The following is a 115,343-nucleotide window of genomic DNA, read 5'->3' as shown; positions in this document are numbered from 1 at the left end:
AGATCCGCAACGGGCAGGCCGTGAAGGTGAGCGAGGTGCCCGGCGGCGAAGCCGCGCAGGGCATCGTGTTTACCGCCGACAGCCGGCACGTGATCGTGCAGTTCAACGTCGAGCGACAGCTCGCGCTCTATGCGGTGGACGGCGGCAAGCTGCGCGATACGGGCAAGCGGATCGCGCTGACGGGCGGGCCTTCGTCGTTGCGGACGTTGCCGCGCTGACGCGTCCCCGGTCAGTCCCGTTCCTCCCGCTTCATGCGGCGCCCGGATTCGCCGGGCGCCCGTGCCTGTCTTGTCCCGCGCGCCGCCGGTGCAGCGCAACAAATGGCGGAGAAATGTAGTCAAAGCCACTTAACCCCGAATTGTTTAGTTAAACAAACTGAAAATTCGGGAAACTTCGTGTGGTGAATAAACACGCGATGCGGCACTGTCAGCCCCTGGGAATGCAGGACATAACGATCCCGAACCAGGAGGCCTACGTTGAAACACCATGCACGCTGGATCGTGGCGGCCATGATGGTCGCGACAGGGACCGCGGGATGCGGCGGCGATTCGATGGACGGCACGCCGGCGCCGAGTGCCGCGGGCGCGGTGTCGACGAGCCCGTCGACGCAACCGCAGGCCACCGCGCCGGCCGCCCCCGACGTGCCGGCCGCTTCCGCCGTCGCCGCCGACCTGAAGCTGACGCAATACGTCGATCCGCTGATCGGCTCCGACCAGGTGCCGCCCCTCGTCCCCGATATCGCGAACACGGAATCGCCGCCTGAAGACATGCTCGGCGGTTTCACGACACCGGCCGCGACGCTGCCGTCCGGGATGGTCCAGTGGGGGCCGGACACGCCGTCCGTGCCGAACACGTGGAGCCCGCCCGGCTATCACTACAGCCAGACCCGCATCACGGGTTTCAGTCTCACGCACCTGAGCGGCGTGGGTTGCAGCGCAGGCGGCGCGCTGCCGGTGTTTCCGACCGTCGCGGGGCAGCCGGCCCCCGCCGCGTTCAAGCACGCGAACGAAACGGCGCGGCCCGGCTATTACGGCGTGACGTTCGACAACGGCATCCGCACCGAACTGAGCGCCACGCTGCGGACGGGCGCCGCGCGTTTCGTGTGGCCGGCCGGGCAGCGCGGGCAACTGAACGTCGCGGCGAAGACCAATGCATCGTCGTGGGGCGGCACGATCGCGCAGGACCCGAACGACCCGCAAGCGCTGTCGGGGTCGATGACGGGCGGCGGCTTCTGCAGCAGCGGGCAGACGTACAAGCTCTACTTCTACGCACGCGTCGATCGGCCGTTTACCGCGAAGCTCGGCAGCGGCAGTGCGCAGCTGACGTTCGCGGCATCGTCCGGCGCGCCGTCGACGGTGAACATGAAGGTCGGGATTTCGTACGTCAGCGTCCAGAACGCGAAGGCGAACCTCGACGCCGAGAGCGGCACGCAGACCTTCGACCAGCTCGCCGCGCAGGCCGACGCGACCTGGAACGGCGCGCTCAATGCGATCCAGGTAACGGGCGGCAGCGCCGCCAACCTGAAGAAGTTCTACACCGCGCTGTATCACGTGCTGCTTGCGCCGAGCGTGTTCAGCGACGTGAACGGCGATTACCCGACGATGGGCGGGAAGACCGCGAATGCGGGCAAGGACCGCATCCACTACACGACGTTCTCGAGCTGGGACACCTACCGGTCGCTGATGCCGCTGATCGCATGGCTGAAGCCGGCCGCCGCGAGCGACATGATGCAGTCGCTCGTCGACGACGCCGGGACCTGCGGCGGCGCGTTCCCGAAATGGGTCGAAGGCAATACGAGCAGCGACGTGATGCCGGGCGACAACGTGCCGATCCTCGTCGCGCAGAGCTATCTTTACGGCGCGACGGGTTTCGATGCGAAGAAGGCGCTGTCGATCATGCTCGATACCGCGTCGGGTGCCGTCACCGCGTGCAGGGGCGTCACGGCGCTGCCGGGGCTCGCCGAGTACCGGAAGTACGGCTACCTGCCGGCCGATGCGTCGATCCGGGTCGACAGCAGCCACAGCGGCGGCACGGCGTCGACGACGCTCGAATACGCGGCGACCGACTACGCGATCTCGCGCTTCGCGCAGGCGCTCGGCGACACGGGCAACGCGGCGACGCTGCTCGCGCGCTCGGCGAACTGGAAGAACGTGATCGATCCGGCCGCGCCGGGCAGCAACGGCGCGACGCTGCCGCGCCTGTCCGATCGCAACCGCGACGGCAGCTGGGTCGCGAATGCGTTCGACGAGATCGAGGGGAACGTCGAGCAGTACACGTGGATGGTGCCGTTCGACATTCCGGGGCTGATGGGCGTGCTCGGCGGCGACGCGGCGGTCGTCGCGCGGCTCGACACGTTCAACACGTACCTGAACGCCGGCTCGAAGAGCCCGCATCTGTGGATCGGCAACGAGCCTGCGTTCGCGACCCCGTGGCTCTACAACTGGACGAGCCGCCCCGACAAGACGCAGGCGCTCGTGCGCCGGATCCTCGACGAACAGTTCACGACGGCCGCGTCCGGCCTGCCGGGCAACGACGACGAAGGCGCGACGTCGGGCTGGTTCGTCTGGGCCGCGCTCGGCCTGTACCCGGAAATTCCGGCGGTGCCCGGCTTCACGCTGACGAGCCCGCTGTTCGCGCATGCGGCGATCCGGCTCGGCAACGGCAAGACGCTCACGATCGAAACCGACAACCCGGGGGCGGTCTACGTGCAGCGCGCGACGCTGAACGGCGCCGCGCTGGCGAGTACCTGGGTCGATTTCGCGCAGGTTGCCAGCGGCGGTGCGATTGCGTTCGGGCTGGGCGATGCGCCGGCTGCGTGGGGGAGGTTGCCGGCCGCGCGATAGCGCGTGCGGGAGGCAGGCGGCGATCGCCGGCGGGTCGTCGAGGCAGCGGCCGGCGCCGGGGTTCAAAAAAGGAAGTCGGCGCGACGCCGGTTGGGGGGACCTCCCGCCGTCGCGCGATGCGGCACCGGTGTGTCGCGCAGGGCCGCGAGCCTGGCGGCGCGTCGGAACATCGTCGACGCCGGGATACGCATTTTAATTAATGGTGCTAAACGAAAATGAAAAATCCACGACTCTTGATCGTCGCTGCACTGGCCTGTGCAGCGCTCGCCGCGTGCGGCGGCGACGACGTGAACGGCAGCAGCGGTGCGTCGCCGTCGACATCGACCGGGCAAACCGGCGGGGGCGGCAGTCCGGCCGGCAATACCGGCGGCGGCTCGACCAGCCCGACCCCTCCGGTCGACCCGACACCGCGACCCACGATGCAGCTGACGCAGTTCGTCAACCCGCTGATCGGCACGCAGGTCAATTCGGACTCGGGCTACGCGGGCAACGTGAACCCGGGCGCGACGGTGCCGTTCGGCATGGTGAATTTCGGGCCGAACACGCCGCGCTACGACTTCAACGGCTCTGGCGGCTACCTGTCGTCGCGCGGCGCGTCGAGCGGCACGATCGACTTCTTCAGCGTCACGCACCTGAGCGGCGTGGGCTGTCCGGGGCAGGGCGCCGTCGCGATGCTGCCGAGCGACGGCGCGAACGCGATCGCGCCGAACGGCTCGCCGGCCGGCGTGGACTACAACTATTCCGATGAAACGGCGCAGCCCGGCTACTACAAGGTCCGTCTCGCGAACGGGATCGTCACGGAGCTGAGCGCGACCGCGCGCTCCGGTCTCGCACGCTTTACCTACACGGACAAGGACAAGGGCTTCTTTTCGATCGACGCGAAGCTGAACGGCAACAGCGACTCGGGCAGCACGAGCATCACCGCGAACAACGTCGCGCTGCAGATCGCCGCAGACGGCAGGTCGATGAAGGGGCAAGCCGTCGCGCCGGGGTTCTGTACGCCGTACGGCACCATCTGGAACGCGCCCGTCTATTTCTACGCGACCTTCGACAAGCCGCTGCGCAAGCAGACGGGCACGTCGTCGGTGAATACCGCGAGCAACGGCGCGGCGACGCTGCAGTTCGACCTGACCGACGCGGACAAGCGCGTCACGGTGAGAGTCGGCATCTCGTCGGTCAGCACCGACAATGCGCAGGCCAACCTGCAGGCGGAAGGTGCCGCGCTGGCGTTCGACGATGCCCGCACGCGGGCAGCCGGGTTGTGGAACGACCGGCTCAACACGATCCAGATCGACGACGCGGGCAATCCCGCATCGCTGAACCCGACGCAGAAGGCGAATCTCACGAAGTTCTACACCGCGCTGTATCACGTGTTCAGCGCGCCGACGCTCTACAGCGACGCGAACGGCGATTTCCGCAGCATGCGGCAGCCGCGCGGCGCGAACGGCAGCTATCCGACCTCGGTCGACCGTACCGGCACGATCCCGCCGCGGGCGAAGGCCAACGTCAAGGACTATGCATTCAGGCGTCCGGACGGTTCGCAAGGCGGCGCCGCGAATCACTACACGGGCTTTTCGCTGTGGGATACGTACCGGTCGCAGGCGCAGCTGATCGCGTTGCTCGCGCCGAAGGAGACGAGCGACATGATGCAGTCGCTCGTCGTCGACGGGCTGCAGTGCGGCGCGTTCCCGCACTGGGTCGACGGCAGCGACGATTCCACGCCGATGTCGGGCGACAACGCGCTGAACGTGATCGCGGGCGCGTACAAGTTCGGCGCGACCGATTTCGACCTGGTGTCGGCCGCGCGCCTGACGAAGCAGTCGGTGTTCGATCCGTCGAGCGCGTGCAACGACCGTCCGAGCGCGCCGGGGCTCGTCAAGTTCCTGACGGCCCACTATCTGTCGCAGAGCGACGACGGCCACTCGTCGTCCGCGACGATCGAGCGCGTGCTGAGCGACCGCTCGGCGGCCGCGTTCCTGCAGGCGCTGCCTGCCGGCGTGCTGAATGCGCCGTCGGTCGGCGTGAGCGCGGACAACATTGCCACGCTGTACACGCGGGCCGGCTGGTGGCGCAACATCTTCGACTACACGAACCAGGTGATCGCCGCGCGCAATGCGCCGCCGGCCGGTGCGGCGCCCGGTACGCTGGGCACGCTCGTACAGGGGGCGTTCCACGAGTCGACGGAGCCGAACTACTTCTGGAGCTTCGCGCAGGACTGGACCGCGCTGATCGACGCGATCGGCGGCAAGCAGGCGGCCGTCACGCGGCTGAACAAGCTGTTCGCGATCACGACGCCGTTCTCGACGGTGCCGGCCTCGGGCAGCCTGAACGGCGGCGAATCGTCGAGCGGCCTGTACATCGGCAACGAACCGTCGTTCCAGTCGCCGTGGGGCTACAACTGGGCCGGGCAGCCGAGCGGCGCGCAGTACATCCTGCCGATCATCATGGCGCAGGCCTTCACGACCGGCCGCGACGGCCTGCCGGGCAACGACGACATGGGCGCGACGTCGAGCTGGTACGTGTGGGCGACGCTCGGCATGTTCCCGGTGATTCCTTCCGAAGCGGGTGTGGCGTTGTCCACGCCGCAATTCAGCGGGATTACCGTCTGGCTCGGCAACGGCCATTCGCTGCGGCTCGAAAGCGACAAGCGGGTCGCCACGGACGACACGGGCCACGCCGCGTTCCCGTACATCCAGTCGCTGACGGTCAGCGGCGCCGACTACGCGGGTTCGTGGCTGCCGCTCGCCAAGATCGCCAACGGCGGGACGATGCGCTACGCGCTGTCCGCGACGCCGACGCAATGGGCGGCTGCCGACAACCTGACGCCGCCGTCCGGGCCGAACGCGGACTACACGCAGATGACGGCCGGCGGCGCGTCCGCCGCGACCCGCATGCGCGAGGCCGGCGTGCGATGACCGCGACCGGGCGCGCGCGGTTGACAGCCGCACCGCATGCGCGCCCGTTCCGGTGACGACGACACAATCTGGGAGACGACACCATGACCTCGAAGGAACGCCGCAAATTCCTGTCGTATGGCGCCGCGCTGGTCGGCACGAGCTGGCTCGCCGGCTGCAACGGCGACGTCGATTCGACGTCGGGCGCACCGGGCACACCAGGCGCACCGGGCCCCGACGGCCCGGCCACGGTCACGCCCACCGTCCCGGGCGTGCCGCCCGATCCGGAGCACGGCCTGCTGGCCTCGCAGCGGCTCACGAAGAACTGGATGTTCGCGTCGGCGGGGAGCCTGCCGGGCGCGAGCGGCGCGCAACTGTCGAGCGCGGGCGACGTGGCGGGCATGGCGCCGGCGACGGTGCCCGGCACCGTGCTGAACAGCATGATCGTCAACGGCAAGTACCCCGATCCGTTCTACGGCCGCATCGTCACCGATACCATTCCCGACACGCTGAAGGACACCGACTACTGGTACCGGACGACTTTCGCGGCGCCGGCGCGGCAGCCGGGGCAGCGGCTGTGGCTGAACTTCGACGGGATCAACTATTGCGCGGAGATCTGGCTGAACGGCGCGCTCGTCGGCCGGCTCGAAGGGGCGTTCAGGCAGCGCGCATTCGACATCTCACGGCTGGTGCCGCAGGCGGGCGGCGCGGTGAATCTCGCGGTGCGCGTCGTCAAGCTGGATTTCTCGGAAGGGCCGCTGCTGCCGAACTACCGGAGCGGCGTCACGCGCGGCGGCCGCAACGGCGGGCCGACCGGCGTCACGCTGAAGAACGGCCCGACGTTCTTCTGTTCGGCCGGCTGGGACTGGCTGCCGACGATCCCCGACCGCAACCTCGGTATCTGGCAACCCGTGTCGTGGTTCACGACCGGCGCGGTGCGCATCGCGGCATGCCATGTCGCGCACACGCTGTCCGCCGATCTGGCGCGTGCGGAGCTGCGGCTCGACCTCGAACTGGACAACGGCTCGGGCGTCGATCTCGTCGCGACGCTCGTCGGCACGATCGGCAACGGCGCGCCGTTCAGCCACGACATCGCAATTCCGGCATCGGCCACCTCGACGAAGGTGTCGCTCACGTCGTCGGACATCGCGGCGCTGTCGATCGGGCAGCCGAGCCTGTGGTGGCCGAACGGGTATGGCGATCCGCATCTCTACGCGGTGACGGTGGGCGTCAAGGTAGGGCGCTTGCTCTCCGACGAGCGCACGCTGAACATCGGGCTGCGCCGCATCGACTATTCGCGCGACATCGGCATGGGCAAGCAGTTGAGCATCACGGTCAATGGCCTGCCGATTCTCGTGATGGGCGGCAACTGGGGGCTCGACGAAGCGTTGAAGCGCATTCCGCGCGAACGGCTGTTCAACCAGGTGCGGCTGCATCGCGACGCGAACCTGAACCTGATTCGCAACTGGAACGGGCAGAGCACGAGCGACGATTTCTTCGATGCGTGCGACCGCTACGGGATTCTCGTCTGGCAGGACTTCTTCTTCTCGACCGAAGGCGACGGGTCGGGCGCGGCCGACGTGCCGCGCGATCTCGACAACATTCGCGACGTGATCGCGCGCCACCGTCATCGTCCGTCGATCCTGCTCTGGTGCGGCGGCAACGAGGGTTCGCCGCCGCCGGCGCTCGTCAAGGGGCTCGACGCGCTCGTCGCCGAGCTGGACCCGCAGCGCCTGTGCCTGACGAGTTCGGCAGGCGACACCGGCGCGGGCGCGGTGAACGGCTATTCGTCCGGCGGTCCGTACAGCTGGGCCGCGCCGCGGGATGCGTTCACGCGCGGCTACGGCACGACGCAGGTCGCGTTCCACAACGAAGTCGGCTCGCACTCGATCCCGACGCTCGAATTCGTCGAAGCGATGCTGCCGCCCGGCTCGTACGAATGCCCGGACGATTTCTGGGCCGACCGCGACATGAACGGCAACGGCGCGGGCTACTGGCAATACGGGATCGGGGCAAGCGGCGGCGCCGGCTATCTCGCGGTGACCGCGCTGCGCTACGGCGCGATCCGCAATCTCGCGGATTTCGTGCGCAAGGCGCAGATGATGAACTACGAATGCATCCGCGCGATCTACGAAGCGAATGCGGCCGTGATGATCGGGCCGGCCGCCGGCAGGATCAAGTCGCCGGCCACCGGCGTGATCATGTGGATGACGAACCCCGCGCAGCCGAGCTTCGTATGGCAGATGTACAGCCACGACCTCGACGCGCATTCGTCGTTCTTCGCGGTGCAGCACGGCTGCCGCCGCGTCAACGCGATTCTCGATGCGAGCACGGCCGACGTGACGATCGCGAATCACACGGGCGCGGCCGTTACCGGCCGTGTCGAGATGCGCGTGTACAACCTCGACGGCACGCTGAGCAGCCGGGCCACGGCCGATGTCGGCGGCGTCGCGAAGGCGTCGTATCGCGTGGTGGCGAACCTCGCATCGGCGCTGGCCGCCGCGAAGTCGGACGTGTGCATCGTCGCGCTCGCGCTGAGCGATGCGGGCGGCAAGACGCTCGCGGAGAACGTGTACTGGCGGCAGCGCGACGGCGGCGACACGTCGTACACGTCGCTCGACACGATGCCGGGCGCGGCCGTTTCCGTCAGTGCGACGTCGGCCGAGACCGACGACGTGACGACGCGCATCACGGTCGACGTGGCGAACGTCGGCGCCGCCGTCGCGCTGATGACGCACCTGCAGGTATTCGATCCGTCGACCGGTGCGCGCATCCTGCCCGTGTTCTACAGCGACAACTATCTGAACCTGGTGCCGGGCGCGAAGCGGCAGCTCACGATCGACGTGCCGCATGCGAGCGGCGCGCCGGTGTCGCGTGTCGCGCTGCGGATCGACGGATGGCGGCTCGATCGCCCGAACTGCCGGCTCGGGCTCGGCGGCGTGCCGGTCGTGTTCAACGAGCGTGCGCTGGCGGTCGATCCGGCGGTGCCGACGTTCGGCGCATGCGGAAGCTGACGCTGATGCGTGCGGGATGCCGCGCTGGCCGCGCAGCGCGTAGTGTGCCGGTGATGCGCCGCGTGCATGTGCGCGGCGCGCGTTGCATGCCGGACGGCCGGCACGCCGCTACGGTTTGAGAAACTTGTCGAGCCAGCGCGGTGTCGCCGCACGCTCGAAGACGACGTGCAGAGACGGACTGAATGCGCCGTATTCGAGCCCGTGGCGTTGCGCGAGCAGCGTCAGGGCCTGCGGGGTGTAGAACGAGATGTGCCCGTTGCGCGGCACGCAGTACCACCATTGAGCGATCCCGCTGTCGAGGATGTCCTGCGTGATCGGCGTCGTCTGGAACAGCAGCGCGCCGCCGGGTTTCCGGTAGCGCATGATCTGGTCGAAGAGGTCGATCGGCGCCGGATGATGCTCGAACACTTCGAACGACAGGATCGTATCGAACGTGCCTTCGGGCGGCACCGGGTGCGAGAACGGATCGTACGACGTCACGTCGGTGAAGCCGCGCGACAACAGTTTGCGTTCCAGCAAGCCCAGCCCCGAGCCGAAATCGAGCACGCGGCTGTCCCGCATGTCCGGAAAGCTGGTGCAGATCAGGTCGGCCAGCTGCTGCGGGCGGATCTCGAGATACTCGGGGTCGTGGCGCACGTAGTCGGCGTTGTACACATGCTGCGCGAAATCGTCGTGGGTCCAGCTGTCGAACATCGGCGCCCACGTGAAGCCGCATTGCCGGCAAGCGTGGTAGTAGACCGGCACTCCCGCATACGGGTCGACTTTCTTGCCGGCCATGTAGTCGGCGCCGCAGCTCGAGAAATCGACCAGACCGCAGATGGGAGCGTGGCCCGAACACACTTTGCAGGCGAGGGCTGTCGGATGGCGGTTCAGGTCGTGATTCAAGTTCCCGTCTCCTGGTCGCCTACGAGGCGCGATGGATGGTGCGGGAAGGCTATCACAGTCGCGTTGGCCGTCGCGGTCGCGCACGGGTGCGGCGCGCGTACTTACGGACGCAGCAGATCGAACCCGCCGAATACGACGACGCCGCTCAACGCGATCATCGCGACGGAGTGCTGGCCGAAGTAGAGAATCGCGGCGGCAAGCCACGTCGTGATGCAGAAGGCGCCGATGCGGGCCATCGTGGGTTCCTCGAATGCTTGATGAAGTGAGTGCGCGCCGCACGGCGATCGCCGCTCGACCGGGCGAGCGGGGCGCGCGGGCGCATGGAACGGGCGACCCTCGCAGCCGCGTGTACGGCGTCGGCACGCGTTGCGTGCCACGCCCGCCACGGGCGGGAGTCGAAGCCGGCGGGGTTGCGCGCTTGCTCGCGCCCGGAGGCGCGCGCGCGAATCCCGCCGGCGAAACCGCGATTTTACCAGCGCCGCAGTGCCGGCAGTCTGGCCCTTTCGTCGCCGAAATACGGCGAACAGGCGCCAAATCAGTCCGACCCGATACTCAAGTTTCGTGTGACGAATGCCGTAAACGCATTGGAAGGTATTTCCCCCTTTCACGATTCGCTCACCGACATACGGACCGACACGATGCAGATCGATTTCTCCACGACCTCACGCGCCCCGCTGACGGACGGCAGCCCCGGCACAAACGCTTCGTCCGGCACCGCGGCGGCGACGCCCGCCGCGACGTCGTCCACCGATGGCGCGACGGGTACGACCGGCGCCACCGGCACGCAGGGTTCGCCCGGCGCGAGCGGACAAACGCTCGGCACATCGGGCGCGTCGTCGGACAGCCCGGCGGTTGCGCAACTGAAAGCGCTGATCGACCGGCTGCAGAAGCAGCTCGCGACGATCGAGCGCCAGATGGCGAGCGCCGCGCAGCGCGCGAAGGACGACCCGGCCGCGGCGGTCGAACAGCAGTCGCTGAGCGCGGAAGCCGGCGCGATCTCGGGGGCGCTCGCGACCGCTGTCTCGCAACTCGCGGCGGCGATCGAGAAGGCGGGCGGCTCGTCGGCGGGCGGGCTGGTGTCGACGCAGGCCTGACCGGCGGCGGCCGCGTCGGCCGCCCGCATTACAATCGCAAGCACGTCTCCCTCGAAAGGACGGCAGAACGATGAATGCGGAACTCGACGACGACGATCTCACCCGCTTCGACGCGCAAGGCGGCACGTCGCTGCCGGCGGCCGACGTGCAAGGGTGGCTCGAACACGACGGCGCGCGCATCTGGCACGCGTCGTTCGGCCACGGCCCGCCGGTCGTGCTGCTGCACGGCGGCCTCGGCCATGGCGGCAACTGGGGCAACCAGGTGCCGGCGCTGCTCGCGGCCGGCTACCGTGCGATCGTGATCGACAGCCGCGGCCACGGCCGCAGCACGCGCGACGACCAACCCTATTCGTACGAACGCATGGCGTCGGACGTGCTCGCCGTCCTCGACGCGCTGCACGTCGACCGCGCGCGCTTCGTCGGCTGGAGCGACGGCGCGTGCATCGCGCTCGTGCTGGCCGATCGCGCGCCGGAACGGGCTGCCGGCGTGTTCTTCTTCGCATGCAACATGGACCCGGGCGGGACGAAGGAGATCGTGCCGGGCCCGCTGCTCGACCGCTGCTTCGCACGCCACCGCAAGGACTACGAAGCACTGTCCGCGACGCCGGACCGGTTCGATGCGTTCGTCGCGGCGGTCAGCGAAATGATGCGCACACAACCGAATTACACCGCGCAGGATCTCGCGGCGATCACGGTGCCGGTGACGATCGTGCTGGGCGAGCACGACGAATTCATCCGGCCCGAGCATGCGGCTTACCTCGCGGATACGATTCCGGGCGCGACGCTGACGACCCTGCCCGGCGTGAGCCATTTCGCGCCGCTGCAGCGGCCCGCGCGGTTCAACGCGGCGATGCTGGCGTTTCTCGACCGGCTGCCGGGGTGACGCACGCACGGCCCGCCGGTGCGCGGGCGCGTGAGAGTGTGCGTATGCCGGTCGTGCTCGGGCCATCGCGTGGTCGGCGCCGGGAATCCAGTGCGCGTCGATCTGCCTGCGCAGCAGCGGATAGCACAGCTTGCAGGGCATGCCTTCAGCGTGGCTCGGCAAAACGGCCTGCGGCCCGGAAATGGCGTCGCGGCATTGCAGCGCTTCGCCTGCTCCATTAGTTTTTCTTTCGGCTCGCGCAACATATCGTCGATTGTTGGCGGCGGCCCGGCGGTGGATAGTCCTGCTTCGGCAGGGCCGCCGCAGGGAATTTCGCGCGGCGCGGCCCGATCCGTTGTTCACGCAACCACTCGAAATCAAAGGAACCGCAACCATGCGATTCAACGCGATGCGCATCGCCGCGACCCTCTTCGTCGCCGCGTGCGCCACCGTCACGGCCGGCCGCGCGGCCGCCGCCACGCAGGACGACCTCCACGACACCGTCACCCGCCACATCGCGCCGCTGATGAAGCAGTACGCGATTCCCGGCATGGCGGTGGGCGTCGTCGCCGACGGCAAGCCCTACGTGTTCGATTACGGCGTGATGTCGAAGCAGACCGGCAAGCCCGTCACCGGCGATACGCTGTTCGAGATCGGCTCGGTCAGCAAGACGCTGACCGCGACGCTGGCATCGGATGCGCAGGAGGGCGGCGAACTGTCGCTCGCGGACCCGGCGGCCAAGTACCTGTCCGCGTTGCAGGGCAAGCCGTTCGGCGTCGTGACGCTGCTCCAGCTCGGCACGCACACGCCCGGCGGGACGCCGCTGCAGGTGCCGGACGGCATCCGCGACGACGCCGGCCTGATACGTTATCTCGCCGCGTGGCGTCCCGAGTATGCGCCGGGCACGCACCGCAAGTATTCGAACGTCGCGATCGGGATGCTCGGCTGGCTCACCGCGAAGGCGATGCACAAGGACTTCGCGACGCTGATGGAACAGCGGCTTTTTCCCGCGCTCGGGATGACGCACACGTACATCAACGTGCCGGACGCCCGTATGGCCGACTACGCGCAGGGCTATACGAAGGACGGCAAGCCGGTGCGGATGACGCAGGGCATGCTGTGGCAGCAGGCGTACGGCGTGCGGACCACGGCGGCGGACCTGTTGCGCTTCGTGCAGGCGAACATGGGGATGATCGAGACGGCGCCGCGCCTGCAGCGCGCGATCGAACGCACGCACACGGGCTATTTCCGCGCGGGGCCGCTGACGCAGGACCTGATCTGGGAACAGTACCCGTATCCGGTCGCGCTGCCGACGCTGCTGGCGGGCAACGCGCCGAAGATGCTGTACGAAGCGGTACCGGCCAGCGCGATCGCACCGCCGCTGGCGCCGAATCCCGATACCTGGATTAACAAGACCGGCTCGACCGGCGGCTTCAGCACGTATGTCGCGTTCGTGCCGTCGAAGCGGATCGCGATCGTGATGCTCGCGAACGGCAACGTGCCGATCGAGGATCGCGTGAAGGCGGCCTACCAGATCCTCGGGTCGCTCGGGGACGGGCGGTAACGTTGTCACGGCCGGGCCGGATGCATCGCCCGGCCCGGCACGGCAGGCGCGTCTCACGAGCGCATGGCGATGAAGAACGCTTATGATGCGCGAACGAAGCCGCCGCTGGCGCGACAGGCGAAAGGAGAAACGGTTGAGCATCACATGGGATGGCATCATGGGCGCCGACGTGCTCGACGACGCGCAGGTCGCGATGCGGCACGCGTTAGCCGATGCGGCGCGCGGCGGCGACTGGGCGGCGATGCTGAACGTCGTCGCGAAACAGTCCGCGCTCGTCAACGCGACGCGGCTGGGCGGTAAGTCGCTCCATACGCCGCTGCACCAGGCCGCGTACGGCGGCGCACCGCAAGAAGTCGTCGCCGAACTGCTGCGGCTCGGCGCATCGCGGATGCTGCGCAATGCGCACGGTGAGCGCCCGGTCGATCTTGCCGAGCAGCGCGGGCATCGGCATCTGATCGATCTGCTGACGCCGCAGCCGCGACGCTTCGTACCCGGCGACACGCTGGCGAAGATCCAGCGTCACTTCCACGAGACGATACTCGGCCGTATCGCGCACCTGCGCGTCGACGCGCTGCGTCTGCCCGAACTCGAACCGCTGCTCGAACTCGACGCGCAGACCGAACGCGTGTGGTTCGGCGTACCGGGCATGTACGGCGGGTTCGCGTATACGCTGCGCATCGACGCAGCCGCCGACGGCGCCGCGGCCGTGCTCGTGTCCACGAGCTGGAGCCGCGTGGTCGGCGGCTCGGGCCAGCGACACGAGATCACTGCGCACGGCAGCACGCTGGTCGACGAAGGTTTCGTGTGACGGCGTTGCGCCGTCGCGTCACCGCTCAGGCCGCTGCAGTGTCCTTTACCGCGACAGCCGTCGCACCGCGCGCGGCCGACGCCCGAGCCTGCTCCGCCGCGCCCGCCAGCCGCCGATAGCGCGCGAGCGCCCACAGCGGGAAGTACGCGGTATAGCCGTGATACTTCAGGTAGAAGATGCGCGGAAAGCCCGGCGCATTGTGCGAACGGTGCCACCAGAAGCCGTCGTCCTGCTGCACCGACAGCAGATACGCGATGCCGCGCTTCACCGAATCCGATTCGCAGTCGCCGAATGCCATCTGCGCGAGCAGCGCCCATGCGGTGAAGTTCGACGTGCTCTCGCCGCCATTGGTGCCGGCCAGCTTCGGATCGATGTAGCTGTCGTTCGTCTCGCCCCAGCCGCCGTCCGCATGCTGCCGCGCGCGCAGCCAGTCGATCGCGCGGGCGATATACGGCTGCGACTTGTCCTCGCCGGCGAGCGCGAGGCCGGCCAGCACGCTCCACGTGCCGTAGATGTAGTTCGTGCCCCAGCGGCCCCACCAGCTACCGTCGGGCTGCTGCGTGCGCTTCACGTAGTCGATCGCGCGCGCGAGCGATGCGCGTTCCTCCGCGCGCTTCGTCACGCCGAAGCACAGCAGCACGCGGCCCGACACGTCCTCGGTCGGCGGATCGAGCAGCGCGCCGTGATCGGCGAACGGGATCGCGTTCAGGTACATGCGATCGCAGTCGGCGTCGAACGCCGCGAAACCGCCGTTGCGCGATTGCAGCCCGCGCATCCAGTCGAGCGCGCGCGCGACGCGCGACGCATACGGGTTCGTGCCGTCCGCGTTGCGATGCGTGCGGCCGCGACGGTCGAGCATCGCGGTGACGACCGCGGTGTCGTCGATGTCCGGGTAGTACGGGTTCGCATACTGGAATGCCCATCCGCCCGGCTGAACGTCGGCCGGTGCATTCTCGGTCCAGTCGCCGCGCAGGTCGTTCACCTGGCGTTCGGCCAGCCAGTCGTACGCGCGCGCGATGCGCGCGTCGAGGGCGCGCTGCGCGTCGTCCGGCGCGCCGTCTTCCGGCGCTGCCACGGCGCGCGCCTGCTCGAGCGCCATCGTGCTCCACGCGGTGTCCCACACCGGCGACAGGCACGGCTGGCAATACATGCTGCCGTCCGGCCGCGTGACCAGCAGCTTTTCCAGCGCGTTCTCGCAATCGCGCCGCAGCGGATGGTCGTCCGGATAGCCGAGCACTTCCATCATATGGTAGCTGTATACGATCGGCGGGAAGATCCCGCCGAGCCCGTCCTCGCCGTTCATGCGTTCCGCGCACCACGCTTCGGCATGGCGGATCGCGCGCTGCCGCAGGCCCTTCGGGATCAGCGGTTCGAGGTGACGCACTGTGCGGTCGAGCGCGAGGAACAGCCTGCGCATGCCGCGCGCGGGCGGGAAGTACCGGCGCTCCTCGTCCGGCGGCGTGACGAACAGCTCGCGAATCGACACGTTGCGCGGATTGTGCGCGCGCGCCTTCAGCGAGCACAGCACCAGCAGCGGCACCATCGTCGTGCGCGCCCAGTACGCGACCTTGTACATCGAGATCGGCACCCACTTCGGGAACAGCACGAACTCGATCGGCATGAACGGCGCCGCGCGCCACGGCACCTGGCCGAACGTCGCGAGCAGGATGCGCGTGAACACGTTCGCGCGCGCCGCGCCGCCGAGCTTCAGGATCGCGTCGCGCGCGCGGATCATGTGCGGCGCCTGTTCGCTGTCGCCGGCCGCCTTCAGCGCGAAGTACGCCTTCACGCTGCACGACACGTCCGGGTCGCCGTCGACGTACAGCGCCCAGCCGCCGTGCGTGTCGAGCCGCTGGTTCGCGCGCAGGTAGCGCGCCATCTTCTCCTGGCGCACGTCGTCGATCCTGCCCATGAAATGCATCATCAGGATGTATTCCGCGGTGATCGTCGCGTCGGATTCGAGTTCGAAACACCAGCTGCCGTCGGGCTGCTGAAGACGCACGAGAGCGTCGCGTCCACGGGCGATCGCGGTGTCGAGCGCGGACCAGGGGGAGGAGGTGGGTGTAGTCATGCGGCGGATCATACCATCCGGCCGGAATGTTTATATCGAGACGCCGGGTGCTACCATCCGCACCATGAAAAAACACCTCGAACCCGCGCCGCACGATGCGTCCGCGCCCGTCGAGCCGGCCGGAGCGGCCGGTGCGCGGGCGTCCGCGGCATCGTCGGCGGCTGCCGTTGCCACGGCCGGCGTGCGCCGGAAAAAAGCGCCGGACCAGGTGCGCGCGCAGTTGCTGGCGGCCGCATCGGAAATCGCGACACATCAGGGCGTGGCCGCGTTGACGCTCGACGCGGTGGCCGAGCGTGCCGGCGTGACCAAAGGCGCGCTGCAGTATCACTTCGCGAACAAGCAGGGGTTGCTGGATGCGCTGTTCGGGCAGGCGACCGAGCGGTTCGCCGCGCAGATGGCCGCGCGGATGGCGGCGGATGCCGACGGCGCCGGCGCGGCGGCGCGGGCCTACATGCACGCGGTGCTCGACGAATCGCACCCGGCCGCGAGTACCGACGTGCTGCGTGTGCTGGTCGCGTCGATGATTACCGACCAGGACACGCGCGAGCGGTGGTCGGTGCCGATGCGGGAATGGACGCGCCCCGATCCCGTGCCGCTCGAGCAGGCCGCGACGCTGATGATCTGCCGGCTTGCTGCCGACGGACTGTGGATTTCGAAGCTGCTCGACAGCATCGAGATCGCCGACGACCTGCGTGCGGAGATCGTCCGGCAGCTCGATGCGATGAGCCGGGGTGCGTTTCGGGACGCGAGCGACGGTCCCGCGTGACGCATGCGTCGCCGCACACCCGGCGGCGATCGCTCAGAACTGCGCCTGCAGCTTGACCTCCGTGGCATCGCGCCAGACCGTCAGCGGCACCACCGTGCCCTTCGGTGTCGCATGCACGGCGTTCGCCAGGTCGGCCATCCGCTTCAGCGGCCGATCGCCGAACCGCATCAGCAGATCGTAATTCTTCAGGCCGGCGCGATCGGCGACGGCGCCCGGCAGCACGCCTTCGATCCGCACCGCGCCGCCGGGGACTTTCAGCGCTGCCAGCTCCTGGTCGTCCATTTCCACGAAATACACGCCGAAGGTCGTCGGCTGGTTCAGCATGTCCGGCGGCACCAGGTGGAGGTCGTTCGGAACGCCGGCGAGAAAGCGCGACAGATATGCGGCCGGAATCCGGATCCTGAACGCGTTGTCGGGCGCGTCGTAGTCCGACAGGCTGAGCACGAGGTCGGTCCCGCTGACTTCGTAGGTCTTCAGATAGAGGCGATCGAGCATGATGAAGACCCCGCCGTTCACGGGCCACGTCTTGCCGCCATCGGCGGCCGGGCTCCAGTTCTCGGGGTCGGCGTAGCCGCCGCCGTTCAGCGTCGGAATCGCGACCGGGATCTTCGGTTGCCGAAAGCGGGTGCCGAATTTCCCGTAGTCGCGCACGGTGTTGAAATACTGCTTCTCCGCCGTATGAAAGGCGACGGCGAGCCCCAGCATGGAATCGTTGCCTTGCGGAGACTGGATCAGCGTCAATTGCGCGTTGACGATGCCTTGCGCCGCCGATAACCCGGAATCGCCGACGGTCAAGACGGGGGAATCGTAACGAACGTTTTCGGGGAAACGTTCGGACAGCCACGTATAGACGGGCGGTGAGGCCTTTTCCTGCGCCAGTGTCGGCTGTGCGGCCAATAACGACGTCGCCAGCACGGCGGTCAATGCAAAAACACGTTTCATCCCGGAATGTCCTTTTATGGAAACTTATTTTAATGGTGAGTTCAGTCGGACTTCGAGGTCGACACACGACCGCAAAGCGCGGTTATGGGGCGATGCGAAAGACTCTGAACGACCCACAACAGCCTTTCGATCTCGTGCGAGGACTACGGCAGGTGGCAAACCGGAGCGGCCATTCGTCGTCCGTCTCCACTGGCTTGCTGGCCGCAGCCGACGCGTGGGGGCAGGTGGCAGTGCGCCGGCCCCGGGTTGGTTTGCTGACGCTCGCAAGCCGGCCTCCGGATGGTAGGTCACCGTGGCGAGCGCAGTCCCCGAAACACTACGTACATCACCCGCACTGGCATCGAGCTCGACTCCAACGCGCATTCGGCGTAAAAGTTACAATCCTCACTTGGCCCAACGAATCTTCCATATCTCGGCGTCACCAATCACGGCGCCATTCAGTTAATGTCCGTCTAGCTTCAATATCAGCTTAGCCTTGCCGTCCAATCCCGATAGCAACTTATCCTTCGAAGTTTGTGAAAAATGGTCCCATAGTTCGCGCGCGACCGTGCATAAAAATAGGCGATGCACAATAGTCTCGCCTTTGCAGAATATATCGACCGCAGATTCCAAGATTTTTACATCGTATGCGGTTTTGGATAACTCCGTCTGATTGTTCCAAATTCCTGGCAACTGGCCGTGGACGATCGACGAGATGAGGCTATACCATGTTTCAAGGTCGCCAATGAGCGACAAGTGTTGCTGCGACTGCGTAAAATCAACTGTATGGTTTTTATGGAAATCAATTATTTCATTTTTATCTATGAAATATTTTGGATTTCTTACAAGCGTCTCCAATTCTTTCGCGTGACATCGAAAGAACGTATAGTAGAGTGCGTTTTCCAGCATGCTTCTTATCGAACCGGCTGCGGCTCGATAGAGCGCTAACGACAGGCTAGCGGCAACTAGTTGCCCTGCCGTTTGCATTTCTCGAACGAAGCTCAAGGCTGGATTTCCTTGATCGGCGGCCTCTAATTGCTTAGACCATATAGCCATCCTCAGGCTCGCGTTTGAAATTTTTTCGACAGCCATATCATTGGAAATGAATGTTTTTACATTCTCATTCCAGTCAACAGTCGTGAGCGCATTCTTTAAGTATTTGGATGGCATATTTTGTTATCGATTATGTCTTTCCGATATACCTTTCAGATACTCGTCATCGCGTTTTTCGCCGGCCAATAGATTAAATAGCTCGTGCCTTTGCTCCCGCGATGAATGAAGGAAAAATGCCTCAACTATTCTAGTCACGCTACTCTCCGCGGATAGATTGTTGGCCACACTGCCGTCAACCTTGTTTAGAATATTCAGCAGTGCTGCCTTGCTGAGCCGTTTTCGCTTAACGATCTGCATTATCTCGTCAAGGAGCTCCTCTGGCGCATTGCTCCTATTTTCCCGCTCTGACTCGGATTTCTCTGCGCTCAACATTACTCGCGACCATGCTCCACGGCCTTCTATTGCTGAGTAAACAGTATCCACTATCTCAGAAAAATCAAAGCCAAAGTCAGGGCTGCGCAATATATTGACAACCATGCGGCGTTCATTTTGAGAAAATTCCTCTTTTAAGAGAGAGGAAATGAAAATCCTAATCAGACGGTCGCGAACATCCTTTTTGCTCATTTCGATGCGCCTATTTTTGAAATAAACTCGGCAGTAACTGCGCGAAGGTTATGATATGCTTCGGTACTATAAGAGGCACTGCTGTGCCAAACAAAGCCCTTCCCACCCTCCGGATCAGAGAAAGCCTTGTACTTTTTCAGAGTTCTGTCGAGGCAATATTTACCATATCGGGGATTGCTGCGGATCTCGGATTCTTGCTTCGATATGCCCGTTCGCGGAGCAAGATTAAATAAAATGTGAGGAGTTACCGCTGGCCCAACACCGCCCTTTGCCCTAATAAATTCCATCATCAATCCAATGCCACGAGTCGAAAATTTTTGAGGGCTTACTGGTATTAAAACATGTTGAGAATTTTGCAGCGCTGTTTTCGTAAATAATGAGCCAGCAGGATGGCAATCGATGAATATATAATCATACTGCTCACGGCATTCATTTATGAATTTCTGAAACCGCTCTTCGATCGGCTTCGTGTTCGCGTTTGCTTGCCCCAAGGCGACGTACATCAAATCCAATGTTGATGGAATGATGTCGAAAATATTTCCTCCGTGCATCGTCATGACTCGAGTTGCAAGTGTTGATACAGGAGGCGGTTTGTGATTACCCGGAACCTGCAATTGGTACGGGTTCAGATCGGAATCATCTTCCAACAGAATCGAGATGGATGTTTTCCGTTGCTTTTCCAAATCAAAATACGTTTTAGCGGGCAGATAAGCTTGCGAAAGATTGAACTGCGGATCGTAGTCGATCGCAAGCACCTTCACTGGAGGCGCGCCCGTTCGTACCATGCGCGTTAGCATGCCAGCGACGTGAATCGCAACGGTGGTCTTGCCAACGCCGCCCTTCATATTCATGACAGTTACTACTTGCCCCATAGGTCCGCTCCGATATTTGTTTTCTTAGTGGTCAAGCTGGCCGTAGCGCGCAGTGAACCATGACGCCCAAATTTTCGCAAATTCTGGACTCATCGGGGTCGAATATGTGAAAAAAACGGTTGTCCATTGGACGCTACGCTTATTTTTCGGTGTTCGCTCCCCGATGATCGTTTGTTTCCTGTGCGGAGCGGTCGCTCGCATGACGCCATGAGCGCCACGGCGAGTGGCTGAACGTGGCCGATTCTCGCCCGATAGGCTGTGCCACTTCTCTTCTGCCCGCGCTGCCGTGAACGTAGCCATCGCTAATTGCGTCTGGTATCATGTGGTCTATAATGTAGTATCAATTGATACCTTTCGGGAGTCGTCATGTCGCTCGTCACCCCTGAAGCCGTCGCCGCGGTCATGGAATTGCGGCCGGTCCCGCATACGCTTGCGGAGCTCGAGACGCTCGTGCGCGACGGGCTGCCGAAATCTGCGCTGCGTGCCGGCGTCGAACATGCGACGCAAGGTGCCGACGCCCGGCGCGCGTTGCTGGCTCGCATCATCCCCGAGGCCACTTACAAGCGCCGCCGCGACCGACTGACGCGAGACGAATCGGAGAAGACCGAACGCCTCGCCCGTATCGTCGCGACGACTACCTACGTCTGGAACGACGAAGCGGACGCGCGGGAATTCCTGTCGACGCCGCACCCCGAACTGGAGGGCAGGGCGCCTCTCGATGTCGCGCTCACGGAGCTCGGCGCGCGCCGAGTCGAAGAATTGCTCTGGAAGCTGTTCTACGGGTTGCCGGCATGAAGTTGTATCGCATCGCCGACACACGACACACGATCTGGAGCGGCACCGGCGCGATGCTGGCTGGCGGCCGCTTCAACAGTCCGGGCCGGCCGGTCATCTATGCAGCGCTGACCTTTGCCGGCGCGATGCTCGAGGTGCTCGTGCATGCACGAATCGGCAAGGTGCCGAAGACGCACGGATGGGTCGAAGCAACGGTTCCCGACGATGTTCTCGTCGAACGCCAGTCCGCCGACACACTACCGGCGGGATGGGATTCGGCCGCGCAGCAGCCGGCACGTCAGTTCGGTGACGCATGGCTTACCGAATCACGGACCGCTATTTTGATCGTGCCGTCCGTAGTCGCTCGAGCGGAATGCAACGTATTGGTGAATCCTGCACATCCCGACGCCGCACGCATCGTCGTGACGGATCCACAACCTGTCGTGTGGGACGAGCGACTTTTTGTGGCGCCGCCCGCCAGACGATCATAGATTTCCGCTGGTGGTCGGCTAACCTTGTTTCGACGCATTTCTCCTGGGGATGGGAACGACTACGACGTTGTTTTTGGATTCATTCGCACTCCAACCTAGTTCCCCACACGAAGCGCGGCGGGTGTCCGCTGGCCGGTAAGTCGACGGTCCGCGTCAAGACCATCTACGGAAATATTTCGGAATCCGCTATGTCGATCATATATTCGGCAATTAAGTGTTGTGTCGTTGCTGTTGCTGTCACTGGCGGGGTGAACGCATTCGCGGGCGAACAGGCGCCGTCCTCGGTTCGGTTGTCGAATGGACTTCAGTTCCGACCGACTGAAGATGGAAAACGGCTGGTTGAAGTCGATACGGCCCATCACCGCACAATTTCAGTGAAGTTGCCTACGGCGTTTCGTCGGGCCGTCGCCTCGTCGTCGGGCATCGGATTCCCGTCGACGATATCGAAGGTAGGCGACGGAAAAGAGTTCGTGCTGGTGGTCGTCAACCAATCGTCGAGCAATCAACCGATGGGCTTTTGCGGTGCCGGCGACGAGAGCACGCTGTATGCGCTGCAGGTCAACGGCAACGCCGCGGCCCCGGTCTATTCGATGCCGGTACAAAGCTGTTTGCACAGCGTGTCTCTCGATGACAACGGAGGCGACCGGTCGCCGTGGCTCGCGATCGAGTGGCTCGAGAACCCGGTTGGATTCAAGATTACCTGGACCAATATCGACGACGCCGGTAATGCGACGCGCGAGTACCGGTACAACGGAAGCACGTTTACTCGTAGCAAGTAGTCCGCGCTCGTAGATCAAAGCGCTCGGGCCACGAGTTGACGACTTTATTGACGGACTTGCCAAAGCAATGACGTCAACTCGCACGTGTCCGGAATAAATTTATCAACTTGCGTCGTTGACTTCGAATCCCGGCCGGGCCCCGGCAAGTGAATCGCATCATTCGCTCAAGGTATGGGGCCACACGCGCCGACCGGGCGGAAACCGCACCGATCGTCGACCCGGGTCGATGCGACACGCTTCATCGTCGATCGAAGCGGGCGGCGGCCGTGGAAGACCCGTTGCAGACTTCGGATGCCGGGACGACAATATCTGCCGGATTCGCTTCGGAGGTGGCCCGACATGGTCAAATTCCAGCCCGACGGATGGCACACCGTCACGCCGCGGATCGTCGTGCCCGATCCGCATAACCTGATCGAGTTCGTTCGCGCGGTATTTCACGCGCAGGGCGCGTTCCGGCCGGGGCTGCCCGCCGAAATCAGGATCGGCGATTCCGTCGTGATGATCAGCGGCGAAGACGGCCTGCGCGATCCGATGCCCGCGTTTCTGTACGTCTACGTCGAGGATGCCGATCGGGTTTATCAGCGCGCGCTCGCGGCGCATGCGATTTCGCTCGAAGCGCCGGCCGACCTGCCGTACGGCGACCGGCGGGCGATGGTGCAGGATCCGTGGGGAAATCGTTGGCAGATCGCCACGCATCAGCGCGACCTCCCGGTCGACGAGATCCGTGCAAGGCTGGCCGGCGGCGGCTAGGCACCCGTCGGCGCACGTCGCTTGCCGTGCAGCGCGCCCGACAATCCTTCCAGGCGATCGTTGGTACTGCTTGGTGCATGAGTCAGGCACAGCTTGCCCGTTCCTCTGTCGCAATCGTCAAGATCCACGTCGCGTACAGATAAAACCTTCCCGTTCCCGCCGCCGTTAACCCGTTCGCAGCCCATGCGCCCCGTGTTGCGACGCGGCGCGCGTCGTTCGTGATCCGGAATCCACATCCGCCGCTGGCCGTGCCCGGCCGGGGCAAGGGAACGTCATGCGAAAACAACTCACTATCCGTGGTGGTCTCGTCGCGACCATCGCCGGCTATACCGTGCTGCTCGTACTGGTGGTCGCCGCAAGCATCGCGGCCCTCTACGCGGGCAACGGGTCGCTCGAGGCGATGTATCGCGACGACACCGCATCGCTGCTGCACCTGAAGACCAGTTCCGAGCGGATGCTCGTGCTGCGCGAACGCATGAGCGACGTCGCGCAGATCATCAGCGCCGGCCACTCGGGCAAGGAGGAGATCGCGGCGCTCCACACGCTCCTCAAGCAGAGCAACGACGAACTGGACGCCTATACGCGCCTGCACGCGCGCAATGCGGACGAGCAGGCGCTGTTCGACACGCTGCAGCGTCACCGCCGGGCGCTGCTCGACGGCGTGTTCCTGAAGGCGCTGTCGCAACTCGACGGCGACGACGCATTCGGCTTCCTCGACACGCAACGCAATGTGCCACCCGCGTTGTTCGCCGCGTACCAGGCGGCGATCGACGCGCTCGAAACGTTCCAGGTTGCACGCGAAAAGGCGCGCTACGACGCGGCCGGCGTGAATTTCCACCGGATCGTGTGGGGGATGGCGGCGGTCGCGGCACTCGCGCTCGTCGTCGGCTTCTTCACGCAGCGCGTGCTCGCGAAGGCGATCATCGAACCGATCCATCTCGCGGTCGGCCAGTTCGACAAGATCTCGAAAGGCGACCTGACCGGCACGATCGTCGTGCCCGGCGACAACGAGATGGCCTATCTGCTGCATGCGCTGAAGCGGATGCAGGACGGCCTCGTCGATACCGTGAACCAGGTGCGCGCGAGCACGGAGACGATCGTCGGCGACGTCCGCACGATCGCGAGCGGCAACGTCGACCTGTCGGCGCGCACGGAGCAGCAAGCCGTATCGCTGCAACAGGCGGCGGCGAGCGTCGAGCAACTGACGGCGGCCGTGCGCCAGAACGCGGACAACGCGCGCGATGCGCGCACCTATGTCGAAGGCGCGGCGGCCATCGCGTCGCGCGGCGGGGACGCGATGCAGCGCGTCGTCGAGACGATGTCGGAGATCTCGCACAGCTCCGCGCGGATCTCCGGCATCGTCGGCGTGATCGAGAGCATCGCGTTCCAGACCAACATCCTCGCGTTGAACGCGGCCGTCGAAGCCGCGCGCGCGGGCGAGCAGGGGCGCGGCTTCGCGGTCGTCGCGACCGAGGTGCGCGGCCTCGCGCAGCGCTGCGCGTCGGCGGCGAAGGAAATCCGCGAGCTGATCGGCCAATCCGCGCAGCGTGTCGAAGACGGCAGCGGCCTCGTCGCACGGGCCGGCTCGGCGATGACCGAGCTCGTCGCCGCGGTCGAGCGCGTCAACTTGATCATGAGCGAAACCAGCAACGCGTTCGAAGAGCAGTCGTCGGGCATCGAGCAGGTGAACGCGGCGGTCATCCAGATGGAGCAGACGATGCAGCGCAATGCCGCGCTGGTCGAGGAGGCGGCGGCCGCGGCGCTGTCGCTCGACGAACAGGGCGCGCGGCTGAGCGTGGCGGTCGCGCAGTTCCGTCTGCGTGATGCGGCGCTCGCGTGACATTCCGGTGCGGGCGTGAGGCGCCGGATCGTCGAGCCGGGCGCACGTTTGCGGTGCGCAAGTCACGGCTGCCGGTCACGATGCGATCCGTGCACCGGTTCGGTGAAGCAGGGGATCGGGACGATCGCCGGACCCGATGCGACGCTGTCGGGGGGTGTCGTGAGCGCGAAGCGGCGACGGCCGCGCAGCCGTGCGCGTCGGCCGACGCTGGAGCGCATTGGTCACAAAGTTCTCCACAGGGTTATGCACGGAAATTGTGGATAACTTGCGGTGTGGTAACCGGGTGCCGGCGATCCCGAATCGCGCATGTCGCGACGTGACATCGCGCGCCGCGATTTGCTTTGCCGAAAAGATCGTTTAGCGGCCGTCGCGGAACGCAATAGCATGAAACGCTCCCTCAATCGGCCGCGCTTGCGCGGCCGTTCATTGCGACCGTACCGGCCCGATATGACGACACTGAACGACTATCTCCGACAGAAGCGCGACGCGTGGCGCGCGAAACTGGACGCCGCCCGCAGCCACCCGGATCTGAAGGCCACGCCGCTGAAGGCGACCGTGCGCGCGCTGGGCCGCAGCGGCGTGCGGGAAATTCGCATTCGCGATTTCCAGGTGATCAGCGACAGTCCGCCCGATTTCGCGGGCTACGACCTCGGGCCGGCATCGCCTGAGCTGCAGCTCGGCGTGCTCGGCAGTTGCCTCACGCACATCACGCTGATTCAGGCCGCGGAGCGCGGCCTGAAGATCGACTCGATCAAGGTCGAGGTGACCGGCGACCAGCATCCGCTCGCGCAGCAACCGGGCTTCGAGCATGTGCCGGTGTTCCCGCACAACCTCCGCTACACGCTCGACATCGTGTCGCCGGAACCGCCGGAGACGATTCGTGCGCTGCATCAGGCGGTCGAGGCCGTGTGCCCGATCTTCAACCTGCTGAAACTGCCGCAGACGATCGACGGCGAATTGCGGCATACGCAAGGTTGACGTACGTCGGCGCACCGGCGCATCGCAGCATGCGACGGTGTCGCGGCGTGAACTAACTCACTCGATACCCTGTGCACCCCGTTGGCACGATCCTGAAGTTGCTGGAATACGTCCAGCAGCCGCGCACAGAACCGCCAGCGACGGATCGCTTCGGCCGCGCGACGTCGAATAGCGAAGCGTTGGCGAAACACGCACGAAGCAATCCGCGATTGAACATGCACGTTGCTGCCAAGCGCGGGCGGCGAGCAACTTTATGACGCGGGCCGATTAATTTATCGGTTTATATCGCTTGGGATCGCGGGACCGGGAGAACAGAATGCGTGCTGCGCGGAGCGCGACGGCGTCGCCGCTCATCCTGTCATGAAATTAAGGAATGCGATGAGTTCGATCGATATCAAGGCCCTCTCCCCGGTTTCCTCGCCCATCCGCTCGGCAAGCGACGTCGCGCGCCTGATCAACACGGTGGACAGTTCGGTCAGCCATGCGCGGATGATCGTCCTGCTGGCGCTCGGTGGTGTCTTTCTCGATGCATACGATCTGACGACCTTGTCGTACGGAATCGACGACGTGGCGCGCGAGTTCGGCCTGACGCCCACGCTGACCGGGCTGGTCGGATCGGCGATCATGATCGGCACGATCTTCGGCAGCCTGATCGGCGGCTGGCTGACCGACCGGATCGGCCGCTATCAGGTGTTCATGGCCGACATGCTGTTCTTCGTGGTCGCGGCCATCGCGGCCGGGCTCGCGCCGAACGTCTGGGTGCTGATCGGCGCACGCTTCGTGATGGGGCTCGGCGTCGGCATCGACCTGCCCGTCGCGATGGCGTTTCTCGCGGAATTCTCGAAGTTCAACGGCCGCGGCAACAAGGCGTCGCGGCTCGCGGCGTGGTGCCCGATGTGGTACGTGGCGTCGTCGGTTTGCTTCCTGCTGATCTTCGGCCTGTATTTCCTGCTGCCCGCCGAGCATGCGGGATGGCTGTGGCGCGCGTCGCTGATCTTCGGCGCGGTGCCCGCCCTCGTCATCATCCTGTTCAGGAACCGCTTCATGAACGAGTCGCCGCTGTGGGCCGCGAACCAGGGCGACCTCGCGAATGCCGCGAGAATCCTGCGCGAGTCGTACGGGATTCACGCGCACGAAGCGGAGGACGCCCGACGCACGCCGAGCCAGCCGCCCGTGCGCATTCGCGTGCTGTTCCAGCGCCCGTACCTGGGGCGCACGATCGTCGCCAGCGTGATGAACCTGTGCATTCCGTTCGAATACACGGCGATCGCCTTTTTCCTGCCGTCGATCCTGTCGCAGTTTCTCGGTGCGGGCGTGTTCGAAACGATCGCCGCGTCGCTCGCGTTGAACGTGTTGTTCGCGTTTACCGGCGGGTTGCTCGGCATGCATCTCGCCCATCGGCACGCGTCGCGTCATGTCGCGATCGCCGGTTTCGCGCTCCAGTTCGTCGCGCTCGTGGCGCTTGCGCTGGCCGGACATCCGCATGGCGCGCTTGCGATCGGCTTCGTGCTGTTGATGCTCGGCACCTGGTTGTTCGCGGAAGGGTTCGGACCCGGCGCGCAGATGATGATCTATCCGACGCTGTCGTATCCGGCGACGATCCGCGGCACCGGTGTCGGCTTCGGACGTTCGCTGTGCGGGATCGGTCAGGCGCTCGCGCTGTTCGTGCTGCCGATCCTGCAGGCACGGCTCGGCACGGACATGTTCTGGGTCGTCGCGATCAGCGCCGCGACGCCGATCGTGTTCCTGTTGATCGTGCGTTACGAGCCGACCGCACGCGATATCGACGACGACGACGGCGTGGCGTGAACGCGGGCGGGATCGCCCGTCGTCGTCCGGAATCGTGTGAAAGGAAAGCGCGCGCGTCGTTCGACGCGCGCGTTGTCGTTGGTGTAACCGCAAGGTTTGCGCAGTCGATGCGCGAGCATGCGGCAGCAGAACGCGCATCGGCGCAGCGTCGTTTCGAATTGGAGGCGGGAGAGGGTTGGGCGGCGTGCCGGCGCGCCGGTTGCGGTTGATCGCGAAGCCGGCCGGCCCGCACGGGAGCCGGCCAGCCGCCGCGATTGCGTGACGCTCAGGCAGCCGCGCGTTCGGCCGCGCGCTTGACCTGCTCGATGTCGCGGAACTGCGCGGCAGGATGCTCGTCCGGCAACCGCGCCGAGCCGCCGAACAGTTTCTCGCGCAGCGTGCCCGGCGCATAGCCGGTCGGATACACGCCGCGCCGCTGCAGTTCGGGGACGAGATAACGCACGACGTCCTCGAAGGTTTCGTGCGCGACCGCATACGCGAGGTTGAAGCCGTCCACGTTGGTGGCGGCGATCCATTCCTGCAGGATGTCCGCGACGGTTGCCGCCGAGCCGACGAAAACCGGGCCCAGGCCGCCGATCCCGCCCCAGGCCGCCAGCGCCTCGATCGTCCACGCGGTGTCGCCGCCCGCCAGGTGTTCGACTGCCGACACGATCGCATTCGTTTCGACACGGCGGACCGGATCGTTCGGCGCGTACTGGCCGAAGTCGATGCCGGTCCAGCCGGACATGAACACCAGCGAGCCGTCGTACGACACGTATTGGCGATATTCGTCGAACTTCGCCTGCGCCTTCTCGTCGGTTTCGTCGACGATCACGGTGACGAGGTTGTAGATCAGCACCTTGCTCGCGTCGCGCCCGGCGGCCGCGGCCTGCGCGCGCACGTCGGCCACGTAGCGCGCGAGCTGCGGGCGGGTCGGCGCGGCGACGAACACGCATTCCGCGTGCTGCGCGGCGAACGCCTTGCCGGGCCCGGACGCGCCGGCCTGGAACAGCACCGGCGTGCGCTGCGGCGACGGCTCGCACAGGTGGTAGCCGGGCACGTCGAAGAAGCGCCCCTTGTGGCCGATCTCGTGCACCTTCTCCGGGTGCGTGAACACGCGGCCGTCGCGGTCGCGGACCACCGCGCCGTCTTCCCAGCTACCCTCGAACAGCTTGTACAGCACCTCGACGTATTCGGCCGCGACCGCATAGCGGTCGTCGTGCGTGCGCAAGCCGTGATCGCCGATGTTCTTCGCGCCGCTTTCGAGGTACGACGTGACGATGTTCCAGGCGAGCCGGCCCTTCGTGTGGTGGTCGGCGGTCGATAGCCGGCGCGCGAACGTGTACGGATGCTCGAACGTCGTCGACGCAGTGATGCCGATGCCGAGATGCTCGGTCGCCATAGCGATCGGCGCGGCGAGCTGCAGCGGATCGTTGACCGGGATCTGCGCGGCCTGGTGCAGCGCGTGGTAGTTGCTGCCCTTGTAGACGTCGTAATAGCCGATCACGTCCGCGATGAAGATCGCATCGAAGATCCCGCGTTCGAGCACGCGCGCGAGGTCGGTCCAGTAGTCGAGATCCTTGTACTGCCACGAGCGGTCGCGCGGATGGGCCCACAGCCCGGGCGACTGGTGGCCCACGCAGTTCATCTCGAACGCATTGAAGCGGATCGACTTGCTCATCGCGCGGCCTCCGTTTCCGCCTGCGTGCCCGCACCCGTGCCCGCGCCGTTGCCGACCTGCCACACGAACGGCGGCGTGCGCCCGTTGATGACCCAGTCGCCGACGATGCGCGCCTTGTACACGAGCGGATTGTGCGACGACACGGTGCGCGCGTTGCGCCAATGGCGGTCGAGCGCCGTCGTGCTGCGGGTCGCGGACGCGCCGAGCGCGTCGAACAGGCGCGTGGCCGCGCGCAGCACGAGTTCCGACACGACGAGCTGGCTCTGAGCGGATTCGATCTCGGCCGCGACGTTCGCCTCGTGCTCGGCCGCCGCGTCGCCGCCGAAGTGCGTTTCGTACGCCCGTTGCAGCGGCTGCGCGGCGCGCTGCGCGAGCGCGTCGGCCGCATAGGCCCACGACGCGATCTCGCCGATCACCTGCTGCAACTGCGCGTCGTCGGCCGCGCGCGGGGCGTTGCCGTGGCTATAGACGCGGGTGCGGCGGCGCACCAGGTCGCCCGCGTCGCGCACGATCGCGTGGCCGATGCCGGCCAGCGTCGCGACGTGGAAGAGCTGGTAGAACGCGGTCTGGTACTTGAAGCGTCGCGCGAAGTCGATCACGTCGCGCGCGTCGACCGCCGCGTCCTCGAAGCGCGTGGTGCCGCTGCCGGTCGTCGTCTGGCCGAAGCCGTCCCAGTCGTCCTCGCGGATCACGCCGGGCTGCGCGGTCGCGACGGCGACGATCACGTCGGCGCCGTCTTCCGCGCGTTGCGCGAACACGTCGATCCAGTCGGCGAACAGGCTGCCGGTGCTGTAGAACTTCCGGCCGTTCAGCACGAGCCGGCCATTCTTGTTCGACACCTGCGTGACGGTCTGGCCGAGCGCCACGTCGCCGGTTTCGGTCCATGCATTGCCGACGAGCTGGCCGCTCGCGAAACGGTCGAACCACGTCTGGCGGTCGGCGCCGGGCGGCGCGTTCAGCCAGTCCTCGACGAACGCGAAGTGCCCGCGCAACGCCTGCGGCAGATTGGAATCGGCGGCCGCGAGTTCGGTCAGCAGCCGGAACAGCTGCGGCACCGACGCGCCGGCGCCGCCGTCGCGTACCGGCAGCCGCACGGCGCCGAAGCCGGCGGCCTTCAGCCAGCCGATCGCGTCGTGCGGCAGTTCGCGGCGGCGTTCGCGTTCCGCGGTGCCGGCCGCGATGCGGTCGAAGATCGGCCGGAAGCGGCTGGCCAGCGCGTCGTAGTCGGTGCCGGTGGAAAGTTCGGATACTGCGGGAGACGAAGTCATGCGGTAGTCCTTGAAAGGCAGGGCCGTCGATGCCGGCAGGCCAGTATAGGAAGCGCGCCGCGGACGATCCAATAACGGATTCGTACATCGTTATCGCGATCGCGCATTACGCGGGCGACGTGGTGTCGCATCGATGCAGCGGCGTCGATGTCGCCGTTGACGCGCGGTTCGTGCCGGGCGGCACATCGCATCGCTTGTCGTTCGCGGGAATATCGTTGTGCGAATCGATCGGTTTGCCGGCACGTGAGGCGCTGCTAGATTGAACGTTTCCGACAATCAGCAGGAGAGCCCGATGTCACCGACGAGCGCCACGATCCAGGAACGGCCGGCCGATACGCAATCGCAAGCGGCCCATGTGATCGCCGACGACGCGCAGGCGATTGCGGCCGCGCATGCGCTTGCGCAGCGGCTCGCGCAAGGTGCGGCCGAGCGCGACCGGGAGCGCCGGCTGCCGCGTGACGAGATCGAATGGTTCTCGCAGTCGGGGCTGTGGGCCATCACCGTGCCGAAAGCGTACGGCGGTGCCGGCGTGTCGCACGTGACGCTGACCGAGGTGGTGAAGATCGTCGCGGCGGCCGATCCGTCGCTCGGGCAGTTGCCGCAGAATCATTTCGGGCTGGTCGACGTGATCGCGCTGACTGGCACCGACGCGCAAAAGCGTCACTTCTTTTCGGAAGTGCTGAGCGGCAAGCGGTTCGGTAACGGTTTTTCGGAGAAGGGCACGAAGCACGTGCTCGACCTGAAGACGCGCGTGCGGCGCGACGGCGACGACTACGTCGTCGACGGCACGAAGTTCTATTCGACCGGCGCGCTGTTCGCGCACTACGTGCCGGTGCTCGGCCTCGACGACGAGCGTCGCGCGTGGCTCGCGTATATTCGCCAGCCGTCGCCGGGGCTGACCGTGATCGACGACTGGTCGGGCTTCGGGCAGCGCACCACCGCGAGCGGCACCGTCGTGCTCGACAACGTGCGCGTGCCCGCGTCGCACGTGCTGCCGGCCCAGCGCGTGTCGGATCTGCCGACGCTGAACGGCCCGCTGTCGCAGATCATCCAGGCCGCGATCGACGCGGGTATCGCGAAAGCCGCACTCGACGATACGCTCGCGTTCGTGCGCACGCGCACGCGGCCGTGGGTCGACAGCGGCGTCGAGCAGGCGGCCGACGATCCGTTGACGATTCGCGAAATCGGCCATCTGCACATCCAGTTGCATGCGGCGGAGGCGCTGCTCGAGCGCGCGGCGCGCACGCTCGACGAGATCGCGGCACGCGGCGACGTGACCGAGGACGACGTCGCGCGTGCGTCGGTGGCGGTGGGCGAGGCGAAGGTGCTGACGACCGAAGTCGCGCTGCTGGCGGGCGAGAAGCTGTTCGAACTGGCGGGCACGCAGTCGACGCTGGCCGAGCACAACCTCGACCGGCACTGGCGCAATGCACGCACGCATACGCTGCACGATCCGGTGCGCTGGAAATATCACCTTGTCGGCAACTATTACCTGAACGGTGTGCGGCCCGCGCGTCATGCGTGGAATTGAGCGCGTGGCGATTCGGGCGTTACGGCACGGCGACGGGTGAGCGCGTCGCCGTGCCGTAGTCGAACGCATTCACGCGATCATGGGCGAACCTGATCGTGCCGTCGAAGCAAGCGTGCCGGGGATCGGGCGTTGCGTAGACGTCACGGCGCGCGCATGGCGACGCCATCGAGCAGCCGCATTCCCGTGAATCGCTTTACCCAGGCGAGTCGGGCAGCGTGTAGTCGAAGCGGTACGCATGCCGGCCGTTGTCGAGGTCGATGATCATCGAGCCGGCGAGCCCCAGCAATTCTCCCGTGCCGGAATCGGGCACGACGGTGATCGACTGCTGCGGCTGCCCGCGGGTCATCGTCGAACTGTGCTGCAGGACGAAACTGCCGTGGCGGCCGTCCAGCACGCCTTGCACGGTTTCCATCGCCACGTAGCCCGCCGAGCCCTGGACGCTGCTTCGAAACGCGAGCATCTCGCCGTGGCTGACGGCTTCGAGGTCGCCGTGATAGTGCTTGTCCAGCGACATGCGGCCGAGCCCGGATTGCTCGGCGACGGTACTCAGCGATTCCGGATTCAGCTTCACTTCAAACGGACCATTGGCCAGCCGTGTCATGGCAGCGCTCCTCGTCGAATCGGCACTCCGCACTATAAGCCAACCGGGTTCAAAAACATCGCCGCGTCGCGTCTGGCGATGATTCGTCGCGATCGGTTGCAGCGCTTTCTCGACGGCGCCGCTTTCAGATACCGCTGTCGTCCGACGCGCCCGGCTCGATACGGATCACGGTCGCGGCGCGGCAGTAGAGCAGGATATCGAAGCCGGTTAAAGGATTCAGGTCGATCTGGATGCGACCATCGTCACAGTGAGAAAACCGTAGATCGTAAATCCATGACGGGTAAGTGACGTTTTCGGTCGTGAGCTCGCTTCCCTCCACCGCCTCGAACCGGAACGTAATCCGGCAAGGCGTTTGCGGCCCGTTCCATGTCGGATTGTCTTGCCCCTCGTGACGGATCGTGAGTTCCATGTCGGTACGCCAGCCACCGTTCGCGTTGACCCGGCGCAGCGCGAGGGCCAGCACCTCGGCATCGTGAAACGTCGGCCAGTAACCGAAGACGCTGCGTATCAGCCATGCATGCCCGACCGCGCTCTCGTCCGTCTCCTTGCGGTTTCTGTATCGATCCGATTCCCACGACTCCGGCAAATCCTCGACCATCGTTTCGAGTTTCCTGATCAAGTACCGTTCCGCTTCTTCGAGCGAGCCCCGGAAATCGAGCGTGGTCGCGCCACAGCCGAGGCGACCGTTGTGCGACGCCTGCACGATCTCGTAACCGACGATGATCGTCCCGTCGGCACGCGGGGTCAGGTAGTAGCCGATGTCGTACGGCAGCTGGCGTGCATTCTTCCGAACGTACCTGAACGTGTTGGAGTAGTTTGACTGAAGCTGCATATTGTTCTCTCGGTATCGTTGGCTGGCAGTCCGTCGGCGCCGTGTTGGCCGCGGGTGCCATTCGCGTTCGTGGCAACCGGGGCCCGGCATTCCGTTCAACACGTTCGAGCAGCAATGCCGGAACTGTCGGCCGTCTGCCAGCGGCTGTCAATCGCTCGCAGAGGGCGATGCGAAGCGGCGATCGGCGGCGATGGCGAACGCAATCCGACTCACCCCTCTATTTCGAGCCTTGACCTTTAAGTTGACTTCAACCTTAGAGTGTCGGCAGACGGCTGTGAGTCAGCGGGCTTCGGGTGTGGCCTGCCACGGTCGATCATCGACGAGAGGCGACGAGCATGGACAGGCGGTTGACACAGGTCGAATTCGGTCCCCACCAGGTCGGCGTGCCCGAAGGTGGGTACTACGACCGGTTCCGGATGAATCCCGATCTTGACGAAGTGGCGCGCGATCCCGCGGCGGGAAACATCGATTTTTTCCGTCGGATTCCGAAGCGTCAGGTCGTGTCGAGAGTGGGCCCGACCTGGGCGCCGAATTTCTACTACCGTTCCAGCAGCATCCAGCTGTTGTTCCTCGCGCCGCTCGAACGTCTGCGGGCCACGTTGCCGGCGCCGCTCGAACCGCTGCGCGCGTTTCCCGGATACGGGCTGGTCGCATTGACCTTCTTCTCGTATTCGGTCTGCGACAACGATTCGTATGACGAAGTGTCGGTCGCGGTGGTGATCCGCCGGCCCGCCGCGACCGGGTCGCACGCGCTCGAGCTGATCGATTCGATGCGGCGCCGCAGCTTCTTCGCGCACGTGCTCGCGCTGCCCGTCACCACGGAAATCGCGCGGGTGCGCGGCGTGCACGGCTATCAATTGCCCAAGTGGCTCGCCGATATCGACGTGCACCTCGGCGCCACCGCGCGCGCCCGCATCGCGGGCCCGGACCGCCGACCCGACCTGAGCCTGAGCGTGCCGATGCCGGGGCTGACCGATGTTGCATCGCAGTCGCACATGGGCACATCGACGATGATCAATCGCATCGACGGCGAATGGCACCAGACATCCGTGCAGACGAATACGCTATCGTTCGCCCAGCGCCTGTTGCCGCGCAACGTCGAGCTCGTGCGCCACGGCGGCCCGCTGAGCCAGTTGCTCGACGGGCTCGGCGCGTCCACCATCCTGCGTCTCGACGTGGTGAAGGACGCGCAGCTGGTCCTGAACCTGCCGACCCCTTTGAAGGCGTTCGATGAATCCGCAAAGCAACGCTGACACCACGCATATCCGCGCTACGCCCATGCCCGAGGAATCGCTCATGAACCGGCCGACCCACGATCTCGTCGTATTTGGCGCCACCAGTTTCGTCGGGCAGATCCTCGCCCGCTACCTGTGCGAGTACCTGTCGGGCGCCGGCGAGACGCTGCGCTGGGCCATCGCCGGGCGGTCCGAAGCGAAGCTCCGGCAGGTCAGGGCGTCGCTAGGCGCGGCCGGGGAGGCCGTGCCGATCATCGTGGCGGACGCGGCCGACGACGCGCAGCTGCGGGCGCTCTGCGCGCAGACGCGCGTGGTCGTGTCCACCGTCGGCCCGTATGCGCTTTACGGGGAGCCGCTGGTGAGGATCTGCGCGGAAACCGGCACCGACTACTGCGACCTCACCGGCGAGACGCAGTGGATCAAGCGGATGATCGACAAGTACGAGCCGGCGGCCCGGCAATCCGGTGCGCGAATCGTCCATTGCTGCGGCTTCGATTCGGTGCCGTCGGACATGGGCGTGTTCTTCCTGCAGCAACAGGCGCGGCAGCAGTGGGGCGCACCGGCCGCGCAGGTGAAGATGCGCGTCAGGACGCTGAAGGGCGGCGCGTCGGGCGGCACGGTGGCGAGCGTGATCAACGTCGTTCGGGAAGCGGCGGCCGATCCCGCCCTGCGCCGCGCACTGCTCGATCCTTATGCGCTGTGCCCGAAGGGGCACGGCTTCACGGTACGCCAGCATGCGGTGCGATCCGCCGAATTCGATCGCGACTTCGATGCGTGGATCGCGCCGTTCGTGATGGCGGCGATCAACGAGCGCGTCGTGCATCGCTCCAACGCGCTGGCCGGCAACGCGTACGGCAGCCGCTTCACGTATGACGAAGCGATGATGACGGGCGCGGGCCTGAAGGGCCGCCTGACCGCGGTGACGATGGTGGCCGGCCTCGGCGCGTTCATGGTCGGCGTGCTCGTCAAGCCGGTGCGCAGCCTGATGGAGCGCTTCCTGCTGCCGAAGCCCGGCGAGGGGCCGAGCCCGGCGGCGCAACTGGCCGGCCGCTACGACCTGCGATTCTTCGGCCGCGCCGACGACGGGCGCACGTTGCGCGTGAAAGTCACCGGCGACCGCGACCCGGGCTACGGTTCCACCGGCAAGATGCTCGGCCAGGCCGCGATCAGCCTCGCACTGGATTGCGCGGACGACGGCGTGAAGATCGGTCGCGGCGGCGGCTTCTGGACGCCCGCGACGATGTTCGACGCGCGCTACATCGAGCGGCTGGTTCGTCACGCGGGGTTGCGTTTCGAGGTGATCTGAGCGCGCGTGCCGTTACTCGTTACTCGTCATTCGACAGGAAGCCGGTAAATATCGGATTGCGAATCAATATTGAGGGATGCCGGAAGCGGGTGTTGCGCGGCCGGTCGCCCCGAGCCTGACGGCCGCGCGCCGGCGCGTCACGTCAGCAGCGCGACGACCTGCTCGGCGGTCGCCTTCGCCGATTGCGGATTCTGGCCGGTCACGAGGCGGCCGTCGACGACGACGTTCGACGTGAACGGCAGCAGCGCCTTTTCGTAGCGCGCGCCGCGCTGCTGCATCAGCTGCTCGGCGTTGTAGGGCACTTTCTTCGCGACGCCGGCCAGGATTTCCTCCACCCACGAGTAGCCGGTGATCCGGCGTCCGGCCACCAGCAGCGAGCCGTCCGACAGCGTCGTGTTCAGCAGTCCGCAGTAGCCGTGGCAGACCGACGACACGATGCCGCCGTGCTCGTAGATCTCGCGCGTGAGCCGCTGCAGCCCCGCATCGTCCGGGTAATCCCACATCACCGCATGGCCGCCGGTGAAGTAGATCGCATCGAAATCGGCCGGATCGATCTCGTCGGGGCGCGCGGTGTGGGCGAGCAGCGCCGCATTGGCCTCGTCGGCATGCCACGCTTTCGCGGCGGCGTCGACATGCGGCCATTTGAGCGAGCGCGGCTCCAGCGGCGACACGCCGCCCTTCGGGCTCACGAGCCGCTGCTCATAGCCTTGCGCCGCGAAGATGTGATGGGCGTGCGTCAGTTCGGACAGCCACAGGCCCGTCGGCTGCGACGGATCGGCGTAGTGCGCGACGTTGCTCACCACGTGAAGGATGCGTTTGCTCATGATGCGGTGTCCTTTTATCGGCCACGGGCGGGCGTCGTCGACGCACCCCCGGATTGTCGGAGGGCAGTTTCCATACCCCTGGCCTCGATACGCTGCCGACGCAAACCATAACCTTTAAGCTCAGTTGAAGGTCAAGACCTTTTCGCTTTCGCCGACCGCGCGGGGGCGGCGGGCTGAACGAGACCGTCGAGCAAGGTGGTCAGCGCATCCTCGATCGCGTGATCGCCGACCTTCTCGCGCACCAGCCGCCCGTCGATCGCGAGCATCGTGAGGCCATGCAGATGCGCCCAGCAGGCGGTCGCCTGGCCGAGCGCCGGACGCGGGCGGATCGTGCCGGCGCGCTGGCCGTGTTCCAGGATCTCGACGACCAGTTGGAAAGGGGCTTGCACGCGCGGATCGAGATGGATGTCCGTGGGTTCGCCGGCATCGGCGGCAAACATCAGTCGATAGAGATCCGGGTTGCGCTGCCCGAACGCGAGGTGGGCGTACGCAAGGGCGTGCAGCACGTCCGGCGCGCCGGCCGCGGGATCGACGGACGCGACGAGCGCGTCGTGCAGGCGATCGAAGCCGATCAGCGCGAGCTCGTGCAGCAACGCGGCCTTGTCCGGGAAATGCCGGTACGGCGCCGAGTGGCTGACGTTCGCCCGCCGCGCGATCTCGCGCAGCGTGAACTGCCAGCCCTGTTGCTCCTGCAGCGTGTCGAGCGCCGTTTCGATGATCGCGCGACGCAGATCCCCGTGGTGATAAGCCTTTTGCCCGGCGTCCGCCTCTACTTCCGACGACATCGTGTTGCTCCCATGTTGACAGGGAACACATTGTGGTCCTATGATCCGCTTCATGCAAGTTGACAGTGTCTACATCAGCGCAACCTCGTGAGGTGCACCATGGCCGTTTCCGCAGAATCCAGCTCGAGCGCCGACCCGGCGGCATTGCTGGCCCGCCAGCGCAACGCATTCGTCAGCGAGGGGCCGCCGAGTTTGCAGCAGCGCAAGGCCCGGCTCGCGCGGCTGCGTGCCGCGGTGCTCGCGTATCGCAGCGAAGTGGAAGCGGCCGTCAGCGCCGATTTCGGGCATCGTTCGCGGCACGAGACCGCGATCATGGAGCTGGTCGGCGTGATCCAGGCGATCGACTACCTGACGCGCAACCTGCGCCGCTTCATGAAGCCGCAGCGCCGGCACGTCGGGATTTTCTATCGGGCCGGGCACGCGCACGTCGAATACCAGCCGCTCGGTGTCGTCGGCGTGATGGCGCCGTGGAATTACCCGTTCTCGCTCACGTTCATTCCGCTCGCCACCGCGCTGGCCGCCGGCAACCGCGCGATGCTCAAGCCGTCGGAACTGACGCCGCGCACGAGCGAGGTGATGCGCCGGATGCTCGCGGAGACTTTCCCGAGCGAAGAAGTCGCGGTCGTGCTCGGCGGCCCGGAAGTCGGCGCCGCATTTAGCGGCTTGCCGTTCGACCATCTGTTGTTTACCGGCAGCACGCAGGTAGGCCGGAAGGTCATGAAGGCGGCCAGCGACAATCTGGTGCCGGTGACGCTCGAACTCGGCGGCAAGAGCCCGGCGATCGTCGCGAGGGGGCACGTGAACGGCCGGACGATGTCGAGCATCGTGTTCGGCAAGCTGTCGAACGCCGGGCAGACCTGTGTCGCACCCGACTATGCGCTGGTGCACGAAGACGACCTGGACGCGTTCATCGCGCAATACGATGCGGCCGTGGCGCGCTTCTATCCGGGCGGGCCGACCAGCCCCGACTACACGTCGATCGTCAGCGACCGGCACTTCGACCGCCTGAAAAATCTCGTCGACGAAGCGCGCGGCAAGGGCGCGCGCGTGATCGAGGCGGGCGTGAACCCGCAGCAGGCGGCCACCCGCAAGCGCACGCTCGCGCCCACGCTGATCGTCGGGGCCGGCGACGATACGACCGTCATGCAGGAAGAGATCTTCGGGCCGATCCTGCCGGTGCGCACGTATCGCACGATCGACGAGGTCGTCGACTACGTGAATGCGCGTCCGCGTCCGCTTGCGCTGTATTACTTCGGCGCGCAGGACGGCGACTGCGAATCGTTGCTCAGGCGCACCACGTCGGGCAACGTCGGCATCAACAACACGCTGCTGCATGTCGCGCAGGAAGACTTGCCGTTCGGCGGTGTCGGGCCGAGCGGGATGGGTGCGTATCACGGCATCGAGGGATTCCGCGCGATGAGCCACGCGAAGGGCGTGTTCGCGCTGGGGCGCTGGAACCTGCCGAGCCTGCTGCGCGCGCCGTTCGGCAAGCTCGCGGACCTGTCGCTGACGGCGCTGCTCGGGCGCAGCCGCGAACCGGCGGGCGTGCGCGCGGGGGTGAGCGCCAGGCGCTGAGCCGGATTCGGGTAGCGGGGCGGCGCGCGGCCTGAATCAGCGCGCGCCGCGCACGATCGCAAGCGCGATGCCGAAGCCCACGAGCAGGCATCCGAAGGTGCGGTCGATCCAGTGCCGCAGCGACAGCAGGCGATCGCGGACGGCCGTCGCGGAGAAGCACAGCGCCACCAGACTGAACCAGCCGGCGTGCGCGACGGCGATGAACACGCCGTAGCCGAGCTGCACGATCAACGGCGTGTCGGGCCGCACGGCCTGCATGAACAGGCTGACGATGAACACCGTGGTCTTCGGGTTCAGCGCATTGGTCAGGAAACCGGTGCGCAGCGCGGCCAGGTCGGATAGCGGCGCGGCCGGTGCGTCGGCCTGCCCGCTGCCGGGCTTCGTCATCAGCATCTTCATGCCGAGGTAGATCAGGTAGACCGCGCCGATCAGTTTGACGGCGTTGAAGAGCCACAGCGACTCGCGGATCAGCAGGCCGACGCCCAGCAGCGTGTAGCTCACGTGAACCGTCACGCCCAGCCCGATACCCAGCGCGGTGAGCACGCCCGACCGGCGCGACAGCATCAGGCTGTTGCGCGTGACCATCGCGAAGTCCGGGCCCGGGCTGATCACGGCAAGCAGCGTGATGGTGACTACAACTATCAGTTCGGTCATCGTGTCGTCCTTGCGATTGGTCAGTTGGTGGCGCAATCTTATGGGTCATGTTTCGTCGGGAAAAGCGATGATTTCTGACCAGAATGGTGAGTTAGGCTCACAACCCGTTCGCACGACCCTGCCGTCGCTGATGGCGCTGCGTTGCTTCGAGGCAGCAGCGCGTCACGAGAACTTCACCCGCGCCGCCGACGAGCTGTGCCTGACGCATGGCGCGGTGAGTCGGGCGGTGCGGTTGCTCGAGGACGACCTGGGCGTCGCGCTGTTTCAGCGGCGCAGCCGTCGTGTCTTCCTGACCGATGCGGGCCGCAAGCTGGCGCAGGCGGTTCACGACGGGCTGGGGCTGATACGTGACGCCGCACAGGAATTGCGCACCGAGGCGGCGCTGGCGCGGCGCTGGGTGCTGTCGTGCGAGCCGACGCTGCTGATGCGCTGGCTGATTCCGCGCTGGCCGGATTTTCAGGCGCGGCATGCGGGCGTCGACATTCACCTGGCCGCGGCGGGCGGGCCGTTTTCGTTCGACAGCGGGATCGACATGGCGATTCGGCGCAATGACTTTGCGTGGCCGGCGGGTTATCACGCGGCGCCTCTGTTCGCGGAGCAGGTGGGGCCGGTTTGCCGGCCGGACAAGGTCGATGTGTGGTTTTCCGCGCGTCGCGGGATTCGCGCGCTGAAGGCGGACGTGCCGCATCTGCATACGCGGACACGGCCGGCCGCGTGGAAGGAATGGGCAGCGGCGGCGAATCAGCCGGCTCCGCGCGGACGCGGGCAGATGTTCGATCATTTCTATTTCAGTTTGCAGGCGGCGGTCGCGGGGCTCGGTGTCGCCATCGGGCCGTGGCATCTCGTTCGCGACGATGTTGAAAGCGGTGTGCTGGTCGCGCCGATGGGGTTCGTCGAGGACGGTTCGCTTTACAGCTTGCTGACGCCGGAACCGGTGGCGGCGGGCAGTGCGCAGGCGGATGTGCTGGGGTGGTTGCGGGCGGTGGTTTGATGGGGCGTGTGGGATGTGCGGCGGCGGTTTCTGTTGGCGTGTCGTGGCCAAGGTCGACATGTGCACGGTATCCGCGCAGGCCGCCGTGATCACCGTCGCCGGTGTGGCGAATCAGGTGCGAAAGTTTTGCCCGCCGCGTCCGCGATAAAGACGGTTGCCGCGTGAAGATGGACGGCCCGGCGAAATCCGGGGCAAGCGGGCGAGCGCGGGATATCAGTTGCCTTCCGTGAAAAACGAATGGCGACCGATGCGTACTGCGGGAATAAATCCCGGTCGGTTCGGGTATTTCGGGCATCACGACGTTCTGCATATCGAACGTTCAGGTGAACGACACCCAACCGTACCGGAGAGGCCGCCATGTCACACCCCAATCACGCCGCCTATGCGCGCTTCGCGATCGCCATGCACTGGTCGATCGCCATCCTGATCCTGTCGAACCTGTCGATCGGAATCTACATGGATACGTTTCCGCACAACTCGTCGCAGTTCAACAGTGTGCTGTTCTATCACGCATCGATCGGCAGCCTGATCTTCATGCTGACCGTGCCGCGCGTCGTGTGGCGGGTGACGCATACGCCGCCGCCGTTGCCGGCCAGCGTTCCGGCATGGCAGGCGCGGATCGCCGGCGTATTGCACGGCGCGCTGTACCTGCTGCTGATCCTCGTGCCGCTGACCGGCTACGTGCACCGCCTCGCCGGCGCCCATCCGGTCAGCTTCTTCGGAATCGCGCAATTGCCGATGCTGGTCGGTCGAGACGAACCGTTGCGGCTGCTGACCGATACGCTGCATCGCGCGTTGGTGCTGACGCTGGGCCTGCTACTGGCGATGCACATCGCGGCCGGACTGAAACACAAATTCGTCGACCGAGACGGTGTCGCGGAGCGGATGGGGATTTGAGCGCGACGTCAGGATGGAGGTCGTCTGCCGTCGCCGCATCGGCGCGGCGAGACAGATCGCGCGAGTGCTTTGTTTTGCCGCTCATTTCCATCAGGGAAATCCCGGTAAAGCGCAAGGTTATCAAACGCGATTAACTTATATCAAACAAATTTTGACGACGATTTATGTTCCTGATATGGTTTTTAATACTCGCAACGCACGGCCCGATGGCGTTGACGCTCGGCGAAAAGATCCGCGTATTTCGCCAGCGGCTGAGCCGGATGCCCGGTCGGTCTGCAAGGGCCGACGGTATTTCCGGGGCGCCTGTTGTCGCGGGTGAAGCGTGGTCGGGTTTCGTCATCGCCGATCTCGCTCGCGGATATTGTGCAAACGTCGAGCGTGACGGTGCCGTACTTCTTCGAAATGCCATTGGAGAAGGGGTGGGCCACGCGCGGTGATTCGCTCGAACGTTGTGGCTTTGCGGCTTCGGCGCGTCTGATCGGCTGGATCACGAATGCGACGGGGTCGAGTTCCTTTGCGTGATCGACGGCGCGGTTTTGCTGGATCTGGAAGATCAGATATTCGTGCTGCAAACAGATGACTCGGCACATGGCCGAATCGCTGGAGTGACACCGGAAGCAAGGCAGCGGCATTCGTCCGGACAGGGATGTCGCGATTGTTCTGATCGGAGACATGCCGGACAGGTCGAGAAGTGTGGCGCTTCCCTGCATAAAACTTTAAGGATGACGAAATGATCGAACTGACTATGTCGATTTGTCGAATATGACGCCGGCCGTTGCGACCGAGACGACGCCCATGCCGTGCGCCGTCATCGGCCTTCGAATACAACAAGACCCGTTTCAAACAATCCCGAAACCACTCCTGACAGTGAAATACAGATGAAAAACAAAAAAATCAACGTCAGCGTTATCGCTGTTGCCGCTTTCGCGGCATCGTCGGCCGCAATGGCACAGTCGTCGGTCACCCTGTATGGCATGCTCGATGCGGGCATCGGTTATACCTCGAACATCAACGGCCACAAGCGGTTCGGCCTCGATGGCGGTGCCGCGGGTTCGAACAAGTGGGGTCTCAAGGGGCAGGAAGATCTCGGCGGCGGGCTCAAGGCTCAATTCAAGATCGAGAATGGTTTCAACATCGGCACGGGCGGCATAGGCGGGCAGGGGCCGATCGGTTCGACGCGTTCGCTGTTCAACCGGCAAGCCTACGTCGGTCTCACGTCCGATCAGTACGGTACGCTGCGCATGGGGCGCCAGCTCGACGCCGTGACGGAAATGGTCCAGGGCCTGACGGGCGACGCCATTTCCGCGTCGACGTTCTCGACTCCGGGCGACGTGGACAACAACGACAACACGACGAACCAGAACAGCGCGGTGAAATACATTTCGCCGATCATCCACGGCTTCCAGGCCGAAGCCGCGTACTCGTTCGGCGGCGTCGCCGGTGCGATGGGTTCGGGGCAATCGTGGTCGGCGGCGGCGAACTACGCTCAAGGCGGCCTGACGGTCGCCGGCGGCTACTTCCATGCGGCAAACCAGGGTGCGAACGGGTGGACGAACGCGACCGCGCAACCGAGTTTCGGTGGTGCGCTGGGCTATCCGAGTTCGGGTTACAACGGCGGCAATGCGTTCAAGAGCGCGGGTATCGCGCAGGTCGCTGCCCAATACCAGATTGGCGCGTATACCGCCGGCTTGCGTTATTCGAACGCGCAATACCAGGGTAACGACGGCCAGCCGTCGATCCATTTCAACGTGCTGGGTGCGCTCCTGCAGTACCAGGTCACCCCGGCGCTGGCGCTGGCGACCGGGTATACGTACGTCTACGGTTCCGCGCCCACGCCCAAACTCGCCGCCGAAGGCCGCACGATGGCATCGATCAACCAGGTATCGCTGGGCGCGACGTATTCGCTGTCGAAGAGCACGTCGCTGTACGCGATGGGGGCCTACGTTCATGCCCAGGGCGCGCAGGCTTCGGCGGCCGACTTCGGCAACACCGCATCGGGCGGCAACCAGGTTCAGGTCAACATCGGCATGTATCACGGGTTCTGATCGCAGGCCCGGAAGTCCGGAGTAGTCGCTGCATTACTCCGGCAACGAAACATTCCTGTGGAAGAGCCGCACGCGCTCGCTCGGCAGTTCGCCGAGGGTGAGCGCGGCACGCTGCGCGTCGGCATCGACTTCACGATCTTCTTCTACGACCCGCATATCCATCCGCTGAAGGAATACGAACTCCGCAAGCAGGAAAATATCCGGTTTTCGGAGAAGTTCGGTATTCCATTCATCGATGCCGACTACGACCGCGACAACTGGTTCGAGCGCGCCAAGGGAATGGAAAACGAACCGGAGCGCGGCATCCGCTGCACGATGTGCTTCGATATGCGTTTCGAGCGCACGGCACTGTATGCGCATGAACATGGCTTCCCCGTCATTACCAGCTCATTGGGCATCTCGCGGTGGAAGAACATGCAGCAGATCAACGATTGCGGTGTGCGCGCAGCTTCGCATTATCCGGACATGCTGTATTGGGAATACAACTGGCGCAAAGCCGGCGGCTCGGCGCGCATGATCGAGATCAGCAAGCGGGAAAACTTCTACCAGCAGGAATATTGCGGCTGCGTCTACTCGCTGCGCGACACCAATCGGCATCGCGTCGAAAGCGGCCGGGAACGCATTCAGCTGGGTGTGAAGTTTTACGGCGACGACGATTCCTCAGTCGAATCCTGAGCGCGCCGTTCGTTCCCGGATCAACACGTAGTGGTTTGAAGACGCCGTGCTCGGTCATCGCGTGATCGCGCAGCGTACCGCCCGGGGCATGAGCTGGATCGCCGCGGCGTAGCCCATTGGCATTCCGCTGGCGCGCCGGAAGCGACACTAAAACGAACCGGGCGTCTTTCGGCTGCGAATCAGATCGAGATCGAAGTCGCTTGCGGCCATTTCATTCGTCGCTCCTTATCCCCGCATTGACCGCAGTGAGAGACGTTTCTTTCACGCACGCCCCATTTCGCTGTTCGCCGCGGAATTCGATCCGAAGCAAACGAACACACTTTGTCGCGCAAGGTACTCGTCAGGCTCCCTCCATGACCTCGCCTCCGGGACTGTCCGCGCGGCAGTGTGCTTCGGCGATCAGGCCCTGCCAGCAACGAAGACTCCGGAACCCGATGTGCGTGAACTCGCGAGCGTCGGGCATCAGGCGCCGCATGGCCGTGTGACGGCCTTCACCGGGCGACGGAGGCGCCAACGGAGCGAGCCGGACACGCTCACTGATCCATGAACATGGCTAATGGATGGATGAGATTATTTCACTTTTATTCATCGATCGATCGACATAAAATTTTGCCTTGAATACCGATATCGTAAAAATTTCTGCGGAAAGGTCGGAAATAAAATCGGAATGCATTGAAAAGTCAAGAAATGAATTCTGGCTTTATCTCTGAAATCAGGGTATCAGATCAAAATGAGCAAAGATTTTACATTTTCCATCAAGCGTATCAGCTTCGATGAAGATTATCGTCCGTCGGACAGTACGCGTATCACGACCAATTTTGCCAATTTGGCGAGAGGCGCGAGCCGTCAGGAGAATCTGCGTAACACGTTCAGGATGATCGACAATCGTTTCAATGCGTTGGCGCATTGGGATAATCCTGAAGGCGATCGTTATGCCGTCAAACTTGAAATCATTTCCGTCGAAATGAGTATCGATGGTGAAAGCAGTCGCTCCCTTCCTTTGATCGAGGTATTGAAAACGAATATCGTCGATCGAAAAACCGGCGAGCTGATCGACGGCATCGTCGGAAACAATTTTTCTTCTTACGTGCGGGATTACGACTTCAGCGTGCTGCTGCTCGAGCACACCAGGAATCAGCCCGAATTCAGCACGCCGGAGAACTTCGGCGATCTGCACGGGAAGCTGTTCAAGTGCTTCGTGAACTCGAGCGCCTACAAGGCCAACTTCAAGAAGCCGCCCGTTATTTGCCTGAGTGTGTCGAGCAGCAAGCGGTATCACCGGACCGCGAATCAGCATCCGGTGCTGGGTATTGAATACGAGCAGGACGAATACTCGCTGACCGACGAATATTTCCGGAAAATGGGGTTGAAGGTTCGCTATTTCATGCCGCCGAATAGCGTTGCGCCTCTGGCCTTTTATTTTTCTGGAGATTTGCTCGCTGATTACAGCGATCTCGAGCTTATCGGCACCATCAGCACGATGGATACGTTCCAGAAAATTTACCGGCCGGAGATTTACAACGCGAATTCGGCAGCGGGGAAATGCTATCGGCCAAGCCTGAATCATCAGGATTATTCGCTGACCCGAATTGTTTACGATCGGGAAGAACGCAGCCGGCTGGCCGTCGAGCAGGGAAGGTTCGTCGAGGCGCATTTCATCAAGCCTTACCGGGCCGTTCTTGAACAGTGGTCCGCCAATTACGCGCTTTGATCAATAAGAGTACAAGGTCATCTATCGTGAAGAAACTGTTACCTACGTCGACTGCCGGCAGCCTGCCCAAACCCTCGTGGCTCGCACAACCCGAGACGCTCTGGTCGCCCTGGAAGTTGCAGGACGAAGGACTGATCGAGGGCAAACAGGATGCGCTGCGTTTGTCGTTGCAAGAGCAGCAACACGCGGGCATCGATATCGTCAGCGACGGTGAGCAGACGCGTCAGCATTTCGTGACCACGTTCATCGAACACCTGAGCGGGGTCGATTTTCAGAACCGCAAGACCGTCAGAATTCGCGATCGCTATGATGCCAGCGTGCCAACGGTCGTCGGTGCCGTTGCCCGACAAAAGCCGGTTTTCGTTGAAGATGCGAAGTTTTTGCGTCGGCAAACCACGCAGCCCATCAAATGGGCGCTGCCGGGCCCGATGACGATGATCGATACGCTGTATGACGATCACTATAAAAGCCGAGAAAAGCTGGCCTGGGAGTTCGCCAAGATTCTGAATCAGGAGGCGAAGGAACTGGAGGCTGCCGGCGTCGACATCATTCAATTTGACGAACCTGCGTTCAACGTGTTCTTTGACGAGGTGAACGACTGGGGCGTTGCGACGCTCGAGCGGGCCATCGAAGGTCTCAAGTGCGAGACTGCCGTGCATATTTGCTATGGCTATGGCATCAAGGCCAACACCGACTGGAAAAAGACGCTGGGTTCGGAGTGGCGGCAATACGAACAGGCCTTCCCGAAGCTGCAAAAATCCAGCATCGACATGGTTTCGCTGGAGTGCCACAACTCGCGTGTTCCGATGGATCTGATCGAACTCATTCGAGGCAAGAAGGTGATGGTGGGGGCCATCGACGTGGCGACCGATACCGTCGAAACGCCCGACGAAGTGGCCGACACGCTGCGAAAAGCACTTCAGTTCGTGGATGCCGACAAGCTCTATCCTTGCACCAACTGCGGCATGGCGCCCCTGTCTCGTGAAGTGGCGCGAGGCAAGCTGAATGCGTTGAGCGCGGGCGCAGAAATCGTCCGAAGAGAAATCTCGAACTAGTTCCGCGCTGCGGTCGGAAGCGGTGCTCGGGGAATGGAAGGCGATGTGGATTGCAGGGAAAGGCTCAGCGCGCTCCCTGAATCGGCCGGAACACGCTTCCCGGATTTCCCGAGCATGACGATGCAGCAAAGACCTGTTTCGGTTCCGTCAACTTCGATTGATGGGCCGCTTCCTCAATCGAGAATCGGTGAAGCCGGCCTAAATTACCTGACGACTTCCGGCCTTCCTGACACTTTCGAGCTGCCCCCAGCATTCAGTATCTGCCATGTCACTTTCCAGCCCTGTCATCGAGCCATTGCGCTTTCGCGAAGCACTCGGACATTACGCATCCGGTATCACGGTCATTGCATCCCGCGTCGATGGCGAACCGGTCGGCTTCACTTGCCAGTCGTTCCATAGCGTGTCGATGAGCCCGCCGCTGGTGTCGTTCAGCGTGATGTCCGGTTCGGCCAGCTATCCCAAAATCCGCCGGGCAGGTCGATTCGTCGTCAATATCCTGTCGGACGAGCAAGTCGGGATTTCCAACCAGTTCGCTCGACGAGGCACGGACAAGTGGCGCGGCGTCGAATGGCAGGAATCGCCGCTGGGCAACCCGATCATCGTCGGCAGCCTTCACTGGCTCGACTGCGAAATCCATGCCGAACACGTCGCCGGCGATCACCTGATCGTGATCGGTGAAGTGAAAGCGTTGAAACTGCAAGAAGCGACTGCCACGCAGCCATTGCTGTATTTCAAGGGGCAATATTGCAACATCGCCGCGCAGGGTGCGATGTGAATGTCTTTGGGCCGGATTGCGCGTATCACGCACCCATCGCCGCAAAACAAGTCAGCCGTGCCGGCACTCACTGCACTACAGTGAACATTCCCGCCACTTCAATGCCGATTGCCCCGGCTACGCCACCCGATGCAACTTCAAACCGGCAACCTGTTCACGACCGACGCCCACCACGGCGACGATGAACATATCGACCTCCTCGTCACCGGCCAAGGTCTGAACGTCGAGCGAATCGTATCGATGGGCCACACGAGCCCCGACGGCTTCTGGTATGACGACCCGCGCGCCGAATGGGTCGTGCTGCTGTCGGGCGCGGCCGTGCTCGAATTCGAAGAGGGTGCGAAACGTCATGAAATGCATCCCGGCGACTACGTGCTGATCGAGCCGCATTGCCGCCATCGGGTCGCATGGACGCACGAAGAGACGCAATCCGTCTGGCTTGCGATTTATTACGAACGTTGAATCGGGAATGTCGGGCGGCGCGCAATCCGGCGCGTAGCGTGCAACCACGCGCCGGAACGCGCAAAGCTTCATCAACCGGGAACGGTCTTTGAATACCGCCGGTATCGATACCCAAATGGCAGGACGGCGCGCTATACCGCACGCCGGTACGCGTCGAGAATCTTATTCCTGAATCAGAAAGCGATTGCGATTCTTTGCGTCCTTGATCCATGCGGGCGCGCGACCGCGGCCCGACCAGGTCGCCCCGGTCTTCGGATCGCGATACTTGGCCTGCACGGGAGCGGCCGCTTGCCTCGCCGGGCGACCACGACGCGTGCCGAAAATGTCCTTTTCGGTGATGCCGTATTCCGCAACCTTGGTGCGGATGTCTTCGATGATCGCCTGGAATTCCGCGGCACGGGCAGCTTCGGCTTTCTCGGCCAAAGCTTCCATTTGGGCTTTCAGTTCCTTGTAAGTTGCCATATATCACTCTTCAGGTTGAGTACACATATGATAGCGGTTTCAACGGAAAGTTTTGAGGAAATTCACTCAGACTACGAATTTCTTCGTCAATCTGGCTATGCAGGACTGCTTCCATTGCCTGAAAAGTGTATCGCGGTTGAGAAAACATGGAGGATTACCCGGGAAAGCTTAACGGCGACGGCCGGTCGCTTTGACCGTACACGGCATGTCTTTTTTTCTGCAGACAGTCAGCCGTGACTTAATTATCCTTTACATTTTTCTGAAGTATCGGGGAATTCACCCATGAACAGAGACGATAAGCTGGTACAGATCGCGGCCGAATTCGGCTTCAATCCGGACGAGGAAATCAGGATCGGCGGAAAGTACACGCCGGTTCTGGTCGACGGGAACACGGCCTACGTGGCCGGCCAGATTCCGCGGATCGGCGACGTGGTGCATTTCATCGGCGTAGCGGGGGAATCCGTTTCGCTCGATGACGCTCGCCGCGCGGCGGGCGTATCGGCGCTGCGTGCGCTGTCGCTGATCAGAAAGCACCGCGGCACGCTCGACGCGATCGCGTCGGTGCCGCGCATCACCGTGTACGTGCGAAGCGCACCCGGTTTCACGATGCAAAGTGAAGTTGCCGATGGCGCATCCGACGTGCTGTATGCCGTGCTGGGCGACGCCGGCGTTCATACGCGCACGTCGGTCGGCGTCCTGCAATTGCCCAAAGGCGCGTCGGTGGAGGCGGATTTCATTTTCGGGCTGAAGCGGGGCGATGCCGGCGGCTGATTTCCGCGGGCCGCATCTCGCAGGTGTGTAGGTTCACGAAACGATCTTGTCGGCGATGCGTCATTTGCTTGCAATGCCGAAAGCAATTAAAAGACTGCTGCCGAAGGCATTCGAAAACATTGCTCTCCGGAGAGGCAATTCGAATCCTTCAGGCGGCGTTTCCGATAGCCGCGATACGAATGCGCGTCACCGGCAGATGCAAGCAGGCCGCGTAGTCGTGCAATCCGTCCGCACACGATCCCGTGCGCTGCCCATCGAACTGGACGCGAACGTTGTCGCGGTCCGTGCATTCAAAGCAAACAGGTGCGTCAAACCCACACCCGCAATTACCCCGCATGTGGCAACGCGCTACGCCTGCGCGCGCGGCAATTCTTCGCGTTCTGACTGCACGACAGCAGAGCGCCGCCTACGCGCCGTTCAACGAGTCGGTGCGATCGCGCATCGTCGGTAGCCGAATGCCTGCCGCACCGATCCCCGGCCGCCCGCAACGCCGGGAAACCCCGTTTCGCCGATATCGCCCGGTATCCCCACTTTGGGAGATGCCGTTACCCGACAGTCAGCCTACGATTGGCCACAGGGCATCGGGGCCGGAGTCGTCAGACCAAACGAACCGGCCCGCCATTCCAGGTCGAAATCAGCCAATGCCCATGCGGTTGACTGACACGGCTTTTTCGTACGATGGCGACCAGCGTGTGCGGCGAATCGTTTGCATCGCAGCATGATGGCGCGTTGATGACGGAAGGCCTGCTGTCGTATTTCGGGGAATTTCAATCAATATGCTGGCACGAGACTACGTGGAACGAGAGCTTTCTCACATTCAGAGAATGGTGGCTCTCCTGGACAGCGAGACGAACGCTGACGATGTGTCGATGTCGGGCGCGGGGCGTGTGCGGCACCCGCGCTACTGGCGCGGGCGAATCGAAGAAGTGCTGTCGGCGCCCGACGTGCCGCGCCACGTCAGAAAGCTCGGCGAAGCGATGCTCGTGAAGATCGACGCGATGGAATCGCGGTTCGCGACGATGAAGTAAGCGCATCGTCGGAACCGGCGCGGGCACGCGCGCGATCGCGCCGCCGACCGGCCGGCCGGTCGCCATCTCATCGAGCAGGGCCGCGCGGATTTCGTCGATCGACAGCGTGGTGCTGGTCGGATTGTTCGCCATGCGCCGCCGCATCGCATACCCGGTGCGGATGAAAAGCGCGACCTGGCGCGCCGGATTCGATTACGTGGCGAAGCCGAAAAACGTCTGCAAAGAACCCGGAAAAGAAACCTGAAAAGAAGCCAAAAACCCACATTCCGTCTGACGATAACCGTAACAAACGTGGTATTTCGACCAAACGAGAACGAGTGATTCAAACGCGGGCGCCGATTGACTAAGATGCGCTGAAGTCGTTCGACAAAAACGCACGGCGCGGGGTGGCCAGATGCAAATGAACGGGTTGATTCCGTCGGCATGGATCGATGACGTCTACGCGGCGGCGCTCGGCGATCAGCGATGGGAAACGGTGCTCGCCGGGCTGCGATCGTGCGTCGGCGTGCGCATGGTCACGCTGCTGTCGTTCGACGACACGGCGAGGGTGCCGGCGATCGAGCAGGCGGCGGCCGACGACGCGGCGTGGGTCGCCGCATGTCGCCACGCCTACAACACCGAGTTCTATCGATGCGACCCGGTCGTGCCGGTCGCCGGCAACTGGCCGGCGGGGCGCTGGTTCGAGGACGTCAGGCACCTGTCCGCGCACCAGCGCGCGCACAGCGCGTTCTATCAGGAATTCCTCCAACCGTTCGGGATCGGCAGCATCGCCGGCCTGTACATCCATCGCAGCGAGGGCGCCGGCGCGTTCCTCAGCGTCCAGAGCGGCCTCGAATCGCACCGGCTTTCCGACGATCAGCGTCGCGCGATCGAAGGCATGGGCATGCACATCAACCGTGCGCTGCAGATCCAGGCGCGGATCGGCGCGCTCGAAGCGCGCGTGGCGGCTGCCGAATCGGCGCTCGATGCGATTTCCGTGCCGGTGTTTCTGCTCGGTGCGCAGCGCGAGGTGCGCTACACGAATCGCGCGGCCGAGCGACTAATGGCGGCCGAGCCGGCGGTGCGGGTCGTGAACGGGCGATTCTCGCCGGAAGGCTGCGTCGACGATGCGCAATGGCGGCACGCGTACGCGCGCGGCGGCCTGTTGTTGCGGCGTACGACGGGCGAGCCGTTGCCGCTGGCATTGACGCCGGTGCCCGAGCAGTCGCGCGTCAAACGTGAGCGGCCGGGCGTCGAGATGCTGATGACGGCCGCCGACCTGCATTCGCCGTCGGCCCGCGCACAGCGGCTGCGCGTGTTCTACGGGCTGTCGTCGGCCGAGGCCGAGCTCGCCGTGCTGCTGTGCTGCGACGGTCTGTCGCCGCAGGAATGCGCCGCGCTGCGCGGCGTGTCGATCGGCACGATCCGCTCGCAGATCAAATCGATCTACGCGAAGACGGCGGTGGCGCGCGCGGCGCAATTGACGTCGCTGGTCCTGCAAACGTGAACGCGCCGCCCGCACAGGCGCGGCGGGTTTCCCGCGTCGGTGCGGGAAGCCCGCGCGCCTCGGCCGCGCGTTACAGCGCCGGCGCCCACGTCGAACCGAACGGGTTCGACTGGTCGATGCCGGGGAAGTCGACGAACGCCTTGCTGCAGTCGAGTACGCTGGCCGGATCGATCGTCCGGACCGCCGTGCCGTTGACGACGACCCGGTTCGCCGTCGACGGGAACACCGGCAGGTTCACGTTGTGCAGCGTGAGGTTCGCGTCGGACGCGATCGTCGCGATGCCGTCGGGCGTGTCGGCCACCACGTCGCTCAGCGACATCACGAGCGGGAAGGCCGGCTCGCCGTAGCCGCCGGTGTTCGCTTCGAACCCCTGCAGCTTCACGCCGGCCGAGCCTTGGATCACGACGTTCGCGAGCGAGATGTCGTGGAAGTTCGGGTACAGCGGCCCGCTCGCGGGCACGGCCTTCGTGCTGTAGTACGGCGTGAACAGCAGCGCGTTCTTCGCGTCGCGGATGCAGATGTTCGAATAGCGGATGTTGCTCACTTCGCCGCCGCGCGCATAGTCGGACTTGATGCGCAGCCCTTCCTCCGAATCCTGGAACGAATTGTCGTACACCTGAACGTTCGTCACGCCGCCGTTGGTCTCGCTGCCGATCGAGATGCCGTGCCCCCAGTAGATGTGGTTGTGTGCGATCGCGATCCCCCATTTGCGATCGCTGCGCACGTCGCGATTGCCGTCGATGCCGAACAGCCCCGAACCGGCGGGCGCCGGATTGTTGCTGCCCTTCAGCGCGATGTCGTCGTCGCCGGTGCTCACGTAGTTGTACGCGAACACGAAGTTCTTCAGGTAGCCGTCGAACGAGATCGCGGCGGCGGACGTCGTCGCGCTGCCGGTCGACAGCGCCGCCGCAATCGGCTTCGACGCGGAGCCCGGGTCGAACGCATCGGTGTTCTTCACGTTGTCCGCGTTGAAGGTCTGCCCGTTGTACAGCGGATTGCCGTTGCCGGCCGGGTTCGCGAATGCGGCGAGCGTCGGCGTCTGCACCTTCACGTTCCAGATCGTCAGCCCGTCGACGCCGCTCGGCACCACGTGGAAATTCGGGCTGTTGTTCAGCGTGATGCGGTACAGCGTGAGGTTCTTCGCGTAGTTGAACACCATCAGCCGGAAATTCGACTGCGAGCCGAAGCCGGTCGTGCCGTTCTGCACCATGTTGCCGAGATACGCGAGATCCCACCACGTCATGTTGCGCACCGTCGATTTCGAATCGACGACGGTGCCGCCGTCGTCGCATGCGGTGCCGTCGGGCGCCACCGTGCCGGCCTTGTAGGCCGCGTACGTGTTCGAGCAGGTCAGGTCGACCTTCATCAGCGGGTATTTCGCATCGGACGTGACGAGCTCCGCGTAGCCGCGCCCGTCGATGCGGCCGTCGCCGACCACCGCCGCGTTCACGAGGTTCGTGCCGGTGATCAGTGCGGCGCAGTTCGACGAGCTGCCGGCCTTCGTCGCGCTGACGGCCGTATTGCCGCAGTACGGGCCCGCGACGTTCGGCGAATACGCCTTCACGTCGCGCGACGCATACAGCGTGACGCCCTTGTCGATCCACAGCGTGACGCCGGACGGCAGCGTCAGCGGCCCGCTGATGAAGCCGTTGCCCGGGCCCCCATGGTTGACGACGAGGCGCACCGCGAACTTGCTCGCGCGGTACTTCGGCTTGGCCAGCTCCTCGCCGGACGCGCCGGCGACGTTCGCGTTCGGCACGGCCGCCGCCTTCTGCGCGGCGGTGGCCGCGGCGTCCGCCGCCGCGATCGTCGCGCCGACCTCGGCATCCACCGCCGCGCCGCACGCGTCGAGCGCGGCCTGGATGCGTGCCTGGTCGGGGTTGGCCGTCGCGGCCGACACGGCCTTGCCGACGCCGGCCGTCGACGGGTCGGCCTCCGGCGGCAGCGAGCCGTCGGGGCGGCTCACGAGCGTATTGGCGGCCTCGAGCGTGCTGCACACCTCCGTGTCGGCGGGCAGCGCGGGTTCGGCCGGCAGGCTCGCGTCGACGGTGGTGGTCCCGACCTGGAACACGTTGGTCGCGGGCGGCGCGGTGGGCGCGCCGCCGCCGGCGCTGCCGGTGCTGCTCGAATCGTCACCGCCGCACGCGGTGAGTGCCGCGGCCGTCGCGAGCAGCGCGGCGAGCAGGCCGAGCGCGCGCGGGCGCCGGTTCGGCCGGGAAAAGGGAAACGTCGTCACGGAGATCTCCTGATAAGGCATCGGTCGAACGCGATGCCGGTTGGGGTATCGGGCAGTCGGACGGCACGGGCCGTCGCGCGGGGCGAGCGCGCGGCCGGGGCGGGCCGCCGGCAAGGCTGGCGTGGAACGGAGCGGGCACGGCCGCCGTCGCGGGTGGTCGGGGCGGGGTGGGGCGCCGCAGGCGCGAATCGCGTCGCGCACGATGCGCGGCCGGCGTGTGCTCGTGGCATCACGGCGGCAGGGCTGCGCTGAGGTCAGTCATCCTATAACAAAGGCTGAACGAAGCGAAAGCAGCCATTCATGTGTCGGTAAACCGCCACGAAAGTGCCCGATTCGAATCCAGACCCGTTTCCGGAAAACGTTTCGCTGAAAGTCGCGTAAACAGAGAACGGGATTCCCCGATCCACGCCACAGACCCGTTATGGAGGCGGTTATAGGGGTATGCACCAAGTGAGTTAAACGATTAACCGACGTACATTCGCTCAACACGTCATACGACGTATGACTCAGCGGTTCGGGAACGCGTATCGACGACGCCCACGCGGGCCGACGGATCGCCGCACAACAACGATCGACCATCAAGGAGACTCACCATGAAGCACCGATTCACCGGCTCCCGTACCGCCCTGGCCGTCGCACTGATGGCCGGTTTCGCGATGTCCGCGCAGGCGCGCGTGTTCCGTTCGGCGGACGTGCATGGCGACAATTTTCCGACCAACATGGCCGTGAAGTTCATGGGCGACGAACTGTCGAAGCAGACGGGCGGCAAGGATTCGATCAAGGTGTTCGGCAACAGCGCGCTCGGCTCCGAGAAGGACACGGTCGACCAGGTGCGGATCGGCGCGATCGACATGGCGCGCGTGAACGGCGCGTCGTTCAACGAGATCGTGCCCGAATCGCTGATCCCGTCGTTCCCGTTCCTGTTCCGCGACGTCGACCATTTCCGCAAGGCGATGTACGGTCCGGCCGGCCAGAAGATCCTCGATGCGTTCACCGCGAAGGGGATGATCGCGCTGACGTTCTACGAGAGCGGCGCGCGCTCGATCTACGCGAAGCGCCCGGTGCGCTCGCCGGCCGACATGAAGGGGCTGAAGGTGCGCGTGCAGCCGTCGGACCTGATGGTCGACGAGATCAAGGCGATGGGCGGCACGCCGACGCCGATGCCGTTCGCCGAGGTGTACACGGGCCTGAAGACGGGCCTCGTCGATGCGGCGGAGAACAACATGCCGTCGTACGAGGAAACTAAGCACTACGAAGTGGCGCCCGATTACTCGGAGACGCAGCACGCGATGACGCCGGAAGTGCTGGTGTTCTCGAAGAAGGTCTGGGACACGCTGTCGCCGCAGGAGCAGGCGGCCATCCGGAAGGCGGCGGCCGATTCGGTACCGTACTACCAGAAGCTGTGGACCGCGCGCGAGGCGTCCGCGCAGCAGATGGTGACGAAGGGCGGCGCGAAGATCCTGCCGGCCGCGCAGATCGACCGCGCGGCGTTCGTGAAGGCGATGCAGCCGCTGTGGACGAAATATGAAAAGACGCCGCAGATGAAGCAGATCGTCGACGAGATCGAGGCCACCAAGTGACGCGTCGCACTTCCCTGAACAGCGCGGCCGCCGCGGGGGCGGCTGCCGCCCCGGACGGCGCCGCGCCGCACCGGCCGCATGCGGCGCCGCTGCTGCGCTGCGTGAACGACGTGCTGTTTCGCGTGCTGGCCGTGATCGCGTCGGCGTGCCTCGCGGTGCTGACGGTGCTGGTGTTCTACGCGGTCGTGATGCGCTACGTGTTCGAGAACGCGCCGGATTTCGTCGAGCCGATCGCGCTGCTGCTGGTGATCGTGATCGCGATGTTCGGTGCCGCGATGAAGGTGCGCGACGGCGGCCATATCGGCCTCGATTCGCTCGTGCGCCGGCTGTCGCCGAAGGCGCGCACCGTGGTGATCGCGATCCAGCACCTGTGCCTGATCGCGTTCGCGATCATGATCATGGCGGGCTGCGGCAGCATGGCCGCCGAGACGATGGGCGACCGCATTCCGATCATCGGGCTGCCCGAAGGCGTGCGCTACCTGATCGCGATACCGGCGGCGATCGCCATCATTCTTTTCTCGCTCGAGCACCTGCTCGCGCTTCGTCGTTCTTCGCCGGGGCAATAACGCCATGGAACTCGCGATCCTGTCCGTCAGTTTTCTGATTTTCCTCGTGCTCGGGGTACCCGTGTCGTTCGCGCTCGGGATTGCCTGCGTGCTCACCTACATGGTCGAAGGCCTGCCGATCGCCACCGCGATGCAGGCGATGATCTCGGGGATGAATGCGTTCTCGTTCCTCGCGGTGCCGTTCTTCATCTTCTCCGGCGAACTGATGCTGCACGGCGGCATCGCGGACCGGATCCTGCGCTTCGCGCAGGCGACCGTCGGCCATTTCCGCGGCGGCCTCGGGATGGCGAACGTCGTCGCCTGCACGCTGTTCGGCGGCGTGTCGGGCTCGCCGACCGCCGATACGTCGGCGATGGGCGGCGTGGTGATTCCGCTGATGAAGCGCGAAGGCTACAGCGCCGCGTACGCGGTCAACGTGACGACGCATGCGTCGCTCGCCGGCGCGCTGATGCCGACGTCGACCAACATGATCATCTACGCGTTCGCCGCGCAGGGCATCACCGGGATGCTGCATGGGCAGCCGGTGAGCGGCGTGTCGATCGGCGACCTGCTGTTCTCGGGGCTGCTGCCGGTGTTGTGGGTGATGGGCTTCGTGCTCGCCGCCGCGTACTGGCAGGCCGTGCGTCACGGCTATCCGCGCCGTGAAGACGGCTCGTCCGCGCTGCCCGCGTTCCCGGGCTGGTATGCGGTGCTGCGCAGCTTCGTCGGCGCGGTGCCCGGCCTGATGGTGATCGCGATCATCCTCGTGTGCGTCGCGAAGGGGATTGCGACCGCGACCGAAGCCGCCGCGATCGCCGTCGTGTACTCGCTCGTGCTGACAGCAGTGGTCTACCGCACGCTGACGGCCCAGAAGCTGCGCCGTGCGCTGTCGCACGCGGCGCGTACGACGGGCGTCGTGCTGCTGCTGATCGCGGTGTCCAACATGCTGCGCTTCCAGATGTCGTACCTGGAGATTCCGGATGCGATCGAAGGGCTGCTGAAGCAGTCGACCGCCGCGCCGTGGCTGATGCTGCTGTACATCAACATCATCCAGGTGTTCCTCGGCACGTTCGTCGACATGGCCGCGCACATCCTGATCACGACGCCGCTGTTCCTGCCGATCGCGATGGCGTGCGGCGTCGGGCCGGTGCAGTTCGGGATCATGCTGCTGCTGAACTGCTCGCTCGGCCTCGTGCATCCGCCGATCGGCTCGGTGCAGTTCGTCGGCTGCGCGATCGGCAACGTGTCGATCGGCGAGACCACGAAGATGGCGTGGCCGTACTACCTCGCGATCTTCAGCGCGATCAACATCGTCACGTATATGCCGTTCTTCTCGACGTGGCTGCCGAGCCTGATCAGCGGGCACGCGGTGTTCTGATTCGCCGAAACGCGCGGCTCGCCCGACGCGGCGCCTGACGACCGAGGTTGTCAGGCGCCGCGGTCGTTTTCGCGGGGCGGGTTCGATTCACGGCAACGTACCTGAGCGCTCAATCCTGCCGCGTATCGGGCTCGCCGTTGCCGCCGGCCGACCGGTCGTCGCGCCAATCGGCCAGTTCGCGCCACAGCGCCGGGCGCGCGTGATCGCGCGGCGGCAGCCGGATCACGTATGCCACACCGCCCACGTTGATCACGACGCCCGAGTCGGGCAGCGTGGCCGGAATGCCGGCGAACGGCGGGTCGTTCTCCGGTTCGTCGGCCGTACCCGGGCCGGGCGGGTGTCGAAGCATCATGCGAGTTCTCCAGGGCGCCGTGCAGCGGCGCGTCAATAGCGGACACGCCCGATCAGCCCGAGCGGATCGACGGCGTGCTGGACGGCGGCGGCGACCTGCCGCTGGGCGGCCGGCACGTGCTTGCGGTAGTACGCGACGTTGACCGGCCCGACGCCGTGCTCCGCGCTGAAGCAGCCGCCGGCGCGCACGACGCGCTCGTACAGCGCGCCGCGCAGCGCCACCTGCTGCAGCGGCCCGTAGCGTGGTGCGCTGGCGTGCGGGATCGACACGACGAGATGGCAACCGCCGTCGCCGAAATGCCCGAACGCGTAGCAGCGCAGCGACGGATGCGCGGACGCGATCCACTGCTCGGCGTCGGCGACGAACGCGGCGAGCGCGCCGCGCGCAAACGACACGTCGAACGACAGCGGCGTGCCGTCCTGCGCGACCGCGGCCGGCAGCGCGTCGCGGATGCGCCAGAACCGTTCGGCCGGCGCGCAGGCCGCGTCGAGCACCACGCGTTCGCCGGCCAGCGCGTCGAGCGTCGCGATCATGCGTTCTTCGAGCAGCGCATCGAGCCCCGGCAGGCCGGTCGCGATTTCGACGAGCGCATGGCACGCGCCGGCATCGGCGTCGAACGGAACGCGCACCGCCGGATACGCGGCCGCGACGCAGCCGACGGCCGCGGCCGACATGAACTCGAACGCCGACAGCATCTCGCCGAACGCGCGCTCGAACGCGAGCAGGCCGGCGAGCGCCGCGTCGTACGACACAAACGCGACGAACGCGGCGCACGACGAGCGTTCGAGCGGCGCGAGCGCGAACGACACGGCCGTCACGAGCCCGTTCGCGCCGTTCGCGCCGATGAAGCATTGCGTGACGTCGAAGCCTGCGTTGCGCTTGCGCAGCGGCGCGAGCGCGTCGATCACGGTGCCGGCCGCGTCGGCGAGCACGACTTCGACGCCAAGCACGTTGCGGCGCACGTCGCCGTACTTGATCAGGCGGCTGCCGCCCGCGTTCGCGCCGACGAGGCCGCCGGCCGCCGGATCGCTGCCGAGGTCGATCGGCAGGCAGAGACCGGCTTCGGCCGCCACGCGGTTGATGTCGGACAGCCGTGCGCCGGCGTCGACCGTGATGCTGCGATTGGCCGCGTCGAACGCACGCACCGCGCGCATCCGGTCGAACGACACCACGCATTGCGTGCCGCTGCGGTCGGGCACGGCGGCGCCGACGAGCCCGGTGCGCGCGCCCTGCGCGACGAGCGCGATGCGATGCGCGACGGCGACCCGCGCGAGCGCGCTCGTCTCGGCGGTCGACGCCGGCCGCGCAATGCCGAGCGCGATGCCGCCGTGATGCGCGACGTCGGCCACGTACGGCGCGCAGGACTCGCACGATTCGTCCGATTGGCCCGAAGCACCGTCGAGCCAGCCGTCGCCGAGCGTCGCGGCGAGCGCGTGCCGTTGCGCGGCGCGCTCGGGCTGGGCGCTCATCGTCAGTGGGCCTGCACGAGCTGCTTGCGCAGCCGGCCGCGCACGACGACCAGCGCGATCAGCGGCACGACGCCGCCCCACAGCGGGCTGTGGCGCATCGCGATCGACACCGCGAGCGCGACGACGGTGACGGCGAGCAGCACGATCGACAGCGACCGCGCGCGCGCGTGATCGACGAACGTGCCGTCGACGAAGCCGCCTGCCGACCACGCGGTATGCACGATGCCGACGACCAGCACGCAGACGAGCATCGCGGCCGGCCCGAGTTCCTCGCCCCACAAACGGCTACCGGCGGGCGATACCAGCGCGAGCACCGCGCCGATCACGAGGAACAGGTCGACGCCGATCGCGATGCTGTTGCGATCCGCGCGGCGGACCAGCCATGCGCCGTGCACGAGCGCGAGCACACCGCCGATCAGGAACGCATGCGTCCAGCGCACGTCCGGCTGTTCGGGGCCGAGGCGGCCGTAGAACAGGAACACGATCGCCGGCAGGAAGTTGCTCGCGTGCAGCAGGTAGTCGGTTATGGGATTGCTGGACTTCATCGGGGATTTCTCCTTCGTCGAAACATCGAAACGTCGAAACATCGAAGCGGCGGCCGGCGCGTCACGCGTCGTGCCAGCGGAACAGCCGCGCGGCGGCGAACAGGAACAGCGCGGTGCTCGCGGTCATGCCGAGCAGTTGCGGCGCGAGCTGCGCGTACGGGGCGCCGTCGACCAGCGCGCCGCGCAGCGCGACCGCGAACTGGTTGGTCGGCAGGAACGCGAGGACGGCCTTCAGCCAGGCCGGCGCGTCGTGCATCGGGATCGTCAGGTCGCTGAAGAACAGCAGCGGGTAGTAGGTGACGTTGCACGCGAGTTCGGCGGCGGCGAGCGATTTCGTGCGGCTCGCGAGCAGCACGCCGATGCTGAGCACCATCGCCGCGCCGAGCAGCACGATCGGCAGCGCGCGCAGCCCGTCGGGCGTCGCGATCGGCAGCGCGATGCCGAACGCGACGCGCGCGACGGTCAGCAGCACGAGCGCCGACAGCGCCATCATCGCCATCCGCGCGACGATCAGCGCGGCGAGGAACACGCCGCGCGAGACCGGGAAGCACACGTACAGCTTGAACGTATTGCGCTCGCGCAGCGACGCGATCGCGGTGGTAGTCGAGTTGAGGCCGATCGCCATGAACGCCATCACGAGAATGCCGGTCGCGAAGAACGCGCCATAGTCGAACGGGCGGCGCGCGGGCGCCGCGTTCTCGAAGCGCGCCTGCGCGGCGGGCAGCCCGAGCCGCTGCGCGGCGCAGCGCGCGAGTGCGATCTCGACGACGCGCGACGCGGCCTTCACGGCCAGCGAGCCGTTGAAGTCGTAACGGATCGTCGCGGGCGTGCGCTCGTCGGCGCCGAGCACGACGGTCACGCGATCGGCGGCCGCGCCGCGGCCGTCGAAGGTCGCTTTCACCGTGTCGCTGTGCGTGAGGCTCGCGACGATCTGCGCTTCGCATGCGCGGCTGTACGGCGTGGCGCCGCCGGGCACGTCGAACGCGACGTCCGCGGTGCCGAGCGACCCCGACCCGCCGAACGCGAACAGCATCACGCTCAGCAGGAACACCGGGAACACGAGCGTCCAGAACAGCGACGAGCGGCTGCGCAGATAGCCGAGCAGCTCGTTGCGCACGAGGATCAGGAACACCTTAGTCATGAATGGGGCCCTCGGTACAGATGCGCAGCAGGTCGCCCGGCGTGCTCGGCGCGAGCGCGAGATGCTGGATGCCCCGTTCGCCGACGATGCGGTGCACGTTCGGATGCAGCGTCGCGTCGCCGAACACCTCGACGACGTGCGTGGGCGACACGCGCACGCCGGTCACGCCCGGCAGCGCCGCGAGCCGCTTGCGTAGCGCGCGCGCGTCGGCTTCGTCGCGGCAATGCAGGACCGCGCGCGCGTCGCCGACGAGTTCGGCGCGCAGCGCGTCCCGGTCGCCCTGGTAGCGCACGCCGCCGTCGCGCACCCACACCAGATCGTCGACGACGGCCAGCTCTTCCTCCGCATGGCAGATCATCGCGATGCTCGTGCCGCGCGCGCGGTGGCGCAGCAGGTCGATCACGACGCCCGCATAGCGGCGGTCGAGGCCGGTGAACGGCTCGTCGAGCACGGCCAGTTCGGGCCGGTGCGCGAGCGCGACGTAGAGATCCACGCGCTGGCGCTGCCCCTTCGACAGCGCGCGGCACGGCTTGTCGAGCAGCTCGGCAATGCCGAGCGCATCGGTGACCGCGGCATCCGCGTGCACGTACATCGCGCGGTGCAGCGCGACGATTTCCGACACGCGCAGATGATCGGGATACTCGACCTTCTGCAACTGCGCGCCGAGGCGCCGCAGCGAGCGCGTATCGCGCATGAAGCGCGCGGCCGGCTCGTCGAGCACGCGCACGTCGGTGCCGCCGCGCCGGAAGCCGAGCAGCGTTTCGAGCAGCGTGGTCTTGCCGGAGCCGTTCGGCCCGACGATCGCGGTGACGGCGCCGAGCCGGAACCGCACGTGGCGTGCGGAAAAGCGGAAATCGCCGGCCGCGACGTCGATCGCGCGGGCACCCAGCGCCGCGCCCGGCGCGTGCGCATCGGGCAGCGGCGGCGCGGCCGTGCGCAGCGGCCGGTCGAATGCGGTGTGCGGGCCGAACAGCGCGCGCACGGAGGCGAGGAACGAATCGCTCATCGTCGGCTTCCTGTCAGTCGAACAGCATGACCTGCGTGTCGCGCGCGCCCCGGTACGGGTTGCGGCCGTGCGCGACCAGCATGTTGTCGACGACGAGCACGTCGCCGGCCTGCCACGGGAACGCCAGCTCCTCGTCGTCGAACGCGTCGTAGATCGGGGCGAGATCGTCGAACGGCATCGGCGAGCCGTCGCCGTAGCGGATCTCGTACGGGAATGCGGCGCGCGCGCCGTACATGCGCTGCAGGTAGCGGAAGCTCAGTTCGCCCATCGAGCGCGGGTTCGGGTGCTGCGCGCTCGCCTGGTTGAACCATACGGTTTCGCCGGTGCGCGGATGCACGCGCAGCGCGCTGCCCACGTGCGACACGGTCACGCTGCCGTCGTCGAGCCAGCGGCAGCCGACGCCGCGCTCCGCGCACAGCCGCTCGACCTCGTCGCGCTCGCGCGTGCCGAACGCGTCGTCCCACGGTCGGTGGTATTCGGCGAACGGCAGGTTCGGGTTCGCGGCGAGGCCGTCCGCGCGATCGCCGGGCGCCGCGAAATTGCGCAGGTACATCACGCCGCGCTCGGCGAACCGTTCGCGCAGCGCGGCCGGCACGCGCGCGGTCACGCGCCGCATGTCGCAGATCGGCGTCTCGCCGCCCGCGTCGGCCGGCTGCCGGCAGTAGAACGCGACGAGGCGCGGGAACGCGGGCATGTAGGCCATCTCCTGGTGCAGCCCGATCTTGAACGGCGGCGGCATGCGGGTCGACTCGTACACCTGGCCGTCGATCTGCCTGCGCGGCGCCGCACCTGCCGTATAGCCGTTCGCGTGCGCCGGATACAGCGCGCCGAGGCGGCCGAACGCGGCGGTGTCGGGCACCGCGAAGCCGCGCCACAGCAGCGCGCCGCACGCGTCGAGCAGCGTGTCGATCGTGTCGAGCCGCGAGCGGTACCACGCGACGAACATCTCCGGCGACGTCGCGAGTTCGGCGCTGCGCGGCGTCACGCACAACGGCAGCGTCGCGCCGGGCGCGACCGCCGCGCAGTGCACGTCGTCGGCGCCGAGCCGTGCGGCGGCATGCGCGGCGAGGAAGGCGAGGTCGGTCATCGCTCAGGCCAGCGCCGGTTTCTTCAGCAGGATCTCGAAGCCGAGCGCACCGAGCCCCGCGCTCGGGCTGTAGATCGACGCGACGTCGGCGAGACCGGCTTCGGCGACGAGCGCGTGCGCTTCGTCAAGCGTGATCTTCTCCTCGACGTGGGTCGGCGGATAGTCGGCGGCGGCGCGCATCTCGGTGAAGCGGTCGAGCAGGTGCTGCGGCGCGTCGCGGCGCATGTCGTGCACGAGCGCGATGCCGCCCGGCTCCAGTACGCGATACATCTCGGTGAGGCTCAGCGCCTTGTCGGGCAGATGGTGCAGCGTCGCGCGGCCGACGGCCATCGTCAGCGTGCCGTCGTCGAACGGCAGCGCGAGCGCGTCGCCCACGCGCATCTCGATCGTGTCGTCGAGACCGAGGTCGTGGATGCGCGGGCGGCCTTCGTCGAGCATCGCCGGATCGAGATCGATGCCGACGTAGCGCCAGCCGCGCATCGCCGGATCGGTCGCGAGCCGCACCGGCACGACGCCGGTGGCCGTGCCGATGTCGGCGATCGTGCCGGGCGTCATCGCGCGCGCGAGCTGGCGGATGCGGCTGATGAACAGCAGGTCCCACGGTTCGAGCGTTTCGGTGGCGAAGCGATCGTAGTCGTTCGCCGGGCGCAGGTTCTTGAGCAGCATGACGTTCCTTTGGCTGAGTGCGGAGGGAGAAGGGTTCACAACCAGCCGACCGGCACGGCGGCCAGCAGCCGTCGCGCGGTCGCGCTGTTGACGCCGAAAGCCGGGCGGCGCCGGCGCTCGACCGCATGCGCGGCCATCGCCGCGATGCGCGCGCCGAGTCCGACGCCGACACCCCACGACGGCGCGGCGACACCGAGTTCGAGCAGCGTCGCGGCGGTCAGGAAATCGATGTTCGGCCGCAACGCGCGGCGCGCGTCGGCCTGCGCGCAGCACGCGTCGAACAGCGTCACGTACGCGCCGTCGAAGCCGCATGCGGCGAACCGGCCGCGCATGTGCGGCGGCCGCGGGTCGGCGACGAACAGCGGATGGCCGAAGCCGTACAGCGTGCGTTTCGCGTCGAGCGTCGCATCGATCGCCGCGCGCCCGGCCGCGTCGAGCGCGGCGGCCGGTGCATCGGTGCCGCCGGGGATCGCGCGCACGAGCGCGGCGAGCCACTGCATCGCTTCGAGCGCCGCGCCGACGTGCGACGGTCCGCTCGCGAGGAAACCGGACGCGATCGCCTGCATGAGCGTCACGCCGGTGCCGATCGCGACGCGCGGCGCGAGCACGGTCGGCGTGATGTAGCCGAAGCCGGCGTGCCACGCGACGAGCAGCATGTCCATCGCCGCCTGCGCCGGTGCGTCGGTGCGCGTCGCGCCGGTCAGCACGAGCATGCGACGGGCTTGCGTCGCGGCGCCGTCGAGCGACGCGCCGGCCGCATCGTCGCGCGCGGCGAACGGGCGGCCTTCGATCGCCGCATGCAGCAGGAACGGCGCGGCGGCCGCGCACAGCAGCATCGTGTCGAGATCGGCGTCGTCCGGCGCGGCATCGCCGCACTCACGCGCGGTCACGTCGTCGAAGCCGCGCAGCAGGCCGGACGCGGCCGCGAACACCGGCGCGACGCCGGCCGCGCCGAGATCTGCTGCGAAGGACTGCGCGGCCGAGCCGGGCGCCAGCGCATCGGCGAACGTCGCGAGCCGCGCGCCGATCGCCGCTTCGTGCGTGCGATGCGCGGCGCTGCCCGGCGCGACGTCGAACCACAGATGCGCGAGTGCGCCTTCGAACGTCGTCGCGCCGATCAGCGCGTTCAGGTCGAGATCGCGCACGCGCAGCGCTTCGGGTTCGAGCGTCGCGCCGTCGATGTCGGTGCCGCGGTGGCGGGTGGCGGGGCGGCCGAGCAGGTTGCGCGGTGCGTCGCCGGACGACGCGGACGGGGCGTTCGGCGCGGGCGTGACGGCGTTGCCGGAATCGAGTGTCGTGTCCATGTCATTCCGCCTGCGCGAGTTCTTCGCTGCTGACGCTGATCGCCGCCTGCGCCATCGCGGCGATCACGGCCGCGTGCTGGTCGACGACGGGCAGCACGTTCGCGAAGTAGTAGCGCGCGCTTTTCAGCTTGCCGCGATAGAACGCGAGTTCGGCAGGCGTGTCGGCCGTTTCCGGCGCGTCGAGCCGGCGCGCGGCGATCGTCGCCGATTCGAGCAGCACCCACGCCGACGTGACGACGCCGAACATCTCGAGAAAGCGCGTGTAGAACTGGCTGCTGCGGTGCGTGTGGCCGTCCTGCACGTCGCGCGCGATGTCGTCGAGCGCGGCGGCGATGCGGTCGGCGCCCGCGCGCAGCGCGTCGAACAGCGGGCGCAGTTCCGCGTGCGTGCCCGCGTGATGCTGGCGTGCGAGAAACACGTCGAGCTCGTCGCGGTAGTACTGGATCAGCCGCGAATGGCGGCCGAAGCCGAGCTTGTCGCGCACGAGGTCCTGCGCCTGGATGTAGTTCGTGCCTTCCCAGATCGACAGGATCTTCACGTCGCGCGCGTTCTGCTCGACGGGGCTCGCGTCGGTATAGCCGAGCCCGCCGTGCACCTGGATCGCGGTTTCGCAGATCCGCCATGCCTGGTCGGAGATGAACGCCTTGCAGATCGGCGTCAGCAGCAACTGGAGCTTGCGATGGCGCTCGATCTCGGCCGGGTCGGCATCGGGCGTCGCTTCGAGCATCGCCGCGCGCGTCGCGGTCGCCGCGAGCTTGCCGAGCAGGCCGCGGCAGCCGTCGACACGGCTTTTCATGTCGACCAGCATGCGCTGCACGTCCGCGTGCTCGACGATCGCGACGCGTGCGGCGTTGGTGTTCGATGCGCGCTCGATAGGCCGGCCCTGCAGCCGGCGCCCCGCGTATTCGACTGCGTGCAGGTACGCGCTCGACGCGACGCCGACGCCGAACATGCCCGTGCTCATCCGCGCCTGGTTCATCAGCGGCATCAGCTGCAGCAGGCCGACGTTGCGCCGGCCGCCGAGCAGCCAGCCTCGGGTCGTGCCGTTCGCGCCGAACACGAGATGCGTGTTCGCGCAGCCCTTGAGCCCCATCTTGCGCGGCAGGCCGATGCAGTCGACGTGGTTCGGCTGCAGTTCGCCCGTCTCCTCGTCCGGCCAGAAGCGCGGCACGACGAGGCACGACAGCGAGAACGAGTCGGGCGACGCGGTGTCGATGCGGCCGAGCACGAAGTACAGCGTGTTTTCGGTCAGTTCATGCATGCCGGCGGAGATGTAGACCTTCTCGCCGTCGATCGCGTAGACGTCGCGTTCGAGCGGCGTCGCGCGCAGCGCGACCGCGGTGAGGTCGGTGCCGGCCTGCGGTTCGGTCGCGCAGAAGCATGCGTCCCAGCGGTACGCCTCGAGCGGCGCGATCAACGCCTTCTGGTGCGGCGTGCCGTGCATCTGCAGCAGCTTGATCGCGGGGCGCGTGAAGCCGCCGTACGTCATGAACGACGGGTTCGCGCCCATGAACATCTCGTAGATCATCTGCGTGACGATCGGCGGCAGCCCGTGCGCGGTGCCGAACAGCGTGTTCGACCATTCGTCGCGAAAGCGCGCCCACAGCGCGTGGAAATGCGACGGAATGCGCACCTGGCCGTCGTCGAGCAGCGTGCAGCCCTCGACGTCCGCCTGCTGATAGCTGCGGCCGAGGTCGAGCGCGAAGTCGCGCGCGCGTTCGAGCAGCGCGTCGATCGATGCGCGGTCGTGCGTGCCGTACGGGCCGGATTCGGTCAGGAAGCGCCGGTCGGCTTCGAACAGTTCCCACAGAAAGAAGCGCAGTTCGCGCAGGCTCACCTTGTAGGCGCTCATCACGCGTCTCCTTCGATATCGAGCGCGGCGTCGAGGCCGCCGGCGAGGTCGACGACGGCCGCCGCCGCCGCGCCGTGCAGCGCCGCATCCCACACGAGCACCGTGCGGCGTTCGCCTTCGTCGAGCGCGCCGGCGAGCCGGATCAGCGCGGCCGCCGATTCGGCCGACGACAGGTGGCCCGCGGCTTCATGCTGGATGCGCGCGGCGACCGGGATCGACGCGGCATCGGCCACGCGCGCGGCGAAGCCGGGATCGAAGCCGGGCGGCACGCACCAGTCGATCTGGTTCGCGCGCAGGTTCGCGTGGTCGAGCGCGCGGCGGATCGCCCGTGCGGCGACCGGCGCGAGCGTGTCGCGCAGCGTGACCGGCGCGTCGGCCCACGGATCGGCGATCGACGGCCCGAATTCGACCGCGACGGATCGCACGCCGCCCCAGTCGGCCGGCTCGGGCGTCGGGCCCGCACGCGACACGAGCAGCGCGGCGGCCGCGTCGCCGTAGCCGACCAGATCGCCGAACTGGCGGAAGAACGGGTAGAGCCACTTGTCGCTGAGGATCACGAGCGCCTGGTCGCCTTCGTCGAGCAGCCCGTCGAGCAGCATCAACGCGGAATACCAGCCGAGCGTGCCGTTCTGGCCGAGCGCGAACGGCGTCACGCGCTGCAGCCCGAGTTCGTACTGCATGCGCCCGACGACCGAATCGCCGATGCCTTCGTTGAGCGCGCAGCTCGCGACGATCACGTGGGTCGTGCGGGCCAGTTGCGCGGAGCCGAGCTGGTCGCGCAGGTCGAGCGCCGCGTCGGCGGCGAGGTCGGCGAGGCTGCGCCCGGGCGGCGCGACGCGCAGCGTGGGCCGGCCGCCCGGCGCGAGGCGCGTGCCCTCGTCGGGCGTCAGCGCGCCCATGCCGCGCGGCCGCGCGAAGCGGGCCTGCGGCAGCAGCAGGTGCCGGTAGCCGGGATGGCGTTCCTGCGCCTGGATCGCGCTGAACACGACCGAAGGCGGCAGCACCACGACGCCGCCCGACAGCGCGAGCGTGCCGGGCGCGGCGACGCGGCGCGTGCCGAGGCAGGTTTCATCGAGCGTCGACAAGGTCATGCGGCGGTCTCCTCGTTCGTGTGCGCGAACGCGTCGCGGTACTGGTTTTTCAGCGCGGGGCGGTCGATCTTGCCGTTCGGGTTGCGCGGCAACGCGGGCAGCGATTCGACGACGAGCGGGTTCATGTAGGTGGGCAACGCGTCGCGGCACGCGCGCGCGATGTCGGCGCGGCATGCGTCGGCGTCGAGCGTCGACACGACGCATGCGGCGATCGCCTCGCCGAGCGACGCGTGCGGCACGCCGAACACCGCGGCCTCGCGGATGTGGGGCAGCGCGAACAGCACGTCCTCGACCTCGGTCGGGCTCACGCGATAGCCGGACGTCTTGATCATGTCGTCGCCGCGCGCGACGAAGTACAGGTAGCCGTCCGCGTCGCGGCGCACGATGTCGCCGGACCACACCGCGACGTCGGCGCGCGGAATCTCGCCGTGCCGGCGCGGCAGCGCGCGAAAGCGCTGCGCGGTCAGCTCGGGCCGGTTCCAGTAGCCGAGCGTGACGAACGCGCCGCGATGCACGAGTTCGCCGGGTTCGTCGGCCGCGCATTCGCTGCCGTCCGCGCGCAGCACGAGGATTTCGGCGTTCGGCACGGCCTTGCCGATCGATGTTGGCCGCAGGGCGGCGTCGGCCGGCGGCAGGTACGTCGAGCGGAACGCTTCGGTCAGTCCGTACATCAGGTACGGCGCGGCGTTCGTGAACAGCGCCTGCAGCCGGTGCAGCAGCGGGGTCGCGAGATGGCCGCCCGTGTTCGCGAAGCGGCGGATCCGCGTGCGGGCGGTATCGCTCCAGCCGGTGGACGCGAGCTGCATCCACAACGGCGGCACGCCGGTGATCGACGTCACGCCGAATGCGTCGCAATGGCGCGGCACCTCGGCCGGCTGCAGGAAATCGAGCGGCGCGTAGCACGCGCCGACGGCCAGCGCGGTCGTGAGCTGGCTCAGGCCCGCGTCGAAACTGAGCGGCAGTACGCCGAGCACGACGTCGTCGTCGGCCAGCGCCTGGTAAGCGGCGACGCTGAACGCGCCCGACACCAGGTTGCGATGCGACACGACCACGCCTTTCGGCTTGCCGGTCGAGCCGGACGTGTAGAGCAGCGCGGCGGGATCGTCGTCGACCGGCCGGCCGGCGGCGAACGATGTCGAAGTGTCGGTGCCGGACGCGCCAATCGCGTCGGCCAGCTCCTCGATCAGCATCGCGCGTTCACCGACGAGCGCGGCGAGCGCCGGCAAGCGCTTGATCCGCTGCGCGCCCGTGATGAACAGCGCCGCGCCGCTGTCGGTGACGATGTGTTCGATCTGCGCTTCCTTCAACTGCGGATTGACCGGCACGAAGATCGCGCCGAGCGCGTTGGCCGCGAGCATCGCGACCACGGTTTCGACGCGCTTCGGCGCATAGATCGCGACGCGCTCGCCGGGCTGCACGCCGCGCAACGCGAGCGAGGCGGCCGCGCGGCGGACTGCGCGCGCGAGCTGTTCGTAGGTCATCGTGCCGCCGCCGTCGGCATACGCGGGATGCTGCGGCCAACGCTGCGCGCCGTGTTCGAGCAGGTCGGCGACGCTGATCAGGGCGTTCATGATCGGCTCCTCTGTTGGATGGGTCTAGGCGGGCCGCACGTACACGTGCGCGGCTTCGTGGGACAGGAAATGCGCCATCGAGTACGTGCGGTGATACGCGCCGCAGCGCGCGAACACCGCGATGTCGCCGACCTGCGGCGGCGCGCCCGCGTCGTCGCGGCCGATCACGTCCGCGCGGCTGCAGGTGCTGCCGACGTACAGCGTCGGCACGCCGCGCGACGGCGGCGCGGGGGCGCGGCGCACGAGCGACGGCGCGGCCAGCCGGCGCATCACCGATTCGGTCTGCGCGAGCAGGAACGCATGCGACAGCCCGCCGTCGCAGACGGCGATCGTGCGGTCCTGCCACGTCTTGACCGCGACGACGCGCGTCGCGAACACGCCCGCGTCGGCGAAGATCGCGCGGCCGGATTCGTGCGCGAGCGAATACCGGCCGGCCAGCGGCGCGAGCGCGCTCGCATAGCGCTCGAACGCGGCGTCGCCCGGATGATCGTCGGCGAAGCCGCCGCCGAGACTCAGCGAGGCGAGCGGCGCGCCGTTGGCGGGCGCGAGATCGCGGGCCAGTGCCGCGAGCCGTTCGGGCAGCACGAGCGTGTCGGGCTGCGTCGCGTCCTGCCGGATGAACGAGTGCGGGCCGGAGAATACGTGCAGCCCGGCGACCGGCAAGCCGGCGGCGGCGAGCGTACGCACCGCGTCGTGCGCTTCATTCGGCGTCATCCCGAAGTGGTCGTGCCACAGCGGGCGCGCATCGTCGCCGGCCAGCGCACCGGCATTCACGCGCAGCAGCACCGAACCCGGCGTGCTGCCGCCAGCCGCCGCCTCGCGCGCGAGCGGCACGAAGCGCGCGACCGCGTCCGGGTTGTCGAGCACGAAGTGGCAGCGCGACGCGAGCCCCGCACGCATGAACATCTCGTCCATCGCCGGGTTGTTCAGGTAACGCGGCGCCTTGATCCGGCCGATCACCGCGTCGAGTTCGCCGCGGCTCGCGAGCTCGACGCCGTCCTCGTACGCGTGCGCGCAGCGGGCGAGCAGGTCCTGGTTCGGGTTCGCCTTCAGCGACACGATCAGCCGCGTGCCGAGCCGCGCCTTCAGCGACCGGTAGCGCGCGATCGCGACTTCCGGCTCGTACACGTAGCACGGCGTGCGCAGGTCGGCGATCCATGCGTGGTCGCCGGCGGGCGGAAGCGGGCGCTCAGGCGTCATGGCGGCCCACCGGATGGAGCGTGGCGGCCGCGTACGCGCCGCAGTTCGACTGCATGACGCCCAGCACGCGCTGCCCGCGCGCGACCGCGTCGAGCCCGACGTCGGCCAGGTTGATCGGGAAATCCGAACAGCACGCGTGGCCGCGCGCATGGATGTTCTCCGCATAGAGCCGCTCGGCCGGCACGCGCATCGCGCGGCACAGCGCATTCCAGCCGGGCAGGTCGGCGTTGTGCGGCAGCACGAGTTCGTATGCGTCGAGCGCGTGCGGTTCCAGTGCGACGGCCGCGTCGATCGCCTTGCGCGTGTACGGCCACTCCATCATGATCAGGTCGGCCTCGTTCGCGGCGACGGTGTCCGAGCCGCGATGCCATTTCGCATGCGTCTCGATCGCGATGCCGCCGAGGCGGTTCTTCGTGCTGTTGCGTGCGATCAGCATCGCGGCCGCGCCGTCGCACTGCACGCCCGTCATCTGCCGCATCCGGTAATCCTCGCCGTACACGCGGTCGGACGACACGACGAGCGCCGCGTCGAGCTGCGGATGGCGGCGCATCAGCGCGCGCACCGCCTCGATGCCGGCCGCGACCGACACGCAATTGAGCTGCGCGACCGAGCCGAGCCACAGCGGCTCGATGCCGAACCGCGCGGCTACTTCATGCGGCAGGCTGCGAGGCGCGGGCGGCACGCTGAACTGCTGCGTGTGCACGTGGACGATCGCGCCGATGTCGGACGGCGCGACGCGCGCCGTGTCGAGCAGCCGGCCGACCGCCGCGATCGCGAGATCGGTCTCGCTCGTGTCGAGCGCCATGTGGAAATAACGGCTGCCCGACTGCGCGATCGCCGCGGCCCGCTGCGCGGGGTAGTCGCGCTCGGCGGCCCATGCTTCGATGTCGACCGGCAGGCCCGGCAGCTCGTAGGCCACCGCGTCGATGCCGATCCAGAAGCCGGCGCTGCGGGAGGCTGGGGAGGCGTTCGTCGTCATGGTTCAGTTGAGCGGCATCGCCGCGTAGTCGAGGACGTCGAGTTTTTCGAAGGTCGCCTGCACGGTCGGCGTGAGCAGGCCCATCTCGCGGATCGTCGGCACCAGGCGCCGGAAGATCGAGCGGCGGATCGAGCTGGACACGGGCGACTCGCGCACCATCGCGCTGCATTCGCGTTTCGACAGCCCCATCGGCTCCCAGATGTCGTCCGCGCACAGGTGCTCGTACAGCACGGCCGCGCCTTCGCAGACGAACTCCTCGCGCTCGCGCAGCTCGACCGCGCTCATCTCCGCATACACGCGGCACAGCGTGATCCGCCCGACCGCGAAGTGGCGCGACTCGTCGCGCTGGATGCGCACGAACAGGTCCTTGATGAACGGATCGGTGCTGTACGCGACGACGCTCTGGAAGATCGACAGCGCGATGCCCTCGACGAGCACCTGCATGCCGAGGTTCGTCATGTCGAGCGCACTGCTCGTGATCGTGTCGTGCAGCAGCCCCTTCAGCGAGCGGCTCATCGGGTAGCTGACGTCGAGCTTCTCGTTGACGAGCTTCGCGTACGCCTCGACGTGGCGCGCTTCGTCCATCATCTGCGCGGCGGCGCACAGCCGCGCGCTCAGGCCGGTCTCGGCCGACGCGAGCTTCGACGCGCAGATCAGCGCGGCCTGCTCGCCGTGCAGGATCTGCGACAGCAGCCAGCCCTGCGCGTGGTGGCGCACCTCGCGCTTGTCGGCGTCGGACAGCTTGCCCCACAGCTCGGTGCCGTAGATCAGCAGCGTCGGGTCGGGCATGCCGAGCGGATTCGCCGGATCGAGGTCGTGACTCCAGTCGACGTCGGTCGCGACGTCCCACTGCGCGGCCTTCGCCTTCTCGTACAGCCGGTTCAGCGCCTCTTCGCGCAGCGCGTAGTCGTTCGACATCAGCGCGTCGACGGGCATCGACCAGCGGATGTCGGCCGTATCCTGCATCACGGTAAGCGTGTCAGTCATGTCAAGGTCTCCCCGGCCGCGCGGCGGCGCCGGAATGATGGGCGGAATCGGTAAGCAGCGTGGCGGCGGCGCGTGGCGTCGCCGGGTGCGGTTCGAGACGGATCGCATACGACGGCCATGGGCCGCGCAACTGCGCGTCGAACGCGTCGGCGAGCCGCGCGGGCCAGATCGCGCAGCACACGCGGTTGTCGCCGGCGAACTCCGCATCGCGCAGGATGCGGTCGCCGATCCACACGACCGGGGCGCCGCGTGCGGCGTCGCGCAGCGCTTCGTCGTACAGGTGCACGCCGAGCAGCACGTGCGGCGCGAGCAGTTCGGCCGGCAGCGCACCGAAGTACGGCGCGCAGACTTCGATGAACACACGCGCGTCCGGATGCACGGCGTCGCGGATGCGCACCGCGATTTCCGCGAGGAACGCGAAATACTGGACGTGGTCGAGCAGCACGCGGCGTTCGCCGCCGAGCGTGTCGCCCGCGTCGCCAGCGTCGTATACGTCGCCCGCGCTTTCCGCGAGCGCGGCGCGCGCATAGTCGGCCGGCGTGTCGAGCGGCATCCGGTACGCGCTCGCGGCGACCGCGACCGGCTGCCGCGCATCGCGCTCGATCCGGTAGGTGAAGTGAACGGGTCGCACCATGTCACGCCTCGCCGTCGAGTGAGAAGGTCGCATCCGGCGCGAACGCGACGTCCGCGACCGCGTAATAGCCGTTCAGCGCGAGCGAGCAGACGGCCGCGCGGCGCGGCGTGTCGCCGTCGCGGTGCGCGAGCAGCACCGACAGCCACGGATCGCTGCCGAATGCGTGACCGAACAGCCCGTGACCGTCGGGCAGCAGCGGCGTCTTGCCGACCGACGCGAGCAGCGCGCGGCGCGACGTGGCCGGAAAGAACGGCAGCGCCGCGTGCACGCCGGGGCGCGCCGCGCAGAACGTGCGGATGTCGCGGCCCAGCCGCACGACCGCGCTGGTCGGCGGCGCGGCGTCCGCGAGCACCGAGCGCGCGGACGGCGACGCTTCGCGGCCGACGTCGACGAGCAGCGTGCACACGCCGAAGCCCGAGCGCCCCCACGCGGGGTTGCCGTGCCAGTACGTGTAGCCGTGCACGTCGATGTCGACGATCTGCAGCAGCAGCGTGCGCGGCCCGGTGTCGGCCGCGGTCGCGAGCGCGCGGCGCAGCACGTAGCCCCAGCCCGCGCACTCGTACGAGCAGGTCATCCAGTCGGGCGTGTAGTCGTTCGCGCCGGCGAGCGCGTGCGCGAACACGCGATGCTGCGGCGAATCGTTCATCAGCAGCATCGACAGGATCGTCGAGCTGACCACGTAGTCGTCCGCGCCGACCGCGCCGCACAGCCGCTCGCGTTCGGCGCACGCGAGCGTGCCGATCGCGTGCGCCGTGTCGTCGAGCGGCACGGCCGCGCCGTCGCGCGACGGCGCGACGCGCCGGTACGCGAGCGCCTGCACGGTCAGTGCGGTCGCCGGTGCCGGCTGGGCGGCGGGAGCCGCCGCGGTCGCAAGGGGCGCGAGCATCGTCGTGTCAGGCCGCGTGCTGCTGGCGGCGCAATTGCGCGTCGAGCTGCTGCAGCGTCGTGTACTGCGTGATGTTCAGCGCTTCCGGGTCGATCGAGCCGTAGAGCTGTTCGCAGAACACGATCAGCTCGACGATGTTCAGCGAATCGATGCCGAGTTCGCCGATGCCGGCGTCGGTGTCGACGGTCTCGACGTTGAGGATCTTCGCGACTTCGCGGGACAGGATGTCGAGCGCGTCGGCCGGAACGGTCTGGGTCGTCATGAGAGGAGCTCCTGGTAATGAAGGGGGTTGATCGGGATCGATCGGCCTGTCGCGTGGGTCAACTGCCGGCTTCGCAGCGCAGGCTCTTGCGAAGCTCGTGATAACAACGGTACGAACTGCCTTCCATCTTCGAGAACGCCAGCAGGTCGCGCTGATCGTCGAAGGTCGCGACCCGGCCGTCGCGCACGAGCGCCGTCAGGAACTCGTTCGACAGCAGCTTGATCGCGAGCACGCGCTGCACCTTGCCGAAGCTGTAGTGCGCGTCGTCGGTCTGGCTGCGCGCGGCGTCCTCGATGAAGCGGTGCACGGCGCGCGCGTCGGCGTCGAGTTCGACGCGGCCGGTGCGTTCGAGCCAGCCGACGTGCGCCATCAGCGCGCGGACGAAGTACGGCCGCACGACGGTCAGGTACTTGTTGAACACGGTCGGGCCGCCGATCCGCAGCCGATCGTCGGCGCTCGCGCGCACCTGGCCGCCGACGTTCGCGAGCTGCAGGTTGCCCGCGAGGAACGGCGCGCCGCAGGTCGTGCGCTTCAGCTTGCGGTACTCGTCGGGCCATACGAGGTACGCGGCGGGGAACATCACGCCCGGCAGCCGCGCGGCCACGACCGCCATGCAGTCGCGATGCGCTTCGATGCCCCAGACCTTGTCGACGGTGAGCGCGAGCCCGTGGTCGTCGCTGCGCACGACCGTGCGCCACGCGGCGAGCGTCGGGCCGCCGCCGTCGCTCATCAGGAATGCGAAGTTGTGGCCGCTGTCGATGCAGTCGCACGCGCGGCGGTTCTGGTCTTCCGAAAAGAACAGCCCGAACATGATGCGGATGAATGCGCGCATGAACGGCTTGAACAGATGATGAAACCCTTCGCGGCCGATCTGTTCGAGCAGCGCTTCGGTGAGCGGCGCCTCGTCGTGCCGCAGCGGCGTCGACGCGGACGAATCGGGCAGCACGTCCGGCGTGGCGGGATGCAGCGCGATCACCATCTCGCTGTCGAGCAGCCGCACGGCGGCCGCTTCGACGAGCCGCGCGGCCGCGCGCGGCGGCGTGCCGAGCGACGCGATCGTGTCGAAGTGGCGCAGCACCGGATACGCGGCCTGGTCGGCCACGCGCAGCAGCAGCGGGGTCGCGAGCGGGGCGGCGGACGAAGCGGGAACGGAAAGCGTGGACATGGGCAGGATTCCTGTCAGAAGCGCACGCGCACGGCGGCGTCGATACGGGTGCCGAGACCGACCATCCGGTACTCGGAGTTGCTGTCGGAGAACGCGCGGGTGAGCGCGACGTCGACGCTCACGCGCTTGCTCACGTCGGCGACGACCTGCGCGATCGCGAGCAGGCCCTTGTCCTGCGGCGAGTAGACGCCGCGCAGCGAGTACTCGACGCGGCCGATCTTCTTGCCGAGCCGTGCGAACAGGTAGTCGCGCAGGTTGCCGTCGACGCTCACGAAATCGGCCGTGCCGCCGAGGCCGGCCACCGCGGCGCCGGGTGCGGCGGGCAGCAGCGCGTTGTTCGCGCGCACCGCGCCGACCATCCGGCGCCACTGGCTCGCGTCGTAACGCGCTTCGTCGTGCGACCACTCGACGATCAGCGAGACGTTGCCGGGCAGCGCGCTCTGCATGCCGACCGCGCTGCGCCACATGACCTGGCGATCGTTGCGGCGATCGACGGCGTCGTACGCGGCCGGTGAATCGAGCGGCGTGCCGTTCGCGATGAACGCCGGCAGCGGCCGCGTCGTGCCGCGTTCGAGCCACGCGCTCGCATAGACGGTGTTCGAGCGCGCGACGTCGAACGACAGCGTCGCGCCTGCGCCGCCGCGCCCCGCGTGACGGCCGGCGAGCAACGCGGCCGAGCCGCCCGACCAGTTGTATGCCCCGCGCACGAGCTGCGTCGCGCCCTGCACGTCGCGGTTGTCGACGTCGTTGCGCAGCGTGCGGTTTTCGCCGGCGATGAATTGCAGCGTGGTCTGCTCGCCGGCCCATTTCGCTTCGACGAGCGGCGTGCCTTCGACGTCGCCGTAGCGGTCGTAGATGTCGGCCGTCGCCGCGCGTTTCTGGAAGAAGCCGAGCGGAAAGAACGCCTGCGACGTGTCGAGCGGATCGATCCGCTTGCCGGCCGTGAGCGTGATGCCGTTGTCGAACGCGTAGCGCACGCCGGCCTCGTTGAAGCGGGTGGCCTGCGCGCCGAGCGAGTGGTTGGCGGCCACCGCGCGGGCGTTCAGGAACAGGTTTTCGCCGTCGATGCGCGCGAGCACGCCCGCTTCCTGCAGGTTGCGCGGCTCGTCACCGATCAGGTGGCCGAGCAACGCGTGGCCGTCCATGCTGTCGACCGAGCGGGCGTACGCGATGCCGTTCAGCGTGCTCAACTGTTCCATCAGCGATTCTCCGTGCGCGAGCGCGCAGCCGAGCGCCAGCGGAACGGCGAGCGCGACACGCGGCCAGCTGCGGCTGGTTGACGGGCGAGGGCGGTCACGATGGGCGTCGGCATGGGCGTCGCGGTCACTGGCCATCGGCAAGCGTGTCGGGGTTGAACCAGCCCGACGGAATCCGGTGCGGCTGGCCGTCGAGGATGTCGACGACGCTCGCGCGCTGCTTCTCGATCTCGTTGCGATACGTGATCTTGCGGATCACCTTGCGCCCGTTCGCATCGACCGGCGCGGCGAAGTCGGCGCTGCGAAACAGCAGGCCGCTCGCGAGGAAGAACTGCGCGCGCACCGGCACGTCGGTATCGGGCGTGACCCACAGCTTGATCGTCGGGTACACGTTGTCGGGGTCGGTCGCGGTCAGGTCGAGCTCGGTGGCCGGCTTGCCGGCGATCGTCGTCGCGCCCGCCGCGGCCGACGCGCGATAGCTGTCCGCCCAGTGCGTGCGCGTGATGTCGCTGATCACGACCTCGCCCTGCAGCCGTTGCATCCCGTTGATGCGGACCGCGCTGCGCGTGTTCGGCACGTAGAACCAGTGGCCGCGCGTCGTCGCGAGATACTTCTGGCCGTCGTTCTCGCCGCTGCGCGTGAGCGCGAGCGTGTCGCCGTTGCCGCGCGTATAGACGAGGTAGCGGGTCGCGTCGCCGGCCTGCCCGCCGACTTCGTTCGTGATCTGGATGGTCGTCTGCGTATCGGCGGCCGTGCTGCGGTACGCGTCGGCGCGGGCGAGCATGGTCTGGGCCGTCGGCGCGTCGGCGGCCTGCACGAGCGGCGCGCACGCGACGAGCGCGGCGGCCAGGGAGCAAATGCGAATCATGGGGCGAGTCCTTCGAGGATGTTGCGTTTGGCGAGCCCGAGCGTCGCGAGCAGCGCGGCGGCCACTCCGAGCGCGACGAACGCGCCTTCGACGGCGGCCACGGCGGCCGGCGATACCGCGAATTCGAGCAGGATCGGCTTCACGCGGCCCGGCGGCGCGGGCAGATGGATCTGCGCGTGATTGAGCGCGACCATCGTCAGCAGCGCCGCCGCGATGCCCGCGGCGGCGCCCAGCAGGCCGAGGAAGGCGGTCTCCTGGATCAGCACGCCGCGCACCGTTGCAGCCGGCACGCCGAGCGCACGCAGGGTCGAGATCTCGCGACGGCGCTCGACGATGCTCATCAGGATCCAGTTGCTCATCGACAGCAGGATGGTCAGGCAGAGAATCGCGCCGAACACCGAGAACTGGTTCTTGTACAGCGCGACGACCTGGTGATAGAGCGACACGAGCTGGTCCCAGGTCTTCACGTCGAGCGTCGGCAGCGCGGCGCGCAGCGTCGCGGCGGCGGCCGGCGTGTGCGCCGTGTCCGACAGGAACACCGCGATACGCGACGCGCGGTCGGTGCGCAGCAGCGCCTGCGCGGCCGTGAACGTCACGTTGACGATCCGCTCGTCGACGTCCTTGTTGCCCGTGCTCATCACGCCGACGATCTGCGCGTCGGTCGCGTTGATGCCGCCGTGCGCGGTCGACGCCATCAGCTGCACGACCGAGCCGACGTGCACGCCGAGCTTGCGCGCGAGTTCGGCGCCGACGACGACTTCGGTGCCGGCATTCGTCGGCGACAGGTAGCGGCCCGACAGTACCGTGTGATAGTCGAAGAAACCGGGCGGCTCGCGGTTCGGCTCGATGCCTTCGCCGACGAAGCCGTCGCTCAGGTCGCCGTTCGAGATCAGCCCGTCGAAGTCGATGCCGCGCGCGGTGGTCGCGACGCCGGGCAGCGCCGCGATCGCGTGCGCTGCGGCGGCCTGCTCGTCGGCGCTCAGCCCGTACTGCAGCGGCCGCTCGCCGATCAGGTCGAGATAGCCGTGGTGCAGCACCTGCACGTGGCCGACGCCGCTGTCGATCGACCCTTCGCGCACCGCGTCGAAGGTCGCGATCACGTAGCCGAGCGCGAGGCTCGACGCGAACGCGGCAACACCGATCATCGCCATCGTGAGCACGGTGCGGCGCCGGTTGCGCCAGAGGTTACGCCACGCAAACGTCGACCAGTTCACGATTCACTCCCGGTACGCCGTCGCGCATCTCGATGCGGCGCGGCAGGTGCGCGCACAGACGATCGTCGTGCGACGCAATCAGAAAGGCGGTGCCCAGCGTGCGGTTGGTGTCGAGGATCAGCTCGGCCACCGCCCGCGCGTTGGTGCTGTCGAGGCTGGCGGTCGGCTCGTCCGCGATCACGATCGCCGGCTCCTTGGCGAGCGCGCGGGCGAGCGCGACGCGCTGCTGTTCGCCGCCGGACAGCTCGCCGGGGCGGTGGCGTTCGCGCGCGGCGAGCCCCACCGCGTCGAGCATCGCGCGCGCGCGTTCGCGACGCGTGCGCGGCGTGCCCCACGCGAAGCAGCCGAGCTCGACGTTCTCGAGCGCCGACATCACCGGAATCAGGTTGAATTGCTGGAACACGAAGCCGATGCGCTCGCGGCGAATCCGTTCGAGCGTGTCCCGCGCATCGTCGATCCGGCGGCCTTCGAGCCAGCGCTCGCCGGTGCTCGGCACGTCGAGAAAGCCGGCGAGGTTGAGCAGCGTGCTCTTGCCGCTGCCCGAAGGGCCGACGAGCGCGACGACGTCGCGCCGGCCGATCGAGATCGTCGCGCCGCGCACCGCGACGACGCGGCCCGCGCCCTCGTACACGCGTGAGACGTCGCGCAGTTCGAGCACCGGCGTGAGCGGGGCGGCCGTCATGCGTACGCTCCGTGGCCGGCTTCGGCGGCCGCCGGCGCGTGGATCACGGGCAGCGCGCCGTTCGCATACAGGTCGCGGCACTTCACGCGCTGCAGCTTGCCGCTCGTCGTGCGCGGCAGCGAGCCGGGTTCGACGAAGCACAGATCCTGCGCGGCGAAGCCGATGCGCGACGCGAGCAGTTGCTGGCACTCGGCGCGCGTCTGCGGCGTCGCATCGACGGGCCGCGCTTCGATCGCGACGACCAGCCGCTCGGTGCCGGTCTCGGGGTCGGGCAGCCCGAACGCGATGCAGGTGCTCTTGCGCAGCGTGCGATGCGACGCGAGCGCCTCCTCGATTTCGTGCGGAAAGTAGTTGCTGCCGCGAATGATGATGACTTCCTTCTTGCGCCCGAGGATATGAAGCTGGCCGTCCGCGACGTAGCCGATGTCGCCGGTGCGGAACCAGCCGTCGGCCGTCAGCGGCGCGGCGATCGAGCCGTCGTCGGGGTTCAGGTAGCCGAGCATCACCGACGTGCCGCGGATCGCGACTTCGCCCACCGCGCGGTTCGCCAGCGCATGGTCGCCGTCGTCGAGAATCCGGAACGCCATGCCGTCGATCGGCGTGCCCATCGCGAGCACGGTTTCGGTGTCGGTGGCGGCGGCGCCGTCGTTCGCGGCGGCCGGCTGCGCGTCGCGGCGCTCGATCAGCGCGCGCCGGTCGAGCGTGTCGGCGATCACGTACGGCGCGCCGTCGATCGCGCCGTCGTGCCACGCACGATGCATCGATACCGCGAGCGTCGATTCGGCCATTCCGTAGCACGGCTGCAGCGCCGATGCGGCGAGACCGTACGGCGCGAACGTCGCCGCGAAGTCGCGCAGCGTCGCGTCGTCCACGCGTTCGCCGCCGATGAAGATGTTGCGGCACGCGGACAGGTCCACGCCTTCCATCGCGGCGGCATTGAAACGGCGCACGCAGTAGCGCAGCGCGAAGGTCGGCACCGACGTGGTCGTCGCGCGTGCCGACGCGATGCGCTTCAGCCAGCCGAGCGGATTCCGGATGAAGCTGTTCGGCTGCATCATCAGCAGCGGGGCGCGGTAATGCATGTTCGACAGCAGCGTGAGCAGCCCCATGTCGTGATAGAGCGGCAGCCACGATGCAGTGCCGTCGCCGGCCGCGATGTCGAAACGCACCGATCCGCCGATGCCGAGCACGTTCGCGATCACGTTCTCGTGGCTGAGCACCGCGGCCTTCGGGTGCGACGTCGAACCCGACGTGAGCTGTACGTGATGCGGGTCGCGGCCGTGCTTCGCGCTGATCAGCGCGCGCCCGCCGGCATCCGCGGCGCTCGACAGCATCTCGAGATCGACGACGCGGGTGGAGGACGCGGGGAATGCAGCGTCGCGCCACGCGGCGGCCTGCGCATCCGCGGCGATGACGACTCGCGGCCGGTACAGCTCGCAGGCGACGTCGATCACCTGCCGCCCGGCGGCGGCGCGGCGCGCGGGAACGGGCACGGTGCAGGGCAGCGCGCCCGTCATCACGCAGGCCATCATCGCGGCCGCATGCTCGACCGACGCGGGCAATGCGAGCATCACCAGGTCGTTCTCGCGCACGCCGAGTTCGCGCAGCGCGCCGGCCTGGCGAAACACTTCTTCCGCGAAGCGCCGGTACGTGATGCCCGCCTCGTTGCCGGCCTCGTCGACGAACGTCATGCGGTGCAGCGCGCCCGCGACGTCCTCGAGCGATTCGATCAGGCGATGAATGGTGGATGCGCACTTCGTCACGAGGATTCTCCCCTTGAGGAACACGGACGCTCGGGCCACGGTGCCGGCGGCGCCGTTCGTCGAGTGAGGAGGATTCTTGCCGGATCGATGCGACGCGACAAACGGAATCTACGCACGCTATGCATGAGCGGAACGCATCCACGAGGTGACCGGTCGGTCGCATTCGACCAGTCGTCTAGTTCACGATGTGGTGCGCTCATGCGCGGGCGTCATGCAATGCGTTCGGAAAATTCGTTTGTCCGAAGCATCGACTCACAGAAGAATTGCAACCCGGCAGCGCGCCAGCGTCGCCGCGTCATCGTGCCGGGCAGGGTCCGGCCCAAGGAGAGCGTTTTGTCCGTCACCTCATCGCTTGTCGCCCGCCAGAAACCGGTTGCAGACATGAAGAGCCGTCCGAGCGGCGTCGTCTTCTCGCTGAAGCTGGCGGTCTACGTCGCGCTCATCGCGCACGGGATGCTGTTCGCGCTGTCGACGTATGTGATCCTGAAGATCTTCGGTATCCTGCTGATCGGTGCGATGTATGCGCACGGCGTCGAGCTGCAGCATCAGGCGCTGCACTACCAGGGGTTCCGGAGCAAGCGGCTGAACATCGTGTTCGGCGTGCTGCTCGGCATGCCGATGCTCGTGTCGTTCCATGCATACCAGGACAGCCACCTGCGCCATCACCGGCTGCTCGGCACGCCCGAGAACAAGGAGTTCTTCGACTACGGCGACCAGTACGGCGCGAGCCCGGTCGTCAATCTCGGCCTGTGGGCGTGGCGGCTGTCGATGGCCGCGCACTATCTCCAGTTCGCGAAGAACGTCGCGAAACTCGTCGTGCCGGGGGCGCGCTTCGGCGACAACCCGCTCGTGTCGCGTGCGATCCGCCGCGATCACCTGCTGATGGTCGCGGCGATCGCGCTGCTGGCCGGCGCGTCGGTCGCGCTGCACACGTGGTTCGCCGTATGGGTGTGGGTCGTGCCGCTCGTGTTCGTGGCCGCGCCCGTGCATGCGCTGGTCGAGATGCCCGAGCATTACCGCTGCGACCTGACGAGCACCGACCCGTTCCGTAACACGCGGACGATCGAGAGCAACGCATTCATGACGTGGTTCACGAACGGCAACAACTATCACGTCGAGCATCACATGATGCCGAACCTGCCGATCGAGCGGCTGCACGACCTGCACGGCGCGATCGCGCCGCGCATCCGCTATTACCACCGCACGTACCGGCAGTTCTATTCCGCGCTGCTGCGCGGCCGGCTGTCGCCGCGCACGGTGGACGACGACGCGGACGACCGTGTGCCCGACGCCGAAGCGGCGGCGCCGGCGTCTACGCAATCGGCATGACCGCGACGTGCGCGAACGCCCTTGAACGACGGTGACGACGATGCTCTATCCGGAATTATTCAGATCGCTGGAAGCGGTGCGCTGGGACATGGAGAAGGACATTCCGTGGGACAGGTTCGACGCCGCGCGGCTCACCGACGAGCAGGCCGAGACGATCAGGATGAACGCGATCACCGAGTGGTCGGCGTTGCCCGCGACGGAGATGTTCCTGCGCGACAACCGGCACGACAGCGATTTCTCCGCGTTCATGAGCGTGTGGTTCTTCGAAGAGCAGAAGCATTCGCTCGTGCTGATGGAATACCTGCGCCGCTTCAAGCCGGAAATGGTGCCGACCGAAGCGGAACTGCACGCGGTGCGCTTCGAGTTCGACCCGGCGCCGCCGCTCGAAACGCTGATGCTGCACTTCTGCGGCGAAATCCGCCTGAACCACTGGTACCGCTGCGCGGCCGACTGGCACACCGAGCCGGTCATCAAGCAGATCTACGAAACGATCTCGCGCGATGAAGCGCGCCATGGCGGCGCATACCTGCGCTATATGAAGAAGGCATTGAACGACTGCGGCGACGTCGCGCGTGCGGCGTTCGCGAAGATCGGCGTGCTGATGGCGTCGGCGCGCCGCACCGAGAAGCCGCTGCACCCGACCAACCTGCACGTGAACCAGGCGCTGTTCCCGCGCGACACCGTGCAGTCGCGCCTGCCCGATCCGGAGTGGCTCGAGCGCTGGCTCGACGAGCAGATCCGCTTCGACGGCGAGTGGGAAAAGAAGGTCGTCGAACGCATCCTGCACAACCTGTCGATCCTGTTCGAGCGCACGTTCGCGACCGCGCAGGAATTGAATCGCTACCGCCGCGAGGTGACCGCGCGATCCCAGTGCGTGGCGGACGGCGTAGTGGACAGCGCATAGTTGATATGCGTGCTGTCCAGCAATGAAGGAACCGATTCCAGATGCATGCATTCAGGTCGCCGATACGGTCGACCGAATAAGCAATGCCGGAAACAATTGATTCGTCAATTTACGGGAATTGCACGATGCAATTCAATTTCATGCGTTTAGTATATTTTCATAAACATGAGTTTACGGATTTGAATTGCAATGCGCGAGTGCGTTGGCGCGTGGTTTCTTTTCGCAATCCGGGAAGTTAAAATATTTGTCGGGGAATTGAAATTGTATTGTAGGTATCGTCGAATAGCGCCGTTACAACGTCGAAACAGACGTCGCAGCGTCGATTTGCGCCCGAAATCCTCTGTTTTAACGCGCCGTTGTCGATCATCATCGCGATCATTCACGCCACGCATTTATTTACAAAATCACAACTTCATAATGCCAATGTAAGCATATCGTGCCGATGAAAATCGATAGATAAATACAAGTGTCACGATTGAAAATAAGAATGATCCGCATCCATGCTTCAATATAAAATCGTTTCCGAATCCAAATAGGAGGGACGATTCAGGGAGACGAGCGGCGATTTGCCTGGTGGGTGCAACTTTGAGGCGGCGGTATGGCTAATGTGAGATTGGCAAAGCGATTGAGAAGTATGCCTTCGCTGGATTTCCTGAGAGGCTTCGAATGCGCGGCGCGTCATTTGAGCTTTACGCGTGCCGGGCAGGAACTGAACGTCACGCAATCCGCCGTGAGTCGGCAAGTCAAGGCGCTCGAGGAGCAGCTCCGGATCGAGCTCTTTCACCGGCACATTCGTTCGCTGACGCTGACCGACAAGGGGCGTGAGCTGTACGACGCGATCTCGTTCGCGCTGTCCGACCTGGAATCGGTGATCGGCAAGCTGTCGTCGAGCGTGGGCCAGCGTTCGATCTCGTTGTCGACCACGGTCTCGTTCGCGGCGCTGTGGCTGATTCCGCGCCTCGGCTCGTTCCGCGCGAGCTATCCCGACATCGACGTGCGCGTGTCGGCCACCAGCGAAATTGAAGATCTTAAACGCAAACGTTTGCACCTGGCCGTGCGATATGCAGGGCCGTATACGTCGACGGACGATACCGACGTATTGTTTCGCGAACGTGTCGTGGCGGTGTGCAGCCCGAGCCTGCTGGCGGCGACAGGCGACGCCGCGTCGATGAAGCCGGCGGATCTCGACAAGCACGTGCTGCTGCATCTCGACGATCCGCGCGGCGAGTGGCCGTGGCACGGCTGGAGCCATCTGCTGAAGGAACTCGGCGTGCCGCGCCTGCGGCCGGCCGGCGCGCTGCATTTCAGCCAGTACGACCAGCTGGTGCAGGCGGCGGTCGACGGCCACGGCATCGCGATCGGGCGGCGGCCGCTGGTCGACGGGCTGCTGAAGCAGGGCCGGCTCGTAGAGCTGTTCCCGCACTGCACGGTCGCATCGGGCAGCTACGTGCTCGTGCAGAACCCGGATGCGTGCAACGAGTTCGATATCGCGGTGCTGACCAACTGGCTGCTCGAACAGGCGGATCATCCGCTCGCGTCGGGCCAGGAAGCGGCGGGCAGCAACGTGCTGCCGATGTTGCGCGTCGGGTAGCACGGGCGCGCCGTCGCGGCGAAGGTGTCGCGCCCGCCGATGAGTACCGGCATCACACCCGTTCGCTGACCGGCGTGAACTTGCGGTTCCGCCCGCGTGCGTCGTCGGCGCTGCCGCGAACGAGGCTCAGCGCTTCCGCGCGGCTCGCCACGCACGGCGCCGAGCCGGGCAGCGGCTGGCGTGCGGTCTCGCGCAGCGCGAGCACCGACACGATGCCGATGAACGATGCGCCCATCAGGTAGTACGCGGGCATCATCAGGTCGCCAGTGCGATCGACGAGCCATGCGGTGACGAGCGGCGTCGTGCCGCCGAACAGCGACACCGACACGTTGAAGCCGATCGCGAGCGCGCCGTAGCGGATTCGCGTGGGGAACAGCGCGGGCAGCGCCGACGGCATCACGCCGGTGAACGTCGACAGCAGGACGCCGTAGATCAGCATCCCGCCGAACACCGGCAGCATGCCGCCGGTGCGGATCAGCATCAGCGCCGGCACCGCGAGCACGAGCAGGCCCACGCAGCCGGCCATCATCACAGGCTTGCGGCCGACCTGGTCCGACAGGTGCCCGGCATAGAGCGTCATCGGCATCATCAGCACCATCACGAGCAGCACGAGGAACAGGCCGTGCGATTCGCGAAAGTGCAGCGTCGCCGACAGGTAGCTCGGCAGGTACGACAGCGCCATGTAGTCGGTCACGTTGAAGATCAGCACGAGGCCGACGCATTGCAGCAGCGGCTTCCACTGTTCGGCGAGCAGCGTCGCGAAGCGCTGCTTCGGCCGCGTGCGTTCGTCCGCTTCGCGTGCTTCGGCCTCCTTCTTGAACGCGGGCGTTTCCTCGAGTTTCAGCCGGACATAGAGGCCCACGAGACCGAGCGGGCCGGCGATGAAGAACGGTACGCGCCAGCCCCACGACAGCAGCGCTTCCTGCGACAGCGTGGCCGTCAACAGCGCGACCGTGGCCGCGCCGAGCGTATAGCCGATCAGCGTGCCGAACTCGAGGAAGCTGCCCATGAAGCCGCGGCGCCTGTCGGTTGCGAATTCGGCGATGAAGGTGGCTGCGCCGCCGTATTCGCCGCCGGTCGAGAAGCCCTGCACGAGCCGCGCGACGAGCAGCAGTACCGGCGCCATGATGCCGATCGACGCGTAGCTCGGGATCAGGCCGATCGCGAACGTGCCGGCGGCCATCATGATCATCGTGGCGGCGAGCACGCGCTGGCGGCCGATGCGGTCGCCGAGCGGGCCGAACACCATGCCGCCGAGCGGGCGCACGAGGAACGCGGCCGCGAACGTGCCGAAGGTGGCGAGCAACTGCGCGGACGGGCTGCTGGACGGGAAGAACACCTTGCCGAGCGTGACGGCGATGTAGCTGTAGACGCCGAAGTCGAACCATTCCATCGCATTGCCGATGGCCATGGCGCCGACCGCGCGCTTGAGGACGGCGGGGTCGACGATCGTGATGTCGTCCAGCTTGACGGACTGGCGCGAAGACCGGGCTTTCGCGGGGTGCGCTTGCGACGGGCTCAATGAACTCTCCTGGAATGGCCTGGGCAGCCGGCCGGGCGCGAATGCGAAAGGGCGGTCGCGTCGGGGGCGGCGAAGGCGGATGTCTCGGATGCGTCGATGCCGGTGGCGTGACGCGCGCGGCGGACGACACCGGTCAGGTATGTGGTGCGAACCAGTTTAGAGAATCGGGGACGAGCGGCTATCGGTCATGCGCCTGGAACCCGGTGGTAAACGACACGCGCGGGAGCGGCGCCGATTGCGCGCCGTCGACGCAGGCGCGGCGTGGACGGTCATTTTGCCGCGCGGCGGCTCGCGGACGCGAGCAACGCCACGAACGCCGCTTCGTCCACGCGCAGCCCGCGCGGCGTGCGCATCACCGCGAGCGTCGCCAGCATGCCCGCTTCGAACGCGTCGAGCACCGCCGGATGAATGTAGCAGCGCCGGCACACGGCCGGCGTGTTGCGCAGCAGGTCGGCCACCGCGCGCACGGTCTCGACGATCTGCTTGCGCGCGTGCGTGACGCCGCGATGCGGCGCGCGCCGCAGCAACGCGAGCGCATGCACGCTGCCGGCCCACGTCCGGTAATCCTTCGCGGTGAAATCGGTGCCGCTTGCCGCGCGCAGGTAGTCGTTCACGTCGGACGAGCCGACCGCGTGGCGCGCGCCGTCGTCGTCGACATACTGGAACAGCTCGTGGCCGGGTAGCTCGGCGCAGCGCCGTACGATCCGCGCGACCCGGGCGTCGTCGACCGTCACGTCGTGCTCGATGCCGCTCTTGCCGGCGAAGCGCAGGCGCACCTGGCCGGCTCGGAGCTTCACGTGACGCTTGCGCAGCGTGGTCAATCCGTACGACGCGTTGTCGCGCGCGTATTCCGCATTGCCGATCCGGGCGAGCGTCGTGTCGAGCAGGCGGACGATCGTCGCGACGATCTTGTCGCGCGGCATGCCCGGCAACGCGAGATCGCGCGCGACGCGGGCGCGGATACGCGGTAGCGCGCGTGCGAAGGCCGCCATCCGCGCGTACTTGTTCGCGTCGCGCGTCGCCCGCCACTGCGGGTGGTAGCGGTACTGCTTGCGCCCGCGCGCGTCGCGGCCCGTCGCCTGCAGGTGGCCGAGCGGATCCATGCAGATCCACACGTCGGTATAGGCGGGCGGGATCGCGAGCGCGTTGATCCGGGCGATTTCGTCGGCGTCGCGGATCCGTGAACCGTCCTGCCGGTAGTACGCGAAGCCATTGCGCAGGCGGCGGCGCGTGTAGCCGGGGCGGCTATCGTCGACGTGGCGCAGCGCCGCAGCCGCCTGCGGGCCGGGCTGGCCCGCCCGGGTCCGCGGCGGCGCGGCGGTGGACGCGTGTTTTTTCATGCTGCAGTGCGACGTTCGGCCAAGGGGGATGTGCGCAGCGATCTGCGCTCGCGTGCGGCGGGCATCGTCGTTCTCCTTTTTGCGGGCGGGCCGCTTCGGGTCGCGAGCGGTTGTGTCCTGCGCGAGCAAGATTCGTGCGCCGGCGACGGAAGCGGTTGCCCGAGGCCGCAATCCCCGCCCCGCGGGCTTCGCCCTGTGTTTAGGTGTTTATACGTATGCCGAATCCGATATCGCCTCAATCCAATATTTCATTAGAAGGTTATCGGACTTGTTTCTAGACTGATGCGGGGTCTACAGACCGGGCCGGCGCGAAGCCCGCGGCCGGTGCATAGCCCCGACCCGCGTCCGCGCCACGCAGAAACACAACAGCGCCGCGGCAGACAACGACATCATCGGAGACGGACCATGACATTCATCAGGAAGCTCGCGGCCGGCACGCTCGTCGCCGCGGCGACGGTGCTGGCAGGCGGCGCGCACGCGCAGCAGAAGCCGATCACGCTCGGGTTCTCGCAGGTCGGCGCGGAAAGCGCGTGGCGCACCGCGAACACCGTGTCGGTGAAAAGCGCGGCCAAGGACGCCGGCATCAACCTGAAATTCTCGGATGCGCAGCAGAAGCAGGAAAACCAGATCCGCGCGATCCGCTCGTTCATTGCGCAGAAGGTCGACGTGATCGCGTTTTCGCCGGTCGTCGAATCGGGCTGGGAGCCGGTGCTGACCGAAGCGAAGGCCGCGCACATCCCGGTGATCCTGACCGACCGCGCGGTCGACGTGAAGGACCCGTCGCTGTACGTGACGATGATCGGCTCCGACTTCCTCGAGGAAGGGCGGCGCGCGGGCCACTGGATGGAAGAGCGTTACAAGAACGACCCGGGCCCGATCAACATCGTCGAGCTGCAGGGCACGGTCGGTTCCGCGCCGGCCAACGATCGCCGGGCGGGCCTGCTCGAAGTGATCAAGAGCAATCCTAAATTCAAGGTGATCGCGTCGCAGAGCGGCGACTTCACGCTGGCCGGCGGCAAGCAGGTGATGGAAGCGTTCGCGAAGACCTACGGCAAGCAGATCAACGTCGTCTATGCACACAACGACGACATGGCGCTCGGCGCGATCCAGGCGATGGAGGAAGCGGGGATCAAGCCCGGCAAGGACGTGAGCGTCGTGTCGTTCGACGCGACGAAGGGCGGCTTCCAGGCGATGGTCGCCGGCAAGATCAACGTCGACGTCGAATGCAGCCCGCTGCTCGGCCCGCAGCTGATGAGCGCGGTGAAGGACGTCGTCGCCGGCAAGCCGCTGCCCAAGCGCATCGTGACGAACGAGACCGTGTTCCCGATGAACGTCGCGGCGCAGGTGCTGCCGACCCGGAAGTACTGACCTGTTCGCGTGGACGGCGGCACGGCAGCCGCCGCCAGGCGACGCTTCGACGGAGGAGGCATGGAGAGTTCGCCGGTGGTCGAGATGATCGGTATCGACAAGGCGTTTCCGGGTGTCAACGCGTTGCAACGCGTGGACTTCCGGCTGTTTCCGGGCGAGATCCACGCGCTGATGGGCCAGAACGGCGCCGGCAAGTCGACGCTGATCAACGTGCTCACCGGCGTGCATGCGCACGATGCGGGCGAGATTCGCGTCGGCGGCCGGCCGGTGCGCTTCGCCGCGCCGCGTGAGGCCGAGGCGGCGGGGATCCAGACGCTCTATCAGGAAGTGAACCTGTGCGCGAACCTGTCGGTCGCCGAGAACATCTTCGCGGGCCGGCAGCCGATGCGGCGCGGCGCGATCGACTGGAAGGCGATCCATGCGCGCGCACGCGCGGCGCTCGCCGAACTCGACCTGTCGCTCGACGTCACGCGCTCGCTCGACGCGTATCCGATCGCCGTGCAGCAGATGGTCGCGATTGCGCGCGCGGTGTCGGTCGATGCGCGCGTGCTGATCCTCGACGAACCGACGTCGAGCCTCGACGACGGTGAAGTCGCGCGGCTGTTCGACGTGCTGCGCCGGCTGAAGGCGTCGGGCATCGCGATCCTGTTCGTCACGCACTTTCTCGAACAGACCTATGCGGTGTCCGACCGGATCACCGTGATGCGCAACGGCGAGCGCGAAGGCGAGTACCTCGCGCGCGATTTGCCGGTCGATGCGCTGGTCGCGAAGATGACCGGCCGCGAGCCGATGTCCGGCACGCTGCAGGCCGGCGCGGCGGCCGTGCGGCGCGACGTCGGTGCGGCCGCGCCGTTCCTGTCGATGCAGCAGGTCGGCCGGCGCGGGATGATCAGCCCGCTCGACCTCGACGTGCGGCCCGGCGAGATCGTCGGGCTGGCCGGGTTGCTCGGCTCGGGGCGCACGGAGACCGCGCGGCTGGCCTTCGCGGCCGAGCGCGGCGACACCGGCGCGATCGAGATCGACGGCGCCCGCGCGCGGCTCGCGTCGCCGCACGACGCGGTCCGCAACGGCATCGCGTACTGCCCGGAGGATCGCAAGAAGGAGGGCATCGTCGCCGCGCTGTCGATCCGCGAGAACATCGTGCTCGCGCTGCAGGCCCGGCGCGGCTGGTGGCGGCTGATCGGCCGCGCGCGCCAGCGTGCGCTCGCCGACGACTACATCGCGCGGCTCGGCATCAAGGCGCGCGACGCGGAGCAGCCGATCGGGCTGCTGTCCGGCGGCAACCAGCAGAAGGTGCTGCTCGCACGCTGGCTCGCGACGGAACCGAAGCTGCTGATCCTCGACGAGCCGACGCGCGGCATCGACGTCGCCGCGAAGTTCGACATCATGGAGCGCGTGCTCGCGCTGTGCGCGCAGGGGCTCGCGATCCTGTTCATCTCGTCCGAGATCAGCGAGGTGGTGCGCGTGAGCCACCGGATCGCGGTGCTGCGCGACCGCCGCAAGGTCGCGGAATTGTCGGGCGCCGATGCGTCCGAGGAGCAGGTTTACCAATTGATCGCGGGAGGCCGGCCATGATGCGGTTGCGCATGCTGTTTCGTCATTCGCTCGCGTGGCCGCTGCTGACGCTCGCGCTGCTGTTTGCGCTGGACGTCGCGCATCGCCCGGGCTTCCTGTCGATCGCGCTGCTCGACGGCCACCTGTTCGGCGCGCCGATCGACATCCTCAATCGCGCGGCGCCGCTCGTGATCGTGTCGCTCGGCATGACGCTCGTGATCGCGACGCGCGGGATCGACATCTCGGTCGGCGCGATCGTCGCGATCGCCGGCGCGGCGGCCGCGATCGTGCTCGATGCGGACCCGTCTCGGGTCGGCGCCGCGCTGGCCGCCGCGCTCGGCGTCGGGCTGCTGGCCGGCGCGTGGAACGGGCTGCTCGTCGCGTTCGTCGGGATGCAGCCGATCATCGCGACGCTGATCCTGATGGTGGCCGGGCGCGGCGTCGCGCAACTGCTGACGGGCGGCCAGATCATCCCGATCGGCGCGCCGGGCTACCTGATGCTCGGCGGCGGTTATGTCGCGACCGTGCCCTGCGCGGTGTGGATCGCGCTCGCGACGATCGCCGCGACGGCGCTGCTGGTGAACCGCACGGCGCTCGGGCTGTTCATTCGTGCGATCGGCGTGAATCCGGTTGCGACGCGGCTCGTCGGGCTGCGCTCGGGCGCGGTCGTGTTCGGCGTGTATCTGTGTTGCGGCGTGATGTCGGCGCTCGCCGGCATCCTCGCGAGCTCGAACGTGCGCAGCGCGGACGGCAACAACGCGGGGCTGCTGCTCGAACTCGACGCGATCCTCGCGGTGACGCTCGGCGGCACGTCGCTGCTCGGCGGCCGCTTCAGCCTCGCGGGCTCGGTGCTCGGCGCGCTGATCATCCAGACGCTCACCTACACGACCTATTCGATCGGCGTGCCGCCGGAGGCGACGCTCGTCGTCAAGGCGGTCGTCGTGATCGTCGTGACGCTGATCCAGTCGGACGCGGCGCGTGCGCTGCTGGTCCGGCACGCGTCGCGGCTGCTGCCTTCCGCGCGTTCGCGCGCCACTACCGGAGCGACGCCGAGATGACCCGTTTCCTTGGCCGCCTTGCCGACCCGCGCACGCTGCCGATCGTCGTGACGATCGTGCTGTTCGTCGCGCTGTTCGGCTTCGGGTCCGTGATGTACACGGGCTTTTTCTCGATGCAGGTGCTGACCGGGCTGCTCGTCGACAACGCGTTCCTGCTGATCGTCGCGATCGGGATGACGTTCGTGATCGTATCGGGCGGCATCGACCTGTCGGTGGGCTCCGTCGTCGCGCTGACGACGATCTTCTGCGCGGTCGGCGCCGAGCGGCTGCACTGGCCCGTGTGGGTGATCGTGCCGCTGGTGCTCGCGTTCGGCGCGCTGTACGGCGCGGCGATGGGCGCACTGATCCACTACTTCCGGCTGCAGCCGTTCATCGTCACGCTCGCCGGGATGTTTCTCGCGCGCGGCGCCTGTTTCCTGATCACGACGCAGTCGATCACGATCAACGAGCCGGCGTTCCATGCGATTGCCGGCATCAGCGTGCCGGTCGGCGGCGGCATGCTGAGCGCGGGCGCGCTGATCGCGCTCGCGACGCTGGCCGTCGCGATCTACGTCGCGCATTTCACGCGCTTCGGCCGCAACGTGTATGCGGTCGGCGGCAACGAACGCTCGGCGCTGCTGATGGGGCTGCCGGTCGCGCGCACGAAAATCGGCGTCTATGCGCTGAGCGGCTTCTGTTCGGCGCTCGGCGGCGTGGTGTTCACGCTGTACGTGCTGTCGGGTTACGGGCTGCAGGCGCAGGGCATGGAGCTCGACGCGATCGCCGCGACCGTGATCGGCGGCACGCTGCTGACGGGCGGCGTGGGCTACGTGATCGGTTCGGTGTTCGGCGTCGGCATCCTCGGCACGATCCAGGTGCTGATCACGTTCGACGGCACGCTGAGTTCGTGGTGGACGCGGATCGTGATCGGCGCGCTGCTGTGCGTGTTCTGCGTGCTGCAACGGGTCATCGAGCGGCACGCGACGCGGCGCCGCGCCGGCGGCACGGGGCTCGGCGCGCGGCGGCCGGCACGCGATGCCGCACCCGTGCGGCCCGCACCGCCCGAGGAAGACGTCGCACTGGTCTCGTCGATGCGGCGGTCGTCGTGACACCAACCGGCTGGCGCGACGAGAGCGGGATGACGCGCGAGAACGTGACGGCGGCCGCGGCCCACGTGTCCGCCGCCGAGCCCGGCCGGCGGCCGCTGCTCGATCTGGGCGACGCGCGCGATCGCCGGATCGGGGCCGATGCATTGCGGGCGCTGCTGCGCGAACGCTCGGAAGCGCTGGCGTTCGCGATTCGCGTGGCCGACGAGCAGGGCCGCCCGCGCCAGGATGCCGGCGAATTCGGGTTGACCGACATCATGCGCTTGGCCCGCGTCGTCGAGCGGGCCGAGCGGCATCGCGCGCGAGACGAGGTGGCGTGATCGACAGCGCGCGCACGCCGGTGTGTGCGTGTGCCCGTTCCCGTGCCGTCAGGCCCGCCCGGCCGCGTCCGCCTCGGTGTCGAACAATTCGTCCGGCACGCGCGTCCGCTTGAGCGAACCGGCCAGTTTTTCGATCGCGGGCAGGTCGAGCGCATCGAGGTGCTCGCGCATCGTCCGCACGAACGGCGCATGGTCCGGCTCGTCCGCATACCGGCCGAGCCATTCCTCGATATCGGTCAGCCGGCCTTCGCCGGCGAGCACGATCAGCTCGGCGAGCGCGTCGGCGCTCGGGCAGCGCATCGCGGGCACGACGATCTCCGGCACGTCGCCGTCGGGCTGAAACCGCCTGATAAGCCCCGACGCCGGCGCGAGCGCATGGCCGAGGGCGGGCGCGACGACCGGGAACGAGAACGAGGTGCCGACGCCCGGCTGGCTGGTGACGGCCAGCTCGCCGCCCATCGCGGCGACGATGCGCTGCGCGATGAACAGGCCGAGCCCGGTGCCGCCGTTGACGGCCTGCACCTGCTGGTACGCGCGGAAGATGTCGGTGGTCGCGGTGATGTCGATTCCGATGCCCGTATCGGCGACCTCGAACAGCAGGCGCCACGTGTCGTCGCTGTCGCGCGATGCATGCACCGACAGCGTGACCGTGCCGTCGCGCGTGAATTTCGATGCATTGGACAGCAGGTTCAGCAGCACCTGCTGCAACCGGATGCCGTCGATCAGCACCGTACGCGGCAGCGCCGTGAGGGGCCGGTAGACGAACCGGTTGTCCTGCTGCGCGCACAGCGCGACCGCGTAGTGGCCGATGTCGTCCAGCAGCGCAGGCAGGTCGGTGCGGTCGGGCGCGACGCCGAGCGGCTGGAGTTCGGCCTTCGTGAACGCGAGCAATTCGTCGATCAGCGTGAGCTGGTAGCGGATGCTGCGGTCGATCGACCGGATCAGCCGCGCCTGGCTGCGCGTCGCGCCTTGCAGCAGCAACTTCGCGTAGCCGTTGATCGTCGACAGCGGCGCGCGCAGGTCGTGGCTGACATAGCCGAGCGTCTCGATCTTCTGCAGCATGTGCGTCTTCGACTGCTGCAACGCGTCGTTGAGCGCCACCGTGCGCCGCGCGACTTCGTCGCGCAGGCGATCCTGCTCGGTGAGCTGCCAGTGTTCGAGCCGCTTGCGCGCCTCGGTGCGCTGGCGGCCCACGTGGTCGATCCATGCGGCCAGCACCAGCAGGTGCGTCGCGAGGCCGACGATGGCGATGACGGGGTTCGGATAGAAATCGGATTTCAGCCAGAGCAGCCACGCCGGCGTCGCGCTCATGCCGTCGAGCATCCGCAGCAGGATGTTGAAGCTCGCGAACGTGACGGCGAGCAGCATCACGCGGCTCGTCGGCGTGCGGCGGATCACGAGCATCAGCGCGAGGCCGATGTTCACGAACCCCAGCGCCGTGTTCAGCCGCAGGCAGAACCACGTGAACGTCAGCAGGTCGCCGAATGCCGCGCCGGTCATGCCGACGCATTCGAGTGCGAGGAACGCGACGTAGACCGTGCGCATCGGCATGCCGGCCTTCTCGCGGCGCGCAATCATCAGGATGAAGACGATGAAGCACGCGATCGCCAGATACGCGAAGATCACTTCGCCGCGCGCCGACCACGCGTAGGCGCCGGGCCACAGATACATCACGGTATAGCCGCGGTAAGTCGCCTCGAACAGCGTCGTGCTCAGGGCCAGCGCCGCGAGCACGACGAACAGGCGGCTGCGCGAAAAGAACCCGATCAGCAGCGCGCACCACACGAGCGCGAGCAGGCCGCCGAAGAAGCCGAAGTTCCACATCGCGGCGCGCAGTTCGTGTGCGTTCCACGCATCGCGGGTGAACGCGGTCGGTTCGAGCCGCATTTCCTTGCGCGACGTGATGCGGATCAGCACGGGCAGCCGTTCGCCCGCTCGTAGCGTCGCGTCGAGCACCGGATAGCGGGAGACCGGCGGATTCGCGTTGCCGCCCTCCGCCGGGAATCGGCCGGCGAGCGTCCACGCGCCGCCGCGATCGACATAGAAGTCCGCGCGGTCGACGCGTGCGTCGCGAATCGCGAGCACCAGCGCGCGCTCGACGGTGTCGAGATTGGCGAGCGTCGCGCCCACCCACCACGCCGAGCGGGAAAACTCGACGTTGAAAGCCGGTTCCGCTGCCGCGGGGGCGTCGCGGCGCGAGCGTTCGAGCCGCGCGGCCACGTCGCCGGCGGACATCGCCGCGCCCGGATCCTCGACGATCGACACCGCTTCCACGCGCGCGGTTTGCGCGGAGGGTGCCGTCGCGTCGACGCGGGGCGCCGCGCGCGCGGCCACCAGTGCCACCAGCAGCGGCAGGATGGCGAGCCAGCCGGATGCGCGACGCCTATGCATCGCGCGGGTGTTCATGCGACGGCGGCGGCGCGTCGGGTGTCGGGCGCTGCCGCCGCCAGTCGGACGGCGTGATGCCGAAACGTTCGCGAAACGCGGTCGCGAAATTGCCCGGCGTCGAAAAGCCGATCTCCTCGGCGATGTCGCCGATGCCCATCGACGTTTCCGCGAGAAAGTGCTTCGCCGCCCGCAGCCGCGTATCGCGCAGATATTCGAACACGGACTGGCCCAGGTGATCGCGGAACACGCGGGACAGTCGCTTCTCGTGCGTGCCGACCTGCCGCGCGAGTTCGTCGAGCGCCGGCGGATGGCGCAGCTCGCGCAGCAGGATCTCGCTGGCCGCGCGCACCAGCGCGGCGTCGGGGTGATCGGGCAGTTCGGGCAGGTGCGCGAACGGCGGGCTGCGCCGCGCGCGCTTCAGGTGGTTGCGGATGCGGGCGATCACCTCGGCCGGTTCGAACGGCTTCACGATGTAGTCGAGCGCGCCCGTTTCGAGCCCCGCGATCCGGTCCTCGAGATCGCCCGCGGCCGTCAGGATGATGACGGGAATGTTCTGCGTCGACGGCGTGGACGCCAGCAGCCGGCACGCGGCGAAACCGTCCATGCGCGGCATCCTCACATCCATCAGGATCAGGTCGGGCGCGATAGCCTGCGCGCGGTGATAGGCCTGCAGGCCGTCGAATGCGACGCTGATCCGGCACTGCGCGACACGCAGGATTTCCGTCAGGAGCCGCAGGTCGTTCGGGCGGTCGTCTACGACGAGAATGTGTGCGCCAGCGAGATCCGGTGTGGCGCGAGGCAACGCCGAACTGGACGAGCGGGATGACATGGTTGCGAAGGCTGAGGGGGTAGGCCGGGGGGCGGACTCGCTGCATCGTTGTGCGCGATTGTTGCAAAAAATTATAAGTCGACAAAGACCCCGACGGTGGGATTCCGTGCGGCGCGTATGGACATGTTTGACAGCGCGACGATCCGGTGGCGATCGCTTCCCCGGACGGCGGAAAAGGAGTCGGCAAAAAATTCCGGATTCGATATTAAATACCGGCCTTTATTGCCGATCAAATGACACGGCCATGAAATTGGCCCGGATGATGAATTGGCGTTCTTTTTGTAGAAATGTGATCGGTGCAGGAATTCATCGATTTCGTCAATTCGTTTTGCCGGAGATTAAGATTTTATTTATATCCGGTTAAAACTACTTTCACATTTATCGAGGAGGGCGACGGCGAATCGTATGAATGTAAATAACTTCCGCTCCAGAAAACAATTTGTCCGCTTCGGAAAAGGTTCGATCCGGAGAAGCCCGGCACACTTGGCGCGACGCGGATGGAATCGGTTCTTGGGTACCGGCCGGTTCCGCGCGAAATTTTCTGTTGCCGCCGTCTTTTCGAGAATGCGGTATTCAATGTGACATTGGATGCTGGCAGTCTAAACCTTCTGGAAAGCAGCGATTGCAATGCAGGTTGGCACGAGGTAATTCGGGTTCCATCGTTCGTCGAATGATCTGATATGAAAAATGACCGACGAAGCATGGATGACGATGCAATTCTGGCACATCAGGCAACAAGAAATAGTCAAAGAAAGTCAGCAGGGTAATTCAGTGCAGGGGTCATCCGGCAGTCGCGTTCCATTCCGGAAATCCGGAATGGAACGCGTACGCGAGGATGGAAAGGGTGAGTGGTTCGCGTCGATTGCCGGGCGGTACGATTTTCCGGACGGCGATTGCGCGAAATGCACTCTCGATTCAGGCGGGGCACGAAAAACATGAATATCGAAAGCATGGCAGATCAAAGCGCCGGTTCGCCCGAACCGGTGTCGGCTGTCAGCGGCCGCGATCCGGCGGCGCATGCGTCGGCTCCGGGGGGCATGCGGCGTCATCCTCCCCCCGAATGACACTACGCGGGCGGCGCGCCGGTTCGGCGCGACGTCCGTCCATCCGGCGTCTGAACGACGCAATCTCATGAGATTCGAGGTCGCCCGCGCGTCACGCGCGACGGGGCGGGTGTCCGCGCGCGTTCCCGGAACGGCGCGCAGCGTGCCGCCCGATCCGGGCACCCGGCTTCCATGAATCGATAAACCGCGATCGTCGTCGTGCGGTCGTGTGCTTGCGACGTGTGTCGCGTGCGCCGTGCAGAACTGCTCGGCAGTCAATTTAGAAGTCCGAAGTAGGTTGCGGAGCGTCGCGAGGCGGGTGAAAACGGAGACGGAGACAGTCTTTGCCCGGTCGCGTTCGCTGTTGCGTCATCCAGCACATGTGAACCGAGGGAAAACAAGATGAACAAGTCGTTCAAGTCGATCTGGAACGAAGCACTGGGCGCGTGGGTCGCGGCGTCGGAGCTCGATCGTGCGCGCGGCAAGCGGGTCGCGTCGTCGAGAAGCGCGGCCGCGCATGCGGCGGACGCGGGCGCCGTCGCGGGCCTTTCAACGCAGGCGGCGCTGTCGCCCAGGCGGCTCGTCGTGATGATGGCGGCCGCGTATCTCGGGCTGTTCCAGGCCGGCGCGCATGCGCAATATTCGGCGGGCGGCGGCTCCGCGACCGGCGGCGCAAGTTCGACCGCGATCGGCAACGGTTCCGTCGCGTCGCAGGTGAATGCGACCTCCTACGGCAACCTGTCGACCGCGGCGGGCCAGTCGTCCACGGCGATCGGCCCCGGCGCGCGTGCGATGGCCGATGGCGGGACGGCCATCGGCATCAACTCGCAGGCGACCGGCTTCAACAGCGCGGCGCTGGGCGTGCAGGCAATCAGCAGCGGCTCTTTCTCGGTTGCCGTCGGCAATCTGTCGAGCGCGACCCAAACCGGCGCGGTGGCGATGGGCAGCGGCGCGGCCGCGACCGGCGTTTCGGCCGTCGGGCTCGGCAACAACGCGCTGGCGTCCGGCCAGTATGCGGCCGCGCTCGGTCTCGGGGCGAGCGCGGTCGGGGCGCAAAGCGTGTCGCTCGGCTATGCGTCGAATGCGACCAACACGGGCTCGGTTGCGCTCGGCAACCAGTCGACGAGTTCGGGCGCGGCCGGCGTTGCGGTGGGCAGCGGCGCGCTGGCCTCCGGAAATTCGGGTGTGGCGATGGGCGTCAACAGCGGCGCGAAGGGCACGTCGTCGATCGCGATCGGCTGGGGCGGCACCGCCGGCGTGCCGGGTTCGGGCACGCAGTCGCTCGGCTCCAGTTCGATCGCGATGGGCTCGAATACGACGGCCACCGCCAACAATGCGATTGCGTTCGGCGTGAACACCGTTGGATCGGGCGTCAGTTCGATCGCGATGGGCGTGCAATCGAGCGCGACGCAGCAGTTCGGCCTTGCGTTCGGCAATCTCGCGCTCGCCACCGGCGCAGCGGGGACCGCGCTGGGCGCCAGCGCGACGGCATCGCAGACCAACGCGTTCGCGGCAGGCACCTCGAGCAAGGCGACCGGCGCCAACGCGATCGCGCTGGGCACGCAGGCCACGTCCGCCGCGACGAACACGGTCGCGCTGGGGGCGGCTGCTTCGGCGACCGACGACGGCAGTGTCGCCATCGGCGCTTCGTCGAACGCGGGCAACAACACCGGCACACCGACCTATCGCGCGACCGCGGTCGGTGCCGGCAGCCAGGCGACCGGGCAGTTCTCGTCCGCATTCGGCGCGACCGCGGCCGCGACCGGCAACGCCGCCGTGGCGATCGGCGATGCCGCCAATGCGTCGGCCGCCAACGCGATCGCGATGGGCAGCAGCGCCGTCGCCGATGCGGGCAACGCCGTGGCGATCGGCACGGGCGCCACCGCCACGGGCGGCACGGCGGTGTCGATCGGCGCGGGCAACACCGCCGTCGGCAATGGTGCGGTGGCGATCGGCGATCCGAGTTACGCCAGCGGCACGGGGGCGTTCACGGGCGGCGCGAACAACATCGCCAACAGCGACGGCGCAGCATCCGCGACGGTCTCCAATCAGGCCAATGGCGCGGTGGCGATCGGCAACAACAACAAGGCGATCGGTCAGGGCAGCGTCGCGCTGGGCAACGGATCGACGGCGGGCGCGGCGGGCATCGCCGGCAATATCGCGTTGGGCGACGGCGCGACAGCGGCGACCAGCGCCGGCGACGTCGCGCTCGGCTCCGGGTCGGTGACGGCTGCGCCGAATCCGACCTCGACCGGCACCATCGGCGGCGTCACGTACACGTTCAACGGCGTCAATCCGACCAGCGTCGTCAGCGTCGGCGCGGCGGGCCACGAGCGCCAGATCACCAACGTCGCCGCGGGGCGGATCAGTTCGTCGAGCACGGATGCGATCAACGGCTCGCAGCTCGATGCGACGAATCAGGCGGTGACGTCGCTGTCGACGTCGACGCAGTCCAGCATCACGTCGTTGTCGACGTCCACGTCGACGGGGATCGGCTCGTTGTCCACGGGGCTGAGTTCGACCAATAGCGCCGTCACCTCGCTGTCGACGTCCACGTCCACCGGTCTGTCGTCGGCCAATAGCGCGATCACGTCGTTGTCCACGTCGACGTCGACGGGGATCGGCTCGTTGTCCACGGGGCTGAGTTCGACCAATAGCGCCGTCACCTCGCTGTCGACGTCCACGTCCACCGGTCTGTCGTCGGCCAATAGCGCGATCACGTCGTTGTCCACGTCGACGTCGACGGGGATCGGGTCGTTGTCCACGGGCCTGAGTTCGACCAACAGCACGGTGACGTCGTTGTCGACGTCCACGTCGACCGGTCTGTCGTCGGCCAACAGTGCGATCACGTCGCTGTCGACATCGACGTCGACAGGGATCGGCTCGCTGTCCACGGGGCTGAGTTCGACGAACAGCTCGGTGACGTCGTTGTCGACGTCTACGTCGACGGGTCTGTCGTCGGCCAATAGCGCGATCACGTCGCTGTCCACATCGACGTCGACGGGGATCGGCTCGTTGTCCACGGGCCTGAGTTCGACCAACAGCGCGGTGACGTCGCTGTCGACGTCGACATCCACCGGTCTGTCGTCGGCCAATAGCGCGATCACGTCGTTGTCCACGTCCACATCGACGGGGATCAGTTCGTTGTCCACGGGCCTGAGTTCGACGAACAGCACGGTAACCTCGCTGTCGACGTCCACGTCCACCGGTCTGTCGTCGGCCAACAGCGCGATCACGTCGTTGTCCACGTCCACGTCGACGGGGATCGGGTCGTTGTCCACCGGCTTGAGCTCGACGAACAGCGCGGTGACGTCGTTGTCGACGTCCACGTCCACCGGTCTGTCGTCGGCCAACAGTGCGATCACGTCGTTGTCCACGTCCACATCGACCGGAATCAGCTCGTTGTCCACCGGCTTGAGTTCGACCAACAGCACGGTGACGTCGCTGTCCACGTCGACGTCGACCGGCATCAGCTCGCTGTCCACCGGCCTGAGCTCGACGAACAGCACGGTGACGTCGCTGTCGACATCCACGTCGACCGGAATCAGCTCGCTGTCCACCGGCCTGAGTTCGACGAACAGCATGGTGACGTCGCTGTCGACGTCCACGTCGACGGGCATCGGCTCGCTGTCCACCGGCCTGAGCGCGACGAACAGCAACGTCACGTCGTTGTCGACCGCCACGTCGACCAGCATCGGTTCGCTGTCCACCGGCCTCAGCTCGATCGCGAACAACAACACCAATCTCGGCAACAGCACGGCGGGCGCGATCGGCGGCGGGGCCACCTACGATCCGACGACCGGCGCGATTTCAGCGCCGTCGTACGTGACGTACAACAGCGACGGCTCGACGACGATCAACCACAACGTCGGTTCGGCGATCGACAACATCAACGCGAACGGCATCAAGTATTTCCACGCGAACTCGACCGCACCGGACAGCCAGGCGCTCGGTGTCGACAGCGTGGCGATCGGCCCGAATGCGATCGCGCGCGTGGACGGCAGCATCGCGCTCGGCTCGGGTTCGGTGTCCGATCGGCCGATCGTGCAGTCGTCCGGATTCCTGCGCAACGGCAGCGCGTCGATTCCGTTCGATACGACCGACGAGAAGCTGCTCGGCGCGGTGTCGCTCGGCGATGCGACGGGCAAGACCTACCGCCAGATCACCAATCTCGCGGACGGCACCGGGCAACACGACGCGGTGACGGTGCGGCAGCTGACCGGCGCATTGCAGTCGTTCGCGGTCACGCCGCAGAAATACTTCCATGCGAACTCGACGGCGGCGGATTCGCTCGCGGTCGGCGCGGAATCGGTCGCGGTCGGGCCGACGACGGTCGTGAACGGCGACAACGGCGTGGGCATCGGCAACGGCGCGATCGTCGATCAGACCGCGCCCGGCGGCATCGCGATCGGTCAGGCGGCGAGTTCCGCGCAAGCCGACGCGATCGCGCTCGGCAGCGGCGCGACGGCGACCGGCGCGCAGTCGGTCGCACAGGGCGCCAACGCGGCGGCGGTCAGCGTGGGCAGCGTCGCGCTCGGTTCCGGCGCGCGCAGCACCGCGACCGATGCGCTCGCGCTCGGGGCCGGCGCGTCGTCGACGTTCGCGAACAGCGTCGCGCTCGGCGCGGGTTCGCTGACGACGGTCGGCGCACTGACGAACTACATCGCGTACGGCCTGACCAGCCCGCAATCGTCCGCGGGCGAAGTGAACGTCGGCAACCGGCAGATCACCGGCCTCGCGGCAGGCAAGAGCGGCACGGATGCGGTGAACGTGTCGCAGCTCGACTCGGTCGCGAACCAGCTGACGACGCTGATCGACCAGCGCACGGCGAACGGCTCGTATTCGACCCATCCGACCGGCACGAACGTGGCGCCGGTGGTGGCCGGGGCGAACTCGTCGGCGGGCGGCTCGGGCTCGGTGGCATCGGGCTCGAACAGCACGGCGGTCGGCAACGCGTCGACGGCGTCCGGTAACGGCTCGACCGCGATCGGCGTCGGCTCGACCGCGTCGGGCAACAATTCGACCGCACTCGGCGCGGGCAGCAACGACGGCGGCCGGTCGAACGTGGTCGCGGTCGGCTCGGCGGATTCGCCGCGGCAGGTCGCCAACGTCGCGGCCGGCACGCAAGGCAACGACGCGGTGAACGTCAATCAGCTGAATGCGGTGTCGAACCAGTTCACGCAGTCGCTGAACACGGTCAACAATCAGCTCACGCAGATGCAGCAGCAGATCCAGCAGACCGATTCGATGGCACGTGAAGGGATCGCGGCCACCGCCGCCATGGCGTCGATTCCGCACATGGACCGCGATTCGAACTTCGCGATGGGGGTCGGCACGGCGACGTTCCAGGGCCAGAAGGCCATGGCGGTCGGCATGCAGGCACGCATCACGGAGAACCTGAAGGCGACGGTGAACGGCGGTTTCGCCGGCAGCCAGCGCGTCGTCGGCGCGGGCATGCTGTATCAGTGGAAGTGATCGCGCGCAGCGGTTCGTTCCGGCACGCGTTGCCGGAGCGGACCGCGCCGAACGCAATCGCACGCGGATGCGGCTGCATCGTTGCGCCGCCCGCGTCGCGCCCCTCGCATTTTCGGAGTCAACAAGTGAAAAACATCCATCTTGCCCTGCTGGCGTCCGTCGTTTCCCTCGCGGCCTGTTCGAGCGCGTCGGGGCCGACTTACAACGCCTATGAACTTCAACCCCGCGACGGCATCCGGACCTTCCGGGTCGACTGTCACGGCATCCTGTCGAGCGCGCAGACCTGCATGAAGGTTGCGACCCGCATGTGCGGCAACGAGCCGGTGCGCCAGATCGACGCCACGACGCCGTACCGCGACGGCGCCGATCCGCACTCGATGGTGTTCCAGTGCGGTGCGGCCCCCGCGCCGGTCGCGGCGGCGGCCGCGCCGGCACCGGCCGCGGTCGAGAAGGTGAGCCTGACCGGCGATGCGTACTTCGCGACCGACTCGGCGGTGCTCACGCCCGCGGCGAGCGCCGCGCTCGACAAGCTGCTCGGCCAGCAGGGCGACAAGCATTTCTCGCGTGTGGACGTGGACGGCTATACCGACGCGACCGGCTCGGACGCGCACAACCAGGCGCTGTCGAAGCGCCGCGCCGATGCCGTCGCCGCGTATCTGCGCGAACACGGGCTGAAGGCGGATTCGTTTGCCGCGACGGGGCACGGCGAAGCCAATCCGGCGGCATCGAACGACACCGTCGAAGGGCGCGCACGCAATCGCCGTGTGGAAATTTCGCTGCAGAAGTAACGCGTAGCGACCGCGGTTGCCGCAGGCGTGATCGTCGACGCGGACGGGACGGCTCGCTTGCGGCAGCGGCGCTGGGCGGCAACGCGGGCCGTCGAGGACAGATACGCGTACGCGGCGCGTGTGCGGTATAGCCGTCGTCGTCGCACGGACGCCGTTGCAGCAGCGGCGCGATGCAGGTTCAATCGGCGAGCCGTCATCCGCGCCGCGCAACGGATCAGTGCCTGATCACGCAGACGGCCACGATCTCGTATCCGGGGTCGGCATGCGTATTCGCCGCTTTTTCCGCTTCGTCATACGAACCGAAGGACATTGCGTCTTCGATTGCCGGCGCCATGCCGATGTCGCCGTCCTCTGCAGTGCAGAGGAATTGCTCGCCGGTCTTCACGACGTAGACGGACATCATGATTCCCTCCATCGGTTGCAGGGGGAAATTCCAGTCTAGCAGGCAGGAGAGGATGCGGCAGTCTGCCGTGTCGTCGACGTGAGGCCGTGGGTCCGCCGCGGCGCGTGTGCAAGCGCAAAGCCGCGCACGATACCCGCATGCGACCCCGAACCCAGAACGCGATGTCGCCGTCGGAATGCCCGTGTGCGCACGGATACCATGCGGCCGACGCTGACCTAGAATGAAACAGGCTCCGTTGCGGATGAGCCGATGGAAAGAGAGGGGGTGCCATGAGACGCCTTTATTTTCTCGTCCCCGATACGCAGATGGCGAAGGCGATCGTCGATGACCTGCTGCGCGCGCGCATCATCTGGCGCCATATTCACGTGCTCGCCAATCACAGCGTCCAACTCGATGAGTTGCCCGAAGCATCGTTGCTTCAGAGCAGCGACGTCGTGCATGCGCTCGAGCGCGGCGTCGCGCTCGGCGGTGCGACCGGCGCGCTGATCGGCCTCGTCGCGCTGGTGTTCCCTCCCGCGGAACTCGTGATCGCGGGCGGCGCCGTCGTCGCATTGACGCTCGCGGGCGCGGGCTTCGGTGCGTGGACGGCCGCGATGATCGGCATCGCCGAGCCGAACGGGCGACTCGCGCGATTCCGCGAAGCCATCCGGGACGGCCAGATCCTGATCATGGCCGACGTGCCGGCGCTGCGGGAGCAGGAAATCGAGGAGATGGTCGCCCGGCATTTTCCGACGGCGGACCTGGAGGGCGCCGAACCCACGACGCCGATCTTCCCCTGACGCGCGAACATTCGCAGATACGGACACCGGCGCTCGTCGACGTGCCCCGACGAGCGCGTGTTCGCATGGCCGCGATCCTCGGCGGCATGCCGTTGCGTTCCGATGCGCCGCACGGGCTTCTCGCGCGTTGCGCCGGCCCCGTATCCGGCCGTTGAGGATCACGGGCCGTCGGCGCGAATCGCGCGTTCGGAACCCGAGTGCTGAAGTCGAATCTTCAGCAGCTTCAGCAAGGAGGTCATATGGAACTGCACCTTCAATCACATCATTGGGAACGGCGCACGCCGGACTGGGTCGCCGCCGCGGTGGCCGGCCTCGCGGGCGGTGCGCTGGTGATCGTGCTGGAATTCTTCTGGTCGACGCTGGTGCTCGGTGAAAGCCCGTGGCGGCCGACCCACAAGATCGCGGCGATGGTGATGGGCCGCAGCGCGCTCGGTCAGCTCTCGCAATTCAAGCTCGAAATCGTCGCGATGGCATTGCTGCTGCACTACGTGCTCGGCGCGATCATGGGGATGATGCTCGCCGCGATCATCGCGCCGTTCCGCTTCGATTCGAGCGTGGGGATGGAAGCGGTGATCGGGCTGGCCTTCGGTATCGTCGCGTATGCGTGGAACTTCCATGTGATGACGGCCGTGTTTCCGTGGTTCGTGTCGGAACGGGGTGCCGGGCCGTTGCTGGCCAACCTGCTGTTCGGCGTGGTCGCCGCCGTCGCTTACGGCAGGCTGGAGCGATGGCGCGGGCACGGCCACTGACGTATCGATCCCTCCCGTCGCGCGGGCCTGAAATACGCGGCGTGCGCGCCCCGCCGCGCTGCCTTGCACGATGCACGGGAGCGGACTACCTTTTTCTTTAGAGCCGTCGTATGCGACGCATCGTGAAGCGATCCCGGCGGAGTCGCCGGCGCCGACCGCCGACGATACGACGATAAGAAGAATGCGAAACGCGGCGATGCGGCACGACGCCGCCGGCCGCGTCGTGCCGACGGCTCGAGCGCGTGACATGCAGCGAGGCGGCGTATGGCCCTTGCGATTGCCCTGGTCCTGATCATCGTATTGGCGGTGGGGTTTCACTTTGCCAGCCCTTGGTGGATCACGCCGATCGCGTCGAACTGGGTGCGCATGGACGACATGCTGACGATCACGCTCGTCATCACCGGCGCATTCTTCATCGCGATCAACCTGTTCATCGTGATCGCACTGGTGCGCTACCGTCACCGCGACGGCCATCGCGCCGCCTACGCGCCGCACAACAGGCGGCTCGAATGGTGGCTGATCGGGCTGACCTCGGTCGGCGTGGCGGCGTTGCTGGCGCCGGGGCTCTTCGTCTACGCGGACTACGTCCGGCCGCCGCCGAAGGTGCTGCAGATGGAAGTGCTCGGCCAGCAATGGCAATGGCGCTTCCGTTTCGCCGGACCGGGCGGCAAGCTGGGCACGACGGACGTACGCTACATCAGCAACGACAACCCGTTCGGCCTGAATCCCGCCGACCCCAACGGCCGCGACAACTACCTGATCGAGTCGGCCGAGGTGCACCTGCCGCTCAACCGGCCGGTCCAGGTGCTGACCCGGTCGCGCGACGTGCTGCACGACTTCTACGTGCCGCCGTTTCGCGCGCGGATGAACATGGTGCCGGGCATGGTGACCACCTTCTGGTTCACGCCGACCAAGGCAGGGCGTTACGACATCCTGTGCGCGCAGCTCTGCGGTATCGGGCACTCCGGCATGCGCGGCGTGGTGGTGGTGGAGGACGAGGCGTCGTTCTCGCGCTGGCTCGCGCGGCAGCCGACGTTCGCGCAACGGCAACTGGCCGGCGTGCAGACGGCATCCGCCGCCGCGGGCGGCGGCACACAGGCGCTCGCCGAGCTGGGCAGGACGCTCGCGGCGGCCAAGGGCTGCGTCGCGTGCCATACCGTGGACGGCAGTCCGCGCGTCGGCCCGACGTGGAAGGGGCTGTACGGCAAGACCGAAACGATGGCCGACGGCAGCACCGCGAAGGTGGACGACGCGTATCTGCGCGCGTTCATCCGCAACCCGACGGCCCGCGTCGTGAAGGGTTTCTCGCCGATCATGCCGCGCTTCGACCTGAGCGACCAGGAACTGAACGCGCTGGTCGCCTATATCGAGGCGCAGGGCGGGCCGGACACCGCCGACGCGGCCCGGCGCTAGCGGAGCAGAGGCCATGACGTACGCACACCCCGACCACGCCCCGCGCAGCTTCTGGACCCGCTACGTGTGGAGCCAGGACCACAAGGTCATCGCCGTGCAGTACGCGCTGACGGCCATCGCCATCGGCCTGGTCGGCATGGTGCTGTCGGACCTGATGCGGCTGCAGCTCGGCTTCCCGGGCAAGTTCGCGTTCATCGACGCGACCCACTACTACCAGTTCGTCACGATGCACGGGATGATCATGGTGATCTACCTGCTGACGGCGCTGTTCCTGGGCGGCTTCGGCAACTACCTGATTCCGCTGATGCTCGGCGCGCGCGACATGGTGTTCCCGTTCCTCAACATGCTGAGCTACTGGGTCTACCTGCTGGCCGTGCTGGTGCTGATGGCGAGCTTCTTCGTGCCGGGCGGGCCGACCGGCGCGGGCTGGACGCTGTATCCGCCGCAGGCGATCCTGCCGGGCACGCCGGGCGTGCAATGGGGCATCGTGCTGATGCTCGTGTCGCTGGCGATCTTCATCGTCGCGGCGACGATGGGCGGCCTGAACTACGTCACCACCACGCTGCAGGCGCGCACGCGCGGGATGACGCTGATGCGCATGCCGCTCACCGTGTGGGGGATCTTCACCGCGACCATCCTGGCGCTGCTCGCGTTTCCGGCGCTGTTCGTGTCGGCGGCGATGATGCTGCTCGACCGGACGCTCGGCACCAGCTTCTTCGTGCCGGCCGTGGTGTCGATGGGGCAGACGCTCAAGCACGCGGGCGGCAGCCCGCTGCTGTTTCAGCACCTGTTCTGGTTCTTCGGGCATCCGGAGGTCTACATCGTCGCGCTGCCGGCCTTCGGCATCGCGTCGGACCTCATCAGCACGCACGCGCGCAAGAGCATCTTCGGCTACCGGATGATGGTGTGGGCGATCGTCGTCATCGGTGCGCTGAGCTTCGTGGTCTGGGCGCACCACATGTTCATCGCCGGCATGAACCCGTACTTCGGCTTCTTCTTTGCGACGACCACGCTCGTCATCGCCGTGCCGACCGCGCTCAAGGTCTACAACTGGGTGCTGACGCTGTGGCGCGGCGACATCCATCTGACCGTGCCGATGCTGTTCGCGATCGGCTTCATCAGCACGTTCGTGCTGGGCGGGCTGACCGGGCTCTACCTCGGCAACGTGAGCGTGGACATTCCGCTGTCGAACACGTACTTCGTGGTCGCGCACTTCCACATGGTGATGGCCGTGTCGCCGATCCTGGTGGTGTTCGGCGGCCTCTACCACTGGTATCCGAAGGTGACGGGCCGCATGCTCGACGACACGCTCGGGCGCGTGCATTTCTGGATCACCTTCGTCGGGACCTATGCGATCTACTTCCCGATGCACTATCTCGGCATCCTCGGCATGCCGCGCCGGTATTACGCGTACGAGGGCTACAGCTTCATTCCGCATTCGGCGCAGACGCTCAACGCGTTCATCACCGTCGTCGCGCTGATCGTCGCGGCCGCGCAGCTGCTGTTCCTGTTCAACCTCGCGTGGAGCCTCGCGCGCGGTAAGCGCGCCGACGGCAACCCGTGGCGCGCGACCACGCTCGAATGGCAGACGCCGCAAACGCCGCCGGCGCACGGCAACTGGGGCGCCGCGCCGCCGGTCGTGTACCGCTGGGCATACGAATACAGTCCACCGGGGCAGGCGCAGGACTTCGTCCCGCAGAACCAGCCGCCCGCGACGCCATCCGGGCCCGAGCCGGCCCGGCCGGCGCTTCACCCCGGCGAGGCGCGCGAATGACCACGCTGCCGCGCCCCTTCGTTCCCAATGCGCGATCCGGTGCGCCGAACGCGGGCCGCACGGGCCTGATCGTCTTCATGGCGGTCGCCACCGCGTTGTTTTCGCTGCTGCTGCTCGCCTATGGGATGCGCATGCGCGAGCCGGACTGGCAGCCGATCCCGCATCCGGCGCTGCTCTGGTGGAACACCGGCGCGCTGGCGCTCGCAAGCGCGGCGATGCAGCAGGCCCGGCGCATCACCTGGCACCGCGCCGCGTGGCTGATCGCCGGCGGGGGGCTGGCGGCGCTGTTCGTGATCGGGCAACTGGCCGCGTGGCGCATGCTGTCCGCCGCCGGGCAGACGATTGCCGTCAATCCGTCCGACAGCTTCCTCTACCTGCTCACCGGCCTGCACGGGCTGCACGTGCTGGGCGGGCTCGCGGCCTGGGGGATGACGATCGTGCGTGTGCGGCGCGCGGACCCGTTCCGCGCGCAGCGCGCCATCGCACTGTGCGCGATCTACTGGCATTTTCTGCTGGCGGTCTGGCTCGTGCTGCTCGCGGCGATGTGGTGGATTACCCCCGCGATCGTCGCCGCCGTTTGCGGGCCGCTGTATGGAGCCGCGCCATGACCTCGCCCACGCTCCACCCCGAATCCGCCGGCGAATCCGCGGGCGAACCGGCCGCCGACCTCGCGCCGTCCGGCGGCGGCCCCGACGGCTGGCGCGGCATCGTCACCGACTGGTCGGCCGACCGCGAAGCGTTCAAGGTGCCGTGGGGCAAGGCGATGATGTGGATCTTCCTGCTGTCGGACACTTTCGTCTTCAGCAGCTTCCTGATCGGCTACATGACGGTACGCATGTCGACCACGGCGCCGTGGCCCGATACGTCGAAGGTGTTCGGGCTCACCGTGGGCGGCGTGGAGGTACCGTTGCTGCTGATCGCGATCATGACGTTCATCCTGATCAGCAGCAGCGGCACGATGGCGATGGCCGTGAACTTCGGCTACCGGCGCAACGCCAGGCGCGCCGCCGCGCTGTTGCTGGCGACCGCGCTGCTGGGCGCGACCTTCGTGTCGCTGCAGGCCTTCGAATGGAGCAATCTGATCGTCCGCGAAGGCATACGGCCGTGGGGCAACCCGATGGGCGCCGCCCAGTTCGGCGCGTGCTTCTTCATGATCACCGGGTTTCACGGCTTTCACGTGAGCTGCGGCGTGATCTATCTGCTGCTGGTCGCACGCAAGATCCTGCAACCGGGGTTCGCCGATCGCGGCAACTTTCAGATCGTCGAGATTGCCGGCCTGTACTGGCACTTCGTCGATCTCGTGTGGGTGTTCATCTTCGCGCTGTTCTATTTGTGGTGAGGCCGGGCATGGACCATACCGATCCCGCCGATCGACCCGACGCCGCGCACGGCCAGCAGCATCCGGTCGGCATCTACCTGAAGATCTGGGGCCTGCTGTTCGTGCTGAGCACGCTGTCGTACCTGGTCGACTACTTCCACGTGCAGGGCCTGCTGCGCTGGGTGCTGATCGTCGTGCTGATGATCGCGAAGGCCGGGCTGATCGTGTCGATTTTCATGCACATGATGTGGGAGCGGCTGGCGCTGGTGTACGCGATCCTGATCCCGCCGCTGTGCCTGCTGGTGCTGATGGTGCTGATGGCCGCCGAAGCGCATCACACGTTCGGCATGCGGGTGCTGTTCTTCCACTGATTCCGTCGACAACCGTGCATCCCGTCAATCGCCGTGCGCCGGTCGACCGGCGCCGCGCATCGCGACGGGTGCGATGCGTGGGCGCCATACGGGGCGATCGCCGGACGCCGTCATGTCGTCGCGGAATCTCGCTTTCCCGACATGCGTTCACGCACACCTGAAAGGAGGCTCCCATGACATTCTCACGCCGACGTTTCATCGCAGCCACCACCGTTTTCGCGTCCGCGCTGGCCGTCGGACGTCGCGCGGCGGCGGATGCCGGGGTGGTGCAGGAATCCGATGCAAACGCGCTGGCGCTCGGTTACAAGACGGATGCCGGCCGGGTCGATCGCGCGAAATTTCCGAAGTTTCAGGCGGGCCAGGCCTGTGCGAATTGCCAGTTCTTCCAGGGCAAGACCGGCGCCGCGATCGCGCCGTGCGCCATTTTCGGCGGCAAGCAGGTGGCCGCCAAAGGCTGGTGCAGCGCCTATTCGAAGAAGGCGTAGCACGCAGGTGCGGCGTGGCGGCGCTGCCGGCGCGCGTGACGCGCAAGCGATTGACGGGGCCGGACCAGCCACCGGCGCGTGGACGCAAGGCCGGGCCCGCCGACGCGAAGCCGGCGTAATCTGGCGGCTTTCCCGCACACGCGCCGCGCATGGAAAACTGTATGAATATACAGTATAGTATCCGTCGAACTCGAGCGGCGCGGGCATGACCCGTGCGGCACGGTCGCCGCGCATTGCGCGTATCCGCCACAGCGTTCCGGCACCGTGAATTCCGGCTAACTCATTCAGACGGGCAGGCAAATTGTCATCCAGCAATCTGATCCGCATTCGCGGAGCACGTCAGCACAACCTCAAGAACCTCGATCTCGACCTGCGCACCGGCGAGATGACGGTCGTCACCGGCCCGTCGGGCTCCGGCAAGTCGAGCCTCGTGTTCGACACGCTGTATGCGGAAGGCCAGCGGCGCTACGTCGAAACCTTCAGCGCGTATGCGCGGCAGTTCCTCGACCGGATGGACCGCCCGCAGGTCGAGCGCGTCGACGGCGTGCCGCCCGCGATCGCGATCGACCAGACCAACCCGGTCCGCAGTTCGCGCTCGACGGTCGGCACGATGACCGAGCTGAACGATCACCTGAAGCTGCTGTACGCGCGCGCGGCCGAGCTGTTCGACCGCCAGACCGCGCGGCAGGTGCGGCACGACACGCCGGAAACCATCTACGCGGAGCTCGTCGCGCGCACGCAGGCGGATGATCCGCGCGTCGTCGTCACGTTCCCGGTCGAGCTGCCGGAAGCGGTGTCCGACGAGGAAATCGCGCAGTGGCTGTCGGCGAGCGGCTATACGCGCGTACAGGCGCAGCGCGAAGTGGCGTCGCCCACGGGCGCGCGCAAGGTGCTCGACGTGGTGGCCGACCGCTTCCGCGTGCAAGGCGCCGACAAGGCGCGCGTGGTCGAGGCGATCGAGGCGTCGCTGAAGCGCGGCGGCGGGCGTGTGAACGTCTACGTGCTCGCGGCGGAGGCGGAAAACGTAGTCGCCGAGCCGCAGGTGTGGCGTTTTTCCACCGGCCTTCACGATCCCGACAGCGACCTGCGCTACGCGGAGCCGCAGGCGGCGCTGTTCTCGTTCAACTCGGCGTACGGCGCGTGCGAGACCTGCCGCGGCTTCGGCCGCGTGATCGGCGTCGATCTCGGCCTCGTGATTCCCGACGCGCGCAAGACGTTGCGCGGCGGGGCGATCAAGCCGATGCAGACGCCCGCGTGGAAGGAGTGCCAGGACGACCTGATGCGCTACGCGGCGAAAGCCGGCATCCCGCGCGACACGCCGTGGGCCGACCTGTCGGACGCCGAGCGCGACTGGGTCGTCAACGGTTCGCCCGACTGGAACGGCAAGTGGCAGAGCCAGTGGTACGGCGTGAAACGCTTCTTCGGCTATCTCGAATCGAAGGCGTACAAGATGCACATCCGTGTGCTGCTGTCGAAATACCGCAGCTACACGCCGTGCGACGTGTGCGGCGGCGCGCGCCTGAAGACGGAATCGCTGCAATGGCGGCTCGGCTCGAAGGAGAACGCCGACCGCGTGCTCGCGCCGGCCGATCGCTTCATGCCGCGCGGCGTCGACTGGAGCCGCGCGCAGCTCGAAGCGCTGCCGGGCCTGACCGTGCACGACCTGATGCTGCTGCCGATCGAGCGCATCCGCCGCTTCTTCGACGACATCACGCTGCCGAGCGCGCTGCTCGACGATGCGCTGAAGCTGCTGCTCGCCGAGGTGCGCACGCGCCTGAAATACTTGTGCGACGTGGGGCTCGGCTACCTGACGCTCGACCGGCAGAGCCGCACGCTGTCGGGCGGCGAAGTGCAGCGGATCAACCTGACGACGGCGCTCGGCACGTCGCTCACGAAAACCCTGTTCGTGCTCGACGAGCCGAGCATCGGGCTGCATCCGCGCGACCTCACGCGGATCGTCGAGGCGATGCAGCGGCTGCGCGACGCGGGCAACACGCTGGTGGTCGTCGAACACGATCCGTCGGTGATGCTCGCGGCCGACCGGCTGATCGACATGGGGCCCGGCCCCGGCGAGCGCGGCGGCACGATCGTCTACGACGGCACGCCGGCCGACATCCGTTCCGCGCCCACGCTGACGGGCGAATATCTCGGCGGGCGCAAGCAGGTCGCGCATGCGTCGAACTGGGCGCGCCGCGTGGTCGACGCGAACACGCCGCGCATCGTGCTCGAAGGCGCGAGCGAACACAACCTGCGCGACGTGACGGTCGAGATTCCGCTGCAACGGCTCGTCTGCGTGACGGGCGTGTCGGGCTCCGGCAAGTCCACGCTGCTGCAGGACGTGCTGTATCCGGCGATGGCGCGGCACCACGGCAAGGCGACCGAGTCGCCGGGCGCTTACCGCAGCCTCACGGGCGCCGACCAGGTGGGCGACGTCGTGTTCGTCGACCAGTCGCCGATCGGCAAGACCACGCGCTCGAACCCGGCCAGCTACGTCGGCGCGTTCGACGAAATCCGCAAGCTGTTCGCGAAGGCGCCGCTCGCGCTGCAGCGCGGCTACGGCGCGGGCACGTTCAGCTTCAACTCGGGCGACGGCCGGTGTCCGACCTGCGGCGGCTCGGGCTTCGAGCACATCGAGATGCAGTTCCTGAGCGACGTCTACCTGCGCTGCCCGGACTGCGACGGCAGCCGCTACCGCGCCGAGATTCTCGAAGTGCGCATCGAGCGCGACGGCCGCGCGCTGAACATCGCCGACGTGCTCGACCTCACGGTCAGTGAGGCGGCCGCGTTCTTCGCGGCCGACGCCGAGGTGCTGCGCGTGTTGCAGCCGATCGTCGACGTCGGCCTCGAATACGTGAAGCTCGGCCAGCCGGTGCCGACGCTGTCGGGCGGCGAGGCGCAGCGGCTGAAACTGGCCGGTTTCCTCGCCGAATCGGCGGCGGCGGCCAACGGGCGCCGGGTCGCGACGGAAGAGGCGCGCATCGCGCGCGCGAAGCTGTTCATGTTCGACGAGCCGACCACCGGGCTGCACTTCGACGACATCGCGAAGCTGATGCAGGCGTTCGGCAAGCTGCTCGCGGCCGGCCATTCGCTGATCGTGATCGAGCACAACCTCGACGTGATCCGCGCGGCCGACTGGCTGATCGACCTCGGCCCGGAAGGCGGCGACGGCGGCGGGCGCGTGCTGTGCGCGGGCACGCCCGACGACGTGAAGGGCTGCGCCGAATCGCACACGGGCGTGGCGCTGCTGCAGTACGACCGCGACATGGACACCGAAGCGGCGCTCGCCGACGAAGGCAAGCCGCTGCAGGCCGTGCTGAATGCGGCGCGCGAGCGGCGTGCGATCGAAGGCGAGGACGTCGTGCGGATCGTCAACGCGCGCGAGCACAACCTGAAATCCCTCGACGTCGACATCCCACACGGCAAGTTCAACGTGATCACCGGCGTGTCGGGTTCCGGCAAGTCGACGCTCGCGTTCGA

Annotated in this window: 100 protein-coding genes (2 of these 100 only partly in view); 55 read left to right on the top strand and 45 right to left on the bottom strand. The window is 66.9% G+C overall.

What is annotated here, in order from left to right:
* The 4 genes from WJ16_RS19410 to WJ16_RS19395 form a co-directional block, all read left to right on the top strand.
* Positions 1 to 218, top strand: the 3' end of a protein-coding gene (locus WJ16_RS19410) for a YncE family protein (RefSeq protein WP_069258665.1). 970 nt of this gene lie to the left of the window's left edge; the window shows 218 of its 1,188 coding nt (coding positions 971-1,188); its start codon lies beyond the left edge, outside the window; its stop codon occupies positions 216 to 218.
* 258 nt (positions 219 to 476) lie between these two features.
* Entirely contained in the window at positions 477 to 2,843 is a 2,367-nt protein-coding gene (locus tag WJ16_RS19405) for a GH92 family glycosyl hydrolase (RefSeq protein ID WP_157126823.1), read from the top strand.
* Between the two features lie 215 nt (positions 2,844 to 3,058).
* Complete coding sequence (locus WJ16_RS19400; protein ID WP_069258663.1) at positions 3,059 to 5,758, top strand: GH92 family glycosyl hydrolase; 2,700 nt, start codon at positions 3,059 to 3,061, stop codon at positions 5,756 to 5,758.
* An 83-nt stretch (positions 5,759 to 5,841) separates the two neighbouring features.
* Entirely contained in the window at positions 5,842 to 8,751 is a 2,910-nt protein-coding gene (locus tag WJ16_RS19395; protein WP_069258662.1) for a glycoside hydrolase family 2 protein, read from the top strand.
* 108 nt (positions 8,752 to 8,859) lie between these two features.
* Here WJ16_RS19395 and WJ16_RS19390 read toward each other — a convergent pair whose 3' ends face one another.
* Positions 8,860 to 9,636 carry a class I SAM-dependent methyltransferase gene (locus WJ16_RS19390; protein WP_069258661.1) on the bottom strand — a complete coding sequence of 259 codons (777 nt, stop codon included), beginning with the start codon at positions 9,634 to 9,636 and terminating at the stop codon, positions 8,860 to 8,862.
* 101 nt (positions 9,637 to 9,737) lie between these two features.
* Positions 9,738 to 9,872 (bottom strand): hypothetical protein, encoded by a 135-nt coding sequence (locus tag WJ16_RS35780; RefSeq protein WP_006405345.1) that lies wholly within the window; start codon positions 9,870 to 9,872, stop codon positions 9,738 to 9,740.
* Positions 9,873 to 10,274: 402 nt separating this feature from the next.
* Here WJ16_RS35780 and WJ16_RS19385 point away from each other — a divergent pair, with 402 nt between their 5' ends.
* The 4 genes from WJ16_RS19385 to WJ16_RS19370 all read left to right on the top strand — a co-directional run bounded on the left by WJ16_RS19385 (position 10,275) and on the right by WJ16_RS19370 (position 13,964).
* Entirely contained in the window at positions 10,275 to 10,730 is a 456-nt protein-coding gene (locus WJ16_RS19385) for a hypothetical protein (RefSeq protein WP_069258660.1), read from the top strand.
* Positions 10,731 to 10,800: 70 nt separating this feature from the next.
* On the top strand, positions 10,801 to 11,613 hold the full coding sequence (locus tag WJ16_RS19380; RefSeq protein ID WP_069258659.1) for an alpha/beta fold hydrolase: 813 nt from the start codon (positions 10,801 to 10,803) through the stop codon (positions 11,611 to 11,613).
* Positions 11,614 to 11,986: 373 nt separating this feature from the next.
* Complete coding sequence (gene ampC, locus WJ16_RS19375) at positions 11,987 to 13,156, top strand: class C beta-lactamase (RefSeq protein WP_076605972.1); 1,170 nt, start codon at positions 11,987 to 11,989, stop codon at positions 13,154 to 13,156.
* Positions 13,157 to 13,289: 133 nt separating this feature from the next.
* A complete protein-coding gene (locus WJ16_RS19370; RefSeq protein ID WP_084636085.1) occupies positions 13,290 to 13,964 on the top strand; it encodes an ankyrin repeat domain-containing protein in 675 nt (224 codons plus the stop codon).
* Between the two features lie 25 nt (positions 13,965 to 13,989).
* On the opposite strand, the gene shc is transcribed toward WJ16_RS19370, so the two are convergent.
* Positions 13,990 to 16,047: a squalene--hopene cyclase gene (shc, locus tag WJ16_RS19365; protein WP_069258658.1), complete on the bottom strand. Its 2,058-nt coding sequence runs from the start codon at positions 16,045 to 16,047 to the stop codon at positions 13,990 to 13,992.
* Between the two features lie 52 nt (positions 16,048 to 16,099).
* On the opposite strand from shc, the gene WJ16_RS19360 reads away from it, so the two are divergent.
* The gene (locus WJ16_RS19360) at positions 16,100 to 16,801 is read left to right on the top strand and encodes a TetR/AcrR family transcriptional regulator (RefSeq protein ID WP_069258657.1); all 702 of its coding nucleotides are present in this window, start codon (positions 16,100 to 16,102) and stop codon (positions 16,799 to 16,801) included.
* Between the two features lie 33 nt (positions 16,802 to 16,834).
* Here the strand turns inward: WJ16_RS19360 and WJ16_RS19355 are convergent, their stop codons facing one another.
* From WJ16_RS19355 to WJ16_RS33485, 4 genes are all read right to left on the bottom strand, one after another.
* Positions 16,835 to 17,743 (bottom strand): S1C family serine protease, encoded by a 909-nt coding sequence (locus tag WJ16_RS19355; RefSeq protein WP_157126822.1) that lies wholly within the window; start codon positions 17,741 to 17,743, stop codon positions 16,835 to 16,837.
* A gap of 441 nt (positions 17,744 to 18,184) precedes the next feature.
* On the bottom strand, positions 18,185 to 18,892 hold the full coding sequence (locus tag WJ16_RS34935; RefSeq protein WP_157126821.1) for a hypothetical protein: 708 nt from the start codon (positions 18,890 to 18,892) through the stop codon (positions 18,185 to 18,187).
* A gap of 6 nt (positions 18,893 to 18,898) precedes the next feature.
* Positions 18,899 to 19,399, bottom strand: a complete 501-nt coding sequence (locus WJ16_RS34930; RefSeq protein WP_157126820.1) for a hypothetical protein — start codon at positions 19,397 to 19,399, stop codon at positions 18,899 to 18,901.
* Positions 19,396 to 20,271: a ParA family protein gene (locus WJ16_RS33485; protein ID WP_084636074.1), complete on the bottom strand. Its 876-nt coding sequence runs from the start codon at positions 20,269 to 20,271 to the stop codon at positions 19,396 to 19,398. Before WJ16_RS33485 ends, WJ16_RS34930 begins: the two co-directional genes overlap by 4 nt.
* A gap of 366 nt (positions 20,272 to 20,637) precedes the next feature.
* Between WJ16_RS33485 and WJ16_RS19350 the strand changes: the two genes are divergently transcribed.
* The 7 genes from WJ16_RS19350 to WJ16_RS19320 all read left to right on the top strand — a co-directional run bounded on the left by WJ16_RS19350 (position 20,638) and on the right by WJ16_RS19320 (position 27,692).
* The gene (locus tag WJ16_RS19350) at positions 20,638 to 21,066 is read left to right on the top strand and encodes an antitoxin Xre/MbcA/ParS toxin-binding domain-containing protein (protein ID WP_069258655.1); all 429 of its coding nucleotides are present in this window, start codon (positions 20,638 to 20,640) and stop codon (positions 21,064 to 21,066) included.
* Entirely contained in the window at positions 21,063 to 21,536 is a 474-nt protein-coding gene (locus tag WJ16_RS19345) for an RES family NAD+ phosphorylase (RefSeq protein ID WP_069258654.1), read from the top strand. Before WJ16_RS19350 ends, WJ16_RS19345 begins: the two co-directional genes overlap by 4 nt.
* A gap of 188 nt (positions 21,537 to 21,724) precedes the next feature.
* Positions 21,725 to 22,315 (top strand): hypothetical protein, encoded by a 591-nt coding sequence (locus WJ16_RS19340; RefSeq protein ID WP_157126819.1) that lies wholly within the window; start codon positions 21,725 to 21,727, stop codon positions 22,313 to 22,315.
* A 171-nt stretch (positions 22,316 to 22,486) separates the two neighbouring features.
* Entirely contained in the window at positions 22,487 to 23,065 is a 579-nt protein-coding gene (locus WJ16_RS19335; RefSeq protein ID WP_236858257.1) for a VOC family protein, read from the top strand.
* A 274-nt stretch (positions 23,066 to 23,339) separates the two neighbouring features.
* The gene (locus WJ16_RS19330; protein WP_069258651.1) at positions 23,340 to 24,905 is read left to right on the top strand and encodes a methyl-accepting chemotaxis protein; all 1,566 of its coding nucleotides are present in this window, start codon (positions 23,340 to 23,342) and stop codon (positions 24,903 to 24,905) included.
* A 447-nt stretch (positions 24,906 to 25,352) separates the two neighbouring features.
* Entirely contained in the window at positions 25,353 to 25,883 is a 531-nt protein-coding gene (locus tag WJ16_RS19325; RefSeq protein ID WP_069258650.1) for an OsmC family protein, read from the top strand.
* Between the two features lie 378 nt (positions 25,884 to 26,261).
* Complete coding sequence (locus tag WJ16_RS19320; RefSeq protein ID WP_069258649.1) at positions 26,262 to 27,692, top strand: MFS transporter; 1,431 nt, start codon at positions 26,262 to 26,264, stop codon at positions 27,690 to 27,692.
* Between the two features lie 265 nt (positions 27,693 to 27,957).
* Here WJ16_RS19320 and WJ16_RS19315 read toward each other — a convergent pair whose 3' ends face one another.
* Both WJ16_RS19315 and WJ16_RS19310 read right to left on the bottom strand, forming a co-directional pair.
* On the bottom strand, positions 27,958 to 29,352 hold the full coding sequence (locus tag WJ16_RS19315; RefSeq protein ID WP_069258648.1) for an LLM class flavin-dependent oxidoreductase: 1,395 nt from the start codon (positions 29,350 to 29,352) through the stop codon (positions 27,958 to 27,960).
* On the bottom strand, positions 29,349 to 30,620 hold the full coding sequence (locus tag WJ16_RS19310; protein WP_069258647.1) for an acyl-CoA dehydrogenase family protein: 1,272 nt from the start codon (positions 30,618 to 30,620) through the stop codon (positions 29,349 to 29,351). The genes WJ16_RS19315 and WJ16_RS19310 overlap by 4 nt, the downstream gene beginning before the upstream one ends.
* 292 nt (positions 30,621 to 30,912) lie before the next feature.
* Here WJ16_RS19310 and WJ16_RS19300 point away from each other — a divergent pair, with 292 nt between their 5' ends.
* Positions 30,913 to 32,151 (top strand): SfnB family sulfur acquisition oxidoreductase, encoded by a 1,239-nt coding sequence (locus WJ16_RS19300; RefSeq protein ID WP_069258817.1) that lies wholly within the window; start codon positions 30,913 to 30,915, stop codon positions 32,149 to 32,151.
* A gap of 193 nt (positions 32,152 to 32,344) precedes the next feature.
* Here WJ16_RS19300 and WJ16_RS19295 read toward each other — a convergent pair whose 3' ends face one another.
* The gene (locus WJ16_RS19295) at positions 32,345 to 32,752 is read right to left on the bottom strand and encodes a DUF3224 domain-containing protein (RefSeq protein WP_069258645.1); all 408 of its coding nucleotides are present in this window, start codon (positions 32,750 to 32,752) and stop codon (positions 32,345 to 32,347) included.
* Between the two features lie 124 nt (positions 32,753 to 32,876).
* Positions 32,877 to 33,584, bottom strand: a complete 708-nt coding sequence (locus tag WJ16_RS19290; protein ID WP_069258644.1) for an Imm50 family immunity protein — start codon at positions 33,582 to 33,584, stop codon at positions 32,877 to 32,879.
* A gap of 335 nt (positions 33,585 to 33,919) precedes the next feature.
* Here WJ16_RS19290 and WJ16_RS19285 point away from each other — a divergent pair, with 335 nt between their 5' ends.
* Positions 33,920 to 34,837, top strand: a complete 918-nt coding sequence (locus tag WJ16_RS19285; protein ID WP_069258643.1) for an acetoacetate decarboxylase — start codon at positions 33,920 to 33,922, stop codon at positions 34,835 to 34,837.
* A gap of 43 nt (positions 34,838 to 34,880) precedes the next feature.
* Positions 34,881 to 36,125 carry a saccharopine dehydrogenase family protein gene (locus WJ16_RS19280; protein WP_069258816.1) on the top strand — a complete coding sequence of 415 codons (1,245 nt, stop codon included), beginning with the start codon at positions 34,881 to 34,883 and terminating at the stop codon, positions 36,123 to 36,125.
* A gap of 137 nt (positions 36,126 to 36,262) precedes the next feature.
* On the opposite strand, the gene WJ16_RS19275 is transcribed toward WJ16_RS19280, so the two are convergent.
* Entirely contained in the window at positions 36,263 to 36,949 is a 687-nt protein-coding gene (locus WJ16_RS19275; protein WP_069258642.1) for a type 1 glutamine amidotransferase domain-containing protein, read from the bottom strand.
* A gap of 131 nt (positions 36,950 to 37,080) precedes the next feature.
* Complete coding sequence (locus WJ16_RS19270; RefSeq protein ID WP_069258641.1) at positions 37,081 to 37,734, bottom strand: TetR/AcrR family transcriptional regulator; 654 nt, start codon at positions 37,732 to 37,734, stop codon at positions 37,081 to 37,083.
* A 99-nt stretch (positions 37,735 to 37,833) separates the two neighbouring features.
* Between WJ16_RS19270 and WJ16_RS19265 the strand changes: the two genes are divergently transcribed.
* On the top strand, positions 37,834 to 39,309 hold the full coding sequence (locus tag WJ16_RS19265) for a coniferyl aldehyde dehydrogenase (RefSeq protein ID WP_069258640.1): 1,476 nt from the start codon (positions 37,834 to 37,836) through the stop codon (positions 39,307 to 39,309).
* A 36-nt stretch (positions 39,310 to 39,345) separates the two neighbouring features.
* Here WJ16_RS19265 and WJ16_RS19260 read toward each other — a convergent pair whose 3' ends face one another.
* Positions 39,346 to 39,963: a LysE family translocator gene (locus WJ16_RS19260; protein WP_069258815.1), complete on the bottom strand. Its 618-nt coding sequence runs from the start codon at positions 39,961 to 39,963 to the stop codon at positions 39,346 to 39,348.
* Between the two features lie 67 nt (positions 39,964 to 40,030).
* Here WJ16_RS19260 and WJ16_RS19255 point away from each other — a divergent pair, with 67 nt between their 5' ends.
* Both WJ16_RS19255 and WJ16_RS19250 read left to right on the top strand, forming a co-directional pair.
* Positions 40,031 to 40,954: a LysR family transcriptional regulator gene (locus tag WJ16_RS19255; protein ID WP_069258639.1), complete on the top strand. Its 924-nt coding sequence runs from the start codon at positions 40,031 to 40,033 to the stop codon at positions 40,952 to 40,954.
* 357 nt (positions 40,955 to 41,311) lie between these two features.
* Positions 41,312 to 41,851, top strand: a complete 540-nt coding sequence (locus tag WJ16_RS19250; protein ID WP_069258638.1) for a cytochrome b — start codon at positions 41,312 to 41,314, stop codon at positions 41,849 to 41,851.
* A gap of 182 nt (positions 41,852 to 42,033) precedes the next feature.
* Here the strand turns inward: WJ16_RS19250 and WJ16_RS34925 are convergent, their stop codons facing one another.
* Positions 42,034 to 42,423, bottom strand: coding sequence for a hypothetical protein (locus tag WJ16_RS34925; RefSeq protein ID WP_157126818.1), 390 nt, complete (start codon positions 42,421 to 42,423; stop codon positions 42,034 to 42,036).
* Between the two features lie 306 nt (positions 42,424 to 42,729).
* Here WJ16_RS34925 and WJ16_RS19240 point away from each other — a divergent pair, with 306 nt between their 5' ends.
* From WJ16_RS19240 to WJ16_RS19215, 6 genes are all read left to right on the top strand, one after another.
* Complete coding sequence (locus WJ16_RS19240; protein ID WP_069258636.1) at positions 42,730 to 43,896, top strand: porin; 1,167 nt, start codon at positions 42,730 to 42,732, stop codon at positions 43,894 to 43,896.
* A 57-nt stretch (positions 43,897 to 43,953) separates the two neighbouring features.
* On the top strand, positions 43,954 to 44,571 hold the full coding sequence (locus tag WJ16_RS19235) for an epoxyqueuosine reductase QueH (protein WP_236858253.1): 618 nt from the start codon (positions 43,954 to 43,956) through the stop codon (positions 44,569 to 44,571).
* A gap of 730 nt (positions 44,572 to 45,301) precedes the next feature.
* The gene (locus tag WJ16_RS19230) at positions 45,302 to 46,282 is read left to right on the top strand and encodes a DUF1852 domain-containing protein (protein WP_069258635.1); all 981 of its coding nucleotides are present in this window, start codon (positions 45,302 to 45,304) and stop codon (positions 46,280 to 46,282) included.
* Positions 46,283 to 46,308: 26 nt separating this feature from the next.
* On the top strand, positions 46,309 to 47,337 hold the full coding sequence (locus tag WJ16_RS19225) for a methionine synthase (RefSeq protein ID WP_069258634.1): 1,029 nt from the start codon (positions 46,309 to 46,311) through the stop codon (positions 47,335 to 47,337).
* A gap of 265 nt (positions 47,338 to 47,602) precedes the next feature.
* On the top strand, positions 47,603 to 48,112 hold the full coding sequence (locus WJ16_RS19220; protein ID WP_069258633.1) for a flavin reductase family protein: 510 nt from the start codon (positions 47,603 to 47,605) through the stop codon (positions 48,110 to 48,112).
* 129 nt (positions 48,113 to 48,241) lie between these two features.
* The gene (locus WJ16_RS19215; RefSeq protein ID WP_069258632.1) at positions 48,242 to 48,574 is read left to right on the top strand and encodes a cupin domain-containing protein; all 333 of its coding nucleotides are present in this window, start codon (positions 48,242 to 48,244) and stop codon (positions 48,572 to 48,574) included.
* 162 nt (positions 48,575 to 48,736) lie between these two features.
* On the opposite strand, the gene WJ16_RS19210 is transcribed toward WJ16_RS19215, so the two are convergent.
* The gene (locus tag WJ16_RS19210; RefSeq protein WP_069258631.1) at positions 48,737 to 49,036 is read right to left on the bottom strand and encodes an H-NS histone family protein; all 300 of its coding nucleotides are present in this window, start codon (positions 49,034 to 49,036) and stop codon (positions 48,737 to 48,739) included.
* 282 nt (positions 49,037 to 49,318) lie between these two features.
* On the opposite strand from WJ16_RS19210, the gene WJ16_RS19205 reads away from it, so the two are divergent.
* From WJ16_RS19205 to WJ16_RS19195, 4 genes are all read left to right on the top strand, one after another.
* On the top strand, positions 49,319 to 49,807 hold the full coding sequence (locus tag WJ16_RS19205) for a RidA family protein (protein ID WP_069258630.1): 489 nt from the start codon (positions 49,319 to 49,321) through the stop codon (positions 49,805 to 49,807).
* A 776-nt stretch (positions 49,808 to 50,583) separates the two neighbouring features.
* Complete coding sequence (locus WJ16_RS35845; RefSeq protein ID WP_069258629.1) at positions 50,584 to 50,835, top strand: hypothetical protein; 252 nt, start codon at positions 50,584 to 50,586, stop codon at positions 50,833 to 50,835.
* 106 nt (positions 50,836 to 50,941) lie between these two features.
* Positions 50,942 to 51,079: a hypothetical protein gene (locus WJ16_RS35840; RefSeq protein ID WP_167375387.1), complete on the top strand. Its 138-nt coding sequence runs from the start codon at positions 50,942 to 50,944 to the stop codon at positions 51,077 to 51,079.
* Positions 51,080 to 51,235: 156 nt separating this feature from the next.
* Complete coding sequence (locus WJ16_RS19195; protein ID WP_236858251.1) at positions 51,236 to 52,321, top strand: helix-turn-helix transcriptional regulator; 1,086 nt, start codon at positions 51,236 to 51,238, stop codon at positions 52,319 to 52,321.
* A 70-nt stretch (positions 52,322 to 52,391) separates the two neighbouring features.
* Here WJ16_RS19195 and WJ16_RS19190 read toward each other — a convergent pair whose 3' ends face one another.
* Positions 52,392 to 54,557 (bottom strand): glycoside hydrolase family 28 protein, encoded by a 2,166-nt coding sequence (locus tag WJ16_RS19190; RefSeq protein WP_069258813.1) that lies wholly within the window; start codon positions 54,555 to 54,557, stop codon positions 52,392 to 52,394.
* 593 nt (positions 54,558 to 55,150) lie between these two features.
* On the opposite strand from WJ16_RS19190, the gene WJ16_RS19185 reads away from it, so the two are divergent.
* The 3 genes from WJ16_RS19185 to WJ16_RS19175 are packed head-to-tail and all read left to right on the top strand — an operon-like array spanning position 55,151 to position 58,060.
* On the top strand, positions 55,151 to 56,137 hold the full coding sequence (locus WJ16_RS19185; protein WP_069258627.1) for a TRAP transporter substrate-binding protein: 987 nt from the start codon (positions 55,151 to 55,153) through the stop codon (positions 56,135 to 56,137).
* The gene (locus WJ16_RS19180) at positions 56,134 to 56,703 is read left to right on the top strand and encodes a TRAP transporter small permease (protein WP_069258626.1); all 570 of its coding nucleotides are present in this window, start codon (positions 56,134 to 56,136) and stop codon (positions 56,701 to 56,703) included. The genes WJ16_RS19185 and WJ16_RS19180 overlap by 4 nt, the downstream gene beginning before the upstream one ends.
* A gap of 4 nt (positions 56,704 to 56,707) precedes the next feature.
* Positions 56,708 to 58,060 (top strand): TRAP transporter large permease, encoded by a 1,353-nt coding sequence (locus WJ16_RS19175; protein WP_069258625.1) that lies wholly within the window; start codon positions 56,708 to 56,710, stop codon positions 58,058 to 58,060.
* A 109-nt stretch (positions 58,061 to 58,169) separates the two neighbouring features.
* Here the strand turns inward: WJ16_RS19175 and WJ16_RS19170 are convergent, their stop codons facing one another.
* The 23 genes from WJ16_RS19170 to WJ16_RS19060 all read right to left on the bottom strand — a co-directional run bounded on the left by WJ16_RS19170 (position 58,170) and on the right by WJ16_RS19060 (position 81,980).
* The gene (locus WJ16_RS19170; RefSeq protein WP_069258624.1) at positions 58,170 to 58,412 is read right to left on the bottom strand and encodes a hypothetical protein; all 243 of its coding nucleotides are present in this window, start codon (positions 58,410 to 58,412) and stop codon (positions 58,170 to 58,172) included.
* Positions 58,413 to 58,444: 32 nt separating this feature from the next.
* Positions 58,445 to 59,881, bottom strand: a complete 1,437-nt coding sequence (locus tag WJ16_RS19165; protein ID WP_069258623.1) for an FAD-binding oxidoreductase — start codon at positions 59,879 to 59,881, stop codon at positions 58,445 to 58,447.
* Between the two features lie 2 nt (positions 59,882 to 59,883).
* Positions 59,884 to 60,426 carry a permease gene (locus tag WJ16_RS19160; RefSeq protein WP_069258622.1) on the bottom strand — a complete coding sequence of 181 codons (543 nt, stop codon included), beginning with the start codon at positions 60,424 to 60,426 and terminating at the stop codon, positions 59,884 to 59,886.
* A 61-nt stretch (positions 60,427 to 60,487) separates the two neighbouring features.
* The gene (locus WJ16_RS19155) at positions 60,488 to 61,567 is read right to left on the bottom strand and encodes an ABC transporter permease (RefSeq protein WP_069258621.1); all 1,080 of its coding nucleotides are present in this window, start codon (positions 61,565 to 61,567) and stop codon (positions 60,488 to 60,490) included.
* The gene (locus WJ16_RS19150; RefSeq protein ID WP_069258620.1) at positions 61,560 to 62,573 is read right to left on the bottom strand and encodes an ATP-binding cassette domain-containing protein; all 1,014 of its coding nucleotides are present in this window, start codon (positions 62,571 to 62,573) and stop codon (positions 61,560 to 61,562) included. Before WJ16_RS19150 ends, WJ16_RS19155 begins: the two co-directional genes overlap by 8 nt.
* Before the next feature lie 13 nt (positions 62,574 to 62,586).
* Positions 62,587 to 63,660 (bottom strand): TauD/TfdA family dioxygenase, encoded by a 1,074-nt coding sequence (locus tag WJ16_RS19145; protein ID WP_069258619.1) that lies wholly within the window; start codon positions 63,658 to 63,660, stop codon positions 62,587 to 62,589.
* A 3-nt stretch (positions 63,661 to 63,663) separates the two neighbouring features.
* Positions 63,664 to 64,326, bottom strand: a complete 663-nt coding sequence (locus tag WJ16_RS19140; protein WP_069258618.1) for a class I SAM-dependent methyltransferase — start codon at positions 64,324 to 64,326, stop codon at positions 63,664 to 63,666.
* A gap of 35 nt (positions 64,327 to 64,361) precedes the next feature.
* Entirely contained in the window at positions 64,362 to 65,630 is a 1,269-nt protein-coding gene (locus WJ16_RS19135) for a citrate/2-methylcitrate synthase (protein ID WP_069258617.1), read from the bottom strand.
* A 1-nt stretch (position 65,631) separates the two neighbouring features.
* Positions 65,632 to 67,482, bottom strand: coding sequence for an acyl-CoA dehydrogenase (locus WJ16_RS19130; protein WP_069258616.1), 1,851 nt, complete (start codon positions 67,480 to 67,482; stop codon positions 65,632 to 65,634).
* The gene (locus WJ16_RS19125) at positions 67,482 to 68,573 is read right to left on the bottom strand and encodes a hypothetical protein (protein ID WP_069258615.1); all 1,092 of its coding nucleotides are present in this window, start codon (positions 68,571 to 68,573) and stop codon (positions 67,482 to 67,484) included. The genes WJ16_RS19130 and WJ16_RS19125 overlap by 1 nt, the downstream gene beginning before the upstream one ends.
* Positions 68,570 to 70,144 (bottom strand): acyl-CoA ligase (AMP-forming), exosortase A system-associated, encoded by a 1,575-nt coding sequence (locus tag WJ16_RS19120; RefSeq protein ID WP_069258614.1) that lies wholly within the window; start codon positions 70,142 to 70,144, stop codon positions 68,570 to 68,572. Before WJ16_RS19120 ends, WJ16_RS19125 begins: the two co-directional genes overlap by 4 nt.
* 24 nt (positions 70,145 to 70,168) lie before the next feature.
* A complete protein-coding gene (locus WJ16_RS19115) occupies positions 70,169 to 71,344 on the bottom strand; it encodes a PLP-dependent decarboxylase (RefSeq protein ID WP_069258613.1) in 1,176 nt (391 codons plus the stop codon).
* Positions 71,334 to 72,323, bottom strand: a complete 990-nt coding sequence (locus tag WJ16_RS19110; RefSeq protein ID WP_069258612.1) for a beta-ketoacyl-[acyl-carrier-protein] synthase family protein — start codon at positions 72,321 to 72,323, stop codon at positions 71,334 to 71,336. The genes WJ16_RS19115 and WJ16_RS19110 overlap by 11 nt, the downstream gene beginning before the upstream one ends.
* A 3-nt stretch (positions 72,324 to 72,326) precedes the next feature.
* Positions 72,327 to 73,310: a ferritin-like domain-containing protein gene (locus tag WJ16_RS19105; protein ID WP_069258611.1), complete on the bottom strand. Its 984-nt coding sequence runs from the start codon at positions 73,308 to 73,310 to the stop codon at positions 72,327 to 72,329.
* 1 nt (position 73,311) lies between these two features.
* Entirely contained in the window at positions 73,312 to 73,944 is a 633-nt protein-coding gene (locus WJ16_RS19100) for a hypothetical protein (RefSeq protein ID WP_069258610.1), read from the bottom strand.
* A gap of 1 nt (position 73,945) precedes the next feature.
* Entirely contained in the window at positions 73,946 to 74,830 is an 885-nt protein-coding gene (locus WJ16_RS19095; RefSeq protein WP_069258609.1) for a hypothetical protein, read from the bottom strand.
* 7 nt (positions 74,831 to 74,837) lie between these two features.
* Entirely contained in the window at positions 74,838 to 75,092 is a 255-nt protein-coding gene (locus WJ16_RS19090; RefSeq protein ID WP_011661019.1) for an acyl carrier protein, read from the bottom strand.
* 58 nt (positions 75,093 to 75,150) lie between these two features.
* Complete coding sequence (locus WJ16_RS19085) at positions 75,151 to 76,257, bottom strand: hypothetical protein (protein ID WP_069258608.1); 1,107 nt, start codon at positions 76,255 to 76,257, stop codon at positions 75,151 to 75,153.
* Between the two features lie 14 nt (positions 76,258 to 76,271).
* Positions 76,272 to 77,591: a hypothetical protein gene (locus WJ16_RS19080; protein WP_069258607.1), complete on the bottom strand. Its 1,320-nt coding sequence runs from the start codon at positions 77,589 to 77,591 to the stop codon at positions 76,272 to 76,274.
* Entirely contained in the window at positions 77,581 to 78,321 is a 741-nt protein-coding gene (locus tag WJ16_RS19075; protein ID WP_069258606.1) for an outer membrane lipoprotein-sorting protein, read from the bottom strand. Before WJ16_RS19075 ends, WJ16_RS19080 begins: the two co-directional genes overlap by 11 nt.
* A complete protein-coding gene (locus WJ16_RS19070; protein ID WP_069258605.1) occupies positions 78,318 to 79,535 on the bottom strand; it encodes an ABC transporter permease in 1,218 nt (405 codons plus the stop codon). Before WJ16_RS19070 ends, WJ16_RS19075 begins: the two co-directional genes overlap by 4 nt.
* Entirely contained in the window at positions 79,507 to 80,217 is a 711-nt protein-coding gene (locus WJ16_RS19065) for an ABC transporter ATP-binding protein (protein ID WP_069258604.1), read from the bottom strand. Before WJ16_RS19065 ends, WJ16_RS19070 begins: the two co-directional genes overlap by 29 nt.
* Positions 80,214 to 81,980, bottom strand: a complete 1,767-nt coding sequence (locus tag WJ16_RS19060) for a fatty acyl-AMP ligase (RefSeq protein WP_236858249.1) — start codon at positions 81,978 to 81,980, stop codon at positions 80,214 to 80,216. The genes WJ16_RS19065 and WJ16_RS19060 overlap by 4 nt, the downstream gene beginning before the upstream one ends.
* A gap of 381 nt (positions 81,981 to 82,361) precedes the next feature.
* On the opposite strand from WJ16_RS19060, the gene WJ16_RS19055 reads away from it, so the two are divergent.
* The 3 genes from WJ16_RS19055 (at position 82,362) to WJ16_RS19045 (ending at position 85,804) form a co-directional block, all read left to right on the top strand.
* Entirely contained in the window at positions 82,362 to 83,309 is a 948-nt protein-coding gene (locus WJ16_RS19055; protein ID WP_069258602.1) for a fatty acid desaturase family protein, read from the top strand.
* Positions 83,310 to 83,340: 31 nt separating this feature from the next.
* A complete protein-coding gene (locus WJ16_RS19050) occupies positions 83,341 to 84,213 on the top strand; it encodes a ferritin family protein (RefSeq protein WP_069258601.1) in 873 nt (290 codons plus the stop codon).
* Positions 84,214 to 84,811: 598 nt separating this feature from the next.
* A complete protein-coding gene (locus tag WJ16_RS19045) occupies positions 84,812 to 85,804 on the top strand; it encodes a LysR substrate-binding domain-containing protein (RefSeq protein WP_069258600.1) in 993 nt (330 codons plus the stop codon).
* A 52-nt stretch (positions 85,805 to 85,856) separates the two neighbouring features.
* On the opposite strand, the gene proP is transcribed toward WJ16_RS19045, so the two are convergent.
* The gene (gene proP, locus WJ16_RS19040) at positions 85,857 to 87,326 is read right to left on the bottom strand and encodes a glycine betaine/L-proline transporter ProP (protein ID WP_069258599.1); all 1,470 of its coding nucleotides are present in this window, start codon (positions 87,324 to 87,326) and stop codon (positions 85,857 to 85,859) included.
* Positions 87,327 to 87,595: 269 nt separating this feature from the next.
* Positions 87,596 to 88,666: a DNA topoisomerase IB gene (locus WJ16_RS19035; protein ID WP_236858247.1), complete on the bottom strand. Its 1,071-nt coding sequence runs from the start codon at positions 88,664 to 88,666 to the stop codon at positions 87,596 to 87,598.
* Positions 88,667 to 89,071: 405 nt separating this feature from the next.
* On the opposite strand from WJ16_RS19035, the gene WJ16_RS19030 reads away from it, so the two are divergent.
* Genes WJ16_RS19030 through WJ16_RS19010 form a run of 5 tightly spaced genes read left to right on the top strand, consistent with a single transcriptional unit; the run spans position 89,072 to position 94,051 of the window.
* On the top strand, positions 89,072 to 90,034 hold the full coding sequence (locus tag WJ16_RS19030; protein ID WP_069258598.1) for an ABC transporter substrate-binding protein: 963 nt from the start codon (positions 89,072 to 89,074) through the stop codon (positions 90,032 to 90,034).
* Between the two features lie 60 nt (positions 90,035 to 90,094).
* On the top strand, positions 90,095 to 91,609 hold the full coding sequence (locus WJ16_RS19025) for a sugar ABC transporter ATP-binding protein (RefSeq protein ID WP_069258597.1): 1,515 nt from the start codon (positions 90,095 to 90,097) through the stop codon (positions 91,607 to 91,609).
* Positions 91,606 to 92,646 (top strand): ABC transporter permease, encoded by a 1,041-nt coding sequence (locus WJ16_RS19020; RefSeq protein ID WP_069258596.1) that lies wholly within the window; start codon positions 91,606 to 91,608, stop codon positions 92,644 to 92,646. Before WJ16_RS19025 ends, WJ16_RS19020 begins: the two co-directional genes overlap by 4 nt.
* Positions 92,643 to 93,734, top strand: a complete 1,092-nt coding sequence (gene yjfF / locus WJ16_RS19015; RefSeq protein WP_069258595.1) for a galactofuranose ABC transporter, permease protein YjfF — start codon at positions 92,643 to 92,645, stop codon at positions 93,732 to 93,734. Before WJ16_RS19020 ends, yjfF begins: the two co-directional genes overlap by 4 nt.
* Positions 93,735 to 93,763: 29 nt before the next feature.
* On the top strand, positions 93,764 to 94,051 hold the full coding sequence (locus WJ16_RS19010; protein ID WP_069258594.1) for a hypothetical protein: 288 nt from the start codon (positions 93,764 to 93,766) through the stop codon (positions 94,049 to 94,051).
* Positions 94,052 to 94,099: 48 nt separating this feature from the next.
* On the opposite strand, the gene WJ16_RS19005 is transcribed toward WJ16_RS19010, so the two are convergent.
* Together WJ16_RS19005 and WJ16_RS19000 are read right to left on the bottom strand one after the other, a co-directional pair.
* A complete protein-coding gene (locus tag WJ16_RS19005) occupies positions 94,100 to 96,442 on the bottom strand; it encodes a sensor histidine kinase (RefSeq protein WP_069258811.1) in 2,343 nt (780 codons plus the stop codon).
* Positions 96,435 to 97,268: a response regulator transcription factor gene (locus WJ16_RS19000; protein ID WP_069258593.1), complete on the bottom strand. Its 834-nt coding sequence runs from the start codon at positions 97,266 to 97,268 to the stop codon at positions 96,435 to 96,437. The genes WJ16_RS19005 and WJ16_RS19000 overlap by 8 nt, the downstream gene beginning before the upstream one ends.
* 687 nt (positions 97,269 to 97,955) lie before the next feature.
* On the opposite strand from WJ16_RS19000, the gene WJ16_RS34915 reads away from it, so the two are divergent.
* The 3 genes from WJ16_RS34915 (at position 97,956) to WJ16_RS18990 (ending at position 104,574) form a co-directional block, all read left to right on the top strand.
* Positions 97,956 to 98,207: a hypothetical protein gene (locus WJ16_RS34915; protein WP_157126815.1), complete on the top strand. Its 252-nt coding sequence runs from the start codon at positions 97,956 to 97,958 to the stop codon at positions 98,205 to 98,207.
* A gap of 506 nt (positions 98,208 to 98,713) precedes the next feature.
* A complete protein-coding gene (locus WJ16_RS34910; RefSeq protein WP_069258592.1) occupies positions 98,714 to 103,786 on the top strand; it encodes a YadA-like family protein in 5,073 nt (1,690 codons plus the stop codon).
* Between the two features lie 125 nt (positions 103,787 to 103,911).
* Positions 103,912 to 104,574 (top strand): OmpA family protein, encoded by a 663-nt coding sequence (locus WJ16_RS18990; RefSeq protein WP_069258810.1) that lies wholly within the window; start codon positions 103,912 to 103,914, stop codon positions 104,572 to 104,574.
* A gap of 214 nt (positions 104,575 to 104,788) precedes the next feature.
* Here WJ16_RS18990 and WJ16_RS18985 read toward each other — a convergent pair whose 3' ends face one another.
* On the bottom strand, positions 104,789 to 104,977 hold the full coding sequence (locus WJ16_RS18985; protein ID WP_069258809.1) for a hypothetical protein: 189 nt from the start codon (positions 104,975 to 104,977) through the stop codon (positions 104,789 to 104,791).
* Positions 104,978 to 105,246: 269 nt separating this feature from the next.
* Between WJ16_RS18985 and WJ16_RS18980 the strand changes: the two genes are divergently transcribed.
* The 9 genes from WJ16_RS18980 to uvrA form a co-directional block, all read left to right on the top strand.
* Positions 105,247 to 105,756, top strand: coding sequence for a DUF1269 domain-containing protein (locus WJ16_RS18980; RefSeq protein WP_069258591.1), 510 nt, complete (start codon positions 105,247 to 105,249; stop codon positions 105,754 to 105,756).
* 239 nt (positions 105,757 to 105,995) lie between these two features.
* Complete coding sequence (locus WJ16_RS18975; RefSeq protein WP_069258590.1) at positions 105,996 to 106,505, top strand: hypothetical protein; 510 nt, start codon at positions 105,996 to 105,998, stop codon at positions 106,503 to 106,505.
* A gap of 264 nt (positions 106,506 to 106,769) precedes the next feature.
* Positions 106,770 to 107,918 carry a c-type cytochrome gene (locus tag WJ16_RS18970; protein ID WP_069258589.1) on the top strand — a complete coding sequence of 383 codons (1,149 nt, stop codon included), beginning with the start codon at positions 106,770 to 106,772 and terminating at the stop codon, positions 107,916 to 107,918.
* 13 nt (positions 107,919 to 107,931) lie between these two features.
* The gene (gene ctaD, locus WJ16_RS18965; RefSeq protein WP_069258588.1) at positions 107,932 to 109,692 is read left to right on the top strand and encodes a cytochrome c oxidase subunit I; all 1,761 of its coding nucleotides are present in this window, start codon (positions 107,932 to 107,934) and stop codon (positions 109,690 to 109,692) included.
* Entirely contained in the window at positions 109,689 to 110,300 is a 612-nt protein-coding gene (locus tag WJ16_RS18960; RefSeq protein WP_069258587.1) for a cytochrome c oxidase subunit 3, read from the top strand. Before ctaD ends, WJ16_RS18960 begins: the two co-directional genes overlap by 4 nt.
* Positions 110,297 to 111,031: a heme-copper oxidase subunit III family protein gene (locus tag WJ16_RS18955; RefSeq protein WP_069258586.1), complete on the top strand. Its 735-nt coding sequence runs from the start codon at positions 110,297 to 110,299 to the stop codon at positions 111,029 to 111,031. The genes WJ16_RS18960 and WJ16_RS18955 overlap by 4 nt, the downstream gene beginning before the upstream one ends.
* An 8-nt stretch (positions 111,032 to 111,039) precedes the next feature.
* A complete protein-coding gene (locus tag WJ16_RS18950) occupies positions 111,040 to 111,381 on the top strand; it encodes a cytochrome C oxidase subunit IV family protein (RefSeq protein ID WP_069258585.1) in 342 nt (113 codons plus the stop codon).
* 173 nt (positions 111,382 to 111,554) lie between these two features.
* The gene (locus tag WJ16_RS18945; protein WP_069258584.1) at positions 111,555 to 111,866 is read left to right on the top strand and encodes a high-potential iron-sulfur protein; all 312 of its coding nucleotides are present in this window, start codon (positions 111,555 to 111,557) and stop codon (positions 111,864 to 111,866) included.
* A gap of 301 nt (positions 111,867 to 112,167) precedes the next feature.
* Positions 112,168 to 115,343, top strand: the 5' portion of a protein-coding gene (gene uvrA / locus WJ16_RS18940) for an excinuclease ABC subunit UvrA (protein ID WP_069258583.1). Its footprint extends 2,719 nt past the window's final position; only the first 3,176 of its 5,895 coding nucleotides appear in the window; its start codon is at positions 112,168 to 112,170; the stop codon falls past the right edge of the window.

This window comes from Burkholderia metallica (genome assembly GCF_001718555.1).
Taxonomy (GTDB): Bacteria; Pseudomonadota; Gammaproteobacteria; order Burkholderiales; family Burkholderiaceae; genus Burkholderia; species Burkholderia metallica.
This window is presented reverse-complemented; position numbering and strand designations above follow the sequence as displayed.

Excerpts from the sequence above, each read along its gene's own strand:
- WJ16_RS19400 (WP_069258663.1), top strand. The coding sequence starts at position 3,059 with ATGAAAAATCCACGACTCTTGATCGTCGCTGCACTGGCCTGTGCAGCG.
- WJ16_RS19395 (WP_069258662.1), top strand. The coding sequence starts at position 5,842 with ATGACCTCGAAGGAACGCCGCAAATTCCTGTCGTATGGCGCCGCGCTG.
- WJ16_RS35780 (WP_006405345.1), bottom strand. The coding sequence starts at position 9,872 with ATGGCCCGCATCGGCGCCTTCTGCATCACGACGTGGCTTGCCGCCGCG.
- WJ16_RS19385 (WP_069258660.1), top strand. The coding sequence starts at position 10,275 with ATGCAGATCGATTTCTCCACGACCTCACGCGCCCCGCTGACGGACGGC.
- WJ16_RS19380 (WP_069258659.1), top strand. The coding sequence starts at position 10,801 with ATGAATGCGGAACTCGACGACGACGATCTCACCCGCTTCGACGCGCAA.
- ampC (WP_076605972.1), top strand. The coding sequence starts at position 11,987 with ATGCGATTCAACGCGATGCGCATCGCCGCGACCCTCTTCGTCGCCGCG.
- shc (WP_069258658.1), bottom strand. The coding sequence starts at position 16,047 with ATGATCCGCCGCATGACTACACCCACCTCCTCCCCCTGGTCCGCGCTC.
- WJ16_RS19360 (WP_069258657.1), top strand. The coding sequence starts at position 16,100 with ATGAAAAAACACCTCGAACCCGCGCCGCACGATGCGTCCGCGCCCGTC.
- WJ16_RS19355 (WP_157126822.1), bottom strand. The coding sequence starts at position 17,743 with ATGAAACGTGTTTTTGCATTGACCGCCGTGCTGGCGACGTCGTTATTG.
- WJ16_RS34935 (WP_157126821.1), bottom strand. The coding sequence starts at position 18,892 with ATGCCATCCAAATACTTAAAGAATGCGCTCACGACTGTTGACTGGAAT.
- WJ16_RS34930 (WP_157126820.1), bottom strand. The coding sequence starts at position 19,399 with ATGAGCAAAAAGGATGTTCGCGACCGTCTGATTAGGATTTTCATTTCC.
- WJ16_RS33485 (WP_084636074.1), bottom strand. The coding sequence starts at position 20,271 with ATGGGGCAAGTAGTAACTGTCATGAATATGAAGGGCGGCGTTGGCAAG.
- WJ16_RS19350 (WP_069258655.1), top strand. The coding sequence starts at position 20,638 with ATGTCGCTCGTCACCCCTGAAGCCGTCGCCGCGGTCATGGAATTGCGG.
- WJ16_RS19345 (WP_069258654.1), top strand. The coding sequence starts at position 21,063 with ATGAAGTTGTATCGCATCGCCGACACACGACACACGATCTGGAGCGGC.
- WJ16_RS19340 (WP_157126819.1), top strand. The coding sequence starts at position 21,725 with ATGTCGATCATATATTCGGCAATTAAGTGTTGTGTCGTTGCTGTTGCT.
- WJ16_RS19335 (WP_236858257.1), top strand. The coding sequence starts at position 22,487 with ATGGGGCCACACGCGCCGACCGGGCGGAAACCGCACCGATCGTCGACC.
- WJ16_RS19330 (WP_069258651.1), top strand. The coding sequence starts at position 23,340 with ATGCGAAAACAACTCACTATCCGTGGTGGTCTCGTCGCGACCATCGCC.
- WJ16_RS19325 (WP_069258650.1), top strand. The coding sequence starts at position 25,353 with ATGACGACACTGAACGACTATCTCCGACAGAAGCGCGACGCGTGGCGC.
- WJ16_RS19320 (WP_069258649.1), top strand. The coding sequence starts at position 26,262 with ATGAGTTCGATCGATATCAAGGCCCTCTCCCCGGTTTCCTCGCCCATC.
- WJ16_RS19315 (WP_069258648.1), bottom strand. The coding sequence starts at position 29,352 with ATGAGCAAGTCGATCCGCTTCAATGCGTTCGAGATGAACTGCGTGGGC.
- WJ16_RS19310 (WP_069258647.1), bottom strand. The coding sequence starts at position 30,620 with ATGACTTCGTCTCCCGCAGTATCCGAACTTTCCACCGGCACCGACTAC.
- WJ16_RS19300 (WP_069258817.1), top strand. The coding sequence starts at position 30,913 with ATGTCACCGACGAGCGCCACGATCCAGGAACGGCCGGCCGATACGCAA.
- WJ16_RS19295 (WP_069258645.1), bottom strand. The coding sequence starts at position 32,752 with ATGACACGGCTGGCCAATGGTCCGTTTGAAGTGAAGCTGAATCCGGAA.
- WJ16_RS19290 (WP_069258644.1), bottom strand. The coding sequence starts at position 33,584 with ATGCAGCTTCAGTCAAACTACTCCAACACGTTCAGGTACGTTCGGAAG.
- WJ16_RS19285 (WP_069258643.1), top strand. The coding sequence starts at position 33,920 with ATGGACAGGCGGTTGACACAGGTCGAATTCGGTCCCCACCAGGTCGGC.
- WJ16_RS19280 (WP_069258816.1), top strand. The coding sequence starts at position 34,881 with ATGAACCGGCCGACCCACGATCTCGTCGTATTTGGCGCCACCAGTTTC.
- WJ16_RS19275 (WP_069258642.1), bottom strand. The coding sequence starts at position 36,949 with ATGAGCAAACGCATCCTTCACGTGGTGAGCAACGTCGCGCACTACGCC.
- WJ16_RS19270 (WP_069258641.1), bottom strand. The coding sequence starts at position 37,734 with ATGTCGTCGGAAGTAGAGGCGGACGCCGGGCAAAAGGCTTATCACCAC.
- WJ16_RS19265 (WP_069258640.1), top strand. The coding sequence starts at position 37,834 with ATGGCCGTTTCCGCAGAATCCAGCTCGAGCGCCGACCCGGCGGCATTG.
- WJ16_RS19260 (WP_069258815.1), bottom strand. The coding sequence starts at position 39,963 with ATGACCGAACTGATAGTTGTAGTCACCATCACGCTGCTTGCCGTGATC.
- WJ16_RS19255 (WP_069258639.1), top strand. The coding sequence starts at position 40,031 with ATGATTTCTGACCAGAATGGTGAGTTAGGCTCACAACCCGTTCGCACG.
- WJ16_RS19250 (WP_069258638.1), top strand. The coding sequence starts at position 41,312 with ATGTCACACCCCAATCACGCCGCCTATGCGCGCTTCGCGATCGCCATG.
- WJ16_RS19240 (WP_069258636.1), top strand. The coding sequence starts at position 42,730 with ATGAAAAACAAAAAAATCAACGTCAGCGTTATCGCTGTTGCCGCTTTC.
- WJ16_RS19230 (WP_069258635.1), top strand. The coding sequence starts at position 45,302 with ATGAGCAAAGATTTTACATTTTCCATCAAGCGTATCAGCTTCGATGAA.
- WJ16_RS19220 (WP_069258633.1), top strand. The coding sequence starts at position 47,603 with ATGTCACTTTCCAGCCCTGTCATCGAGCCATTGCGCTTTCGCGAAGCA.
- WJ16_RS19215 (WP_069258632.1), top strand. The coding sequence starts at position 48,242 with ATGCAACTTCAAACCGGCAACCTGTTCACGACCGACGCCCACCACGGC.
- WJ16_RS19210 (WP_069258631.1), bottom strand. The coding sequence starts at position 49,036 with ATGGCAACTTACAAGGAACTGAAAGCCCAAATGGAAGCTTTGGCCGAG.
- WJ16_RS19205 (WP_069258630.1), top strand. The coding sequence starts at position 49,319 with ATGAACAGAGACGATAAGCTGGTACAGATCGCGGCCGAATTCGGCTTC.
- WJ16_RS35845 (WP_069258629.1), top strand. The coding sequence starts at position 50,584 with ATGCTGGCACGAGACTACGTGGAACGAGAGCTTTCTCACATTCAGAGA.
- WJ16_RS19195 (WP_236858251.1), top strand. The coding sequence starts at position 51,236 with ATGAACGGGTTGATTCCGTCGGCATGGATCGATGACGTCTACGCGGCG.
- WJ16_RS19185 (WP_069258627.1), top strand. The coding sequence starts at position 55,151 with ATGAAGCACCGATTCACCGGCTCCCGTACCGCCCTGGCCGTCGCACTG.
- WJ16_RS19175 (WP_069258625.1), top strand. The coding sequence starts at position 56,708 with ATGGAACTCGCGATCCTGTCCGTCAGTTTTCTGATTTTCCTCGTGCTC.
- WJ16_RS19170 (WP_069258624.1), bottom strand. The coding sequence starts at position 58,412 with ATGATGCTTCGACACCCGCCCGGCCCGGGTACGGCCGACGAACCGGAG.
- WJ16_RS19165 (WP_069258623.1), bottom strand. The coding sequence starts at position 59,881 with ATGAGCGCCCAGCCCGAGCGCGCCGCGCAACGGCACGCGCTCGCCGCG.
- WJ16_RS19160 (WP_069258622.1), bottom strand. The coding sequence starts at position 60,426 with ATGAAGTCCAGCAATCCCATAACCGACTACCTGCTGCACGCGAGCAAC.
- WJ16_RS19155 (WP_069258621.1), bottom strand. The coding sequence starts at position 61,567 with ATGACTAAGGTGTTCCTGATCCTCGTGCGCAACGAGCTGCTCGGCTAT.
- WJ16_RS19150 (WP_069258620.1), bottom strand. The coding sequence starts at position 62,573 with ATGAGCGATTCGTTCCTCGCCTCCGTGCGCGCGCTGTTCGGCCCGCAC.
- WJ16_RS19145 (WP_069258619.1), bottom strand. The coding sequence starts at position 63,660 with ATGACCGACCTCGCCTTCCTCGCCGCGCATGCCGCCGCACGGCTCGGC.
- WJ16_RS19140 (WP_069258618.1), bottom strand. The coding sequence starts at position 64,326 with ATGCTGCTCAAGAACCTGCGCCCGGCGAACGACTACGATCGCTTCGCC.
- WJ16_RS19135 (WP_069258617.1), bottom strand. The coding sequence starts at position 65,630 with ATGGACACGACACTCGATTCCGGCAACGCCGTCACGCCCGCGCCGAAC.
- WJ16_RS19130 (WP_069258616.1), bottom strand. The coding sequence starts at position 67,482 with ATGAGCGCCTACAAGGTGAGCCTGCGCGAACTGCGCTTCTTTCTGTGG.
- WJ16_RS19125 (WP_069258615.1), bottom strand. The coding sequence starts at position 68,573 with ATGACCTTGTCGACGCTCGATGAAACCTGCCTCGGCACGCGCCGCGTC.
- WJ16_RS19120 (WP_069258614.1), bottom strand. The coding sequence starts at position 70,144 with ATGAACGCCCTGATCAGCGTCGCCGACCTGCTCGAACACGGCGCGCAG.
- WJ16_RS19115 (WP_069258613.1), bottom strand. The coding sequence starts at position 71,344 with ATGACGCCTGAGCGCCCGCTTCCGCCCGCCGGCGACCACGCATGGATC.
- WJ16_RS19110 (WP_069258612.1), bottom strand. The coding sequence starts at position 72,323 with ATGACGACGAACGCCTCCCCAGCCTCCCGCAGCGCCGGCTTCTGGATC.
- WJ16_RS19105 (WP_069258611.1), bottom strand. The coding sequence starts at position 73,310 with ATGACTGACACGCTTACCGTGATGCAGGATACGGCCGACATCCGCTGG.
- WJ16_RS19100 (WP_069258610.1), bottom strand. The coding sequence starts at position 73,944 with ATGGTGCGACCCGTTCACTTCACCTACCGGATCGAGCGCGATGCGCGG.
- WJ16_RS19095 (WP_069258609.1), bottom strand. The coding sequence starts at position 74,830 with ATGCTCGCGCCCCTTGCGACCGCGGCGGCTCCCGCCGCCCAGCCGGCA.
- WJ16_RS19090 (WP_011661019.1), bottom strand. The coding sequence starts at position 75,092 with ATGACGACCCAGACCGTTCCGGCCGACGCGCTCGACATCCTGTCCCGC.
- WJ16_RS19085 (WP_069258608.1), bottom strand. The coding sequence starts at position 76,257 with ATGTCCACGCTTTCCGTTCCCGCTTCGTCCGCCGCCCCGCTCGCGACC.
- WJ16_RS19080 (WP_069258607.1), bottom strand. The coding sequence starts at position 77,591 with ATGGCCAGTGACCGCGACGCCCATGCCGACGCCCATCGTGACCGCCCT.
- WJ16_RS19075 (WP_069258606.1), bottom strand. The coding sequence starts at position 78,321 with ATGATTCGCATTTGCTCCCTGGCCGCCGCGCTCGTCGCGTGCGCGCCG.
- WJ16_RS19065 (WP_069258604.1), bottom strand. The coding sequence starts at position 80,217 with ATGACGGCCGCCCCGCTCACGCCGGTGCTCGAACTGCGCGACGTCTCA.
- WJ16_RS19055 (WP_069258602.1), top strand. The coding sequence starts at position 82,362 with ATGAAGAGCCGTCCGAGCGGCGTCGTCTTCTCGCTGAAGCTGGCGGTC.
- WJ16_RS19045 (WP_069258600.1), top strand. The coding sequence starts at position 84,812 with ATGGCTAATGTGAGATTGGCAAAGCGATTGAGAAGTATGCCTTCGCTG.
- WJ16_RS19035 (WP_236858247.1), bottom strand. The coding sequence starts at position 88,666 with ATGAAAAAACACGCGTCCACCGCCGCGCCGCCGCGGACCCGGGCGGGC.
- WJ16_RS19030 (WP_069258598.1), top strand. The coding sequence starts at position 89,072 with ATGACATTCATCAGGAAGCTCGCGGCCGGCACGCTCGTCGCCGCGGCG.
- WJ16_RS19025 (WP_069258597.1), top strand. The coding sequence starts at position 90,095 with ATGGAGAGTTCGCCGGTGGTCGAGATGATCGGTATCGACAAGGCGTTT.
- WJ16_RS19020 (WP_069258596.1), top strand. The coding sequence starts at position 91,606 with ATGATGCGGTTGCGCATGCTGTTTCGTCATTCGCTCGCGTGGCCGCTG.
- yjfF (WP_069258595.1), top strand. The coding sequence starts at position 92,643 with ATGACCCGTTTCCTTGGCCGCCTTGCCGACCCGCGCACGCTGCCGATC.
- WJ16_RS19010 (WP_069258594.1), top strand. The coding sequence starts at position 93,764 with ATGACGCGCGAGAACGTGACGGCGGCCGCGGCCCACGTGTCCGCCGCC.
- WJ16_RS19005 (WP_069258811.1), bottom strand. The coding sequence starts at position 96,442 with ATGCATAGGCGTCGCGCATCCGGCTGGCTCGCCATCCTGCCGCTGCTG.
- WJ16_RS19000 (WP_069258593.1), bottom strand. The coding sequence starts at position 97,268 with ATGTCATCCCGCTCGTCCAGTTCGGCGTTGCCTCGCGCCACACCGGAT.
- WJ16_RS34915 (WP_157126815.1), top strand. The coding sequence starts at position 97,956 with ATGACCGACGAAGCATGGATGACGATGCAATTCTGGCACATCAGGCAA.
- WJ16_RS34910 (WP_069258592.1), top strand. The coding sequence starts at position 98,714 with ATGAACAAGTCGTTCAAGTCGATCTGGAACGAAGCACTGGGCGCGTGG.
- WJ16_RS18985 (WP_069258809.1), bottom strand. The coding sequence starts at position 104,977 with ATGATGTCCGTCTACGTCGTGAAGACCGGCGAGCAATTCCTCTGCACT.
- WJ16_RS18980 (WP_069258591.1), top strand. The coding sequence starts at position 105,247 with ATGAGACGCCTTTATTTTCTCGTCCCCGATACGCAGATGGCGAAGGCG.
- WJ16_RS18975 (WP_069258590.1), top strand. The coding sequence starts at position 105,996 with ATGGAACTGCACCTTCAATCACATCATTGGGAACGGCGCACGCCGGAC.
- WJ16_RS18970 (WP_069258589.1), top strand. The coding sequence starts at position 106,770 with ATGGCCCTTGCGATTGCCCTGGTCCTGATCATCGTATTGGCGGTGGGG.
- ctaD (WP_069258588.1), top strand. The coding sequence starts at position 107,932 with ATGACGTACGCACACCCCGACCACGCCCCGCGCAGCTTCTGGACCCGC.
- WJ16_RS18960 (WP_069258587.1), top strand. The coding sequence starts at position 109,689 with ATGACCACGCTGCCGCGCCCCTTCGTTCCCAATGCGCGATCCGGTGCG.
- WJ16_RS18955 (WP_069258586.1), top strand. The coding sequence starts at position 110,297 with ATGACCTCGCCCACGCTCCACCCCGAATCCGCCGGCGAATCCGCGGGC.
- WJ16_RS18950 (WP_069258585.1), top strand. The coding sequence starts at position 111,040 with ATGGACCATACCGATCCCGCCGATCGACCCGACGCCGCGCACGGCCAG.
- WJ16_RS18945 (WP_069258584.1), top strand. The coding sequence starts at position 111,555 with ATGACATTCTCACGCCGACGTTTCATCGCAGCCACCACCGTTTTCGCG.